This window comes from Streptomyces sp. NPDC002958, assembly GCF_055563255.1.
In genome coordinates, this window is the sequence record NZ_JBVHDS010000002.1 from 1 (window position 1) to 115,343 (window position 115,343).

A 115,343-nucleotide genomic window follows, 5' to 3' on the forward strand; every position below is an offset into this window, starting at 1 on the left:
CGTTCGTCCTGAGCCAGGATCAAACTCTCCGTGAATGTTTTCCCGTAATCGGGACAACACAACACGAGAGCGGAACAACCGGTCGGAATAGGACCAGTCGTTCACAGCGTCCTCGCTGTGTAAATTGCCCACCGGAACCGTGAGGCCCGGCAGGACTTTCAAAGGAACCACCAACCTGCCGAAGCAGGCCGGGGTATCAACATATCTGGCGTTGACTTTTGGCACGCTGTTGAGTTCTCAAGGAACGGACGCTTCCTTTGTACTCACCCTCTCGGGCTTTCCTCCGGGCTTTTCCCTTCGGTCTTGCGTTTCCGACTCTATCAGACTCTTTCGTGTCCGATTCCCGGTCGAAGCGGGGCTGCTTTCCAGTTCTTCGCTTTCGCGTTTCCCTTTCCGGCGATTCCAACCTTACCAGACTCTTTTCCGTACCGTTTCCGGTTCGAATTTGAATTCCGGTGACCTTTGGAGTGGTCTTGCCTTTCGGCGGATCCGACTTTATCAGAAGTTCTGAGTCGGAATTTCCGCCCCGTTCGGGAGCCCACCGCACACAACTGTGCGCCGTGCTTCCCGGTCAGGCGGAGCCGTAAACGTACTGGAGCGGAGCGCCCCGATGCAAATCGGGGGCCCCGCTCCGGAGTTCGCGCCTGTCGGGGGTCAGACCTCGACTACGACGGGAAGGATCATCGGTCGCCGACGGTAGGTGTCGGAGACCCACTTGCCCACCGAGCGGCGGACGAGCTGCTGGAGCTGGTGGGGCTCCACCACGCCGTCCTGTGCGGACTTGTTGAGCGCGTCCTCGATCTTCGGTACGACTGCGGTGAATGCCGCGTCGTCGATACCGGAGCCCCGGGCCTGAATGTAGGGGCCTCCCGTGATCTTGCCGGAAGTGCTGTCGACCACGATGAAGACCGAGATGATGCCCTCGTCGCCGAGGATGCGGCGGTCCTTGAGGGAGGTTTCGGTGACATCGCCGACCGAGAGGCCGTCGACGTACACGTAACCCGCCTGGACCTTGCCGACGATCTTGGCCTTGCCGTCGACGAGGTCGACGACGACGCCGTCCTCGGCGATGACGATGTGGTCCTTGGGCACGCCGGTGAGGGCGCCCAGTTCGGCATTGGCCCTGAGGTGGCGCCATTCGCCGTGGACCGGCATCAGGTTCTTCGGCTTGCAGATGTTGTAGAAGTACAGCAGCTCGCCGGCCGAGGCGTGGCCCGAGACGTGGACCTTGGCGTTGCCCTTGTGGACGACGTTGGCGCCCCAGCGGGTCAGGCCATTGATCACGCGGTAGACCGCGTTCTCGTTGCCCGGGATCAGGGACGACGCCAGGATCACCGTGTCGCCCTGGACGATCCGGATCTGGTGGTCGCGGTTGGCCATGCGGGACAGTGCGGCCATCGGCTCGCCCTGGGATCCCGTACAGACCAGCACGACCTCGTCGTCCGGCAGGTCGTCGAGGGTCTTGACGTCGACCACCAGGCCCGCGGGGACCTTCAGATAGCCCAGGTCACGGGCGATGCCCATGTTGCGGACCATCGAGCGGCCGACGAAGGCGACCCGGCGGCCGTACTCGTGTGCCGCGTCGAGAATCTGCTGGATGCGGTGCACGTGGCTGGCGAAGCTCGCCACGATGATGCGCTTCTGGGCGTTGGCGAAGACCGTACGCAGGACGTTGGAGATGTCCCGTTCGGGCGGCACGAAGCCCGGGACCTCCGCGTTGGTCGAGTCGGAGAGGAGGAGGTCGATGCCTTCCTCGCTCAGTCGGGCGAACGCGTGCAGGTCGGTGAGCCGGCCGTCCAGCGGGAGCTGGTCCATCTTGAAGTCGCCGGTCGCGACGGCCATGCCCGCAGGCGTGCGGATGGCGACCGCGAGAGCGTCCGGGATGGAGTGGTTGACCGCGATGAACTCGCAGTCGAAGACGCCGATGCGCTCGCGCTGGCCCTCCGCGACTTCGAGGGTGTACGGACGGATGCGGTGCTCCTGGAGCTTGGCCTCGATCAGCGCGAGGGTCAGCTTGGAGCCGATGAGGGGGATGTCCGGCTTCAGTCGCAGCAGATACGGGACGCCACCGATGTGGTCCTCGTGGCCGTGCGTGAGGACGATGCCCTCGATGTCGTCGAGACGGTCCCGGATCGTGGTGAAGTCCGGCAGGATCAGGTCGATTCCGGGCTGCTCTTCCTCCGGGAAGAGAACTCCGCAGTCGACGATGAGCAGGCGACCGCCGTACTCGAAGACCGTCATGTTGCGGCCGATTTCGCCGAGGCCGCCGAGCGGGGTGACCCGGAGGCCGCCCTTCGGGAGCTTCGGCGGGGTGCCGAGTTCGGGATGCGGATGACTCAAAAGACTCTCCTTACCACGCACGCCACGTACCGCTTGGGCACGTGGCGCGCATGTCATTCGTGCACTTGCTGTTGTCAGTGATGTCGCTCTTGCGAGTGTTCTTCGCTTATTCAGTTGTGAAGTCTGTGATTACAGCTCTACCCCACCGGCGGCGAGATCGATCTTGAGCTGCGCCGTTTCCTGTGCGGTGAGTTCCACCAGGGGAAGGCGTAGCGGACCCGCAGGCAGGCCCTGGAGGGCCAGTGCGGCCTTGGTGGTGATCACGCCCTGGGTACGGAACATGCCGGTGAAGACCGGCAGGAGCTTCTGGTGGATCTCCGTGGCCTTCTGGACGTCGCCGCCGAGGTACGCCTCGATGAGGGCGCGCAGGTCGGGGGTGACGACGTGGCCGACGACGGAGACGAACCCGATGGCGCCGACCGAGAGGAGCGGCAGGTTCAGCATGTCGTCTCCGGAGTACCAGGCGAGGCCGGACCGGGCGATGGCCCAGCCGGCGCGGCCGAGGTCGCCCTTGGCGTCCTTGTTGGCGACGATGCGCGGGTGCTCGGCGAGCCGTACCAGTGTCTCCGTGTCGATCGGCACACCGCTGCGGCCGGGGATGTCGTAGAGCATCACCGGCAGACCGGTGGCGTCGGCGATGGCCGTGAAGTGGCGGAAGAGGCCTTCCTGCGGCGGCTTGTTGTAGTACGGCGTCACCGCGAGGAGTCCGTGGGCACCGGAGCGTTCGGCCGTGCGGGCGAGCTCGATGCTGTGTCGGGTGTCGTTCGTGCCGATGCCGGCGACGACGTGGGCTCTGTCCCCCACTGCTTCCAGTACAGCCTTTACGAGCTGGTCTTTCTCCGCGTCGCTGGTGGTCGGGGACTCGCCAGTGGTGCCGTTGATGATCAGGCCGTCATTGCCTGCGTCCACCAGATGGGTGGCGAGCCGCTGGGCACCGTCGAGGTCGAGTGCGCCGTCCGCCGTGAAGGGCGTGACCATAGCGGTGAGGACCCGCCCGAAGGGGGTCTGCGGAGTGGAGATCGGAGCCATGGGTAACACGCTACTCGTTGCTCAGCGCCCAATGCCCCCTCGGGGGGACACACGATAGGAGCCCGGCACTGCCTGCTCGGGGGTTCAAGCAGTGCCGGGTCCGTTTGATCAGCCTAGATGAACTTCACGAAACGCCGCAATACGGACACCGCTTACGGGGCTACGCGTCCGTTCTTGTTGAAGGCTGCGTGCGTGAGCGGCATGAGCCGGGCCCAGTGCTCCTCCATCTGCTGGCCGACCATTTCGATCTCCCGCTGCGGGAAGGACGGCACCTTCGCCAGCTCGTGCTGGGTGCGCAGGCCGAGGAAGTGCATCAGTGAGCGGGCGTTGCATGTGGCGTACATCGAGGAGTACAGGCCGACGGGGAGCACCGCGCGGGCGACCTCGCGGGCCACTCCTGCGGCAAGCATCTCCTGGTACGCCGCGTACGCCTGGCGGTACGAGTCCTCCATGACGCGGCCGGTGAGCTCCTGCTGGGCCTGGGTGCCCTCGACGAACTCGTACTTGCCGGGGCGGCCCTGCTGGACGAGCTTGCGGGACTCCCCCGGAACGTAGAAGACCGGCTCCAGCTCCCTGTAGCGGCCCGATTCCTCGTTGTACGACCAGCCGACGCGGTGGCGCATGAACTCGCGGAACACGAAGATCGGGGCGCTGATGAAGAAGGTCATCGAGTTGTGCTCGAACGGGCTGCCGTGCCGGTCGCGCATCAGGAAGTTGATGAGCCCCTTGGAACGCTCGGGGTCCTTGGTGACCTCCTCCAGGGACTGCTCACCAGCCGTGGAGACACGGGCCGCGAACAGGACATCGGAGTCGCCTGCGGCGTGTTTCACCAGGTCAACAGTGACGTCGCTGCGGAAGCTGGGCTTTGCGGGCTCGGGGGTCTCGGTCACCGGCGGGGTCCTTCCAGTTGCGTCGCTCGGGCGGCGCCCACTCTACGGGCCGCCACAGACAACGAGCGCCGGAAGGGTCGTCCGGGGATTTCTTCGACGAATTCGGCGATTCGGGGCACCGAACGGGTCTGCCGTGCGTCTGAATCAGTAGCAGCATCCGTTACAGAGTTCAAGGAGAGTTTCCTCATGTTCTGCCGGCGTGAATCCGTCCCGTTCTCGTTCGTAGCCGAGGCCGACCGATTCCGCAGTAACGTCACCCCGCCTCCGCGGGAGCGCAGCAGTGTCTCCGAGCTGGCCGGCCGTTCCCTCATCGGTCTGACGGTCGTCGCGGGTCTTGTCGGGTCTCTGATCCTCGGCCTGCCCGCCCTGAGCCCCGTCCAGGGCTCGTCGCACACCCAGCAGAGCGAGGCGGCCCACGGCCGCTGACTCGTACAGGCCCCCTGGGGTGGTCGGGTCGGTGACCTCCTCGGTAGCCTCACCGGGCACAGCAATCGAGCGTGCTTGTGAGTGAGGATCAGTCGTGCCCCTGCCCTTTCTGACGGCCGACCGCGCGTTTGACGCGAGCGCTGAGGACATCGCGCTGCCGTTCGACGACCACGACAACTGGCGGCGTCCGTACCGCCCCGGGCCCTGGCGGGTCGCAGCTGCGGCCTCGCTGCTGCTGCTCGCGTCGTTCATCCTGCTCGCGGGGATGATCACCGCGTTCGCCGGGGCGGCTCCGGGTGCCGCCGTATGCCTGGGGCTCGCCCTCGTGGTCATCATGTGTGCCCTGCGGCTGCTGCGCGTCGGCGCCTGGGTGAGCCGGCACGGCGTGCGCCGGGTGGGCTTCTTCACGACGGTGACCGTGCCGTGGAACCGGGTCGCCGCCGTCCGTACGGTGCAGCAGCCGGTGAAGTGGCTCGGGTTTCCGCGCACGGTGCAGGGGCAGGCGCTGGTCGTCGTACGCCAGGGGGGCGAGGCGACGGCGCCCCTGCTCACGGACAGCAATGCGGATTTTCTCGCACGGCGTGAGGCGTTCGACCGTGCCGCCGACACGGTCGAGGCGTGGGGGGACGAGTATCGGCGGGGCTGAGGGGATCGATTGGCGGGCCCGTCCGGCGGCCGTTTTGTTCTCAAGCACCGGACGGGCTCAGAAGATGTCCTCAATCGCCGGACGGGCTTGATTCGGCCGGTGTGACCCGTGCTGGGATGGGCTTCGTGTGCAGGGCGATGGCGCGCTGCATGGCCTTTCGGGCGCGGGGGGTGTCCCTGGCGTCCTGGTAGGCGACGGCCAGGCGGAACCAGCAGCGCCAGTCGTCCGGGGAGTCCTCGGTCTCCTCGCGGCGGCGGTCGAACACGGCGTCGGCCGAAGCGCGGTCGATGCGGCCGGACGGGGTACGGACCAGTTCGTCGACCGGCAGGCCGCCCTCCGCATCGAGTTCCGCGGCCAGCGCGTTGGCCCGTGCCACGAACTGGGTGTTCTTCCAGAGGAACCAGACGCCGATCAACGGCAGGATCAGCACCGCGACCCCGAAGGTGACCGTCAGCAGCGTGCCGTGCCGGATGAGCATGACGCCACGACTGCCGACCAGGGCGAAGTAGAAGACCAGGACGGCAGCGGTGACGAAGTAAGTGATCTTTGCGCGCATGGCAGGGCTCAGTCAGTTCAGGTCGAGGAAGTGTTCCAGGCCGAACGTGAGGCCGGGAGTGGTCACCACACGGCGTGTGCCGAGCAGGATGCCTGGCATGAAGCTGCTGTGGTGCAGGGAGTCGTGGCGGATGGTGAGGGTCTCGCCCTCGCCGCCGAGCAGCACTTCCTGGTGGGCGAGGAGACCGCGGAGCCGGATCGCGTGGACCGGGACTCCGTCGACGTCCGCGCCTCGGGCACCGTCCAGGGCCGTGGTGGTGGCGTCCGGCTGAGGGACGCAGTCGGCCTTCCGCCGGGCCTCGGCGATCAGCTGGGCGGTGCGCAGGGCCGTGCCCGAGGGGGCGTCGACCTTGTTGGGGTGGTGCAGTTCGACGACCTCGACGGACTCGAAGTAGCGGGCTGCCTGCTCCGCGAACTTCATCGTGAGGACGGCGCCGATGGAGAAGTTCGGTGCGATGAGCACACCGGTCTCCGGGAAGGCGGAGAGCCAGGTGTTCAGCTGCGCGAGCCGTTCGTCGGACCAGCCCGTCGTACCGACGACGGCGTGGATGCCGTGCCGGATGCAGAAGTCGAGGTTGCCCATCACCGACGCGGGAGTGGTGAGCTCGACGACGACCTGGGCGCCGGATTCCGCGAGGGTCTCCAGCTTGTCGCCGCGGCTCAGGGCCGCCACCAGCTCCATGTCCTCGGCGGCCTCGACGGCTCGTACCGCCTCGGATCCGATACGGCCCTTCGCGCCGAGAACGGCCACGCGCAGCTTGCTCATTGCTCTGCTTCCTTACGGGTGGAGTTAGGAGACCGCTTCGTCGAGGCGGTCGGCCTGCTTGTCCTTGAGCGGGCCGATGACGGAGAGCGAGGGGCGGTGTCCGAGGACCTCGCCCGCCACCGCGCGGACGTCATCGGGGGTGACCTGCGCTATCCGGGCCAGCATGTCGTCGACCGACATCTGGTCGCCCCAGCACAGCTCGCTCTTGCCGATACGGTTCATCAGCGCGCCGGTGTCCTCCAGGCCGAGGACCGTGGAGCCGGAGAGCTGCCCTATGGCGCGGCCGATCTCCTCATCGCTCAGTCCTTCGGACGCTACCCGGTCGAGCTCGTCCCGGCAGATCTTGAGGACGTCGTGGACCTGGCTGGGCCGGCAGCCCGCGTACACGCCGAAGAGCCCGCAGTCGGCGAAGCCCGAGGTGTACGAGTAGACGCTGTAGGCGAGGCCGCGCTTCTCCCGTACCTCCTGGAAGAGGCGTGAGCTCATGCCACCGCCGAGAGCGGCGTTGAGTACGCCGAGGGCCCAGCGGCGCTCGTCGGTGCGGGCCAGGCCGGGCATGCCGAGGACGACATGGGCCTGCTCGGTCCTGCGGTTCAACAGCTCGACGCGGCCCGCAGTGCGCAGGGTGCGGGAGCCGGCGCGCGGGGCGACCGGGACGGCGTCGGTGCGGGACAGGGCGCCCGCACGGTCGAAGGCCTTGCGGACCTGGCGTACGACCGTGGCGTGGTCGATGTTGCCCGCGGCTGCCACGACCAGGTGCGTGGGGTCGTAGTGCTTCTTGTAGAAGCGGGCGATCCGGCCGCGGTCGAGTGCGTTGATGGTGTCGACGGTGCCGAGGACCGGGCGGCCGAGGGGGGTGTCGCCGAGCAGCGTGTGCGCGAACAGGTCGTGCACGCAGTCGCCCGGGTCGTCCTCGGTCATGGCGATCTCTTCGAGGATGACGCCGCGCTCGGCATCGACGTCCTCGGCGGTGATCAGCGAGCCGGTCAGCATGTCGCAGACGACGTCGATGGCCAGCGGCAGGTCGGTGTCGAGGACCCGTGCGTAGTAGCAGGTGTACTCCTTCGCCGTGAAGGCGTTCATCTCGCCGCCGACCGCGTCGATGGCGGCGGAGATGTCGAGGGCACTGCGCTTGGCCGTGCCCTTGAAGAGGAGGTGTTCGAGGTAGTGCGTCGCGCCGTTCAGGGTGGGCGTCTCGTCGCGTGATCCGACGTTGGCCCAGATCCCGAAGGTGGCGGAGCGGACGGAGGGCAGGGTCTCGGTGACGACCCGGAGACCGCCGGGAAGGACGGTGCGGCGGACCGTACCGATGCCGTTGGTGCCCTTGAGAAGCGTTTGGGTACGGGCGACGGCCCGCGCCTCCGAGGAGGCGCGGGCCGTCGTCACGGAACTACGGGACGTCACTTGTCGGCGTCGTCCTTCTTCTCGGCCCCCGTGGCGGCGTCGCCATCGGACTCAGCACCCTCGATGACCGGGATCAGGGAGAGCTTGCCGCGGGAGTCGATCTCGGCGATCTCGACCTGGACCTTGGCTCCGACGCCGACCACGTCCTCGACGTTCTCCACGCGCTTGCCACCGGCGAGCTTGCGGATCTGCGAGATGTGCAGCAGGCCGTCCTTGCCCGGCATGAGGGACACGAACGCACCGAAGGTGGTGGTCTTGACGACCGTACCCAGGTAGCGCTCGCCGACCTCCGGCATGGTCGGGTTGGCGATCGAGTTGATCGTGGCGCGGGCGGCCTCGGCGGCCGGTCCGTCGGCGGCACCGATGTAGATGGTGCCGTCGTCCTCGATCGTGATGTCGGCGCCGGTGTCCTCCTGGATCTGGTTGATCATCTTGCCCTTGGGGCCGATGACCTCACCGATCTTGTCCACCGGGATCTTGACGGTGATGATCCGCGGGGCGTTCGGGGACATCTCGTCCGGGACGTCGATGGCCTCGTTCATCACATCGAGGATGTGGAGGCGGGCGTCGCGGGCCTGCTTCAGCGCGGCGGCCAGGACCGAGGCGGGGATGCCGTCGAGCTTGGTGTCGAGCTGGAGCGCGGTGACGAACTGCTTCGTACCGGCGACCTTGAAGTCCATGTCGCCGAAGGCGTCCTCCGCACCGAGGATGTCGGTGAGGGCGACGTAGTGGGTCTTGCCGTCGATCTCCTGGGAGATCAGGCCCATGGCGATACCGGCGACGGCGGCCTTGAGCGGCACACCGGCGTTCAGCAGCGACATGGTGGAGGCGCAGACCGAGCCCATGGACGTCGAGCCGTTGGAGCCCAGGGCCTCGGAGACCTGGCGGATCGCGTAGGGGAACTCCTCGCGCGTCGGCAGCACCGGCACGATGGCGCGCTCGGCGAGCGCTCCGTGGCCGATCTCGCGGCGCTTGGGCGAGCCCACGCGGCCGGTCTCACCGACGGAGTACGGCGGGAAGTTGTAGTTGTGCATGTAGCGCTTGCGGGTCACCGGGGAGAGGGTGTCCAGCTGCTGCTCCATGCGGAGCATGTTGAGGGTGGTGACACCCAGGATCTGGGTCTCGCCACGCTCGAACAGCGCCGAGCCGTGCACGCGCGGGATGGCCTCGACCTCGGCGGCGAGCGTACGGATGTCCGTGACGCCACGGCCGTCGATGCGGACCTTGTCCTTGATGACGCGCTCGCGGACCAGCTTCTTGGTCAGCGAACGGTACGCGGCGGAGATCTCCTTCTCGCGGCCCTCGAAGGCCGGGAGCAGCTTCTCGGCGGCGATCTCCTTGACGCGGTCCAGCTCGGCCTCGCGGTCCTGCTTGCCGGCGATGGTGAGCGCCTGGGCCAGCTCGGACGTCACGGCGGCGGCGAGCGCCTCGAAGACGTCGTCCTGGTAGTCCAGGAAGACCGGGAAGTCGCCGGTGGGCTTGGCAGCCTTGGCGGCGAGGTCCGACTGGGCCTTGCAGAGGACCTTGATGAAGGGCTTCGCGGCCTCGAGACCGGCGGCGACGACCTCTTCGGTCGGGGCCTCGGCGCCGTCCTTGACGAGCTGGATGGTCTTCTCGGTGGCCTCGGCCTCGACCATCATGATCGCGACGTCGCCGTCCTCCAGGACGCGACCGGCGACGACCATGTCGAAGACGGCGTCCTCGAGCTCGGTGTGTGTCGGGAAGGCGACCCACTGGCCCTTGATCAGGGCGACACGGGTGCCGCCGACCGGGCCGGAGAAGGGCAGGCCGGCCAGCTGCGTGGAGCAGGAGGCGGCGTTGATCGCGACCACGTCGTACAGGTGGTCGGGGTTGAGCGCCATGATCGTCTCGACGATCTGGATCTCGTTGCGCAGGCCCTTCTTGAAGGAGGGGCGCAGCGGGCGGTCGATCAGGCGGCAGGTGAGGATCGCGTCCTCGGAGGGCCGGCCCTCACGACGGAAGAAGGAACCGGGGATCTTGCCCGCGGCGTACTGCCGCTCCTCGACGTCCACCGTGAGGGGGAAGAAGTCGAGCTGGTCCTTGGGCTTCTTGGAAGCGGTGGTGGCCGACAGCACCATGGTGTCGTCGTCCAGGTACGCAACGGCGGAGCCGGCGGCCTGCTTGGCCAGGCGGCCCGTCTCGAAGCGGATGGTGCGGGTGCCGAAGGTTCCGTTGTCGATAACGGCCTCGGCGTAGTGGGTCTCGTTCTCCACTAGCGTTTTCTCCGATACATATCGTCTTCTCGCCCCCACGCCCGTGTGGCGGGGGGCGGTGCGGAGAAGCCCTCCATCGGCGGGCCGGTCTTCGATCGAAGCACCCGGGTTGCTGTGCCGGGGGCCACTACCGAGGACCGGCGGCGGGGAGTCTTCTTCTCGCTCGTCTGTGGGACGTTCCACGACCAGGTTACTGAGATTGGGCTCAGCTTGGCATTCCGGTCGTGCGGGCGGACTCGTCACATCCCGATACCCGCATACGTACGCACAACCGCACGTACAACAAAGGGAGCGGCCCCCTCAGTGGTGGGAACCGCTCCCTTCACGGCGAATTACTTGGCGCCGCCGGCCGCACCGCGGCGGATGCCGAGGCGGTCGACCAGGGCGCGGAAACGCTGGATGTCCTTCTTGGCCAGGTACTGCAGAAGGCGGCGACGCTGGCCGACCAGGATCAGCAGACCACGACGGGAGTGGTGGTCGTGCTTGTGGGTCTTGAGGTGCTCCGTCAGGTCCGAGATGCGACGGGAGAGCATGGCCACCTGGACCTCGGGGGAACCGGTGTCACCCTCCTTGGTGGCGAACTCGGACATGATCTGCTTCTTCGTAGCGGCGTCGAGCGACACGCGGTACTCCTCTTTGGTGTTCGATGCGTCCACGAGCGCCCCTGGTCTTGTTCGCAGGGGGTCTTCCGTTACTCGGGGGCGAAGGTCCGATGAGCGCAGATCCCAGGATGATCCGGGAGCGCGTACACAAACGGCCGTCACACAGCGTACCAGTCCGGCGCAGCCGGTTCGTCCCGGGGGTGCGGTGGCCCGGGAGCGGCCGGGACCGCTCCCGGGCCACCGCACGGGCGTTTTTGCCCGGCTGAGCCGGGCTTGGCCGGACGCGCCCGCAGGGTCAGCTGGTGAGGGCGCGGATCGAGTGGTAAAGATCGAAGACGGCGAGGCACAGGGGCACCAGCGTCAGGAGCACGCACGCTTCGGCGATCTCCAGGAAGCGCCCCCAGAACGGGGTGACTCCCTTGCGCGGCACGATCAGCCCTATGGCAGTGATCAGGGCGGCGCCGACCGCGATGGCTGCGGTGAGCCAAATCGTACGGATGTCGAGCGCGGCGCTGTCCCCCGCGACAGCATCGCGCAGAATTTCGGCCGGCGGATTGAGGGACAGGCCGAGGCCCAGGAGCACGAGTGAGCCGAGACCCGCCGCCAGGGCGCAGCCGACCTGGGCCGTGTAGCGGAACAGGTGAGCGCGCATGAGCATGGCTACTCCGGTGGCGAGCACCAACAACTGGCCCCAGATGTTGTCCGAGAACCCCAGGACGGCTGCGGCGCCCACGGCCACCAGCGCACATCCGCCGACCAGGCCGACGAGCAGTTCGTGGCCGCGTCGCGCCTGGGCGGCGATGCGGTCGGCGTCGACGGGGCCCTGCGGCGCCGGTTCGGACGTCCCGTAGTCACCGACGGTGGTACGGGGCGGCTCGAAGCCGATGGGGAGGCGGGCGAAGCGGGTGGAGAGGCCGGGCAGGAAGGCAAGGACACCCACGGAGAGCGGGGCGCACACCGCCGCAGTCTCGGCAGGCTCCATACCGGTCAGGATCGCGATGAAGGTCATCACCAGGCCGATGGCGGCGGCGAACACGAACGCGACGAAGAGACCGTCCCCGCCGGGGGCGGCGATCATGAGGATTACCGCCGCCACCAGCACGGCGGCGCAGGCGAGCAGGAACTGGAGCCTGCCGATGCCCTGGCCCTCGCCGAGCGGCAGCAGCCCGGCACCGGAGACCGCGGCGTTGGCAAGCGCGCCGATCCCCAGAGCTGTGGACGATCCCCGGTCGTCGTACACACGCGCGCGTACACAGGCGAGCGCGAGAGCGAGTACGGCAATGACGGCAGCAAGGATGCCCGGCAGGCCGTGCATGTCGTGCCCGGGGCCGGAGGTCCACAGCACGAAACCGAGCAGGACCAGCAGGAGTGACCCACCGAAGAGCCCGGCTCCGCGCATGAGGCTGTCGCTCCAGAGGGTGCGGTCCCGGGCGACGGCGGTGGCGACGGCGTCGGAGACGTCGTCGAAGACCGCGGGGGGCAGCGACTCGGAGAAGGGACGCAGGGACAGCAGTTCGCCGTCGAGGATGCGTTGACCGGCCAGGGTGCGCCCGCTGTCGAGGACGGTGCCGTCGCGGCGTACCAGGTGATAGCCGACCGGAGCGCCCTGGGCGGGGCTCTGTCCCGACAGTCGGAGGATCTCCGGGTACAGGTCGGCGACAGGAATGTCCTCGGGCAGCGCCACGTCGACGCGGCTGTCGGGCGCGACGACCGTGACCCGGCAGAAACCGGTTCCGTTGCCGGCCGGAACTCCGGGACCCGGCCGACCGGATCCGGTGGCTGCCACTTGGGCCGTCATACTCACCTGCTGCTCCCCCTCATCGTTCTCGTGAAACGAGCCCCAGGATCGCGCACCTCGCTCGCGCCCCGAATGACCGTTTCCTTGCGGTAGTTAGCGGATGCTTACACGCGTCGCGACACCCTACCGCTCCGGGGTCATCCCATACGCCAGTAGGATCCTCCCGCGGATGGAGCCCGTCGCCACGGGGGCGCCGATACGAACAGTTCTGTCCGGCAAGGGAATTGGTGAGCTGTGAGCCAGATTGTCGTCAAGCGCCCACCGCGGGCCCTGCCCTCCGAAGTACCGGACGAGCAGGTGCAGTTGCAACCTCCGCCCGAGCTGCCTCGCGGTCAGCAGGAGGGGGTGATGATGCAGTTGCTGCCGATGCTCGGCATGGGTGGTTCCGTCGTCTTCTTCTTCATGACCCCGAACCCGATCATGCGGATCATGGGCGTAATCATGATCGCGTCAACGGTCGCCATGGCCATTGCGATGATCGTCCGCTTCCGACGGGGCACCCAGGGGCAGCTCGCGGACATGCGGCGTGACTATCTGAAGTATCTGACGCAGACAAGACGCGCCGTACTGAAGACAGCGCGCAAACAGCGCGACGCACAGTTCTATCTCCACCCGTCCCCGGAGCAGTTGTGGGCGCTTGTCGCCGAGGGCAGCCGGGTGTGGGAGCGCCGCGTCGGTGACGCCGACTTCGCGCAGGTACGCATCGGCCTGGGCAGTCAGGAACTCGCCACGCCGCTCATAGCGCCCGAGACCGCGCCGGTCGATGAGCTGGAGCCGCTGACCGCGGGGGCGATGCAGCAGTTCCTGACGACCCACAGCACGCAGGACGGCCTGCCCATGGCGGTCTCGCTGCGCGCCTTCTACCACCTGACAATCAGCGGCGAAGCGGAGTCTGTTCGTTCCACGGCCCGTGCGATGGTCGGTGCGCTCGCCTCGCTGCACTCCCCCGAGGATCTGATCATCGCCGTCGCGACGGGCCGGGACGCCGCCCCGCGCTGGGAATGGACGAAGTGGCTTCCGCACGTCCAGGCTCCGGACTCCGTCGACGGTGCCGGCAGCCGCCGCCTGATCACCACCAGCATCGCGGAATTGGAGGAGATGCTCGCGGGCCGGCTCGACGGCCGGCCGCGCTTCCAGCCCGATGGCCAGCCGCTCATGGACCAGCCTCATGTCGTCGTCGTGCTCGACGGCCAGTCCGTATCGCCGGTGTCGACTCTCGCTGCGACCGAGGGCCTCCAGGGCGTGACGGTCGTCGAGGTCGTACCGGGCGAGGTCAACGGGGCACGCGGCGGCCTGTCCATCGTGGTGCACCCCCATTCGCTGCAGCTGGAGTCCGAGCACGGGCTGGTCTACGACGGCCTTCCCGACCTGCTCAGTCATGAGGCCGCCGAAGCACTGGCCCGGCAACTGGCGCCGCTCCACGCGGCCTCGGGCGGGGACGACGACGAGCCGCTGCTCGCCAATCTCGAATTCACCGATCTGCTGAACCTCGGTGACGCGGCCTCCATCGACGTCACCAAGACCTGGCGGGCCCGCTCCCAGGCGGAGCGGCTGCGCGTCCCGATCGGCGTCGGCGAGGACGGCAGCCCCGTGATGCTGGACCTCAAGGAAGCGGCGCAGGAGGGCATGGGGCCGCACGGCCTGTGCGTCGGCGCCACCGGTTCCGGCAAGTCCGAACTGCTGCGTACGCTCGTACTCGGCCTTGCCGTCACCCACACCTCGGAGACGCTCAACTTCGTCCTCGCGGACTTCAAGGGCGGTGCCACCTTCGCCGGTATGGCACAGATGCCCCACGTCGCAGCGGTGATCACCAACCTCGCGGACGACCTGACGCTGGTGGACCGCATGGGGGACTCCATCAGCGGTGAGCTCAACCGCCGCCAGGAGATGCTGCGCGACGCGGGCAACTACGCCAACATCCACGACTACGAGAAGGCACGCGCCGCGGGCGCCCCGCTGCAGCCGATCCCCTCCCTCGTCCTGGTCATCGACGAGTTCAGCGAACTACTGACCGCCAAGCCCGACTTCATCGAGATGTTCGTGCAGATCGGGCGTATCGGCCGTTCGCTGGGCGTCCATCTGCTGCTGGCCTCGCAGCGCCTCGAAGAAGGGCGGCTGCGCGGTCTGGAGACCTATCTGTCGTACCGGATCGGCCTGCGTACGTTCTCCGCGGGCGAGTCCAGGGCGGCGCTGGGCGTGCCCGATGCCTATCACCTGCCCAATGTTCCCGGTTCCGGCTATCTGAAGTACGGCACGGACGAGATGGTGCGGTTCAAGGCCGCGTACGTCTCCGGGGTGTACCGCTCGGGCGGCCGGCCGGCCGCATCCTCCGGCCCTCTGCCGGTGGACCGCAGGCCGGTGTTGTTCACGGCGGCTCCGGTGCCGGTGCAGTACGTACAGCCGAGCCCTCAGACCGGGGCCCCGGTACCCGACGCGCGCACACCGGAGGACGACGCCCTGGCGGACACGGTGCTCGATGTGATCGTGCGTCGACTGGAGGGCCGGGGGGCCTCCGCACACCAGGTGTGGCTGCCTCCGCTGGACAACCCGCCGTCGCTGGACGAGATCCTGCCCGGGCTCTCCGCGGTCGAGGGCCGTGGGCTGACCCAGCCCGGGTTCGAGGGATCGGGCCGCCTCGTCGTGCCGCTCGGCGTGGTCGACAAACCTTACGAGCAGCGGCGCGACACGCTCTACCGGGACTTCTCCGGTGCGGCGGGCCACATGCAGATCACCGGTGGTCCGCAGTCGGGCAAGTCCACGCTGCTGCGCACCCTCATCGCGGGCTTCGCACTCACCCACACGCCGCAGGAAGTCCAGTTCTACGGGCTCGACTTCGGTGGCGGCGGCATGGCCTCGATCTCCGGTCTGCCGCACGTCGGCGGGATCGCCTCCCGGCTCGATCCGGAGCGGGTGCGGCGTACGGTCTCCGAGGTGTACGGGATCATGGCGCGGCGCGAGGAGTACTTCCGCAGCGCGGGCATCGACTCCATCGCCACCTTCCGCAGGCTGCGGGCGCGTGGCGACATCTCGGTGACGGATCAGCCCTGGGGCGACGTCTTCCTGATCATCGACGGCTGGGGCAATTTCCGTACGGACTACGAGGGCCTGGAAGCGGCGGCCGTGGACATCGCCGCACGCGGCCTCGGATACGGCATCCACCTGATCGTCACGGCGTCGCGCTCCATGGAGGTCCGGGCCAACCTCAAGGACCACCTGATGAACCGGCTCGAACTGCGGCTCGGTGACGTCATGGACTCCGAACTGGACCGCAAGGCCGCGGTCAACGTGCCGGCCGGCGTGCCCGGTCGTGGCCTCACACCGGAGAAGCTGCACTTCATGGCCGCGGTACCGCGGATCGACAGCATCAACTCCGACAGCGACCTCTCCGAAGCGACGGCGGCCATGAACCAGGAGGTCGCCCGGCACTGGACCGCGGCACCCGCCCCGGCGGTCCGCCTGCTCCCCCGCGAACTCCCGGTGCACGAAATGCCCGCGGGCTACGCGCATCCGGAGCGGGGCATCGCGTTCGGTATCGACGAGAACAACCTGGAACCGGTCTTCCTCGACTTCGAGCGCGACCCGTTCTTCCTGGTGTTCGGCGAGAGCGAGTCCGGCAAGTCCAATCTGCTGCGTCTGCTCATCAAGCAGTTGGCCGAGAGGTACGACGGGAACACAGCCAAGTTCTTCGTCATCGACAACCGGCGAGCGCTCCTGGACGTCACCCCTGCGACGCACCTGGCGGAGTACGTGCCCATGTCCAACAACATGGAGCACCACATGGACGCGCTGTACGACCTGATGAAGCGCCGTACCCCATCGCCCGACGTCACGGCGCAGGAGCTGCGCGAACGCAGCTGGTGGAGCGGACCCACGGTGTACGTGATCGTCGACGACTATGACCTGGTCTCCACGTCCAGCGGGAACCCGCTGGGCAAGCTCACGGAGATGCTGCCGTTCTCACGTGACGTCGGCGTCCGGTTCATCATCGCCCGCAACACGGCGGGAGCCGGCCGGGCCCTGTACGAGCCGTTCATGCAGCGCATCATGGAGCTGGGCGCACAGGGCCTGATGCTCTCCGGCGACCCCATCGAGGGGGACGTCTTCGGCAACGTACGACCGCGCCCGATGCCCCCGGGGCGCGGAGTCTTCGTCACGCGGCGGCGCGGGAATCCGCTGGTGCAGTCGGGGCTCATGTCCGGGGAGCGGTAGGAGCAAGTGCGGAGGCGGGGCGGCGCGGGGTACCGGTGGCGGTCGCAACGCGTGGTCCCGCTCTTCCCTACCCCGGCACGGGGCGGGCGGCTGATGTGGCTTCCGGCCCCAGAAGAGATTCCGAAAGTCCGGCATTCCCGACACGCACAGGAAGGTTCCGCACATGGCATGGGCTGAGTGGGAGCAACTGAAGGCCGCTGCTGCCGACAAGAGCGGGGCGCGGATGCAGCTCAACAAAGCAGGGCCTACAGGCGGCAGCAAGCAGGGCGACCTCGCAGTCAACCAGACCGACCTCGCGGCCGTCCGTGACGAGGCCTCCAAGTTGCACGGGCGCTTGTGGAAAGAGGGCCGTGTCGCCGTACCCACCAGCGAGACAGCAGCAAGCGACCTCACCACCCAAGGCCTGGAAATCGGCGGAGCCCTCCAACACGTGGCGGATCGATGGGACAAACAGCTCAAGTCCCTCAGCGACGCGTGCGGGCACATATCGAACCACATGGACTTCACCAAATATGTGCACAAGGGTGATGATCAGTACGTGAGGAGCAACATCAGCAGCATCGCCTCGCTCGACCAGGGATTCGACGACGACTACGCACCCAAAGGCGAGACGAACAAGGCGGACAACTGATGGATTTCGAAACGCTGCGCTTCGCCAAGTTCGGACTGTTGGACGAGGCCATCACCGACTGGTCGACCATGGTGACCAACCTTGCCGATCTGGAAAAGGACGCCCGGGAAGGCCTCAAGGCGAAGGCCGACAAGGCCAACTGGGCAGGCGGGAACGCCAACGTCACCAGGAAGTTCGTCGGCAAGACAGTGCACGAGTTCGATGATGCTCACAAGCAGGCCAAGTCCCTGTGGAGCATCCTCAAGGACGTGCGTGACGAACTGAAGGGCTACCACAGCGAACTCAACGCGGCCCTGGAACGCGCACGCGTAAAGAACCTGACGGTCACCACCACCGGCGGTGGTGGCTTTACGGTCACGATGAACATCCACCCGGACCGCGCGGCCAAGGGGACAACCGTCCCCGACCACAGCCAGAGCGATGTCACCGCCCTCCGGGACGAGATCCAGAAGATTCTCAACAAAGCGACCGAGAGCGATCACACGGCCGCTGTCGCCCTCAAGGCGCTCTCGGACCAGGCCGACATGGGATTCACGGGGGCCGAGTACAAGGACCGGGACTCGGCGGCCAACGCGATCAAGAAGGCCGACCAGCTGTCCGCGATCGCGAAGAAGAACCCGGAAGATCTCACCGCCAAGGAATTCGACCAGCTGAACGCAGGTCTCAAGATGATGGCGGACGACGAACTGTTCGCCGCACGCTTCGCGGACAAGCTGGAAGCCAAGGGGACGTTGGATTTCTGGGCGGGGTTGAACGCTCCTGGTGGGTGCTACGAGCTGGGGCGGGAAAGAGGTGACCAGTACGACGAACTACAGAAGAACCTGAGCCTCACACTGGCTACCGCCACCCAGAGCGACAGCCGAGGAATGATGGACTGGAAACGCGAGATGGTGGATCTCGGCAGCCAGCCCGTCTCAAAGCAACCGGGCACCCTGGGCTTCCAGGTGATGAGCAACCTCATGCGGTGGGGGAACTACGACGACAAGTTCCTCAGCGACTACGGAAGCGAGTTGATCAAGACCGAGAAGAAGCGCACCGACAATGGGAGCGACAGCGCCTGGCATGCGGTGCCAGTAAACCCGCTCCTCAATCGCACCGGCACGGATTCCGGAACTGACCCGATGACCGGCTTCATGAAGGCTCTTTCGAACAGCCCCGACGCGGCGACCGAGTTCTTCAATGACACTTTCGTGACGAAGGACGAGGATCACGACTTCGAGGAAGACGCCGACAAGAACGGAAAGAACGAGAAGAGGGAGCTCAGTAACTTCGACTACCTCTTCGAGGAGCGGGACTGGCCGAAGGACCGGAACGACAAGGGCGACGACAGCGTCACCGGCCGAAACTCCATGGCCTTGGCTCTGGAAGCGGCAACGACTGGTCATCCCGCGGGCGAAATGCCTACAGCTGACACGCCGGCACATAGCCCGCAGCAGGCAAAGCTGATGGAAAGTCTTGTCGCCTCGATCTCTGAGGATAGCAAGCGCTTGACGGATCACAGTTACATGGGTGACAGCATCGGCCAGATCTCATCCGAATATCTGCCCGATATGAACCGGGCAATGGCAGACGACCCAGAGGTCCTGCAAGAGGGAGATAACGGAGACGTCAGCAAACTCTTCCCGATCACGGGCAATCCGGCGGAGATGAACCACAGGGACACCACTCGTTTCCTGCTGGCAGTCGGTCAGACCCCTGAGGGTTATGCCCAGGTCGAACTCGGCCAGAAGAAATACATGGCGAACCTCATGGACTACCATTTGAACCCCGATTTGCCCGCAGACCAGCGATTCTCCTCGGACAAAAACCTGACCGTGTCACAGATCGCATATGGCTCGGGAGAGATTGCAGGAACACTGGCCATCGGGCGGCAAGAGGAAGTTGCGGGCGCCGCCGAGGAAAAGGACAAAGCCTATGGTCACGCATTGACCCAAACCAAGGGCGCCATCTCGGGAGGTATTGGGATCGGTATCGGCGTGGGCACATCATTCATTGCCACCCCCGCCGTCGGCGCCGCAGTAGGTGGCGCAGCGGGCACCGTGAGCGGAATGCTCCTTGAGCAAATCTTCAAGGAATATGAAGGGGAAGCCAAGAGCGAGGCAGGAGCGGTCATGGCCGAGCATTGGGAGAATGGACGCGACAATAACTTCAAGCACAGTCAGCAAGCCGTGATACTCGCAGCAAAGGCCCATGGAATTCCGCTGGAGGACCTTGCCACATACGCACGCACCGGCGCTCGCGACGGATTTACGGATGCCGGCCCCAACAGCACGGCAATGGGGCCCGAACTGAAGACAGACATTTAGGCTGCCGCTCTTCACATAGAACATTTACTTACTCATCACCAGCCGAGGAACGAGAATGTTGGCGGCCCGCAGCACACACCTCATTTTCCGTAAAAGAGTTTACAGAAGTGCGACTTTTGCAGCAGTTGCGAGCTTCGCACTCGTAGGTTGCTCGACTGAGGCAGAGCGCGAATACAACGTACCAACCTCCCTTTGTGGAACATCGATATCAGCAAAATTTCTGACACCTCTACTCCCACCTGGGAAAAAGGTAACGGAGAAATCCACATCACCCGCGGAAGGTATCGAGCGTTGCCAAGTTCTCATCGATGGAAAGATCGCACTGATTGCGGGCCGAGAGCGGTGGAATGATAATCCGAGCCTTACGGAAATAGCACAGGGTCAAGCCTACGTAGAGCTCGAATATTTCTCGGATGACGGAAGATATATCCATTCCGAGCGAGGCGCGGTAGGCAGAGCAAAGTGCACAAAAATGACCAAATCGGGCGATGCGCTGTTCACCGTCGTTCAGGTACCCGAACCCGGCAGAGCGAACGCAGCCGCAGTGAAGAAGCTCATTGCGGCGTACACGGAGGCTACGAGCTCTTCAGATGAATGCACGCGGTGATCAACATGATCCAACGGCGCCTGGCATGCACTGCCAATAGACCCGCTCCTCAATCGCACCGGCACGGATTCCGGAACTGACCCAATGAACGGCTTCGTGAAGGCTCTCTCGAACAGCCCCGACGCCGCGACCGAGTTCTTCAATGACACTTTCATGACGCAGGACGAGGATCACGACTTCGAGGAAGACGCAGACGATCACGTCCACCGCCCAAGTGGCTGGAGAGATCCAGGAAACCATCGGTGCAGGCCGCTCATACGAGGGCGAGATGGAGGGAAGGGCCAAGGATGCTGACTACAACAAGGCGATCAAGACCACGAGTACCTGGGTCGGCAGCACTGTCGGCATCGGAGCCGGCCCCGAGGATCGGCCCGGGTGGAGTCATCCCGGGGGGCGTGGCCGGTACTGCCGCGGATGAAATTATCGGAGCTTTCACGGAAGGCCTGATGAAGGACAGTTCGGGGGAGGTCATCTACAGCAACGGCCAGGAGATGGAAGCGACGAAGGAATCGACCTACAAGCTTGTCAACAAGGCTGCGAAGGTGGCCGGTGAGCGGTCACCCGCAACTGCGGAACGCGCTGCCTGAATACCGCTCGCGCGTGCTCCAGCGTCTGCACCAGTCCCGGCATGGAGACGACTACCCCCACACGCATCGAGGTCGCCCAGTGCTCACACTCCGCGACCTCGATCAGCCCCGCAGGCAGCAGCTCACGATACTCGTCCCACCAGCCACGCTGTCGGCCGCCTGTCATCTCTGCCATGGCATCCACCAGAGCGGCGTCATCGCATGAATAACTGTTCGCCATGGCACGCACTCGGTCAGCGCTCACCGCGACAGCGGCGAGCCTGACGCCCGTGTCGCCGCGTGGGGCCTCGCGCATGAGGACGGGAGCGCCCAGGTCGCCGCTGTGGGCGGCGGGTTCCGGATGTCGCTGCGCACTCCCGACCGTGCGGCCCAGCTGATTTCCCTGCGCCCGGGAAGCATCGGATGCCTGGTGTGGCCGGAACCAACCACCCCAACTACGACCGCGAGTTGACAGAGTTCAACTTTCTCGCCCGGTATCTGCCGAGCCTCCGAGACGGGGATGGGGCTGCTCCGGGGGCGGCCGGTGACAGCACCCCCACCTGCTGACAGGCGCGATGCGCCGTGCTCGGCTTGGTGTTCAGGAAACAGGTCAGGGTGGGCACCTCCCGTGCGTGCCCACCCTGACCTGTGTTCTGCCGAGTTCTACTCGAAGTTGGCCCTCGCCCGCTTGTCGCCAGCCTGGTAAGAAGTACCGGCCTCGCGCACCTTGCGAGAGATCTCGCTCAGGGCGGTGTGGATGCCCGTGGCGTCGCTGTCCCAGCCCCTCTGAGCGGTGTCGTACGCTTCCTTGGCTTCGCCCACCCAGAGCTCGGACACATTGGCGATCATCCGCTTGATGGATGCAAGGTCCTCTTGGAGCTGCTTGCTCTGCCGGTCAATGGCACTGGCTGCGAGATCCAGGCTCGAGTATGTGACAACCATCGTGCCGTCGTTGTTCGGCATGCGGTCCTCCCGTGTTATCTAGGTTCGGTGTGAAGGCTTCGTACGTGGTGCAGGCGCGGCAAGGTCAGAACTTGTTGAGGTTCGAGGTCCTGGCCTCCGCGGTCGCGTCACCCGAGTAACCGCCGACGACGTCGACGCCCTGGAGAGCCTGCCTGACTTCGTCTTCGGTGTTGCCCGAAATGGTTCGCGCCGCCTTGATGGCCTCCTGGAAATTGAGGAGCCGATTGGCGATGCTGACCATCTTCCGGTTGATCTCTTCCTGCTTCGTGTTGAAGGCGCCGGCGCCGATGCCCTTCCAAGCGCCCTCCAGGCTGTCGATCGTCCCCTGTAGCGTCTTCAGCTGGCCCTTCACGGAGTCGAACCGCGTGGAGAGCTCACCCTCCAGCTTGAGGAGAGCGGCATCTGAGAGCTTCTGATCAGCCATGTTTTTCGGCTTCCTTTCTGGTGCTCTTATTCGGTCCGGCTTTACTCGCCGGTGGGTACGGGTGAAGAACCTACGGTCAGTCAGGCGGTGCGACGCTTACGGGCGAGCACGAAAGCTCCGCCGCCGAGCACCACCACCGCTGCCACTCCGCCGAGGATCAGGCCGAGCGGAGTGCCGTCGTCCTTCTCCTTGCTGGAGCCTGCCACGGCGGAGCCGTCAGCCTCTTCTTTCTTCCCGGGCTGTGACGAGGCTGGTGCAGACGGCGTGGAGGAGGACGAGGAGCCGGACGTCTTTTCCTTGGTAAGAGGGCTGACGTTCGGGGCGCCGGGGGCCCCCTTGCCCTTCAGGATGTTCATGGAGGGGCGAATCAGGCCGTGGCCGAGGTACTTGCTGAGCGTGTCCTTCTCCCAGTCACGACTGGCAGTATCGAAAAGCACGTTGAGGACTTGGTTCGCGGTCCAGTCCGGGTGGGCGGACCACACCAGGGCCGCGGAGGCGGATGCGATGGCGGTGGCTGCACTCGTTCCGCCATCACCGTCGCAGTAGGCCTGGAAGGTCTCGTCACACCAATACGGAATGTCGTTACCAGGAGCTGCTATGTCCACGGTTCTCCCATTCTGGGAGTACTCGGCTACCTTTCCCTCACGGTCAGCCGAGGAGACACCTACGACTTCGGGATACGCAGCGGGATACACCTCCGGGTTGCCCTCCTTGGCCTCATTACCAACAGCCGCGAAAAAAAGCTTTCCCTTGCTTTGCGCGTATTTGACCGCTTCGATTTCTCGATCCATTGGGAATTCACTGCCGAACGACATGCTGATGATCTTCACATCACTGTCAGCAGCGGCCCGAATAGCGTCCGCAGTATCGTATGCATTAACTGAATGCTTGTTCTGAAACTGAGTGTCGGCGACTCTCATCGGGACGATCTTCGCTCCCGGAGCAAGGCCCTTCAAGCCCCCACCCCGGCCAGTGCCAGCGATCAACTCAGCCATGGTGGTGCCATGCCCGTCGTAATCGTCGAACTCATCGCCCTCGGCATCTGTGGCATCAAGTCCTTTGAGGACTTGCCCTTTCAGTGAAGGAGTTGCCGAATTGACACCCGTGTCGATGACAGCAACCTTGACGCCTTCACCCGTGGTGACCTTCCACATTTCTTCGGCCTGCATCGCGCTGAGATACCACTGCTTCGACTGCACGTCTGCGGCCACAGCAGATGGGGCCGCTCCGACAAAGCCCATGCTCCAAGCTGCAGCCAGAGCGGTCGTGCCGAGCAGCCTTCTGTGCAGACCGAGAGGCATTCGGCGCTTCCGGGTCTGGCTCATACCTGCTGTCATCCTGACTCTCGAACCTTCCCTGTACCTATTCGATCACCGGCGGTGCGACTCCACGCCGTCCGGCCTCCCACGTCGCTCTGTCTTCCGTCAGGTAGTCCGGACGCGGCGTGCCACCGTCCCGCTCCTCGTCGTCAGAGTCCCGTCGGCCTGCGGGCCCACGTACGAGACCTGCGCCCCCAGCGGTGAAGCCCCTTGCGCCGCCGGATCCGGTAGCACCGCCACGAGGCGTACCCACGACTCCGTTCGAACTGGGAGTGCCTCGCCCACCAGGGCGGGGCGCGCTGCTCGTTCCTCCGGCCCCGATGACTCCCCGCTGCCCGGCACCTCCGGCAGAGCCGCCCATTCGTGCCGCGCCCCCGGGTCCGATGACCGTGCCTCGCGGAACACCACGAGCTCCCCCAGACGTACCCGCGCCCGGAACGGCGCGCTGCGGGGTCCCACCTACGATGCCGTTTGCTCGGCCGGCATGCGGGCCGGAAGTTCCGGACCTACCTGCGTGACCCCCTGCTGTAGGCCTTCCGCCCGCCGCACCAGAGCGACCAGCAACAGGGGACTGGGCCCCGCCGCCTGCACGTCCGGATGCGCCTGCGGCCGAGCCCCCGCCCATGGGAGCCGGACGCCCCACCGGGGCTCCGGCGCGATCATTTGCCGCAGGGCCACCACTACCAGTGAAGCGCCCGGCTCTGGACCCGCCGCCCCCGGGCTGTCCCACTGCCCCGGGCACGCCTGGTGATCCCTGGGACCACCGCGTGCTACCTGTCACCGGGTTTACAAATCCATTCGCCATGGGCGGAGTTGAGCCGCCCGGGCCTGTAGGACTTGCGGTCGAAGGCGTGGGGGGCGTACCAGAAGCGGTCACAGGGGCCGGTGGAGCGGCGACGCTGTCGATCTCTGTCGACGTGCTCTTGTCCAGGACAGGCGCTACCGACCCGGGTACCTCGTTGAGAGCGCCGCGCGCGGTAGAGCCCGAGCTGCCAGTCGCCGTACGTTCCGACACACCTTGAGAGCTTCCGCCGCCTGACGACTCAGAGCCTGCCGACGATGAGGTGCCTGACTCGTCCTGTCCACGCTTCCGGCCTGACGGCCTCGGCATCGCAACATCAAGCTTCTTGTCGAACCGCGGCGGCTCCTGCGCCGCCAGCGTCTCCTCCGAGACCGAGTAGTACGACGCCAACCGGTTCGCCTGGTTGATCGCCTCTTGGCGGTGCTTCTCGACCTGCACCGCTGCGACGTACTCCGGGTTGCCCTCGGTGCGCTTCGGGGCCTCGATCTCCTCGGGGGACTTGCGGCTGACGCGGTTGTCACGTGGCGGGAGCGATTTGCGTACCGAGGCCAGGCCCGTGCCCGCGACCGTGATTTGCGTCCCGGCCGTCTGCGCGAACTCGCCCAGCTTTATGGCGTGGGCGACCAAGCCGTTGCCCCAGTCACGGAAGGCGATTCCGGACTCGCCCTCCCAGTCGACAGCCTTGATGAAGTCGCCCAGCTCGTGCGCGGCCTCGTTGATGGCGGTCCTTGCCTTCAAGAGCGCCTGACCCGCTTCCTCGAGGTGCTCCGGGTTGGAGTTCTCGATCAGGTCGATCATCGCGTTGAGCTCGTGGCCCTCGAAGGAGGTCCGTCCGGAGCCGGAACCCCTGAAGCCGAATACCTCCAGGACCCCCTGGAAGTGCCGATTGACGTCCGTGACGAGCAATTGGCTCTGGACGCGTTCCTGATCCTGCTGCTGCTGTTCCTGCGGAGTCAGCTCCACCTGCTCCTGGGAACCCGTTTCCGGCTTCTTCGGTTCGCTCATTCTGCTGCCCACCCCGAGTCGCTCTGCTTGTCGGCGTTCCGCTCAGGTCCAACGCTCTTCTCGGCCTGCGCCTTCTCGCGCTCTGCGTCCAGCCGCACCCGGATCTCGTAGAACCGCCGCCGCACGTCGTCGTCCACGTTGTCGAAGCCCACAGCCGCCGCGTGCACGCCGAGGTTCAGGTACTCGATCTGGTCGCCCAGGGACTTCGAGAGCGTGACGAGCGACTCGTGGACGCGGTTGTACTGGGTGAAGAGCCCGTCCGCTTCCGCGAAGCACGCGTTCTGGCCGCTCAAGGAGGCGCGCGACACCGTCTGCGCCGCGACCTGCGACTTACCGGCCGGCGAACTCTCGAATTCCCCCAGCAACGCAGTCACACGCTTCTGGAACTGCTCGAGGGCGCCTACGCCGCGCCGGAGGTTCCCCGAGCCTCTCCCGTCCGTACCGTCGGTCACGATGCTGCCCTTCCCCGATTCCCCGTTTGCTCAGACCGTTTCGCGTTGCTATCGCATCCGCGCGAACAGGCCTGGCCTCATAACATCAACTCTAGCCAATGGCACTGACAGCACCAACTGTCTTATCCATCACGTGACTTCTCGGATTGCCGCGACGCACGCGATCGACGCGCCCGAGTGCCGATAGCGGACGCAATGTCAGGTACCGCCCATTTGCCCCGGACGCTCGGACCGCCGTCGCATGTCGCGTACGGCCACGGCCGTGCCGGCAATGGCGGCGACCAGCACTCCCCCGCCCACCACCACGTAGGTCGCCAGGCGAGCGTTGCGTTCGTCCGCCGTCTCGCCCAGGTGGAGAGCGGCCGGGACCGGTGCTTCGCCCTTGTTCACGCCCTCGTGCGCCACCGGGTGTTCGATGGGTTTATCGTCCTCGGTCAGCGCGCGCACCGGGTCGATGACGCCCCAGCCGACCAGGCGGTCGTGGCCCGCGATCGAGCGTTCCGCCGTCTGCTGGATCTGGGCGACGATCTGCTCCTGCGTCCAGTCCTGGTGCTTGGCCTTGATGAGGGCGGCGACTCCTGCGACGTACGGGGCCGAGAAACTGGTGCCGTTGTCGGCGCAGTGTCCGCCGCCGGGGACCGTCGAGATCATGTCCACGCCGGGGGCGGCCACACCCACGAACTCGCCGGACTGGGAGAAGGCCGCCCGTTCGTTGTTGCGGTCCGACGCGGCCACGGCCAGGACACCGTCGTACGAGGCCGGGTAGGTCTCCTTGACGTTGCCGCCCAGCCCGTCGTTGCCGGCGGAGGCGACGATCACGATCTCCTTGGCCAGAGCAGCGTCAACCTCTTGCTTGAGGACAGGCGCGGGCTTCACCGCGTTGGCCGTGTCCTGGGAGATGTTGATGATGTCGGCGTCCGCCTCGTTGGCGGCGTACCGGATGGATTCAGCCAGCGACTCCGCTGTTCCGTGGCCCTCGGCGTCGTTCTGTTGGATCGGGATGATCGTCGCGTCCGGAGCGAGGCCGGTGAATCCGGTGCCCTTCACCTCTCGCGCGGCGATGATTCCGGCGACCTTGGTGCCGTGACCGACCACGTCGGTGGTGCCGTTCTCCTTGCCGCGCTCGATCTTGGTGCCGTTGTCGTCCTTGAGGTTCTCCGGCAGGAAGTTGCGGCCGCTCCCGGTGTCCACGGCCTTGGTGAGCTGAGGGTTCTTGACGTCGACGCCGGTGTCGATGACCGCCACCCGTACGCCCTTGCCGGTGGACTGCTGCCACAGCTCATCCATCAGCACGCGTTGCAAGGCCCAGGGGCGGCCCTCGTACTTCTTCGAGGGGAAGGTGCACTGGGTGGAATCGGCCGCATCGTCCGCGGCCGCGGGCAGTACCGGCAGCGTGACGAAGAGGACGGCGGTGGCGGCCGCGACTGTCAGCAGGCGCCGGGGCGAGGAGGGATACGTGGTCACGTGGTCGCTCCTCACGAACCCTGCGGCTGGCGGGCGGCGCCGGTCGACAGACGCGGTCCGGTCGGCAGGAATGTGGACCAGGCGGCCGGGATGGGTGCAGGGTCGACGTCCTTGTACCCCAGCCGGTTCTGTGCCTGCTGCGCCTCCTGCCGGCGCTGCTCCCTCTCCTCCTTCGAACCGGATTCGCCGATGCCGGAATCGTCCTGCACGCTGTCGCCGTTGGACTGCATGGCGTAGCGCAGACCAGTGTCGGTCACCAGGAAAAGGGGGCCGGAGTCGGCGCTGGATCCCTTGAACTGGCGGAAGAGCTGGCCGGATCCAGGCGTGACGTAGGCGCTGCTGGAGCCGGTGGGGAGCGTGGCGGGGAAGCCCGTGCCCGCCCAAGTGCTGAGCGTCGTGGCACCGTTCTTCGCAGCGACGTCGCGCAGGACGTTGCACACGGTGTTGCGACTTCCCTTGGCCGTGCTCGCGGAGTTCACGGGCGTCAATTCGCTCGTGGGCCAGTCCATTTCCTCCCCGAACGCATCACCGGGCTCGAACGCTCCGGCGCTTACGGGCTTCGCCTTGCCGTCCTGGTTGAGGTTGACCAGGGCGCGGCTGCTGAGCAGGAGCTTGGCGACGAAGTCCGATACCGGGGCGACCCTGCCCGGCAGGACCACGTACTGCTGGGTCCGGGTACCGGAGGGCGCTGCGAGGACCATGCCCACCTTGTTCGCGTCGGGCTGCAGCTTTCCCGGGACACCCGCGTCGGCGCCGGGAGTTCCCTCTATGGTCGGGAAGGTGATCTCGTCTCCGGTGTGCAGCGTGGCCAGCCAGTCGGCGGACACCCGCTGGGGGACACGGTCGTGGTCGACGAGGGTGCGCAGCAGTAGCTCGTCCTTCTGCACCTCGTACGCCTTCCCCGCGGCGTCCACGATGTAGCGGGTCCTGTCCGGTCCCGGCCCCTCGACATACATCAACTCATCGCCGTGCAGCCGACCCGTGCCCTCGGTCTTCTTCTGCTCGCGCTCCGCGAAGACGAACGCGGCCTTCTGGATGGCCCTGCCGCCCTCGCCGGGCCGCTCGCAGACGGCCCACCGCTTCTTCGAGCCGGCTTCGCCCTTGTCCGGCAGCCGGTCGGGGGCGTACGGAATGCCAAGGGTGGCGCCGTGCGGGATCTTGCCGCTGTCGAGGATCGATTCGTCGACGTTGATGACCTGGCCCTTGTCCGGGGCAAGGAGGAGCTTGGCGCTGGACATGTTCAGCACCGGGTGGAGTTGCTTCTTGCCATCGGTCTTCAACACCACATAGCGCGTAGTGGATTTGCTGGCGATGATGACGTTCTCGTAGGGAGTGTCCCATTTCTGGGGCGCTACGGGTTTGAACATCCCCCAGGCTCCGAACCCCGCGAGAATAACGACGCCGACGATCGCACCGGGCACCACCGCACGCAGGGGGCGCGGCGCGCCCTCCTCCGAGCCGGTCGGGTTGGGTTGCAGGAACTGTGCGATCAACCTCCGCTTCGCGAAGGTGTAGGCGTTGAGTTCGTCCCGCCGTGATGCCATCTGTTCGCTGCCCCTTTTCCCCAGTGGGCGACCAGGTTGCCACACACTCCGTGGGCCACCGTCATCGACCGGGCCCCCTACTATGCCTGTTGGCGCTTGACCGTCATCGCTCAGGTTAGGGTGATCGCCCGGTCAACACCCGTGAAAAGAACCGGTAAACAGGGACACGAGGGGGCAATGCGGCGATGGGTGCAGCGACGCGCGAGCGCACGGGGCGGTCTACCCATCGAGCTTCCGGTCCTTCCCGACGGCAACGCGGCAATGAGCCTGCTGGCACGGCACCCGCCCCGTCGGTGAACGCCCCTGCGGCGACGACTCTGCGGCCGATCTCACGGACCGGTCGCATCGGTCCCGTACTGCGGCAGATGGTGCTCGTCGAGGCGGCCCTGGCAGTCGCCGCGGTGGGTGCCGCGCTCGGCGGTCCCTGGCTGGTGTCCGCAGTCGTGGTCGCCTGCCTGCTGGTGCTTCTCGCGGTGGTACGTCGCCGGGGCCGCGCCGTGCAGGACTGGCTGTCGACGGCACTCTCCCTGCGCGATCGCAGGCGAACCGCCGCGGCGTCCTCCGCGGATACGGAGCCGCAGCTGGCGCCGGTGGCGGAAAGTGTGCCGGGCTTCGCTCCGTACATCTACATCGACCGGGACCGTCGCACGGTGGGCATGGTCGGGGACGGCACGTTCCTGACCGCTGTCATACGGGTCGAGGCCAGCGGTGAATCGCTCCGCCAGGCGCGCGGTGCGCGGGCGCTTCCGCTGTCCCTCCTGGGTGATGCGCTCTCGGTGGACGACATCGTGCTGGAGTCCGCGCAGCTCGTGCAGCAGGTACGTGCCGCTCCGGCGCAGCATCTGCCGCAGCAGTCGGTGGCGCGGCTCTCCTACGCCCCCCTCCAGGAGCAGACCGGGGCGCCCGCGCTGCGGATGACCTGGGTGGCTGTGAAGCTGGATCCGGAACTGTGCCGGGAGGCGGTCGAGGCTCGCGGGGGCGGAATCGGCGGAGCTCAGCGCTGTCTGGTTCGGGTCGCGGACCATGTCGCGAGCCGGATCACCGGCGCCGGATTCCGGGCCGTGGTGCTGGACCAGGAGGAGCTGCACTCCGCCGTGGCGACATCCGCGTGCGCCAATCCCATCCTGTCGGCCCGCGCCGGACGCCCGGATGCCGCGCCGCAGCGGCGGACGATGGAGACGTCGAGGGTCTGGCGGTGCGACGATCGTTGGCACACCGCCTATGCGGTGGACCGCTGGCCCGAGTTGGGCCGGGGGGCGACTCCGCTCCCGCGCCTCGTATCGCTGCTGACCTCGGTCCCCGCGTATGCGACGGCCTTCAGCCTGACGGTGCGCCGAGGTGCGCACCAGGGCGATGTGTCCGTCTCCGGTCACGTACGGATCACCGGCGGCTCCGATACCGAACTGGTCGGGGTGCGACGGACATTGGAGCAAGCCGCACGGCACGCCAAGGTCGGCTTGGTGCGGCTGGACCGCGAGCAGTTGCCGGGCGTGCTGGCGACGCTCCCGTTGGGAGGCGCACAGTGACGAATCGCACCGAGCCGAGGCGGGGACTGCGCGGTCCTCGCCACGCGGGGCACACTCTGGCGGCGGACCGCCTGGGCGCGCTGTCCTTGCCGGTCGGGGACGACGGTGTGATCATCGGCACCGATGCCGAGGGGCGCCCGCAGATGATCGGGTTCCACCGCCCGGCACCGTACGACGTCCTGTTGATCGGCGGCCTGTGGACCGCGCAGGTGCTGGCGCTGCGTGCGGCGGCTACGGGTGCGCGGGTAGCGGTCGAGACCGGGCGCACCCAGGCGTGGACCACTCTGGCGCAAGCCGCGGGTGCCGGTCTTGAGTGCGTCTCCCTCCATGACGTGGGCCGGGTTCCGCCGACCGGAGCGACCGTGGGCAGCCCGGTGCTGGTGGTGCGCGACTGTGGCATGCGCCCGCCCCGTGGCCGGGTGGTGTCCTCGCCATGGCAGTCGGTGTTGACGCTGCTGCCCTATATGAGCCCCGTGGCGCCCCGGTTGATGCGGGCGTCGACGCTCGTGGGTATCCAGCGGGTATCGCCCGCCGAGGCGGACCAGATCGGCCGGATCCTGGGGCTCGATCGGGCCGAGAGCGAGGCCCTGCCCACCCTGGCGGACGGTGTCACGCTCTGGGTGGCGGGCCGCGAGCGCCACTGGGTGATGACCAGCGCGACGGATATCGAGAACGGCCTGCTGGGCGCTGCTCGCCGGATGGAGTCGACGACCCAGGACTGAGGTCCCGGGCTTGCTGCTCGGGTCATTGGTGGCTTCGATGAGTCCGGCTGCGTCCTGCTCTCACGCGATCAGCGTGAGGGCAGTGCCGGATCCGCACACATTCCGCCCGAACCAGCGACCGATAGCGCACGAGTTCGCCTCCGGCGCTCACCGCCTTGTCCGACTCCACCGGCGGCTATGCGGACACTCCGCGCCTGCAGGCACGACGCTGGGGCGCTCCACGCCACCCACGAAGGACGCGATTCCTCCCGGGGCCCCGGGGTTCATCGCGAGAATCGGCTGAATACTGTTTCGTTCGCGACCTTGAGCCTGCCGCTTCCAGGGAAGATGGCCGGGGAACGACACGGTTCGATCGAAGGGACGCCGACATGGGCACCCAGCAGGAAAAGGAAGAGCTCTACGCTCTCGACATCTCGGATGTGGAGTGGCTGAGCGCACCGGGGACTCAGGACGTCGAGGAACGGGTCGAGATCGCGCATCTGCCGGGCGGTGCAGTCGCCATGCGCTCGTCGCTGGATCCGGAGACCGTGTTGCGGTACACGGAGGCCGAGTGGCGCGCCTTCGTACTGGGCGCACGGGACGGTGAGTTCGACCTCACGTAGGCAAGGGTCGGGTGAGAGGGTGGCTGTCCGGACACGACGGCCACCCTCTCACCATGCTTGGGTATGTGCCGAATTGACCGCTTCGGATCGTGCGCGCTGCCGTGCTCCGGGCACTTGAGGTCGGTGTATGACCTACTGGACAGTTTCTGCCGAGCGGAACGGCCTGCCGGAGGGAGCCCCCTGACGATTAGGGTGGGTCCGGGCACGGCAGAAGAACCTGCGGGCAGGCGATGCGTGGCCCAGGGGGAGAGCCGGGCGGTTAGGAAGACGGAATCGGTCGCCCCCACCCACCACGGCACAAGGGTGCTCGACCACACCAGGAGGCAAAGTGAACGGCGATCGGGACGAGATCCGCGGGGGCTGGAACAAGCCCGTCGACGAGTCGTCCGACGCGGAGCCCGCCGAGATGACGGGTGAGTTCACCATCGACTACACCCCGCCCGCCTGGTACACGCAGAACGCGCCGGGGGACTCGTCGGGCGGTGCCGTATCGCACCTGGCGCCGCCTCCGCCGCCCAACGGGGCGCCGGTGTCCATGCCCGCGCCGCCGGCGGTGGGCGGTTTCGATCCCAACTGGGCTCCGGCGCCGCCCGCGCCGCCCACGCCGACTCCGGCACCGGCTCCTGTTCATTCCGCGGCGGGTGACGCCGCTCCTTCTCCTTCTCCTGCTCCTGCGGAGGGGGCGGGGGCGGGGACTTCCGGCGGAATGACGGACCCGTTCGGGGGCGGTGATGTGGAGAGCGGTGCAACGATGCGGTTCTCGCCGGCTGCGCTGAAGCGGGAGATCGCGGAGCGCGAGAAGGCTGCGAAGAACGCGGACGGGAACAGTTCGGGTTCGGGCTCCGTGGAGGCCGATACCGGTGCCGACGGTACGGACGAGGGCGAAGCCTCCGGCTCCGGCTCCGTACAGGTGGCGGACGCCGCGACTGCCGACGAGCCCGACGGCGGCGCCGCGGACTTGGGCGCCGAGACCCCGGTCGATATCACGAGCGCTGCCGCCGACGGACCGGACGGCGCCGCGCCCTCGGACGCCGTCACGGATGCGGCGCCTCAGGACGCACCGCCCCCCGGCGCACCGCAGGACCCCCCGGCGCCCGCCGCGCCGACCCCCTGGGCCCCGGCACCGCCGCAGGGCGGTCTGCCGCCGCTGCCGCCTACCTTCCAGCCCGCCGCACCGCAGCCCACCGCGCCTCAGCCGGCGCCGCAGTGGCCCGCCCCGACTCCGGCCGACCAGGGGCCCGGCGGCTACGGATTCCCGCACGCCGGAGCGCCGCAGGCACCTCAGCCGCCGCAGGGCGGTTACGGGTTCCCACAGCAGCCCGCTCCCCCGGCGCAGCAGGCACCGCCGCAGGGCGGTTACGGGTTCCCGCAGCCTCCTCAGGCCCCGTACGCACCCCAGGTACCCCAGCAGCCCCAGGTACCCCAGCAGCCGCAGGCGCCCCAGTGGCCCGCGCAGCAGGGCATGCCTCTGCCGCAGCAGGGCATGCCTCTGCCGCCGCAGGTTCCCCAGCCGCCCCAGCAGCAGGGACAGGGCGCGCCCAACCTGCCCGCGCAGCCCACCCCGCAGCCGCCCGCACACCAGCAGCCCGCACACCAGCAGCCCGCCCACTTCCAGCCGCCACAGCAACAGCACCCGCAGCAGCAGGGACAGCCCGCCGACCCGCGCACCGGGGCCGCCTGGCCGACCCCGGTCACCCATGACCAGCGCGAGCGTTCCGTGCCCGGCGCCCCGCTCGGGTACACGGCGGCGGTGGAACTCTCCTCCGACCGGCTGGTCCGGGGCAAGCAGAAGGCGAAGAGCAGCCGTACACCGTCCGGCGCGGCCCGCTTCAAGCTGGGCGGCAAGAAGGAGGAGGCCGAGCGGCAGCGCAAGCTCGACCTGATCCGTACGCCCGTGCTGTCCTGCTACCGGATCGCGGTCATCAGCCTCAAGGGAGGCGTCGGCAAGACCACGACGACCACCGCCCTCGGCTCGACCCTGGCCACCGAGCGGCAGGACAAGATCCTCGCCATCGATGCCAACCCGGACGCGGGCACGCTCGGCCGACGGGTACGCCGGGAGACCGGGGCCACCATCCGTGACCTGGTCCAGGCGATCCCGTACCTCAACTCGTACATGGACATCCGCCGCTTCACCTCGCAGGCGCCCTCCGGTCTGGAGATCATCGCCAACGACGTGGACCCGGCGGTCTCCACGACGTTCAACGACGAGGACTACCGGCGCGCGATCGATGTGCTGGGCAAGCAGTACCCGATCATCCTCACCGACTCGGGCACCGGTCTGCTCTACAGCGCGATGCGCGGAGTGCTGGACCTCGCCGACCAGCTGATCATCATCTCGACGCCGTCGGTCGACGGCGCGTCCAGTGCGTCCACCACGCTGGACTGGCTGTCGGCGCACGGGTACGCGGAGCTCGTGCAGCGTTCCATCACCGTCATCTCGGGTGTCCGCGAGACCGGCAAGATGATCAAGGTCGATGACATCGTGCAGCACTTCGAGACGCGCTGCCGCGGCGTGGTCGTCGTACCGTTCGACGAGCATCTGTCGGCCGGTGCGGAGGTCGACCTCGACATGATGCGCCCCAAGACCCGCGAGGCGTACTTCAACCTCTCCGCGATGGTCGCCGAGGACTTCGCGCGCGCCCAGCAGCAGCAGGGGCTCTGGACGTCGCACGGCTCCACCCCGCCCCCGCAGTACGCCCCGCCGATGCCCGGCCAGCAGCAGTACGCCCCGCAGCAGCCGCCGCAGCCGTACCCGCCGCAGCAACAGCCGCCCTATGGCGGCCAGCAGCCGTACCCCCCGCAGCCCGGCCCCGGTGTGCAACAGAACGGCTGGCAGCAGTCGTTGCCCTCCCAGGCCCAGTCCGCGGCGAGCCCGGCCGGACCGCCGCCTCACCAGCAGCAGCCCGGTCAACCGGGGCACCCCGGACAGCCGGTCCCGCCCGAACCGCAACGTCCCGTACCGCCCGCGGGTTGGCCGCAGCAGCCGCCGCCAGCGCCTCAGCAGTAAGGCAACAGAGGACTGAACCAATGAGGGCCCGCACCGTCTCCACGGTGCGGGCCCTCTGCTATTCCCGCAGACCACACGCCGTTTCAATGACCGTTGACGCGGCTCGACCCCCGCTGATAAACCTTCGCTTCACCAGCTGGCGAACCACAGATCAACCCGCCTTCTCCGTGCGAGTCATGACGCGAGGTCCCTGACCATGGTCGAAAGAGCATTACCACCCTCCGCCCAGCCACGCTCACGTCTGCGTGTCCTCCTGGCCTCCGGGGCCGCTGCTCTGGCGCTGGCCGCCGGATCCATCGTCCCGGGCGTGCCCCTCGGTGCCGCGCCGCAGCAGGCGCAGGCCGCCGACAGCGGAAAGTCGACGCTGACCGTCGCCGTCGCACAGAGCGTCGACTCGCTGAGCCCGTTCCTCGCTCAGCGCCTCATGAGCACGAGCATCAGCCGGCTCATGTACGACTTCCTCACCAACTACGACCCCAAGGACAACCACGCGGTCCCCGGCCTCGCCACCAAGTGGGAGCCGTCCGCGGACAAGTTGACCTGGACGTACACCATCCGGTCCGACTCCAAGTGGTCGGACGGCCAGCAGGCCACCGCCGAGGACGCGGCCTGGACGTTCAACAAGATGATGACCGACGAGGGCGCCGCGCAGGCCAACGGCAACTTCGTCGCGAACTTCAAGAAGGTGACGGCCCCGAGCCCCACGCAGCTGGTCATCGAGCTCAAGGAGCCGCAGGCCACCATGGCCGCGCTCGATGTGCCGATAGTTCCGAAGCACGTCTGGGAGCAGGTCGGTGACTTCTCCAAGTTCAACAACGACACGAAGTTCCCGATCGTCGGCAACGGGCCGTTCATCCTGACGGACTACAAGGTCGACCAGTACGTGAAGCTCAAGGCCAACAAGGACTTCTGGCGCGGTGCGCCGAAGTTCGACGAGCTGGTCTTCAAGACGTACAAGGACCAGGACGCCGCAGTCGCCGCACTGCGCAAGGGCGAGGTCTCCTTCGTCGCCGGCTCGCCCGCACTGACGCCCGCTCAGGCCGACTCCCTCAAGGGCGAGAAGAACGTAAAGGTCAACGAGGGTCCGGGCCGCCGCTTCTTCGCGCTGGCCACCAATCCGGGCGCGCAGACCAAGGACGGCAAGAAGTTCGGTGACGGCAACAAGGCCCTTCTCGACCAGAAGGTGCGCCAGGCCCTCTTCCTGTCCATCGACCGCAAGACCATCATCGACAAGGTCTTCCAGGGCCACGCCGTCGAGGGCCAGGGCTACATCCCGCCGCGCTTCTCCGCGTACCACTGGCAGCCGACCGCCGAGCAGAGCCTGGCGTACGACCCGGCCAAGGCGGCCCAGCTCCTCGACGAGGCGGGCTACGAGCTCAAGGGCGACCAGCGGGTCGGCAAGGACGGCAAGCCGCTCGACCTGCGCATCCTGTGCCACGCCACGGACCCGAACGACACGGCGATCGGCAAGTACCTCAAGGAGTGGTGGGGCAAGCTCGGCATCGGCCTGAAGGTCGACTGCCTCAACAACGTCTCGGTGCCCTGGTACGCCGGCGAGTACGACCTCGCCTTCGACGGCTGGTCCGTCAACCCGGACCCCGACTTCGTCCTCGGCATCCACACCTGCGCCGCCCTGCCGGTCAAGGCCAAGGACAGTGCCGCCACCGACAACTTCATCTGCGACAAGACGTACGACGAGCTCTACAAGAAGCAGCTCGCCGAGTACGACCCGGCCAAGCGCGCCGGGATCGTCAACCAGATGCAGTCGTGGCTCTACGACTCCGGGTATATGAGTGTCATCGCGTACCCGAACGCGGTCGAGGCGTACCGCACCGACCAGATCAAGTCGATCACGACCATGCCCGAGGCGGCCGGCAACATCTACGGCCAGGACGGGTACTGGAGCTGGTGGTCGGCCGTTCCGGCGGGAAGCAGCAGCAGTTCGGACAGCTCCGGCGGGTCCAGCTCCACCGGGGTCGTCATCGGCGTCATTGTGGTGGTCGTGGTGCTCGCCGGTGGCGGGCTGTTCATCGCGATGCGCCGCCGCACCACCGCGGACGACCGCGAGTAGTCACGCGGACGGGTCGAGAGGGACCGGCCGGGGCGGTGCGAAGCCGCTCCGGCGGTTTCCTCTAAGTGCAGCACGAGTAACGAGAGTTCCCCATGACAGACAGCACTCCGGCGCTCGTGCAGATCGCGGACGCGGACACCGAGGGGCCGGCTCAGGCCGGCCCCTCGGCCCCCCGCGGTCCACGAGCGCGTAACACCAAGGCCTATCTCCAGTACGTCGCGGCCAAGATCGCGGGAGCGGCCGTCTCCCTGTTCGCGGTTCTGGTCACCAGCTTCTTCCTCTTCCGTCTCATTCCCAGCGACCCGGTGAAGCAGATGACGGGCGGCCGCCCGGTGTCCGCGGAGCAACTCCAGTCGCTGCGCCGCCAATTCGGCCTCGACCAGCCGTTGTGGCGGCAGTTCACGACGTATGTGGGCGACGCCCTCACCGGCGACTTCGGCACCTCGTTCCAGTTCCACGCACCGGTCATCGACAAGATCACCGAGGCGCTCCCGGCGACGCTGCTGCTCACCGGCACGGCGTACGTCCTCTACACCGCGCTCGGCATCTGGCTGGGCACCCGTACCGCCTGGCGCAACGGCTCCATGAGCGACCGCTTCAACACCGCGTTCGCGCTCACGCTCTACTCGGTTCCGTCGTTCTGGCTGGGTCTGCTCCTGATCATCGTGTTCTCGGTGGGCGTCGGGCCGATCCCCGGGATGTTCCCGACCGGCGGTATGGAATCGGGCGGCGAGAGCGGAATCGCTTACATCCTCGATGTGGCGCATCATCTGGTCCTCCCGGTGATCACGCTGGTCGCGGTCGGGTACGCGCAGACGCTCCTGGTGATGCGCTCCTCGCTCCTCGACGAGATGGGCAGCGACTATCTGACGACGGCCCGCGCGAAGGGGCTGCGGGACGATGTCGTACGCCGCAAGCACGCCGTGCCGAACGCGATGCTGCCGACGTTCACGCTGATGTTCGTGAACCTGGGGCATGTGGTCGCCGGCCAGATCCTGGTCGAGACGGTGTTCTCCTGGCCTGGCCTCGGCGGCCTCTTCTACCAGGGGCTCAGCGTGCCCGACCTCCCCCTCGTACAAGGGCTGTTCTTCGTCTTCGCCACCGCGGTGATCCTGGCGAACACCCTTGCCGATGTGCTGTATCCGCTGCTCGATCCCCGGGTGAGCCGATGACCACCGAATCCATGCCCACGCCCACGAAGGCCGAAGCCACCACGAACCCGCGTGCTCTGACCCGGGCGCGCCGGCGCCGGACCGTCGCCCGTTTCTGGCGGGAGTACCGCAAACACAGGAGCGGGCTGTGGGGTCTGGCCGCGCTCGCCCTGATCGCGCTGATCGCCCTGTTCGCGCCGCAGCTCGTCGGCGCCGGCTCGCAGAGCGTCACCGATGCGCCCGGAGGCGCACTGGAGTCGCCGAGCGGTGAATTCCCGCTCGGTACGGACCAGTTCGGACGCAGCGTGCTGGCCCTGCTGGTGTGGGGCGCCCGTGTCTCGTTGACGGTCGGTCTGCTCGCGGCGTTCCTGTGCGTCGCCATCGGCACGGTCGTCGGCATCATCGCCGGGCACTTCCACGGCTGGTACTCGACGGTCCTGATGCGGATCACCGACTGGTTCCTGGTGATGCCGACCCTGGTCCTGGCGATCGCGCTCGCCACCGTGATGGACCGCTCGATGTGGACGGTCATCATCGCGATCGGTGTCACGACCTGGCCGACCACGGCCCGGCTGGTCCGTGCCCAGACCCTTGCCGTGGAGTCCCGCCCGTACATCGAGCGCGCCCGTGCCCTGGGCGGCGGCCACAGGCACATCATGATCCGGCACGTGCTGCCGGACGTGATGCCGCTGGTGCTCGCGCAGACCACGCTGGTGATCTCCAGCGCGATCCTCACGGAGGCCACCTTGGCCTTCCTCGGCCTCAGCGACCCGACCACCACCTCCTGGGGCGGCATGCTCCAGGACGCCCGCGAGGCGGGCGCGGTGAGCGCGGGCAACTGGTGGTACCTGGCCCCGCCCGGCATCGCCATCGCCGCGGTGGCCCTGGCGTTCACCCTGTGCGGCCGCGCCATCGAGTCCGTCCTCAATCCCAAGCTGGGGGTGGCCCGTTGAGTACGACGAGCATCCGGAAGACTCCGCTACTCGATGTACGGGACCTCACGGTGACGTACGCCGGCGGAGCGCAGGCCGTCCGCGGGGTGAACCTCACCGTCGACGCGGGGCAGAAGCTCGGCATCGCCGGTGAGTCGGGCTGCGGCAAGTCGACGCTGGCGCTCGCGCTGCTGCGGCTGCTGCCTGCCGGGACGAAGGTCTGCGGCCAGATCCTGTTGAACGGCGAGGACGTCCTCACCATGAAATGGGGCCAGGTCAGGGCGGTGCGCTGGGCGGGGGCGTCGATCGTGTTCCAGGGCGCAATGCACTCGCTCAACGCGGTGCACCGCATCGGGGACCAGATCGCCGAGCCGATCCTGCTGCACAGGAAGGCGACACAGGCCGGGGCGGCGAAGAAGGTCGGCGAGCTCCTGGAACAGGTGGGGCTGCCGGCCGCCCGCGCGGACGCCTATCCGCACGAGCTCTCCGGCGGGCAGCGGCAGCGCGTGATGATCGCGATGGCGCTCGCCTGCGATCCGGGCCTGATCATCGCGGACGAGCCGACCACGGCTCTCGATGTGATGATCCAGGCCCAGATCCTGCGTCTGATCGAGCAGTTGGTGTCAGAGCAGGACCTCGGCCTGATCATGATCAGCCATGACCTCGCGGTGCTCTCGGACACCTGTGACCGGCTCGCGGTGATGTACGCGGGCCGGGTCGTGGAGGAGGGACCGGCGTCCGAGGTCTACGAGAACGCGCACCATCCCTACGGAAAGGCCCTGTCCGGCGCCTTTCCGCGCATCGGCGACCCGGCCTCCCGGTTCGCACCCCGCGGGCTGCCCGGCGATCCGCCGGACCCGTCGGCGCTGCCCGGCGGCTGCACGTTCCACCCGCGCTGCCCGGTGGCCCTCGACTCCTGCACGACGCAGGACCAGGAGCTGCGGGACGCGGGGCCACAGCGACGGGCCGCCTGTGTGCTGGTGGAGCCGGGGGCGGCCGCGGCCCCGGCCCGGCCGGAGGCCGAGGAAGCAAGGAGCACACCATGACCACCACCACTCCCCTGCTCAGCGCCCAGGGGCTGAAGGTCACCTTCCCCGGCCGGCGCGGTGCTGCCCCGGCGCGTGCCGTGGACAGCGTCGACCTGGACATCCGGCCCGGTGAGATCGTCGCGCTGGTCGGCGAGTCGGGCTGCGGCAAGACGACGCTGGCGCGTTCGCTGCTGGGCCTGGTCCCTCCGACGTCCGGGCAGGTGACCTTCGGCGGGCAGCCGCTCGACTATGCGAGCCGGGCGCTGAAGGCGTACCGCAAGCGGGTCCAGCTGGTGCTCCAGGACCCCAGTGGTTCGCTCAACCCCAGGAACACGGTGTACGACGCCGTCGCCGAGGGTCTACGGATCCACGGGTACGCGGGGGACGAGCGGGCCGCGGTGGCCGAAGCGCTGTCACGGGCGGGGCTGCGGCCTCCCGAGCGGTTCTTCCTGCGCTATCCGCACGAGCTGTCGGGCGGTCAGCGCCAGCGGGTGGTGATCGCGGGCGCGCTCGTCCTGGAGCCGGATCTCATCGTGGCCGATGAGCCGGTGGCCTCGCTGGACGCTTCGGTGCGCGGCGAGATCCTGGCCCTGCTGCTGCGGCTGCGGGACGAGCTGGGGCTGTCCGCTCTGGTGGTCACGCACGACCTCGGCCTGGCGTGGAACATCGCCGACCGGGTCGCGGTGATGTACCTCGGGCGGATCGTGGAGACGGGCGAGGTGGAGCAGATCCTGACGGCTCCGCAACATCCGTACACCCAGGCGCTGTTGTCGGTGCTGCCGGAGGCCGAGGGCGATCCGGTGATTCTGACGGGTGAGCCGCCGGACCCGTCCAGGGTTCCGTCCGGATGCCGGTTCCATGCCCGCTGCCAGGTGCTGGCCTCGGGCGAGGCGGAACGGGCGGGCGTCGCGGAAGCGTGCCGTACGAAGGATCTGCCGGTGCTCGCGGGCGGCGGGCAGACACAGGTGGCGTGCCACTGGGTGGGCGCGGCTGCGAAGGCGCGTTCCTGACAAGGTGACCCGGGGCCCGTCCGGCGCATCGGGGCCTGGCGGGCCCCGGCCGGTCCGCCGGGCATCGTGCGGTCAGTCGCCGGACGGTCCCGGCCCGTCCGCCGCGTGGTTCGCCGTGGAGACCCAAAGGGCGGACGCCGGAGGAGCTGAACAGCTGACCCCGCCACGGCCGGGGGCCGGACCCGTTTTCGACGGTTCCGGCCCCCCGGCCGTGCACGAGGACGAGTTCAGCCGCGCTCGTACGCGGAGATCAGCTCGCTGCACCGCTTCACATCGGCAGCCATCGCCACGAGCAGGTCGTCGATCGAATCGAACTTCAGCATCCCGCGTACGTACGCGAGGAAGTCCACCGAGACATGGAGCCCGTACAGGTCGAGGTCGACGCGGTCGATCGCGTACGCCTCCACCGTCCGCTCCGTGCCGTCGAACTGCGGGTTCGTGCCGACCGAGATCGCGGCGGGCATCGCCTCGCCGTTCACATTCAGCCAGCCCGCGTAGACACCGTCGGCGGGGATCGCGGTGTGCGGCAGAGTCTCCACGTTGGCCGTGGGAAAGCCCAGCGCACGACCGCGCTGTGCGCCGCGGACCACGATGCCCTCCACCCGGTGCGGCCGGCCCAGGATCTCGGCGGCGCCCGCGACATCGCCCTCGGCGACCAGCCGTCGGGTGAGGGTGGAGGAGAACGGCTCGCCGCCGCCCGCCTCGCCGCTCACGTACAGGTCGATGACCTCGACACGGTAGTCGTAGGTCTCGCCGAACTCGGTGAGCAGCTGCACATTCCCGGCCGCCTTGTGACCGAAGCGGAAGTTGGGTCCCTCGATGACCAGCTGCGCGTGCAACTTGTCGACGAGTACCTTCACGATGAAGTCGGCGGGCGCCAGCTTCGAGAACTCGGTGGTGAACGGCAGGATCAGCATTGCGTCCACCCCCAGCTCAGCCATCAGCTCGGCGCGCCGGTGGTGCGGGGCGAGCAGCGGCGGATGACTGCCGGGCCGTACGACCTCGCTGGGATGCGGGTCGAAGGTCACCACGACCGACGGCACGCCCAGCTCACGGGCCCGCTCCACGGCCCGCCCGATGATCAGCTGGTGTCCGCGGTGCACCCCGTCATAGGAACCGATGGTGACGACGCTGCGTCCCCAGTCCTGGGGGATGTCCTCCAAGCCACGCCAGCGTTGCACTCTGACCGCTCCTCGCCCAAACCTGTGTACGTGGGATTGCCTGTTTCGCAGGTCTAAGACTGCCATGCTCACGCCCCGCGGCCTGCATCGGCATCGTCTTCGGGCTTCCCAGGCACTCCACCGTCCGCCGCGCACTCGGGCCGACGAGCGCCGCCCACTCCTGCGGGGCATCGGCCAAAAGCGCCCCCGAATGCACCCCTGATTCACTCCGCGCGCCTGCTCATCGGTGTGAATTCATGGCGTGCGGTGGACAGAAACCGTTGGGGGATCGTGGAGCGGGCACAGGGGGCCCGCTCCACGATGGGGTCCCAGGACCCGGGTCGTCGGTCAGGCGAAGACGGCGAGGCTCTTGGCCTTGCCCTTCTGCTCCTCGACGAGTACCAGGAACCGCCCGTCGGGCCCGAAGACCCCGACCGGTCCCGGCGGGAAGGCGGGCATGTCCAGCCGCACCCCGTTCAGCAGCAGCTTGGCGCGCTTCTCGTCCACGTCCCAGCGGGGGAACGCCGAGGCGGCGGCCTCGGCCACCGGCATCACGGTCAGCTCCTGCTGGTGCTGGTCGAGCGTCCGCGCCAGGTCGAGACCGTACGGCCCGACCCTGGTGCGCCGCAGCGCGGTCAGATGCCCGCCGACGCCGAGCCCGGCGCCGAGGTCGCGGGCGATCGCGCGGATGTACGTACCCGAGGAGCAGACGACGGAGACGACCAGGTCGACGACCGGCGTCCCGTCCTCGGCGACTGCCTCGCGGACGTCGTAGACGTTGAAGGACGAGATCGTCACCGGCCGGGCCGGGATCTCGAACTCCTCTCCGCCGCGCACCCGCGCGTAGGACCGCTTGCCGTCGATCTTGATGGCGCTGACCTTGGACGGCACCTGCATGATCGGTCCGGTCAGGGCCGCGACTCCGGCGTCGATGCCCTCACGGGTCACACCGGACGCATCGGTGGACGAGGTGATCTCGCCCTCCGCGTCGTCCGTGATGGTGTTCTGTCCGAGTCGGATCGTGCCGAGGTACTCCTTCTCGGTCAGTGCGAGATGGCCCAGCAGCTTGGTGGCCTTCTCGACACCGAGCACGAGAACGCCCGTCGCCATCGGGTCCAGCGTGCCGGCGTGACCGACGCGGCGGGTCCGGGCGATGCCGCGCATCTTGGCGACGACGTCGTGCGAAGTGAAGCCGGACGGCTTGTCGACAATGACAAGGCCGCTCTCCCGTCGCCCGCCGCCGCCCTTGCCCGACGTCGCTGCGCTCCCGCTCCCTTGATCGGGCGTCCTGTTCTGCGATGTCATTCGGAGGCGGTGTCCTCGTTCTCGTCATCCGCCTTGCGGTACGGGTCCGCGCCGCCGGCGTACGTGGCGCCCGAGGACGCCTGGCGCACCCGTGCGTCCGAGGCCCGGGCCCGGTCGAGGAGGTCCTCGATCGCCTTGGCGCTCTCCGGAAGGGCGTCGGCCACGAAGGCCAGCGTGGGGGTGAACTTCGTCCCCGCCGCCGCTCCGACCGCCGAACGCAGGATGCCCTTGGCGCTCTCCAGGCCGGCCGCTGCGCTCGCCCGCTCCTCGTCGTCGCCGTAGACCGTGTAGAAGACCGTGGCCTCCCGCAGGTCACCGGTGACCCGGGTGTCCGTGATCGTCACGTGCGTACCCAGACGCGGGTCCTTGATACCGCGCTGCAGTTTCTCGGCGACCACCTCCTGGATGAGGTCCGCCAGCTTTTTCGCCCGCGCGTTGTCGGCCACTGGTCCGTCTCCTTCTTTGCCTTGCTCAATCGTCTTCGTCGCTGTGCAGCCGCCGTCGTACGGACAACAGCTCCACCTCGGGCCGGCCGGCGATCAGCCGCTCGCACCGGTCGAGTACGTCTGTGAGGTGTCCGGTGTCCCCGGAGACCACGGCGAGGCCGATCTCGGCCCTGCGATGGAGATCCTGTCCGCCCACCTCCGCCGCACTCACCGCGTATTTCCGCTGGAGCTCGGCGACGATCGGACGGACGACGGAGCGTTTCTCCTTCAACGACCGTACGTCGCCGAGAAGCAGATCGAAGGACAGTGTCCCCACATACATGTATGTCCGGATGTCCCGCCGGTTCGGGTTCGCGCCCTGCCAGCGCTTGGCAGGGACACAAGAACCGTACACGGAACGGCCGGGGCCGATCGACGGAAATATGACCCGTCGACCGGCCCCGACTGTTGAGGTACGGGTCAGCCTCGCGGCTTTTCGCGCATCTCGTACGTCGCGATGACGTCGTCGATCTTGATGTCGTTGAAGTTTCCGAGGTTGATACCGCCCTCGAAGCCTTCGCGGATCTCGGTGACGTCGTCCTTGAAGCGGCGCAGACCGGAGATGTTGAGGTTCTCCGCGATGACCTTGCCATCGCGCAGCAGGCGCGCCTTGGTGTTGCGCTTGACCTCGCCGGACCGGACCAGCACACCGGCGATGTTGCCCAGCTTGGACGAGCGGAAGATCTCGCGGATCTCCGCCGTACCGAGCTCGACCTCTTCGTACTCCGGCTTGAGCATGCCCTTGAGGGCCGCTTCGATCTCTTCGATCGCCTGGTAGATGACCGAGTAGTACCGGACGTCCACACCTTCGCGCTCGGCCATCTGCTGCGCACGCCCTGCGGCGCGCACATTGAAGCCGATCACGATGGCGTCGGAGCCGGTCGCCAGGTCGATGTCCGACTCGGTGACCGCACCCACACCGCGGTGCAGGACCCGGATGTCGACCTCGTCACCGACGTCGAGCTGGAGCAGCGAGGACTCGAGAGCCTCCACCGAACCGGACGCGTCGCCCTTGATGATGAGGTTGAGCTCCTGGACCAGACCGGCCTTGAGCGCCTCGTCCAGGTTCTCCAGGGAGAACCGGACACCCTTGCGGGCGAAGTTGGCGTTGCGCTCACGGGCGGCACGCTTCTCGGCGATCTGACGGGCCGTACGGTCCTCGTCGACCACCAGGAAGTTGTCGCCGGCACCCGGGACGTTGGTGAGACCCAGCACGAGGACGGGGGTCGACGGACCCGCTTCCTCGACGTTCTCGCCCTTGTCGTCGAGCATGGCGCGGACACGTCCGTACGCGTCGCCGACCACCATCGTGTCGCCGACCCGCAGGGTGCCTCGCTGGACCAGGACGGTCGCGACGGCACCGCGGCCGCGGTCGAGGTGGGACTCGATCGCAATACCCTGCGCGTCCTGCTCCGGGTTGGCCCGCAGGTCGAGCGAGGCGTCGGCGGTGAGGACGACGGCCTCCAGAAGAGCCTCGATGTTGAGGCCCTGCCTGGCGGAGATGTCGACGAACATCGTGTCGCCGCCGTACTCCTCGGCCACCAGACCGAACTCGGTGAGCTGACCGCGCACCTTAGTCGGGTCCGCACCCTCGACGTCGATCTTGTTGACCGCGACCACGATCGGCACGTCGGCCGCCTTGGCGTGGTTCAGCGCCTCGATCGTCTGGGGCATCACACCGTCGTTCGCCGCCACCACGAGGATCGCGATGTCGGTGGACTTCGCACCACGGGCACGCATGGCGGTGAACGCCTCGTGACCCGGGGTGTCGATGAAGGTGATCCTGCGGTCCTCGCCGTTGACCTCGGAGGAGACCTGGTATGCACCGATGTGCTGCGTGATACCGCCGGCCTCGCCCGCAACGACGTTCGTCTTGCGGATCGCGTCCAGAAGTCGGGTCTTACCGTGGTCGACGTGACCCATGACGGTCACGACCGGCGGACGGGAGACCAGAGCCTCTTCGCCGCCCTCGTCCTCGCCGAACTCGATGTCGAAGGACTCGAGCAGCTCGCGGTCCTCCTCCTCCGGGCTGACGATCTCCAGGACGTAGTTCATCTCTTCGGCGAGCAGCTTCAGCGTCTCGTCGGAGACCGACTGCGTCGCCGTGACCATCTCGCCGAGGTTCATCATCACGGCGACGAGCGACGCCGGGTTGGCGTTGATCTTCTCCGCGAAGTCGGTGAGGGAGGCACCGCGCGACAGACGGACGGACTGCCCGTTGCCGCGAGGCAGCATGACGCCGCCCACCGACGGGGCCTGCATGGCCTCGTACTCCTGGCGCCTCTGCCGCTTCGACTTGCGACCACGACGCGCGGGACCGCCGGGACGGCCGAACGCACCCTGTGTGCCACCACGGCCACCGGGACCGCCGGGACGACCGCCGAAGCCGGGACGACCGCCGAAGCCGCCGCCACCGCCACCGGGACGACCCGCACCGCCACCGCCGCCACCGGGACGACCGGCGAAACCGCCGCCACCGCCACCGGGACCGGCCGGACGGCCTGCGAAGCCGCCGCCACCGGGACGGCCTGCGCCGCCACCGCCGGGACGACCGCCACCGCCGGGACCACGGCCACCGCCGGGGCCACCACCGGGACGCGGGCCCGCAGCGGGACGCTGCGGCATCATGCCCGGGTTCGGTCGGTTACCACCGGGGGCACCGCCAGGCCGGGGAGCCTGCGGACGGGGCATGCCGCCCGGAGTGGGACGGGCACCGCCCTGGCCCTGGGGACGCGGGGCGCCACCGGGGCCACCCTGCGGACGCGGGGCGCCGGGGCGCTCCTGGCCGCCACCGGGACGCGGGGCGCCGCCGGGACGGGGCGCCTGCGGACGGGCCATGCCCGTCGAGCCGCCGGAGGTGAAGGGGTTGTTGCCCGGACGGGGACCGGACGGACGGGCGCCGCCGGGGCGCGGGGCGCCCTGGCCTGCGGGACGTGCGGGGCGGTCGCCGCCGCGCTCGCCACCACGACCGCCATCGCGCTCGCCACCACGGCCGCCGTCACGCTGACCGCCGGCCGGGGCCGGACGGGCGGGGCGCGGGCCGGGGGTGGCACCCGCGGGACGCGGGGCCTGCTGCTGCGGGGCAGCCGACTGGGCCGGAGCCGGAGCCGAGAACTCGGCAGCGGGGACCGGAGTCACCGGAGCGGGCTTGGGCGCGGGCTTCGGACCCGGACGCGGGCCGACAGACGGCGCGGAAGGCGCTGCGGGGGTGCTGCTCGCCGGGGCGGCGGCTGCTGCCGGCCTGGGGGCCGGGGCGCCGGGCTTCGGGGCAGCGGGACGTGCCGCAGCGGCCGGGGAGGGCGCTGCGGGCTTTGCGGGCGTCGCCTTGCGGGGCGCGCCAGGCTTTGCAGCGGACTTGCCGGCGTTGCCGCCGGGCCCCTGCAGTGCGTCAGTCAACTTGCGTACAACCGGCGCCTCGATCGTCGAGGACGCCGAACGGACGAATTCACCGAGCTCTTGGAGCTTGGCCATGACGACCTTGCTCTCGACGCCGAACTCCTTGGCGAGTTCGTATACCCGGACCTTAGCCACTTCGCTCCTTTTAGGTCCGGGTTACCGCCGGACCGTCGCTACTTCATGGGCGTACTCATCGCGTACTCATCGAGTGCTCATCGCAATCTCGACCTACTTCCAACTCGCGAGGTACCTGACCGCACGGGGTCCCGTGCCGTTCGCTTTCTTACGGTGTCACCCGCTCGACGAACCGCTGCACTGCTGCGGGGTCGAACGGCCCCTTGGCCTTGAAGGCCCGGGGGAATGCCCGGCGGCGAACCGCCAGGTCCAGACAGACAGAGACGGGGTGCACATAGACACCCCGGCCGGGCAGCGTACCGCGAGGATCGGGTACGCACGCGTCCCCGTCCGCGACGATGCGCAGCAGCTCGCTCTTTGCCGCTCGCTCCCGGCATCCCACACAGGTTCGCTCAGGGCAAGCGCGAGCGTGCGTCCGGCCAGACACGTCTAAGTCTACCTCCCCGCACCGGCCTCACCCCTTTGGGGCAAAAATCGAACGGATGTTGTCGTGTTCTCAGCGGCGTGCCGCCCAGATGTATTCCCTGCGGCCCGCGGGACCGCCCCCGGCCGCCCCTTTCCGGGGGCGGCGCCGGGCGGTCCCGCGCGGGCCGGTTGCCCGGCATCCGCCGGGTCGGGTCAGCCGCGCTCCGAACGCTCGCGGGCCCGCTCGGCCCGCTCCCGGTCCGCGACGTCACGCTCGGCATCGGTCTCGGTGTCCGGACGGATGTCGATGCGCCAGCCGGTGAGGCGTGCGGCGAGGCGGGCATTCTGCCCCTCCTTGCCGATCGCGAGCGACAGCTGGTAGTCGGGGACGGTGACCCGGGCGGACCGTGCGCCGAGGTCCACGACCTCGACCTGGCTCACCCGTGCGGGCGACAGGGCGTTGGCGACCATCTCGGCCGGGTCGTCCGACCAGTCCACGATGTCGATCTTCTCGCCGTGCAGCTCGGCCATGACATTGCGCACCCGGCCGCCCATCGGGCCGATGCAGGCGCCCTTGGCGTTCAGCCCGGAGCGGGTCGAACGGACCGCGATCTTGGTGCGGTGACCCGCCTCGCGGGCGATCGCGCAGATCTCGACGGAACCGTCCGCGATCTCCGGGACCTCCAGCGCGAAGAGCTTCTTCACCAGGTTGGGGTGGGTCCGCGAGAGCGTCACGGACGGACCGCGCACGCCCTTGGCGACCCGTACGACATACGTACGCAGGCGCAGGCCGTGGGTGTACTCCTCGCCCGGCACCTGCTCCTGCACCGGCAGGATCGCTTCCAGCTTGCCGATGTCGACCAGGACGTTCTTCGGGTCCTTGCCCTGCTGGACGACGCCGGTGACGACATCGCCCTCGTGGCCCGCGTACTCGCCGAACGTCCTGTCGTCCTCGGCGTCGCGCAGCCGCTGCAGGATGACCTGCTTGGCGGTGGTCGCGGCGATCCGGCCGAAGCCGGACGGGGTGTCGTCGAACTCCTTGGGCTCCTGGCCCGGTTCGAGGTCGGCCGGGTCCTCCTTCGCCCACACCGTCACATGGCCGCGCTCGTCGAGCTTCACTCGCGCGCGGCGGTGGCTGCCGTCCGTACGGTGGTAGGCGATGAGGAGGGCCGACTCGATCGCCTCGACGAGCACGTCGAAGGGGATCTCCTTGTCCTGTGCCAAGCCCTTCAAGAGCTTCACATCGATGTCCACGGCTACGCCTCCTCTTCCTTCTTGTCCTTGCGGCTGAATTCGATCTCCACGCGCGCCTTGGCGATCTCGTCGAAGGCGACCCGGCGGGACGTGGGCCTGCGGCCCTTGACGCCCGGCACTTCGAGGTCGAGTCCTTCTTCGTCCACGGCGAGGATGCGAGCCACCAGCTCACCGCCCTCGCGCAGATGGAGTTTGGCCAGGCGGCCCGTGGCACGTACGTAGTGGCGGTGCTCCGTCAGCGGACGGTCGGCACCGGGGGAACTGACTTCGAGGACGTACTCGTCCTCGCCCATCGCGTCGGTCTCGTCGAGCTTCTCGGAGATCGCGCGGCTCAGTTCGGCGCAGGTGTCCAGCTCCACGCCCTCTTCGGAGTCCACGATGATCCGCAGCACCCGGCGGCGGCCTGCCCGGGACACCTCGATCTCTTCGAGATCCAGCTGCTCGGCGCTGACGAGCGGTTCGAGCAGTCCGCGCAGCCTCTCGCTCTGGGTGGTGCTCATCCGGGTGACTCCTCGGCCGCGTGTGCTGTTGTGGGGATCTCGCGTGTCAGGTCAAAGGGTATCCGGTCCCGAGGGGTGTTGCCGCCCGCCTGCCCCTCGGCCGCGGGTACGCTCGCCTGCGTTGATCACTTCAGGACAGATCCAGTCAAGACAGGGCCAAGCCCGAAGGAGAACAAGTGCGGCGCACGGGGACGACGCGCAGAGGTGCGTTCACCGCGACGGGGGCGCTCGCCATGGGGGCGGCCTTGGCCGGCTGCGGTGACGGCCCGGGAAGCGGGGAGGACTCCGGCCGGGCCGGAGCAGGGACCGCGGCCGAGCAGGCCTCCGCGGCGCAGGCGGAGAAGAAGCTCCGAGCGGGTGCCGCGCGTACCAGCATGGAGCTGCTCGGCCAGTACGAACACGTGGTCAAGGCCCATCCGGCCACCGCCGCCGGGCTCTCGCCGCTGCGGGACGCCGTACGGGCCCATGCCAAGGCGCTGGCGCCCGATGGCGGGCAGACGCTCGCGGTCGCGCAGTCGCGCGCGACCGATGCCAAGGCCGCCGTCAAGGAGTTGGCCGCGGCGGAACGCCGCGCCGCGGACGCGCACCTGGTGACGCTGATGAAGGCCCCGCCGGACCTGGCCCGGCTGTTGGCGTCGATCGCGGCGGCGGGCGCGGCCCACGCCTATCTGCTGACCGAACTGGCAAAGGAGACCTCGCCATGAGCGCCCGGACACAGAAGGCGGCGCAGGCGGCCCTGGCCGCCGAACACGCGGCGGTGTACGGGTACGGGGTGGTCGGCGGCCGGGTCGCCGACCACCACCGGGCCGAGGCCACGGCCGCGTACCACGCGCACCGGGCCCGGCGCGACGCGCTGGTGCGCACCGTGCGTGACCTGGGTGGTGAGCCGGTGGCGGCCCAAGCGGCATACGCTCTGCCGTTCGCGGTGCCGGACCCGGCCGCGGCGGTGCGGCTGGCCGCCCTGCTGGAGGACCGGGTCGCGTACGTGTACTCGGATCTCGTACGGGCCGCCGGGGGGACGCGCAGGCGGGAGGCCGCGGATGCGTTGCGGGAGGCCGCGGTGCGCGCGGTCCGCTGGCGGGGCAGCGGCGTACCCTTTCCCGGGCTCGCCGAGCGGACCGCCGAGGGGACCGGCGCGACAGCAGGGACTGACGCGAAGGCCGAGTCCGATGCGAGAGACGGGACCGATGTGAAGAACGGGGCCGTCGCCACGCACTGAAGAAGCTCCGGCAACGCACTGAAGAAGCTCTGAAAGGGAACAAAGCACGTATGGGTTTCGAACCGCCGCAGCGTCTGGTGCGAGCGCTCGGCGAGTCGTACGGGGATACCGCCGACTGGCTCGCGCGGCTTCCCGCACTGGCCGAGGAAGCGCTGTCCTCGACCGGGCAGAAGCTGACCGTGGACCGGGTCGCCACCCCCGGGGGCCGCAGCAGCCTGGTCCTGCTGGTGACGTGCTCCGACGGCACCCCGGCCGCGCTGAAGATCGCTCCGTCCGGGGCCGCACTCGAGCTGGAGCAGGCGGCGCTGACTCACTGGAACGGCTGGGGCGCGGTGCGACTCGTCGCCACCGGCCCCGGCGCACTGCTGCTGGAACGGCTGCACCCCGAGGTGTCGCTGCGCTCGCTGCCGGAGGCGAAGGCACTGCTGGAGGCGGCAGGGACGGTGCGCAGGCTGTGGGTCGAGCCGGCGGCCGGCCATGGATTCGAGACGGTCGCCGAGCGGACCGGCCGCCGTACCGAGCCGATGCGCGCCTACGCCGCGGCCGACCCGAGCCTGGAGCCGCTGGTCTCCGCGGCGCTCGCGGCGCGTGAGGAACTGGTCGCCGACTCCCCCGAACTCCTGCTGCTGCACGGCAACTTCCGCCAGAGCAAGGTGCTCGCGGGCGAGCGGGCGCCCTGGCTGACCGTCGGCCCGGAGCCGCTGGTCGGCGAGCGGGCCTACGATCTGGCGCGCCTGGTGCGTGACCGCGTCGAGGACCTGATCGCTTCCCCCGGCGGCCCGGTGACGGCCCGACGCCGGATCAAGAAGCTCGCCGATTCGCTGGACGTGGACCGGGAACGGCTGCACGGCTGGACGCTGTTCCGCGCGGTGGAGTCGGGAACCCGGGCGCTGGCGGTCGGCCGTCGCCAGGAGGGCGAGCTGACGCTGGAGTTCGCGGGCTGGCTGTAGGGCGTGTTTCGAAAGTAGCGCCGTCCGTCCGGAGGGCGGGCCTCGCGGCGTCCGGCGCCTTGCGGTCGCAAGGCGCCCACATGGTCTCGGATGGGGTCTGCCCTGCTCGAACGAAGCTGAGAGCTCGGGGAAGAAGCCACTGGGGCATCTCGGTAACGCCGCGAGCGTGCGTGCCGGACGCCGCGGGGCAGGCGGGACTTTCGAAACACGCCCCAGGCCCGTCCGGGAAAACCGCAGGCCCCCGCGCGGTGCGCGGGGGCCTGCGGTTCAGTGCCGTCAGCCCTGAACGGTCAGACGGGCGATCGCCTCGTCGACCGTGAGCTCCTCGCGCTCGCCCGTGCGGCGGTCCTTGAGCTCCAGGACGCCCTCGGCCGAGCGGCGGCCGGCGACCAGGATCTTCGGAATGCCGATCAGCTCGGCGTCGGTGAACTTCACACCGGGCGAGACGCCCGCGCGGTCGTCGACCATGACCCGCACACCGGCAGCGGCGAGCTTCTCGGCGACATCGAGTGCCAGCTCCGTCTGGAGCGCCTTGCCCGCCGCGACGACATGGACATCGGCCGGGGCGATCTCGCGGGGCCAGCACAGCCCCTGCTCGTCGGCGGTCTGTTCGGCGAGCGCGGCGACGGCGCGGGAGACGCCGATGCCGTAGGAGCCCATGGTGACCCGGACCGGCTTGCCGTTCTGGCCGAGCACATCGAGCTGGAAGGCGTCCGCGAACTTGCGGCCCAGCTGGAAGATGTGGCCGATCTCGATGGCGCGGTCCAGCTTGAGGCCGGTGCCGCACTTGGGGCACGGGTCGCCCGCCTCGACGACGACCACGTCGAGGTAGTCGTCGACCTCGAAGTCGCGGCCGACGACGACGTTCTTCGCGTGGGTGCCGGGCTTGTTCGCGCCGGTGATCCAGGAGGTGCCGGCGGCGATGCGCGGGTCGGCGATGTAGCGGACCTTCTCCAGACCCTGCGGGCCGACGTAGCCGCGTACCAGGTCGGGACGGCCCTCGAAGTCCTCCGCGGTGACCAGCTCGACGACGGCGGGCGCGAGGTGCTCGCCGAGCTTGCCGAGGTCGACCTCGCGGTCGCCGGGCACGCCCACGGCGACGATCTCGCCGTCGACCTTGACCAGGAGGTTCTTCAGGGTCGCGGAGGCCGGGACGCCCAGGTGCGCGGCGAGCGTCTCGATGGTCGGGGTGTCGGGGGTGTCCAGCTCCTCGACGGGGCCGTGCGCCGAGCCGTCCACGGGGGTGGCCCTGAAGGTCACGGCCTCGGTGTTGGCGGCGTAGTCGCAGGCGGGGCAGTCGACGAAGGTGTCCTCGCCGGCCGGGGCGGGAGCCAGGAACTCCTCGGAGGCCGAGCCACCCATCGCACCGGAGACGGCGGAGACGATGCGGTGGTCGAGGCCGAGCCGCTCGAAGATCCGGATGTAGGCGGCGCGGTGCAACTGGTACGCCTCGACGAGGCCTTCGTCCGTGGTGTCGAAGGAGTACGAGTCCTTCATCTGGAACTCGCGTCCGCGCAGCACACCGGCGCGGGGGCGGGCCTCGTCCCGGTACTTGGTCTGGATCTGGTAGAGGATCACGGGCAGGTCCTTGTAGGACGTGATCTGATCCTTGACGACCTGGGTGAAGATCTCTTCGTGGGTGGGGCCGAGGAGGTACTCGGCGCCCTTGCGGTCCTTGAGCTTGAAGAGCAGATCGCCGTACTCGTGGTAGCGGCCGCTGGCGTCGTACGACTCCTTGGGGAGCAGCGCGGGCAGCAGCACTTCCTGGCCGCCGATGGCGTCCATCTCCTCGCGCACGACGCGGGTGATGTTCTCCAGGACCTTCTTGCCGAGCGGCAGCCAGGTCCAGATTCCGGCCGCCGTGCGACGTACGTATCCGGCCCGGACGAGCAGCTTGTGGTTGAGCGTCTCGGCGTCCGCCGGGTCGTCGCGCAGTGTCTTGATCATCAATCGGGACATGCGCTGGACCTGGGCCATGATGAACTCCTGCTCGGAAGGGTGATGTGCAGGAGGTTAGCCGGGTGGTACGGGTGGGCGGAAATCCATTGGCTTCCGTCCTAGCCCTTGCGACGCAGCGGAAGCGGGGCTCCCATCACCGCGTACGGCTTGGGAGCACTGGGAAAGAGCACCTGCCGGGCCAGGTCCTGGTAGCCGAGACTGCGATACAGGCCACGTGCCGGGCTCTCCGTGTCGATCGCGGAGAGGATGGACCGGGTCTGGTCGACGGCGTCCGTGATGGTGGTGATCAGCGTGCGGCCGATGCCGCGGTTCTGGAACTTCGGCAGGACGTGCAGTTCGGTGATGACGAACGAGTCGTCGAGCCAGTGCGCACAGCCGGTGGCGCGGAGGTAGGGCTCGACGACGGTGGACCACCACTGGCCGCGTTCGTTCGGCATGCCGTAGACGAAGCCGACGAGCCGCCCGTCGGGGGTGGTGGCACCGAGGGCGCGGGCGCAGGGGTGGTCGAGGTGTCTGAGGACGATGTGGCGCCGTACCTCGATCTCTTCCGGACCCAGGCCGAAGGCGAGGGCCTGCACGGCAAGCGCCTCGTCCACGCGCGCGGCGAGATCGACCGGTCCGATCAGGACGCTGGGAGTGTGGGGGCCGCCCCCGGAAGCTGCTGCCATGGGCCGACCCTACTGGCCCGGGTGGGGTGGGGGGTACGGGTCGGTGGCGTCGGCCACCGGCCGGTCAGAACAGCACGCTCATGAACGCGCCGGCTTCGCGGAAGCCGACCCTCGTGTACGCCTTGCGCGCGGGGGTGTTGTAGTCGTTCACGTACAGGCTGACGACGGGTGCGACATCGGCCAGTGCATAGCGCAGGACCGCCGCCATGCCGGTTTCGGAGAGTCCTCGGCCGCGGTGTTCGGGAGCGACCCAGACGCCCTGGATCTGGCAGGCCTGCGGGGTGGCCGCGCCGATCTCCGCCTTGAAAACGACCCGGCCGTCCTCGATCCGGGCGAAGGAGCGGCCGGCTCCGATAAGTTCGGCTACGCGTGCCTGGTAGAGGAGCCCGCCGTCGCCCGCGAGCGGGGAGATGCCGACTTCCTCGGTGAACATCGCCACGCAGGCCGGCATCAGAACGTCCATCTCGTCCTTGCGGATCCGCCGGACCAGGGGGTCGGCAGTGACCTCGGCGGACGGGCTCTCGGTGACCATGAGCGGCTGATGGGCCCGGACCTCGCGGGCGGGTCCCCAGCCGGGTTCGAGCAGCCGCCACAGCTGGGCGGTGGGCTCTGCGGGGCCGACGATCGAGGAGCAGCGGCGGCCGGCCCGGCGGGCCCGGTCGGCGAAGGCCCGGACGGCCTCGGGGGTGGCGCAGATCGGTACGAGGTTGGCGCCCGAGTAGCACAGCGATCGCAGCCGTCCGTCGGCGTACCAGCCCCACATCTCGCCGCCGAGGCGCCAGGGATCGAGACCTGCGATCTGTACCCGGGACGTCACGAAGGCATTGGCGACGGGTTCGCTCTCCAGGATGGCGAGGGCGGCGCCGAGGTCGCTGGGTTCGAGGACCCGGGTGGTGGTCTGCGTCAACACGAGGGGGCCTCACCATGCGGTCTGCTGATTTCCGCACTGTACCCAAAGAGGCCAATCGGCGCCGCCCCGTGCCCGGGAACAGCGTCCGCGGGGCACTGTGAGGCCGTTCACGACCGCGCCCCGCCGGGCAGCGTTCGTCCGGCGGGGCGCGGTGGTGCGGGTCATGGTTCGGACCAACTGGTCTCAGCTGATGGAGACCTCGGGCTCGCCCGAGGCGATGCCGTCCTTCTCCATCTGTTCGGCGATCTTCATGGCTTCTTCGATCAGCGTCTCGACGATCTTCGACTCGGGCACGGTCTTGATGACCTCGCCCTTGACGAAGATCTGCCCCTTGCCGTTGCCGGACGCGACACCCAGATCCGCCTCACGGGCCTCACCCGGACCATTGACGACACAGCCCATCACGGCCACCCGCAACGGCACCTCCATGCCCTCGAGCCCCGCACTGACCTGGTCCGCCAGCTTGTACACATCCACCTGAGCCCGGCCGCACGACGGACACGACACGATCTCCAGCCGCCGCTGCCGCAGATTCAACGACTCCAGGATCTGGATACCGACCTTGACCTCCTCGGCCGGCGGCGCCGACAACGACACCCGGATCGTGTCCCCGATCCCCTCCGACAGCAACGCACCGAACGCCACCGCCGACTTGATCGTCCCCTGGAACGCCGGCCCCGCCTCCGTCACCCCCAGATGCAGCGGATAGTCGCACTGCGCCGCCAGCTGACGGTACGCATTGACCATCACCACCGGATCGTTGTGCTTCACCGAGATCTTGATGTCCCGGAAACCGTGCTCCTCGAAGAGCGACGCCTCCCACAACGCCGACTCCACCAACGCCTCGGGCGTCGCCTTCCCGTACTTCGCCAGCAACCGCGCATCCAGCGAACCCGCGTTCACACCGATCCGGATCGGCGTCCCCGCATCATTCGCCGCCCGCGCGATCTCCTTCACCTTGTCGTCGAACTGCTTGATGTTCCCCGGATTCACCCGCACCGCCGCACAGCCCGCGTCGATCGCCGCGAACACGTACTTCGGCTGGAAATGAATGTCCGCGATCACCGGAATCTGCGACTTCCTCGCGATCGTCGCCAGCGCGTCCGCGTCGTCCTGCGTCGGACACGCCACCCGCACGATCTGGCAGCCCGAAGCCGTCAGCTCCGCGATCTGCTGCAACGTCGCACCGATGTCCGACGTACGCGTCGTGGTCATCGACTGCACCGACACCGGCGCATCCCCGCCAACCGCAACCGACCCGACCTGGATCTGGCGGCTGACCCTCCGGTCGGCGAGCTTGGTCGGAACGGACGGCATTCCGAGAGAAATCGCAGTCATGCGCTGAGCATCCCCAAGGTGTGGATCAAGGTCCCGAGATCGGCGGGCTCCAGACTTCGAGGTTACGGCACCGGCGACGGCCCGGAGCACACCAACTCCGGGAGCGCCGCACAAAGGCAGGGCCCGGACACACACTGTGTGCCGGGCCGTCACCCATGGTGCACCGGGCCGGTCGCCAGATCAGGAGATCTTGACCGGATTGACGATGTCGGCCACCAGCACCAGCAGTGTGAAGCAGATGAAGACACCGGCGACGACATAAGCGACCGGCATCAGCTTGGCCACGTCGAAGGGGCCGGGGTCGGGGCGCTTGAAGACCCGGGCCACCTTGCGGCGCATGGACTCCCAGAGCGCTCCTGCGATATGCCCGCCGTCGAGCGGCAGCAGGGGCAGCATGTTGAAGAGGAACAGCGAGAGGTTGAAGCCGGCCAGCAGGAACAACATCATCGCGATCTGGTTCTGCGCCGGTACGTCGAGCGTCATCACCTCGCCGCCGATCCTGGCCGCACCGACCACGCCGACCGGGGAGTCCGCTGCTCGCTCACCGTCGCCGAAGGCGGCGTCCCACAGGTCCGGGATCTTGGACGGGAGGGCGATCATCGATTCGACGCCGCTCTCGATCATGTCTCCCATGCGGACGACCGACTCGCCGAAGGAGAGCGGAATGATCTCGGTCTGGGCGGCGAAGCCGAGGTAGCCGGCTGTCACGTACTCACCTTCGATCACCTCTCCCCTGGAGTCCTTCTTCGCAACGGCGTTCTCCTGCAGCACGGCGTGGAGGGTCAGCTCCTGGCCGTCGCGCTGGACCGTGATGGTTGCGGGGCCGATGGTGTCGCGGATCATTTCGGAGAGCGTGGCCCAGTCGTCGACCTTCTGGCCGTCGAAGGCGACGATCTTGTCGCCCTTCTTGAGTCCGGCGGCCTGCGCGGGCGAGACCGGGTCGGACTTCTTGCAGGTGTCGCGGTTCTCGCTCTGGGCGATCACGCACTTCTGGACACCCGCCACCTCGGTGGTCTGGGTCTGGAACCCGAAGGTCATCGCCACACCGAGGAAGATCGCGACGGCGAGGACCAGGTTCATGAACGGTCCTGCGAACATCACGATGACGCGCTGCCACGGCTTGCGCGTGTAGAAGAGGCGCGTCTCGTCACCCGGTTCGAGCTCTTCGAAGGCCGCGGACCTGGCGTCCTCGATCATGCCGCGCCACGGTGACGTGGACCGCGCCTCCAGGCGCCCGTCCGGCCCCGGCGGGAACATGCCGATCATGCGGATGTAGCCGCCGGCCGGGATGGCCTTGATTCCGTACTCGGTGTCGCCCTTCTTCCGCGACCAGATGGTCGGGCCGAATCCGACCATGTACTGGGGGACGCGGATGCCGAAGAGCTTCGCGGTCGACAGGTGCCCCAACTCGTGCCAGGCGATCGAGAACAGCAGCCCGATGGCGAAGACGACGATGCCCAGAATCGTCAACAGGACCGTCGTAATACTCATGCGCGCGCCTCCGCTGTCGCTTTCGCCGAGAGTTCACGGGCCCGGGCGCGTGCCCAGGTCTCCGCTTCGAGGACGTCTTCGACCGTGAGCGAAGTTCCCGTGGCGGCGGTGCCGTGTTCGGTCACCACCGCCGTGACCGTATCCATGATTCCGTTGAACGGCAGCCGTCCTGCCAGGAATGCGTCGACACATTCCTCGTTCGCGGCGTTGAAGACGGCCGGGGCGGTGGCGCCGAGCGCGCCCACGTGCCTGGCCAGTCCCACGGACGGGAAAGCCTCGTTGTCGAGGGGGAAGAACTCCCAGCTGGACGCCTTCGACCAGTCGAAGGCGGGTGCGGCGTCCGGGACGCGCCGCGGCCAGCCGATACCGATGGCGATCGGGCCCCTCATGTCCGGGGGCGTGGCCTGGGCGAGGGTGGAGCCGTCGGTGAACTCCACCATGGAGTGAACGTACGACTGGGGGTGGACCACGACCTCGATCCGGTCGAAAGGGATGTCGTAGAGGAGATGTGCCTCGATGACCTCCAGTCCCTTGTTGACGAGGGTGGCGGAGTTGACCGTGATGACCGGCCCCATGGCCCAGGTCGGGTGCGCAAGGGCCTCCTCGCGGGTGACACCCACGAGCTCGCTCCTGGTACGTCCGCGGAAGGGGCCGCCCGACGCGGTGACGACGAGCTTGCGTACATCGGCGCGGGTGCCCGCGCCGAGCGCCTGGAAGAGCGCGGCGTGCTCGGAGTCGACCGGGATGATCTGGCCGGGCTCGGCCAGCGCCTTGACCAGCGGGCCGCCGACGATCAGCGACTCCTTGTTGGCCAGGGCGAGCGTGCGGCCCGCTTCGAGCGCGGCGAGCGTGGGGGCGAGACCGATCGAGCCGGTGATCGCGTTGAGCACGGTGTGGCAGTCGCCGGCGGCGAGCTGGGTGGCGGCGTCGGGCCCTGCCAGGATCTCGGGAAGCGGCTCGCCCGTCCCGTACTGCTCGCGCAGCGCCTCACGGAGTTCCGGTACGGCGTCCGGTGCGGCGACGGCCACGGTGCGCACCCGCAGTCTCCGCGCCTGCTCGGCGAGGAGGGCGACCCGTCCGCCCGCGGCGGAGAGCCCGGTGACACGGAAGCGGTCGGGATTGCGCAGCACCAGATCGATGGCCTGGGTGCCGACGGAACCGGTGGAGCCGAGGATGACGAGATCCCGGCGGCCCTGCACGGTGTCGAAGACACGGTGCGGGTCAGCTAGGGAGGCGGGGCTGTCGCTCATGCCCTACATTGTTGCCGCATCGGCTGTGAGTGTGGACAGGGTGTCCCCCGCGCCGGGCCTGCGCGGTCATTTCGACATGGGGGTGCTGGTGCCGTTCGCGGCGGCGGCCAGGAACAGGGCACGCGCGGTGACGGACTTGGAGCCGGGGATGTGGATGACGGTCACAGGTCGTCATCCGGCTGTACCCCGCCCGGCCGGGCGGGGTACAGCCGATGAATGAACGTGCGCCCACCCGGTGCGCGGTCAGCGAATGGGGCGGTGGACGTTGTCCCGGACGGACGGCCCGGGGGTGGCGTCGGCGATCCACGGGCCATCGCCGCTCGGGTCGATGATGCCTTCCTCCAGCCAGGTGTACGCACCGGACAGGACTCCGTCGACCATGCGCCGGTCCAGGTCGTCGGTGTTGGACCACAGACGGGTGAAGAGTTCCTCGACCCGGACGCGGGACTGGCGGCAGAAGGCGTCGGCAAGCCGGTAGGCCTCGCGCCCGTGGTCGTCGGAGGAGCGCAGCAGTTCGGCGCGGACGCAGGCGGCACTCATCGCGAAGAGTTCCGCGCCGATGTCGACGATCCGGCCGAGGAAGCCCTGCTTGGTCTCCATCCGGCCCTGCCAGCGCGACATGGCGTAGAAGGTGGAACGTGCGAGTTTACGGGCGGAGCGTTCGACGTAACGCAGATGGGAGGACAGGTCCGGGTGTCCGGGCGGGTTGAATTCCCCGTACGTACGCGGGAGTTGTCCCGGTCCCGTGACGAGCTTGGGCAGCCAGCGGGCGTAGAAGCCGGCCGCGTTCGCGCCCGCCTTCGCCTTGGCGGAGAGGGGTTTGTCGGGGTCGATGATGTCCCCCGCGACCTTCAGATGGGCGTCGACGGCTTCACGGGCGATCAACAGATGCATGATCTCGGTGGAGCCCTCGAAGATCCGGTTGATCCGCAGATCACGCAGGAGCTGTTCGGCGGGGACGGCCCGTTCGCCACGGGCGGCGAGGGACTCGGCGGTCTCGAAACCCCGGCCGCCCCGGATCTGGACCAGTTCGTCGGCCATCAGACAGCCCATCTCGGAGCCGTACAGCTTGGCGAGAGCCGCTTCGATCCGGATGTCGTTGCGATTCTCGTCCGCCATCTGGGAGGACAGGTCGACCACTGCTTCGAGCGCGAAGGTGGTTGCGGCGATGAAGGAGATCTTGGCGCCGACGGCCTCGTGCAGGGCGACCGGCCTGCCCCATTGCTCGCGCACCGCCGACCACTCGCGGGCGATCTTCAGGCACCACTTCCCGGCGCCGACGCACATGGCCGGCAGGGAGAGCCGTCCCGTGTTGAGCGTGGTGAGGGCGATCTTGAGCCCGGCGCCTTCGGGGCCGATGCGGTTCGCGGCCGGGACCCGGACCCGGTGGAAGCGGGTGACGCCGTTCTCGAGACCGCGCAGGCCCATGAAGGCGTTGCGGTTCTCGACGGTGATGCCCGGGGAGTCCGCCTCCACGACGAAGGCCGTGATGCCGCCCTTGTGGCCGTGAGACTTCGGGACACGGGCCATCACGACGAGCAGGTCGGCGACGACGCCGTTGGTCGTCCACAGCTTCACACCGTCGAGGATGTAGTCCGTTCCTTCCGGGACGGCCGAGGTGGCGAGCCGGGCCGGGTCGGAGCCGACGTCCGGTTCGGTGAGGAGGAACGCCGAGATGTCGGTGCTCGCCAGCCGGGGCAGGAAGGCGTCCTTCTGTTCCTGGCTGCCGAAGAGTTTCAGCGGCTGCGGTACGCCGATGGACTGGTGGGCGGAGAGCAGCGCCCCGATCGCCGGGCTGGTGGAGCCGACCAGGGCGAGGGCCTTGTTGTAGTAGACCTGGGTCAGGCCCAGACCTCCGTACCTCGGGTCGATCTTCATCCCGAGCGCGCCGAGTTCCTTGAGGCCGTTGATCACCTCGTCGGGGATCCTCGCCTCGCGCTCGATCAGGGCGCTGTCGATCCTGGTCTCGCAGAAGTCGCGCAGCCGGGCGAGGAACGCCTCGCCGCGGCGGACGTCGTCCGCGGCCGGCAGCGGATGCGGATGGATCAGGTCGAGCCGGAAGCGCCCGAGGAAGAGTTCCTTGGCGAAACTGGGCTTGTGCCAGTCCTGTTCGCGTGCGGCCTCGGCCACTTGGCGCGCTTCACGCTCGGTGACCTTGGGTGTGTTCTTCGGTGCGGATGGTGCGGACATGAGGAGCTCACCTCGCCGCTGTGTGGGGTGGGCGGATGCGGCCGGTCCGCACGGAGCGCGCTGCGCGCCTGCCGAGCCGTACCAACCGGTGCTACTTGTCCGTATGTACCCGATTCCCGACACTCCCACCATCCCCCGGGCGCCGATCGGGTCGGGAGCCACTCCACTGGCCAGCCCCGTGGTGACACGGGGCTCGGACCGTGAGCAGGGAAGCAGAAACGGCCGGAGCCCCCGCACAGGCTGCCTTCGCTGCCATATTCTGCCGCCGGGCGTCCGGTGATCCTGCGGTACGGCCGCGGCCGTACCGGGGACGCTTCGCACAGGATCACCGGAAGAACGCGACGAGGCCGGTTGCCGCCCCTGCTGCGCCGGTCACCGCGGCGATCGCCGGAACGCGGGGCAGTGAACATCGGAGCGGCCGCGGTCAACTCTCCTTGTTCGCGTCGAGCGCGGCTCGGACGAAGCAGTCCTTGGCCTCCAGAAGCTTCCGGAGCCCGGCGGTAGGCTCGGGCCCGTGCGGCGTGACGTCGACGCACTGTTGCGCAAGGTCGGCGCGCGGCTTGCTTTCCGCTTGGAGGGGTTCGGGGAGCCGGCCATACCCGACGTACTGGAGCAGGTGAGTCGTGCCGGGGTGACGGGCCATGCCAGGTCAGGTCAGGTCCCATTGGTGTTGATGTTGACATCGATGACGGCCCGCTCGATCGCGGCCTCGACCGCGGCGACGATGGTCTCGGTGTCGGCGCCCGTGCCGACCTGCCCCGCGAGTGCGGTGATCGCGGCGGACTGGGCGGCCAGGGTCTTGTCCATGCGCCGGATGCGGGCCTGCACGTCCTTCAATATGGACTGCGCCTGCCATGTCGGGTTCGTCTTGTGGTCCGCCGCGTCTGCCGGGCCGCCGATCGCGTCCGTCTTCCAGACAGCGTCGAAAATGTCGCGCTTGGTGATCCCTGCCATGGAGTCCTCCTCGTTCGGGTCGGAGCCGGGGTTCCAGCTCGCGGGGTGCTTCAGCCGCTCGGCCACATCGGCCCGGAGTCGCGCCATCGTGAAGCCGCGGGGGTCGATCTTGTCGCTGGACCACTCCAGGTGGCCGATCACGCTTTTCGCCGACCAGCCATGAGCCCGGCACAGGGCGGCCTGGATGCGGACGATCGCGTCGTACTGTGCCTTGGGCCAGGGATCTTTGCCGTCGCCGAGGTTCTCGCACTCCCACCCGTAGAAGCGCGCATTGCCGTCGACGCCGTTGCTGTTGCCGCGGGTTGGTGGGGTGGGTCGGGTGCCGTAGGACTCGGCTATGACCTGTTCGAGCACGCGCGGGTCGCCACCGCCCGCATGATTCGCGCGGCCCCAACCGACCATGTGCACCCGGCCGTCTTTGGCGATCATCCCGTGACAAAGCGGGCCCGGCAGCGACGCGTAGCCGTCCCGCACGGTAGCGACCGTGGCCGCTGTGCCCTTGGTGACCGTGTGGTGCACGATCGACCCGTTGACCGGACCCCACGCACCCTTCGAGTTGCGGTTGTGGGTACGCCAGTTGCCGACCTCCACCACGCGAACGCCCTCGGTACGCAGCGCGGCGAGCACCTGCGCGGCAGTCATGGGTTGTGCCATGTGTGATTCCCCTTCAGCCAGCGGTGTACATGAGGTTGCGGAACTTCCCTCGTACCTGTTCTGCCCCTCGTCGGCCCCTCTACTTTTCTCCACCCGAAATAAGAATGGATGGGGAGCCGTCCGGCAGTTGAGGGTCGGGGCCACGTCGCTCGCACCGCCGGTCGATTCAGCGCCGATCGCCCGGATCTCGGGGAAGTCGCGTATCAGTTCGGCGAGTTCGCTGTCGCCCTGGACATCCGGGCCGGCAGACGCAGCGGCGGTTGGTGCATGAAGACAGCCGGAGCCCCCGCACAGTGGGCCCCTCACAGCGCCCTGACCTGCGCATTTCCTCTGACCCGCTCGAACTCTCATCACTTCGACCCGTCCTGGCCCGTCCTGGCCCGTCTCAAGCCGTTTCAGACCGCCCTCGTGCTCCCACGGGAGCACCACGGGAACCGCGAAGGCAAAGTATGCCCTGACCTGCGGTTACCCATCCTCAGGGATGGCTAACCTGCGGGCCCTCGTCCTTGGTGAGGGAGAACTACGCGTCGCAGCGCTGCTGAAAAACGAGCAGCGCCGCCGTGAACTGCCCGATGTTCTCTGGCGCGACCCGCTGCTCGGCACCCGGGCCAACGGTATCCCGGTCGGCAAGCCCCATCCGCAGATGCTCGGTCCGGACATCAACGGCCTCCGTACGTGAACCGGGCCTTCCTGCCCCAGGGCCCCTCCCCGGCCTGACGGCCAGGTGACCCCTGCCCTCGACGAAGTCAACGCCCGGATCCGCTGCCTCATGGACCAGCCCGCCACCCCGCACCGCACGGAGGAGTACCGGCATCTCCTCGCCGCATGGGCCGACCTTGTACGGGGCAACGTCGACCAGACGGCATAACGTGCAATGCCCCCGCTCGGTGGTCCGAGCGAGGGCATTGCGTCCAGTCGATAACAAGCAGCCAGCAGCCATACGGAAAAGGACAAAATCACCGTAGAGGCGGGTACTGACATCGGGCGTGCCCGGGTCAGCGGCCGGTGGCTCTGTACACGAAAAACGGAGGCGAAGGGACGAAGGCGCGTGGAGCGCCATGGTGGGTAGACGGTCCTTGGTTCGGGCGCCCGGCTGCTAAAACCGCCTCCGGCTGCTGGGCCGGAGGCGGTTCATGCGGGATCGCGGGGCTGCGGGCGTCAGTTCACGCTGATGCTGTTCAGGATCGCCGATGTGACGTGGTCGGCGGCGTTGCGGTGGCCGCGGGCGTTGGGGTGCACGAGGGCCGGCCCTGCTGGTCAGTGTGGGGGACTCGGCGGTCCAGCCATCCGAGAATGTCGACGGGGGCACTTCCGGCCAGCGTCAACACGATGGCCGATAGGCGCCATTCCAAGCACCTTCAAAGGTTGCTAGAAATTCGGCACCAGTTCGCATCAGCAGCCCGCTCTCCTCAAGGAGGCAACAATGCGTCTTCGTCATGCCGTCGCCAGCGCTGCTCTCAGTACCGCGCTTCTCACGGGAACGTTCGCAGCACCGGCCCATGCAGCCACGGCTGGCACGGCTGGCGCGGCAGCGTGCCAGACAGCGTCTTGGCAAAAGGGCAAGGACGGCACGGTTGCGTACACAAATCAGGCCGCGGTGCTTCACCAGCAGGGCCCCTACGCTGACTGTCTGCCTGGCTACACCATAGGCGGCTCAGGTAACAAGCTCGTATATGACTGCTACACAGTAAACAGCTACAACAACACGTGGACCCACCTCACCGCTTACTACAGTGGTCAGGTTTATACGGGCTGGATCTGGGATGCCAAGCTCCCGGACGGCGGCAGCAACGTGAGATGTGACTGGTAGAGGCTGAACAAGCCCGCAAATCTACGCCGCTGGGCACATTCCGCGGCGCCGCAAAGGAATTCGAGTCGGTTGGACCGCAGCTCATGGACTTGCTGTGGTCTGACCAGCTCCATGAATCCGGCGGGCTCGTGCTGTCAGTACTCCCGACCACTCAGGGACACCGTCACCTTCGCATCGTCGGCCGGGGTCACGATGGCGTCAGCGGCCACCTCTACGCAGTACCGGTCACACGCCAGGACGTCCGGGTGAGCGAGGCCACGGACGGGTGATGCGGAGGTTCGGCATCGCCGGGCTGCGGCCGCGTAAGCGCCAGAACGCACTCGCCGAGTCGTTCAAGGCGAAGCGGCTGGTGGTGCGGGGCTGGCCGCACGCGGCTGCCGACGATTGTCAGCAGCCGCGTGCGGCAGACTTGGCGAGTTGTCAGCTGGTTCGGGTCATGGGAGCTGTCGGATGCCGAAGGCGTCGTAGACCGCCCATGATCCGCCGGTTGTGGTGATGGTGACGGTGTTGTCGCCGGCCTTGAGGTTGGCGGCGGGCAGGGTCACGTTCACCGTGGACGGCTTGGTGTTGTTAGCCGATGTGGCGCCACCTCCGCTGCCGGCCGGGGTCTGGACGTTGCTCGGCTCGGCGCCATTGAGTCCGATCGCGAGCGCGGGCGGGGCAGTGGGGTGGGTGTCCTGCAGCCAGGTGGTGAACGTCAGATCGCTGCTCGGCGCAGTGGCGAGATTGAAGTTCAACGTGAACGTGTGCGACTTCTTCCCGCCCCAGGAGTCGAGAGGCCCGGGCTGGATGTAACTCCAAGCGGTGGCCGGGTTACTCACACCCGCAGTGAAGGTGACGTCATTGGGGAACGTCGACTGGTAGGAATTGTATCGATTCGGGGCCAGCGCGAACTCATGACTGTTGGCATCGGTCTCCCCGACCATCATGATCGGCTTGCCGACGCTTGCCGGCACAGTACTGCTCGAGGGGAATTCCCCGTCGACGGACAACGTGACCGTCTCGTGGCCGAACGCGTCCTGGGGTGGGGTGAGGGAGAACGTGACGGTCTTGGACTCCCACGCATTCAGGGTGACGGGCTGCGGCGCGCTCGCCGTCCACCCGGACGGCACGGTCGCCCGCACCGTAACGTCCGTGCCGGCGGCCGTATTGTTGGTGACCTTCACCTGGACAGATGTGGAGTGCCCGGCGACCAGATCCAGGCCCTCGGGAGTAGCCGCGATGGCATCGACCGGGTTGTACCCGACACGGATCGTGCTGGCGCCCTTGTCGCTGCTCTTCGCGTTCTTGTAGGTGGCCTTCGCGGACAGTGCCGGGTCACCGGGCTTTGCGTCCGCGGGCGCGGTGACCGCCCAGGTGGTCTTGACCGACTGGCCGGGCTCGAGCCTGGTGACCTTGGCAGGCGAGGTGGCTTCAGCCGTCCAGCCGTTGGGCACGGTGAGGTTGACGGAGGCGTTCGAAAGCGCCATGGGGCTGACGTCGTTGGTGTAAGTGGTCGTCACCGTGGCGGTGTCGCCGGGCTTGACGAACGAAGGCTTGTCGACCGTGAGCGAGTGCTCCGCGTTGTAGTTGGGCACGATCCACTTTTGGCTGGTCGTGCCGTCGCAGTCCCGGAGCTCCGCCGGGGTTCCGTTGGCGATGTCCGAGCCGGGGACGGTCAGGCAGCGGCCCGATGCCGGATGGAGCAGGGAACCATTGGTCTCGGGCTGCCAGGTCTGCGCGGCGGTGCCGTCACAGTCGGCGAGTCCGGTCTTCCCGTCCGCGGTGGCGGTCAGGCACGTGTCGGCGTTGCGGATCGTGCCGTCCCCGTGCCTGATCCACTGCTGGTCGGCAGCGGATTCACAGTGCCACAGGCCGAGTTCGCCCGGCTCCGCCGGGTTGGTCCGGTGGTTCTCCAGGCATCGCCCGGCCATGCCCTGCAGGCGCTCGGTCTGCGACAGATCGAACGCGTCAGTGATCGTCGCGACGTCCGGGTCGGCCGTGTGGTTGATGTGGTCCAGGCCGTACATGTCCAGCAGCGTCTTCGTCACGTTGTAGTGGTTGATGCGCTCGCTGTACTCGCCGGCCTTGACCATCGGCCCGACCATGAACGTCGGGATGCGGTTGACCGGGGTGAAGTTGTCCTCGTCCCAGGTCAGCACGAACATGCTGTTGTGCGTCTTGGCCCACTGGATGTACGAGTCGAAGGTCTTCTTGACCCAGGCGTCGCCCTGCGCGAGGGTCCCGTCATGCATGCTCTGGTCGCCGTTGCCCACGACAAAGGAGACGGTGGGCAGGTTTTCGAACCCCTCCGGCGTGGTCGGGAACTGCTCCAGCCGCTTGTCCATCGGGTTCAGGTTCGCCGCGGTACCCGGCGTGGTCTTGAAGCGAAACCACTGCGTGGGCTTGGCCTGGTTGGCGTGGTTCGCGAAGGTGTACCCGTGGGTCACCAGCTGGTTGGCGAGGTTGTCGGTGTCGACGGACGACGGCGCGGGATGGGTGTTGGTCTTCACGATGTCCGAGGCGGACAGCAGCGCGTAGTAGTTGGGCAGGCTCGGGTGCTGGAGGCCGTACGAGTCGGTGAACGACGCACCCTGGGCTTCCAGGGACTTGATGTACGGCACCTGGTCCTGGGGCCTGGTGGACGGGTTGTTGAGGATGTCGTCGTAGCCCTTGTTCTCCATCATCACCATGACGATGTGGTCAGGCTTGGGGACCTCGGGGGAACCCACGACGACCGAAGGCGCGGCGTCCGAAGACCCGGCGTCCGGAGTCGCCGCGGCCGCGGAAACCCCCGGGAGGGCGATACATGCCAGTAGGGCCGAGGCCATCAGGCCTCGGATGCTTGGGCGCGCTATGCGCATGCTGGTTCTTCCTTGTTAGGGCGACAGCACACGCGCAGACATCGCGGCGAAGATCACCGCAAAGGCAAACGGTGATATTTCCGTTGTGCTGTCGCAGCCATTCATGGCAGCCAGCAGCGTAGGAACGTTTGACTCCCACCGTTTCAAACCAAAGGTGAACTTCTCAAATACAGCCGGAAGTATGGGTCACCGATACCGCTCCGAACGCTGTGTTATGGACTCGCCACCTGGAGTCACACCCGGACGATCGTATTCCGGGCGACTGAGCCGGTGGCCGGAAGCGGCCAGGCCCCAGGCCGCCCGCGGGTGACATGTTGCGGCGGGCCAACGCCAACAAGCTGACGATGAATGACATCCATTTCCGCACGCCGCATGCTCCTGGCCCACCATGAGCGGCAGTTCACCATGTCGCCCCCCTGAGGAAGGAGCCGAGCCCGATGACAGGGTGCGCCGCGTGGGCGGGGGCCGCCCGGCACTGACCGAGAAGGACCCGGGGCTGCGCCCAACACTGCTGTCCCTGGTCGAGGACAGCACACAGGGCGATCCGATAGGGCCGTTGACCTGGACGATGAAGTCGCTGCGGCACTTGGCCCGTGAACTCGCCCCAGGGCCGCGTCGTGGGCCGGGACACGATCGCATTCGCGGTGGCCGCCCTGCGCCGCTGATGGAAGGACGAAGGTCATGTCGGGCCCGGAGGCCAAGAGCCCCGTTCCAGGGCCACGAAAAAGGCAACTGGGCGCGCAACCTCAGGGACGCCAACCGGACCGAAGCGTTCCAATTCAGTTCACCCCACGTCTTCTTGACCAGGGCATATGCCCCTATAAATTTGTTGAGCCCCTGTCACAAACTGCACATCAGGCGATTACCGGAGGTAATCCATGCCCAGCTGGAGTCCGCCCCGGCGCGGCTTCACCGCCTTGTTGACCGCCGTCGACCGGGCCACCACTTCCGCCGACCTGTGGGCCGGACTCGGGGGCCCCGACCAGGCGGTCGGCGCGGTGCTGATGGGCACGTCGACGCCCGCCGTCCAGGCCGCGCCCGCGTCCGGCATACCCGCCATCTGGGCCGGGTGACCGTGTACGTCAGTGAGAGCCGCGGCAGCACTCCCGCAGCGACCGTGCCGACCGCCCGGGGCCTTTTCCCCGGGCGGTCGGCTGTGCCGACGACCGTGTTCGTGCTCGGCACGGTCAGTCTCGTCACCGACATCTCGTCGGAGATGGTCACCGCCGTCCTGCCGCTGTACCTGGTCGCCGGACTGGGCCTTTCCCCGCTCGGTTTCGGTCTGCTCGACGGGGTCTACAACGGATTCAGCGCACTCGTCCGGCTGGTCGGCGGGCACCTTGCCGACCGCGGCGGCCGCCACAAAACGGTCGCCGCCCTCGGGTACGGCCTGTCCGCGATCTGCAAGCCGCTGCTGCTGGCCGTGCACACGCTGCCGCTGATCGGCGCGGTGCTGGCGATGGACCGCACCGGCAAGGGTCTGCGCACCGCGCCCCGCGACGCGCTGATCTCACTGTCCTCGCCGCCGGAGACCCGCGGCCGGGCGTTCGGCGTGCACCGGGCGATGGACACCGCCGGTGCCCTGCTCGGGCCGCTGGTCGCATTCCTGATTCTGCGTCAGGCGCCCGAGGGTTACAACGTGGTGTTCACGGTCAGCTTCTGCGTGGCGGCCCTGGCCGTGATCGTGCTGCTGTTGTTCGTGCCCTCGCGTGCCCCGGAGCTGGGCGCCACGCCGGCGTCCGCCGCGGAACGCCCGTCACTGCGCGCCGCCGTCGCCCTGCTCGGCCGCCGCGAGCTGCGCCGCATGGTGCTGTGCGCGATGGTGCTGAGCCTGGCCACGGTCAGCGACTCGTTCATCTACCTGCTGCTGCAGCGGCAGCTCGGGGTGTCCGACCGCTGGATCGCGCTGCTGCCGCTGGGCACGGCCGTGGCGTTCCTGCTGCTGGCGATGCCGCTGGGCCGGTTGGCGGACCGGGTAGGCCGCTGGCGGGTATTCATCGGCGGCCACCTCGCCTTGCTCACGGCGTACGGGCTGCTGCTCACACACGTGCAGTCCGGGTGGCTGCCGTACGCGGTCCTCGCGTTGCACGGCGCCTTCTACGCCGCCACTGACGGTGTGTTCATGGCCGTCGCGGCCGGTTCCGTACCGGCCGGCCTGCGGTCCAGCGGCCTCGCCCTGGTGCAGACCGGCCAGGCCGCGGCACGCTTCGTCGGCTCGATCGCCTTCGGCGCGGCCTGGACGGCGTGGGGCGACCGTTCCGCGCTCATCGGTGCGGCGCTCGCGCTGGCGCTGAGCCTGGTGTTGTCGATACGGCTGCGCCCGGCGGCCGAGCATTCAGCGGCCGAAGGTTCGGCAGAGGAAAAGGAAGTGACGGGCAGTGACTGACCAGGAGACAAGACACCGGATGACCAAGACGCCCCGAACGGCCCCGGCGGCCGACGCGATGACCAACCGCAACAAGCTGCTGGTGCTCCTCGCCAGCGTCCTGGCCCTCGCGACCGTGGCCGGGGTGGCCGGGTGGTCATACCAGGCGGACCGTAAGAACCAAGTCCAGGCGGGCGAGCCCGCGGTCGGCGCCGGCAAGGTGTCGCTCGCGTCCGGCGCCCCCTCTCGTATCGTCTTCCGCTCGTTGAAGTATGGGCCGCACCGCGACGAGTTGAGCAGCGTCCCGGCGGACGCGCCCGACGGACCGCGCACCTACTCCGGAGTGAAGTGCATGCGCTTCTACGCGGCCGCTGGCACCGGGATCTGCCTGCAGTCCGAGATGGGTGCGTACACTGAGACCTACACTGCGCTCGTCCTGGACTCGAGCCTGAACGTGACCCGGCGGATACCTCTGGCCGGAATTCCCAGCCGGGCCCGGGTTTCGCCCAGCGGGCACATGGCCGCCTGGACGGTCTTCGCCGGGGGTGACAGTTACGCACAAAAGACCTTCTCCACCCGCACGTCGATCCTCGACACCCGCACGGGCGCTCTCCAGCCCAGCCTGGAGGAATACGCCGTCACCAAGGATGGGAAGCCTTTTCACCGCGCCGACGCCAACTTCTGGGGCGTCACGTTCATCGACGACGAGCACTTCTATGCCACGCTCGGCACCGGCGGCAAGACGTATCTGGTCCACGGCAACGTCACCACCAAGACGGCCACCACGGTCCGCACCAACGTCGGGTGTCCCTCACTGTCCCCCGACGGAACGAAGATCGCCTTCAAGAAGCGCGTCCCAGGCCTGCCCGAGAACCTCCCCTGGCGGCTGTACGTCCTGGACCTCGAAACGATGCAAGAGCACCCGGTCGCGGAAACCCGCAGCGTCGACGACCAGGTGGTCTGGTCGGACGACAACAGCCTGGTCTACTCGCTCCCCGACTACAGCGCCGATCTCTACACCGTCCCGGCCGATGGCGCGGGCGCTGCTCGGGTCCTGGCGCACGACGCCCTGTCGTCGGCCTGGATCGGCTGATCCCGGTCACTTGTCGTGGTCAGCGGTTCGACGAGGTCGGCGGCCGGCTGACGCGGCGGTTCGAGGTTCTGCTCCCACACCTGAATGAGTGTCAGCGCCGGTCAGCTAGCGGCTCGTGCTCCCACGCTCCCACTACCCCATCCGAACCAGCCAAGATCCGACCATCGCCGCAGGTCAGGGTGCAGATACGCAGGAACGGCCGGAGCAGCCCCCGCACAGTGGGCCCCTTGCGCCGCCCTGACCTGCGGTTTTCCTCTGACCTGCACGAATGCTCAGCGGTTCGGCCCGTATCGCCCCGTCCTGGCCCGTCCCAAGCCGTTTCAGCCCGCTGTGGTTTTCCCGTGGGAAAACCACATGGGAACCATGACCGCGAAGTCGCCCTGGCCTGCGGATACCCACCCTCAGGGCTTCACGAGCCCGCACCGACCACCAGGTCGACCGAAAACGTTACGGAGACTGACTGAGCCAGGGTTGCGGTGTATGGAACCTCAGGCGGGGGTCTCATACCTCTGTTACCTCTGTCCCGTCAGATCGGGCGGTGTATGGCAGCGAACACGATCGCCACGTAGACGAGCACGACCCCCGCGGTGATGAGCGGTCGACGGCGTGCCGGATCGGGCCTGGCTCGCCTCACGTGAGCTCGCCAGCAGCATGGGCCGGGACAGTGACCGGCAGCGGTGCCACAGGCCGCAGGGCCAGGTTCTGCAACATCGCGGAGTGATCCGTGAGCCGGGGTTCACTGGTGCGCGGCTCGTGCACGTAGGAGCAGCCGTAGACCGAGGTCACGAGGTCGAGGGAGACGTGGGCATGCTCGTAGCGGTAGCCGTCGCCTGTGGGCCCCACCCATGAGTGCTCGGCCGCGTAGGGGTGCATCATCCGGAACGCGTCGCGGTAGCCGACACCTCCAAGCCACCCGTAGAAGTCGTAATTCGAACTGGTGGAAGGACCGGTATCGCGGTATGTGTTTGGGCTCGATGATGTTGAAGTCCCCGATCACCACTTGGTGGCCAGCGCCAACGGGAACACCGGCACGGCAGCCTCCAGGAACGTCCGCTGGCCGTAGAGGCGGGCACGGACATCGGCCGCGCCTGGGTCAGCGGCCGGGATGTGCCCCCAGCGGCGGGGTTCAGGCTCGGCAGGTCAGGCTACGGTCGGTGATGATGGTGTCGGCGAGATCGATGAAAGCGCTGATGGTGCGCTTGATGACCCACCTTCGGCGCCCGAGCCGTTCCCGGTTGTCCTGGGCCAAGCGGGCTACCGGTTCTGTGTCCGGCCAATGCGCTGCAATCGCCCTATAAGCTGACCATGTGAACTTTTCGGGTCGATTTCGGCGTTTTGCCGGCAGCAGCCTCGGGGAGCAGGTGATGCGTCTGGTGCCCCTGGCACTGATCGCCATCATCACTGTGGTTGCCTTTGCCAGTCCGAGCAACCTCCACTTCAGTCGCTTTCTCTCTCTCGCCCCCGTTTTCGCTGCCTCGGTGTGGCCAGTGGCCGGAACGGTGGCCATAGGTGTGCTCGCCGCGGCCATCGACGTAGTGATCGCTGTGAGCATCGGTGGTGTGAGTGTGGAGCGCACACACCTGTTCACCCTCGCGGTGATCGCGGGCGCCACAGCCGCGGCCGCCTTCGCCAGCCATGTGCGCCAGCAGCGGGAGCAGACCCTCGCCGACGTTCGTTCCGTCGCCGAGACGACCCAGAAAGTCCTGCTGCGCCCCATGCCGCACCGCCTCGGCCGGCTAGACATCGAGGCTCTGTACCTGGCCGCCGCGGCCCAGGCCCGCGTAGGCGGCGACTTCTACGAGGCATTGGAGACGGTCCACGGCGTCCGCATGATCATCGGAGACGTGCGCGGCAAGGGCCTCCCTGCGGTCGGCATGGCCTCAGCGATCCTCGGCTGCTTCCGGGAAGCCGCGTACGACGAGCCGGACCTGGCACGACTGGCACGCCGACTGGACGTCAGCACGAGCCGCTACACCGCACTGCTGCCCGGCGACCGGATGGAGTACTTCGCCACGGCCGTGCTCGTCGAGATCCCCGACGACGGATCGGCCGTCGGCATCGTCAACTTGGGGCACCCCCCTCCGCTGCTGCTCAGCGCAGGAATGGTCCGCGAGGTCACCCCCACGGCTCCCTCACCACCCATCAACATGCGTGCGCTGGTCGGGGAGGACTACTGCATCGACACCTTCTTCTTCTTCGCCGAGGACCAGCTGCTGCTCTACACCGACGGCGTCACAGAGACCCGCGACCACACCGGCGCGTTCTTCCCGCTGGTGCAGCACGCGGGACAGTGGGACGCGGGCTCCCCGTCCCGGCTGCTCGGACAGTTGCACAGTGACCTGGTCCGCTTCAGCCACGACCGTCTCGACGACGACATCGCGGCAATCGCCGTCCGTGCGGCGGCCGGCACACCGTCGAACAGACGGGGTCAGTGAAGGTCTCGTCTCACTTAAAACTCGCGCGGCCAGGCGTGCGCTCCCCGGGCCTGGCACGCCATGTGCCTGCACACCGTGGACGCGGCAATCGCAGCGGGCGACCGAGCAGAAGCGCGGCAAGCCCAGCGCCCGCCCACCTCTGACTGGATGGTCGAGCGAGGCATCGGCCAGGGCGCCCCGCCCACCGAGGTGCACGTCGGCGGCTGCCACATGGCGAAGAACGCTCGCGGCGTCACCAGGGAGCAGGCGCTCCAGGCCCTCGTCGTCGGCGTCCGGGCCTGCATTCACTGCCGCCCGGACACCGAGCTCGGGGTCCTAGTACTCCAGCCGTAGATCGTGATCTTCAGGTCGGATTCGCGGCTTGCCGGCGGTAATGGCTGGCTTGGGCTCGGGCCTGGTGGCGACGTCGCCAGGCGGACCACGCGAGCCGGTGGGCTGCATCGTGCATGGGCCGGACGACGAGCGTGGTGAACAGTTTCTGGATCTCGTTGCAGGTGAGCTGGATCAGCCCGTCCGGGGCGGGATGGTGGGCGTGTTCGTCGGCGCGGACGACGGCGAGGAAGGCGTGAGCGAGCATGGCCAGGGTGACCCAGCGAGACCACGAAGTGAAGCGCCGGACCTGGTGCTCGTCCAGTCCGGCCAGGACCTTTCCGGCCTGAAATGTCTCCTCCACCCGCCACCTCGACCCGGCGACGCGGACCAGCGTGGCCACGGGCACCGGGGCGGGCGAGAAGCAGCGATAGTAAGCGAGTTCACCGGTGGTGCGGTTGCGGCGGATCAGCAGCCGGTGGCTGCCGGGCCGCCCTTCGGCCAAATCGACGACAGCCCAGTCGTAGAAGCGGTGCCCCTTGGCACCGGCCCCGGCCGACAGCTTCTGCCAGGCCCGCCTGGGCACCTTCGCGGCCAGGGCGTCCGCGCGGAACTTCCCCGCACCGGTGGTCACTTCGGCCGAACAGGCGACGGCGAGCACGTAGCCGACCTGGCGTTCTTCCAGCGCGGCCCGCAGCTTCAGGTTGCCGCCGTAGACCTCGTCGCCTGTGACCCAGCTCACGTGGTGCCCGGCGTCGAGGAACCGGCCGATCATGCGGGCGACCAGCTCCGGCTTGGTTGGGAAGGCGGTGTCCTCCGCCAGGCCGGCGGCCTGGCAGCGGTCCGGGTCGCACGTCCACGAGCGCGGGATGTACGGCGCACGGTCCACCGCCGCGTGTCCACGGCGGCCCGCGTAGACGAGGTAGACGGCGACCTGGGCGTTTTCGATCCTCCCGGCGGTGCCGGTGTACTGGCGCTGGACACCGACGGTGTGCGTGCCCTTCTTCACGTCCCCGGTCTCGTCGACCACCAGCACCGCGTCTTCGTCGTGTAGATGCTCCAGCACGTACTCGCGCACGTCATCACGCACGCGATCGGCATCCCACCTGGCCCGGCCGAGCAGGTGCTGCATGCCGTCCGGACTCGCATCCCCGGCCCACTCTGCGATCGACCAGCAGTTCTTGCGCGGCAGGTCCGACAACAGCCCCAGCACCAAGTCCCGCACCCGGCGCCGGGGCTCCACCCGCGCGAACCGGCCCGCTATCCGGCCCATCAGGACCTCGAACGCCTCCTGCCAGCGGGCAGGGTCTACTCTGTGCCCCGCGGCCACCGCAAGATCGTTAGTCTTCACACACCGATGATCAGCGGTGGCCGCGCGCATGGGTGCCAGCGGGATGGAATGCCCGTTGTGGAGGGAGATGCGGTGCTGGGATTTCTGGGTTTCTACGACGAAATCGACAACCGTCCCGGCCAGCCGAACGGATCCCTACGCGATGCCGTCCAGCCCGCCGGAGAGCCGGATGAGTGGGCTCCGGCCGTTCATCTGCCGCCTGCTGCCGTGCTGTCCAGGCGGATCACAGGCGGGCGCTGGTGGACCGGTTCGATCCTGTTCGCGGACTACAGGGCGAGGCCGGTGAGGACCAGCACGCGCTCGTAGGTGTAGTCGTCCATGGCGTAGCGGACGCCCTCTCGGCCGACGCCGGACTGCTTGGCGCCGCCGTACGGCATCTGGTCCGCGCGGTAGGAGGGAACGTCACCGATGATCACGCCGCCGACCTCGAGGGCACGGTGGGCACGGAAGGCGGTCTGCAAGTCGTGTGTGAACACACCTGCCTGCAGGCCGTACTTGGAGGAGTTGACGGCTGCGAACGCCTCGGCCTCGCCGTCCACCTTCTGCACGGACAGCACCGGTCCGAAGACCTCCTCGGAAGAGAGGGTGACATTGTCCGGGAGCTCCGCGAGCACGGTCGGCGCGTACGTGGCACCGTCCCGCTTGCCGCCGGTGAGCAGTTGGGCGCCGGCCTGCACGGCCTCGTCGACCCAGGACTCGACGCGCTTGGCGGCGTCCTCGCTGACCAGCGGGCCGACGTCGGTGGCGGCGTCGGACGGGTCGCCGGTGACCTGGGCCTCGACGGCCGCGACGATCTTCGGGAGGAGCCGGTCGTATACCGAGGCGTCCGCGATGACGCGCTGCACCGAGATGCAGGACTGGCCGCCCTGGTAGTTGGAGAAGGTCGCGATACGGGTCGCGGCCCAGTCCAGGTCCTCGTCGGAAGCGTAGTCGCCGAGGACGACCGCGGCGCCGTTGCCGCCGAGCTCCAGAGTGCAGTGCTTGCGCGGCACCGATTCCATGATCGAGTAGCCGACGGGGCCGGAGCCGGTGAAGGAGATGACCGGCAGGCGCTCGTCCTGGACCAGGGCGGGCATCCGGTCGTTGGGAACCGTCAGCACGGACCACGAACCGGCCGGCAGGTCGGTCTCGGCCAACAGCTCGCCCAGGATCAGCGAGGAGATCGGGGTGGCCGGGGCGGGCTTCAGGATGATCGGGGCACCGACGGCGATGGCCGGGGCCACCTTGTGGGCGCTCAGGTTCAGCGGGAAGTTGAACGGTGCGATGCCGAGGACCGTGCCGCGCGGGAATCGTCGGGTCAGGCCGAGGCGGCCGGTTCCACCGGCGTCGGTGTCGAGGCGCTGGGCGTCCCCGCCGTTGAAGCGGCGAGCCTCCTCGGAGGCGAACCGGAACACGGAGACGGCGCGGCCGACCTCGCCGCGGGCCCACTTGATGGGCTTGCCGTTCTCGGCGGAGATCAGCTGGGCGATCTCCTCGGTGCGCTCCACCAGCCGCCGTACGACGTGGTCGAGCGCGGCGGCCCGGACATGGGCCGGCGTCGCGGCGAACTCCTCGCGCACGGCGTGCGCGGCCACGACGGCCTCCTCGATCTGGGCATCGGTCGGCACGCTGACGGTGCCGACGAGACGGCCGTCCCAGGGGTTGGTGACGTCGAAACTGTCCTCGCCGGTGGCCTGGCGGCCGGCGAGCCAGAAGGCGTGGGTGGAAGTCATGGAGGTTCCGGCCCTTCGGAGTCGTGGGGTGTGCTGCCCCCACCGTAGGGCCGCGCGGCCGATCTGACGTTTGTCCGGGGTGGAGCAGTGCACGACGGGGGTACGCCGCTTTGTCGGATGCGTCGTCATGGGCAGGGGCGCAGGGCTTTCGGACGGCGGCTGCGGCTCAGGCATCGGCGTGGAGCGGGTACGGGGTACACGTGCCCCTGTGGCAACCGCTACTGCCCCGGTGCCGACCAGGAACGCGTGCCCCGCGGGGGCCTACGGCCCCGGCATCAACCAAGAATGCCTGCCCCGCGGCAATCGCTACTGCTCCGGTGCCGACGGGGAGCTCGTGGCCTTCAGTGCCAACCACAGCTCCATCCGCACGTCCGGATCATCCAGTGAGCGGCCAAGAATCTCCTCCACCCGGCGCATCCGGTAGCGCAGAGTGTGACGGTGCACGCCCAGGTCCGCCGCGGCCGCGTCCCACTGGCCGTGGCGGGAGAGCCAGGCCCGCAGTGAGGCGACCAGGTCGCCTCGGCCCTTGGCGTCGTGTTCGTGCAGGGCGCGGAGCATTCCGTCGGCGAAGGCCCGTACGGCGTCGTCCGCGAGCAGCGGCAGCACCGAGCCGGTCGCCAGCTCCTCGTGCTCCACCAGTGCCCTGCCCCGGCGGCGGGCCACCGACAGGGCCTGCTCGGCCTGCTTGTACGCGGCGGAGACGGCGATGGGGCCCGCCGGTGCGGACAGGCCCACGACCACCTGGCCCTCCTCCGCCGTGGCTGGTTCGCGCGGGGGCCGTGCCTCCTTGGCCTCCTGAGCCTCCGCGTACGCCGCACAGGCCGCGACCGCCGCTCCGCCGTCCGCGGCGAGTACGACGAGCCGTTCGCCCTCGGGCACGGCCAGCAGGGTCTCGCCGGTCCGGAAGGCCGCCGCCTCCATCGCCTCTCCGAGCGACGCCGGTGTCGAGGGGGCGGACGCCTCCGCGATGAGCAGCCGGAACGGGGCGTCGAGCAGCCCTCCGTACAGATCTCCGGCGACGGCCCGTGCGTGGTCCGGCTGGCCGGCGAGCAGCATGCGCAGCACCGCCGTGCCCAGCCGCTGCTCCGCGCCCTGGAGGGAGCGGGAGCGGGCGGTGGTCAGGGTCAGCAGGGCGACCGCCGAGTGCACGGCGTACCGCTCCGCGGTGCCGAGTGCCGCGCCGGTGCCGACGGCCAGCGCGCCCCGGACCCGGCGGCCGGTGCCCAGGGACTGGAGCTCGACCCGGTCGTCGGTGTCGCCGACGACCACGCTGGCCGGGGCGGGCCGCTCCCGCAGCCGCTCCACATCGGGGGTGAGTCGGGCGGCCCGGCGGGCGGCCCACTCGGGGGCCGCGGCGACGACCGCGCCGGAGGCGTCGTACAGCGCCGCCCAGCCGTCGACGTGCGAGGCGAGCCGGGTGAGGAGTTCGCCGGGGCCGTCGCCCGCGAGTGCGGCCTTCGTCAGCTCCCGCTGGGCCTCGAACCCCGCGGTCACCGCCCGGTACTGATCAGCGGCGATCGCCGACGACACGGCCTTGGCGATGGCGAGGAACGGGGTGCGGCGCGGCACTTCGAGGAGCGGTAGACCCGCCTTCTCGGCGGCGTCGATCAGCGCCTGCGGTACGTCGTCGTAGTGGACGCCGACGGCGAAGCCCAGCCCGACGACTCCGGCCCCGGCCAGCCGCCGCACGTACCGCCGCATCGCCTCGGGGTTCTCGGCGTCGAGGTTGGTCGCGGTGACGAGCAGGAGCTCCCCGCCCTCCATGTACGGGACGGGGTCGGTCAGCTCGCTGGCGTGCGCCCAGCGGACGGGCGCGTCGAGCCGGTCCGCCCCCGCACGCACCGTGAGCTTGAGCGCCGAATGCTGGACGAGCGAGGCGAGAGTGGGGGGCATGGGGACCGCGGGACCTCAGGGAGTCGATTTTCGCCGTCCCGTACGAACGGCTCCCATCGATTCTGCCAGGGCGGCAGGGTCCGTCGTAACCGCTCCCGCCACGCGGGCCGTGCTCCGTACCGCTCAGCCGTTCAGGTCCACCAGCAGGGGCGGCGCGTGCTCCCCCCGTACGGTCGTCAGGGACAGCACCGCGTGTCCGGCCGGTACCCGGTGGGCCAGTTCGGAGGCCGACCAGCGTTCCCGCTCGACCTGCCGCACGGTCACCGCGTCCGTGGTGACCGCCTTGCCGGTGACCAGTTTGCGGAAGGCGTGGATGGCCCGGGTCATCGGCTGGTCGGCGAAGACGGTGCGCTGGGTGACATCGCGGGTCTCGACCCACTCCGTTCCCCAGGCCTCGGCGAACTTCTTCCCGTCCCACGTCGTGATTCCGGAGAACGCCATCCGGCAGCCGACCGCGCCGAGCAGCGCCGTGTGCAGTTGCTCCGGTACGTCGTCGAGGGTGCGCAGGGTGAGTACGGCCCCGGCGTGCGCGGAGCGCAGCCGCTGGATTCCGCGGACGGTGTCGGGGGTCAGGGTGTGCGTCGCGTCGTCGAGGACCAGACAGGCGAAGAGGGAACGGTCGGTACGGGCCGCGGCGCTCGCGGTGAACTGGGCGAGGACCAGGCGTGCCAGCACTCGGGACGCCTCCGCGTGGCCGCGTTCGGGCAGATCGATACGGACCCGCAGCGGGTGCTCCAGGGTGCGCAGCGAGAAGGGGCGGGTCCTGCCCGTGGTGTCGAAGAACTCGGTGAAGGCGGGCCGGTCGAGCAGCGCCACCCGGTCGGCGAGCGCCGGGCCCGGGTCGCCGGGTGCACCGGACTGGCGGGCGCGGCCGTCGAGCTCGCGCTGCATGCCGGGGTGTCCCGTCGCTTCGAGCGCCTCCCGCAGAGCGGTGAGGGCATCGGGTACGCCGTCCAGGAGTTCGCGCAGCTCCGGTACGGAGGGGAAGCGGCCGTGGGCGACCCGGAAGGGGCCGAGGAGCTGGGCGAGGGCGGTGGCGGCGCGTCGGCTGTCCACCTCGGGGAGGTCACCGACCAGTCCGTCGGCGAGGACGGTCGCGGCCTCGTCGGGGTCGGTGGTGCCGCCGTACAGGTCGAGATCGTGCACGGAGGACGGGTCGCCGACCTTGATGACGATGTCGAATCCCTGGTCACCGCCGAGCTGGGTACCGGCGGCGCACACGGCGATGACGGCGGCCTGTCCGGCGAGCGCCTGCAGTGCGAGGGATTCGACGACGGGCCGGATCAGTGCCCGGCTCTTCCCCGCGCCGGGCGGGCCGACGGCGAGCAGGGACGTGCCCAGCAGCCCGGGGTCGAGGGCGATGCCGCTGCCGCGGCGGGCGTACGGGTTGCGCTCACCGCCTTCGACGGTGCCGAGCCTGACCTGCTGGACCAGCAGGTCGTGCCGGGCGGCGCGGACGGGGAGGTCACGTGCGCCGGAGGGGTGGGTGCAGGCGGCGGAGCCGTTGCGCAGCACGGTGTCGGTGAAGGCGGACAGTCGGGAGTGGTCGGCGCGTACGGATGTCCAGGCGCGGCGGATACGGGCGTAGTCGACATCGTTCATCCGCCCGGACCGGGTCTCCTTGGCGAGGTGGGCGGCTGCCTGGTGCTGTCCGGCGGCGCGCAGATCGGGCCACTCGGCCGGGTCCTCCTCGCTGCCTTCGACGATGGTGTCCGCGCCGCCGGGCGCATGCTGCTTCGCCGGGTCGAGGCCGTCCCGGCCCGGTGCCGGCTGCGGGGACCGGCTGCGGCGCCACGCCTCGGTCCAGCGCCCCAGCCTGGCGAACGGCCACACGATGGCCAGGGTGAGCAGGACGTAGACCCCGTAGCTGATCACCGGGGACATCGGCTGGTCGGGGCCCAGCCAGGAGCTGGGAACCAGGCCGAAGGCAAGCCCCATCCCCGGCACGGTGCCGTTCCAGACGAGGATCCAGACCAGCAGCGCACCGATTGCCGCACCGGCCGCCCGTGCGGCGGCCCCCCTGGCGGCGACGCACCGCTCGAAGGCGGCCGGCCAGTTGCCCAGCCGGCCGAATCCGTAGACGAGGCCCCCGATGATCAGCAGACGGTAGATGTCGAGCGCGCGGACCGCGCCCCGGGTCTGCGGCTCGTCGCCGAACGGCCCCCACCAGTCGCCGGGAGTGAAGAGCTTCAGCGGAACCCGCCAGTAGGGGATGTAGTTGTTGCGCCAGAGCGACCAGACGAGGATGCAGGCCAGCAGCGAGATCACCGCGCCACTCACCAGCGTGCGGTCCGGGGTGCGCTCCTCCTCCTCAGCGGGCCGAGGGGCATGGCCGAGTCTCCAGACACCGGGTTCCGCGGCGGGCCTCGGAGTACGGAGCCAGTCCCCGAGGGAGGGGCCCGAAGCGGGGGCGTATCCCGGCCTGGGCGGTAGTTCGGGCGGTGGCGGAGCGGCCGGGCGCGGCACCGGTGGACCGGAGCGGGTGCTGCGTGAGTCGTACATGCCCTCGGTGTCCATGTGCTGTCCCTCGTCCCCTGACCAGCGCCGACCGGTAACTCCGGGCGCAGGCGCCCGAAGTCACCAATCTAGTGCCCCGTACCACCCCGTCGGACGCGGTCCGGCGGGGAGTCTTCGCCCGTGCCCGCGGGGCCCTTCGTCCCGCCCGGCCAGCCGCCGCAGCCCGGCCCCCGCACCCCGTCGCTATGTCCGTGACGGACAACGGTGTCCGGCCACCACTCCCGAACGGAACATGCCGGACCCCGGGCCTCGCCCATAGCCTGCAGACAGAGAAGCGTCCGAAACACCCCACAGGAGCCCCTCATGACCGCAATTCCGCAGGAGCGCCGCGTCGTCACTGCCATTCCCGGCCCGAAGTCGGTGGAGCTGCAGGCCCGCCGTCTCGCGACGGTGGCCGCAGGTGTGGGCTCCACCCTGCCGGTGTTCACCGCCCGCGCCGGTGGCGGGATCATCGAGGACGTGGACGGCAACCGTCTGATCGACCTCGGTTCCGGTATCGCCGTGACGTCGGTCGGCGCCTCCGCCGAGGCCGTCGCACGCCGTGCGTCCGCGCAGCTCGCCGACTTCACCCACACCTGTTTCATGGTCACTCCGTACGAGGGGTACGTCGAGGTCTGTGAGCAGCTCGCCGAGCTGACGCCGGGCGACCACGCCAAGAAGTCCGCGCTGTTCAACTCGGGCGCCGAGGCCGTGGAGAACGCCGTCAAGATCGCGCGTGCGTACACCAAGCGCCAGGCCGTCGTCGTGTTCGACCACGGGTACCACGGCCGCACCAACCTGACGATGGCGCTGACCGCCAAGAACATGCCGTACAAGCACGGCTTCGGCCCGTTCGCGCCCGAGGTCTACCGGGTGCCGGTGGCGTACGGCTACCGCTGGCCGACCGGTGCCGAGAACGCCGGCGCCGAGGCGTCCGCCCAGGCCATCGACCAGATCACCAAGCAGATCGGCGCGGACAACGTCGCCGCGATCATCATCGAGCCGGTGCTCGGCGAGGGCGGCTTCATCGAGCCGGCCAAGGGCTTCCTCCCGGCGATCGCGCAGTTCGCCAAGGACAACGGCATCGTCTTCGTCGCCGACGAGATCCAGTCCGGCTTCTGCCGTACCGGTCAGTGGTTCGCCTGCGAGGACGAGGGCATCGTCCCCGACCTGATCACCACCGCCAAGGGCATCGCGGGCGGTCTGCCGCTCTCCGCCGTGACCGGCCGCGCCGAGATCATGGACGCCGCCCACGCCGGTGGCCTCGGCGGCACCTACGGCGGAAACCCGGTGGCCTGCGCGGGCGCGCTCGGTGCCATCGAGACGATGCGCGAGCTGGACCTGAACGGTAAGGCGAAGCGCATCGAGGAGGTCATGAAGGGCCGCCTCGCCGAGATGCAGGCGAAGCTGCCGAACGGCGATGTCATCGGTGACATCCGCGGCCGCGGCGCGATGATCGCGATCGAGCTGGTGAAGTCCGGCACCAAGGACCCGAACCCGGAGGCCACCGCGAAGCTCGCCAAGGCCTGCCACGCGGAGGGCGTGCTGGTCCTGACCTGTGGCACGTACGGCAACGTCCTGCGCTTCCTGCCGCCGCTGGTGATCGGCGAGGACCTGCTGAACGAGGCTCTCGACGTCATCGAGCAGGCTTTCGACCAGATCTGACCTGTGCGAACCCCGGCGGTGACGAAGGGCGTTTTCGCCGGGGATGCAGGGGCCCGCGTGAGGGCCTGTGAAGAAGGTGTGGGGGGCCGATGGCGGGATCTGTTTCCGTCTGTCGGTCCCCCATCGACTGACGTACGGTTTCCGCAGATGAGAGAAACACCCCGCCCGCAGGGGACTGCCGGCGATGTCGGGCCGGAGCTTCCCCAGCACCGTCCTGGCCGTGCCTTCGCGCACACCACCGGGGCCTCTGGCTCCGGAACTCCTCACCGATCGGATGGCCGCTCGCCCCAAACCCCCCGGGGCGCGCGGCAAACCGATCCGACCGGCCGCCCCGGAGCCACCCCCCCTGCTCCCGGGCGGCCGGCTCTTCTCATTTCTCTGGCGTCTTCCTTCCTGGCGCTCCTCACGCTCACCACCTGGCAGGTCGCGGCCGATGGTCCGCTGCGCTCGCTGGACGAGCGGACCGGCCGGGCCGTCGTCGGACACGGCCCCGCCCGGCTGACCGAATTCCTCGCCGATCTCGGCAACATGCAGGTCGCGCTCCCGGTGCTGGGCTGCGCCATCGTATGGGCGCTGGTGCGCGGTCAGCGCCGTGAGCCGTTGTACGCGGCGCTCACCATGGCGGCGGTGCCCCTCCTCGTCGTCCCGCTGAAGGACTGGATCGCCCGTCCGGGACCGCTGACCGAAGCCACCGGCTACTACCCGTCCGGCCATGCGGCGACGGCAATGGTGGCGTACGGCGCCGCGGCGCTGCTGACCGCGCGGTACACGAGGCGGGCATGGATGATGCCCGTCGCCGCTTCCGCGTTGACGACGGCGACGGGCATCGGTCTGGTGCTGCGTGGCTACCACTGGCCGCTGGATGTGCTGGGCAGCTGGTTTTTGTGCGGCCTGCTGCTCCTGCCGCTGGGCCTCAGCTGCCGACCGACGAACGTCGGGTTGCACCGGGTGGATGTGCTGACCAGGTTCGAGGACGGGTAGTCAGCGATCGAAGCCGCGGACGGGCTGGACGGCGAAGCGCTGTACGGGCTGTCGAAGGAGCGGCAGGCGCAACATCTCGGCAAGTGCCACCGATGTCGCCGACCCGTCATCCGCCGGGTCCTCCACTACCAAAAGCCCCACCGTTGTCATCCTTGCGTGCGCCCCTTGACGAAGAGGGCCGGTTGATCTCATATGGGCTGAGACCTTCCCCGAAATCATCTGCAGCCCTCAAGTTTTCTTCGCTTCGGGAGGAAGGCTCGACCCGTGGTCCTTGCTGTCCTGCCCGAGACCGACGGCGCGCGTCCCACCAGACGAGGCCAATCAGAACAGCGACTACGACCACTGCTATGGCGACGGGGAAAATCCAGCGCACAGCCGAAGCGGCCACTGTGATGTCACTGATGGGCACCTGGCTCACATGGTGGCTCATCTGGCCCACGTCCTTCCTGAGGGGGTTCCGCCGCTTACAAAGCGAGGCAGAGGCTTCCGCTCATTTGAGAGGGGGCCCGCGAGGGCCGGAGCCGTGGGAAACTCCAATCCCGCTGCCCTTGGCGGGATCAATCTCGCGGGGCCCGCCTGAACTGAACGCCCGGCAAGGCTCAAGCTCCCTGATAAGTCTACGGCGGGGAACATACGGCGGCCGTGCTACGCCGAGGGCCCGCAGCAGGCCAGCGGTCCATGCGGCTCCGCTGCCGCTCACGCCACGCCGGGCGGACGGCCGGGCGGACGGCCAGGGCTCAGCTGTCGAAGCCGAGCCCCAGCCGGTCCATCGTCCGCAGCCACAGATTGCGGTGCCCGCCATTGCTGTCCGCCCTGGCCAGGGACCGCTTGGTGAGCTCGATCCCGGCCCAGGCGAAGGGCTCCGGCGGAAACGGCATCGGCTTGCTGCGGACCATTTCCAGGGCGGTCCGTTCGTTCTGCTCGCCCGCCAGCAGATCGAGCATCACATCGGCCCCGAAACGGGTGGCTCCGACGCCGAGTCCGGTGTATCCGGCGGCATAGGCGACCCGGCCCTGATGGGCCGTACCGAAGAATGCGGAAAAGCGGGAACAGGTGTCGATCGCCCCGCCCCAGGCATGACTGAAACGGACCCCGGCCAACTGCGGGAAACAGTCGAAGAACTGATACGCGAGCTTGAGGAAGGTCTCCGGGCGCTGATCGAGATCGGCGCTCAGCCGGCCCCCGTACGGATAGATCGCGTCATATCCGCCCCACAGAATCCGGTTGTCGGCCGACATCCGGAAGTAGTGGAACTGATTGGCGCTGTCGCCCAGCCCCTGCCGGTTCTTCCAGCCGATCGAGGCGAGCTGGTCGGCGGTGAGAGGCTCGGTCATCAGCGCGTAGTCGTAGACCGGCACGGTGTACGGGCGTACCCGCTTGACCAGCGAAGGGAAGATGTTCGTACCGAGCGCGACGCGGCGCGCGAACACCCTCCCGTACGGCGTGCGGACCGCCATTCCGGTGGTGGACCTGGCCAGTTCGAGGCCCCGGGTGTGCTCGTACATCCGCACCCCCAGGTCGAGGCAGGCCCGCTTCAGGCCCCAGGCCAGTTTGGCAGGGTGCAGCATGGCGACCCCGCGCCGATCCCAGAGCCCTCCCAGAAAAGTGGGCGAGTCGACCTCGGCGCGCAGCGCGTCCCGGTCCAGGAATTCCACACCCGTGAAGCCGAGCTTTTCGGTCTCCTGGTGCCATTCCTGAAGTTCTTCGAGCTGGTGGGGTTCGGTGGCGACATCGATTTCGCCGGTGCGCTCGAATTCGCAGTCGATGGAGTAGCGGGCGACGGCGGCCTCGATGGCGTCGAGGTTCCGCTCGCCCAGCTCCTCCAGCTTCCTGATCTCGGCCGGCCAGCGCTCCAGACCGTTGGGCAGGCCATGGGTGAGGGAGGCGGCGCAGAATCCGCCGTTGCGGCCCGAGGCGGCCCAGCCCACCTCGTGCCCCTCGATCAGTACGACGTCCCGCTCCGGGGCGCGTTCCTTGGCGATCAGCGCGGTCCACAGTCCGCTGTAGCCACCGCCGATGACGAGGAGATCGCAGTGCTCGTCACCGGTGAGCGCGGGCAGCGCGTCGGGCCTGCCGGGGTCGTCGAGCCAGAACGAGACCGGCTTGGCGTCGGAGAGTGATTGTGCAGCAGTACGCATGGCAACTGGGGCCATGGTTTCCAACTCCTTCGGGGCTTTCTATCGTGCGCTGTTTTTCCGCCGGTTCGCGATCAGCTGGCCGGCGACAACCACCAGTACAGCGATGATGAACATCGCCGTGCCGATGACGTTGATCTGCACGGGCGTGCCGCGCTGTGCCGATCCCCAGACGAACATGGGGAAGGTCACGGTGGAGCCCGCGTTGAAATTGGTGATGATGAAATCGTCGAAGGAGAGCGCGAAGGCGAGCAGCGCTCCGGCCGCGATCCCGGGGGCGGCGATCGGCAGCGTCACCCGCAGGAAGGTCTGCACGGGTCCCGCGTACAGATCGCGGGCCGCCTCCTCCAGCCGCGGGTCCATCGACATCACACGCGCCTTGACGGCCGTCACGACGAAGCTCAGGCAGAACATGATGTGCGCGATGAGGACCGTCCAAAAGCCCAGCTGTGCGCCCATGTTGAGAAAGAGCGTGAGGAGCGAGGCCGCCATGACGACCTCGGGCATCGCCATCGGCAGGAAGATCAGCGAGTTGATCGCGCCGCGCGCCCGGAAGCGGTAGCGGACCAGGGCGAAGGCGATCATCGTGCCGAGCACGGTCGCGCCGATCGTCGCCCAGGCTGCGATCTGGAGGGAGAGCGAGAGCGAGCCGCACATGTCGGCGACGCCGCAGGGGTCCTTCCAGGCATCCAGCGAGAACCGCTGCCAGGCGTAGTTGAAGCGGCCGTTCGGTTTGTTGAACGAGAACACCATCACGACGACGTTCGGAAGGATCATGTACGCGAGGGTCAGCAGACCAGCGATGACGATCAGATTCCGGCGAATCCAGCGCAGTACGGGCATCAGACCAGGTCCTCCGTCCCGGAGCGGCGGATGTAGACGGTGACCATGATCAGGACGACCGCCATGAGGATGAAGGAGAGCGCGGCCGCCGTCGGATAGTCGAGGACGCGCAGGAACTGGGTCTGGATGACGCTGCCGACCATCTTGGTGTCGGTGGAGCCCAGCAGTTCCGCATTGACGTAGTCACCGCTGGCCGGGATGAAGGTCAGCAGCGTCCCGGAGACGACACCCGGCATGGAGAGTGGGAAGGTCACCTTGCGGAAGGTGGTGGCGGGGGTGGCGTACAGGTCGCCGGCCGCCTCGTGCAGCCTGCCGTCGATCCGCTCCAGCGAGGTGTAGAGCGGCAGGATCATGAACGGCAGGAAGTTGTACGTGAGGCCGCAGACCACCGCCATCGGTGTGGCCAGCACCCGGTTGGACTCGGTCCAGCCGAGCCAGCTGGTGACGTCCAGGATGTGCAGGGTGTTCAGTACGTCGACGACCGCGCCGCCGTCCGCCAGGATCGTCTTCCAGGCGAGCGTACGGATCAGGAAGCTGGTGAAGAACGGCGCGATCACCAGCACCAGGACGACATTGCGCCAGCGGCCCGCCTTGAAGGCGATGAGGTAAGCGAGCGGGTAGCCGAGCAGCAGGCACAGGATCGTGGCGGTGCCCGCGTACAGCAGGGACCGGATGAACTGCGGGTAGTAGTCCTTCAGCGCGTCCCAGTACGTCTGGAAGTGCCAGGTGACCTCGAACCCCTTCTCCAGGGATCCGGTCTGTACGGAGGTCGATGCCTGGTAGACCAGTGGCAGCGCGAAGAAGACGATCAGCCACAGGATGCCGGGGAGCAGCAGCCAGTAGGGGACGAGGCGCTTGCGGGTGGAGGCTTTGCGCGCTTTCAGCTCTGTGACGGGCGCGGCGGGTGGCGCCTCCTTGGTGACGGTCACGCCGCGTCCTCCACCGTCTCCACACCGGCGTCGCCCATCGTCCCTGCAAGCATGGACTGGGCGGCGTCCAGGCCGAAGGTGTGGGCCGGGTTCCAGTGCAGGACGACCTCGGCACCGGGGGCGAGCCGGGTGTCACGCTCGATGTTCTGCTCGTACACCTGAAGCGCCTTGCCGGCCGGGCTCTCCACCACGTATTGCGTGGACACTCCGATGAAGCTGGAGTCGACGATCCGGCCGGTGACCCGGTTGCGGCCGTCGGCCATGGCGTCCGCGTCGTCGGCGTGCGCGAGCGAGATCTTCTCCGGGCGTACGCCGAGGAGCAGCTTGCCGCCGTTGGCCGTCGGGGCCGTACATCGGTCCATGGGCAGCCGCAGCTTTCCGCCGCCGACCGCCACGACGACGTCCGTGCCCGCGGAGACTATCTCGCCCTCGATGAGGTTGGAGGTGCCGAGGAAGTTGGCGACGAAGGTCGTCTTCGGGTTCTCGTACAGATCGGCAGGGGCGCCGAGTTGCTCGACCCGGCCCGCGTTCATCACCGCGACCGTGTCGGCCATGGTCATGGCCTCCTCCTGGTCGTGGGTGACATGGATGAAGGTGATGCCGACTTCCGTCTGGATGCGCTTGAGCTCCAACTGCATCTGGCGGCGCAGCTTGAGGTCGAGGGCGCCGAGCGGCTCGTCGAGGAGGAGCACCTGCGGGTGGTTGATGAGGGCGCGGGCGACGGCGACACGCTGCTGCTGGCCGCCGGAGAGCTGATGCGGCTTGCGCTTGGCGAAGTCGCCGAGCTGGACGAGTTCCAGCATCTCGTCGACCTGCTTCTTCACCGACTTGATGCCGCGCCGGCGCAGACCGAAGGCGACGTTCTCGGTGATGTCGAGGTGTGGGAAGAGCGCATAGCTCTGGAAGACCGTGTTGACGGGCCGCTTGTACGGGGGCAGGTCGGTGATGTCCCGGCCGCCGAGCGAGACGGTGCCGGTGGTCGCCTCCTCCAGGCCCGCGATCATCCGCAGGGTGGTGGTCTTGCCGCAGCCGGACGCGCCGAGCAGCGCGAAGAAGGAACCCTGCGGAACGGTCAGATCGAGCGGCTTGACGGCGGCGAAGGAGCCATACGTCTTGCTGATCCCGGTGAGGCGGACGTCGCCGCCTGTCTGCTGCTGTGTCATGGGTCGCGGTCCCAATGGTGTCAGGGGGAGAACGGGCGAGGGGGCAGAGGCGCGGTGATCAGGCGCCGATGAGCTTGGCGAACTTCTCTTCGTACGCCGTCTCTTCCTTGCTTGTCAGCGAGCGAAAGGCATGCGAGCGGTCCGCCATCTCCTTGTCGGGAAGGATCAGTGTGTTGGAGGCCATCTCCTTGTCGATCCTGGAGAGTTCCTCTCGGACACCGTCGACCGGGCAGACATAGTTGATGTACGCGGCGAGCTGGGCGGCCACCGGCGGCTCGTAGTAGTAGTCCATGAGCTTCTCGGCGTTGGTCTTGTGCCGTGCCTTGGCGGGGACCAGCATGTTGTCGCTCGACGTGAGGTAACCGGCGGCCGGGATGGCGTACTTGATGTCCGGGTTTCCGGCCTGGAGCTGGATGATGTCGCCGGCCCAGGCGACGCAGGCGGCGATGTCGCCCTTGTCGAGGTCCGCGGTGTAGTCGTTGCCGGTGAAGCGGCGGATCTGCTTCTTGTCGACGCCCTTCTGGATCCGGCCGATCGCGGCGTCGTAGTCGGAGTCCGTGAACGAGCCGGGGTCCTTGCCCATGTCGAGCAGGGCCATGCCGACGGAGTCACGCATTTCGGAGAGGAATCCGACCCTTCCCTTGAGGGCGGGGTCGTCGAGCAGCTGCGTGATGGAGTCGACCTTGCGGCCGCCGGTCGCCTTGGAGTTGTACGCGATGACGGTGGGAATGCCGGTCCAGGGGTACGAGTAGGCGCGGCCCGGGTCCCAGTCGGGGGTGCGGAACTGGGCCGAGAGGTTGGCGAAGGCATGCGGCAGGTTCACCGGGTCGAGCTTCTGGGCCCAGCCGAGCCGGATGATGCGGGCGGCCAGCCAGTCGGTGACGATGACGAGGTCGCGGCCGGTGTCCTGTCCCGCGGCGAGCTGCGGCTTCAGCTTGCCGAAGAACTCGACGTTGTCGTTGATGTCCTCGGTGTACTTGACCTTGATCCCGGTGCGCTTCGTGAACGCTTCCAGGGTGGGCCGGTGCTTTTCGTCCTCGCTGACGTCCATGTACTCGGTCCAGTTGGAGAAGTTGATCTGCTTCTCCGTGGCCGAGTGGTCGTCGGAGGCCGCCGCGGTGTCCCCCTCACGCTTCGCCGGCGGGATGCCGCAGGCGCTCAGCGTGCCGAGCCCGCCGATCGCGAGCGCCCCCATGCCGGAGGCGCGCAGCAGCGATCGGCGGGTCAGGGCGCCCCGGCCGCTCGTCAGGCTGCGTCGCATCGCGGCCAGTTGGCTAGCGGAGAGGCGCTCGGGCTCGTACTGCTCCATGCGCGTTGCCCTTTCGGGTGTGTGTGGCCGGAGGCGGCCGGATTATCGGTCCCCGAAGATCGTGCGGTGCCAGTCCTTCCGGGCGACCGCGGTGTTGTCGTACATGACGTGCTTGACCTGCGTGTACTCCTCGAAGGAGTACGACGACATGTCCTTGCCGAAGCCGCTGGCCTTGTATCCGCCGTGCGGCATCTCGCTGATGATCGGGATGTGGTCGTTGACCCAGACGCAGCCCGCCTTGATCTCGCGGGTGGCGCGGTTCGCCCGGTACAGGTCGCGACTCCAGGCGGAGGCGGCGAGTCCGTACGGGGTGTCGTTGGCGAGGCGGATGCCCTCGTCGTCCGTGTCGAAGGGCAGCACGACCAGGACCGGGCCGAAGATCTCCGACTGGACGATCTCACTGTCCTGGGCGGCACCGGCGACCAGGGTCGGCCGGTAGTAGGCACCGGCCGCCAGTTCGCCGCCGGGTGCCTCGCCGCCGGTGACGACGGTGGCGTACGCACGGGCGCGCTCGACGAATCCGGCGACCCGGTCCCGCTGGGCGTGGCTGATCAGCGGGCCGAGGTCGGTCGACGGGTCGAAGGGGTCGCCGAGCCGCACGGTTTCCATCAGTGCGGCGACGCCCTGCACGAAGGCGTCGTACAGCGGGCGCTGGATGTAGGCGCGGGTGGCGGCGGTGCAGTCCTGGCCGGTGTTGATGAGCGCCCCGGCGACCGCGCCGTGGACGGCGGCTTCGAGGTCGGCGTCGTCGAAGACCACGAAGGGGGCCTTGCCGCCGAGTTCGAGGTGAAGGCGCTTGACGGTGGAGGTGGCGATCTCCGCGACCCGCTTGCCGACGGCTGTGGAGCCGGTGAAGGAGGTCATGACGACGTCCGGGTGGCCGACGAGATGCTCGCCCGCGTCCTTGCCCGCGCCGGTGACGATGTTGATCACGCCGTCCGGGATGCCCGCACCGGTGGCCGCCTGGGCGAACATCAGCGAGGTCAGCGGGGTGATCTCGGCGGGCTTCAGCACGATGGTGTTGCCTGCAGCGATGGCCGGGAGGACCTTCCACGCGGCCATCTGGAGCGGGTAGTTCCAGGGGGCGATGGAGCCGACGACGCCGATCGCCTCACGGCGTACGTACGAGGTGTGGTCGCCGTCGTACTCGGCGGCCGACTTGCCTTCCAGGTGGCGGGCGGCGCCCGCGAAGAAGGAGGTGTTGTCGACGGTGCCGGGCACATCGAACTCGGTGGAGAGCTTGATCGGCTTGCCGCACTGGAGGGATTCGACGTACGCGAAGTCGTCGGCCTGCTCGGCGAGAACGGCGGCGAAGCGGTGCATCGCCTCGGCCCGATCGGCCGCAGTCGCACCCGACCAGCCGGGGAACGCCTCGCGTGCGGCGGCGACGGCCGCGTCGACGTCGGCGGTGCCCGCCAGTTCGTAGGTGTAGACGGTCTCGCCCGTTGCCGGGTTCACCACCTCGTGGTCACGTCCCGATGTTCCGGACCGCAGCTTTCCGCCGATGTACTGTGCGCCGTCCGCGAAGCGGTCCCGCACCTGGATGCCGTTGCCCATGACGCTCTCCTCCGCCGCACGCCCCGGAGCGCGGGGGGCGGCGTAGCCTCTGCTCGATTTGAGTGCCGATCCTGACAGAGGGGATCGGACCCAACAAGTGATTCCGTTGTTGCCTTTTGGTCACGCGACGAAATCTGTCGACCATGTGTCGCGTCGGTGCGGAATTCCCCGTACGGAGTGTCAGTGGCGGATGCCAGACTCGCGTGTCATGGAACACATGGACGATCTCCTGGCGCGGTCCGCGCGCGGCGAGAAGGTGAAGTACCTGCGCTTCTGGGGTCACCGCCCGCGGCCCGACGGCCGCATCGGTGCGAGCTGTCTCAGTCAGTGGTGGCCGGCGCCCTTCGCGGTCGACGGGGTGACGTATGCGTCGGCCGAACACTGGATGATGGCCGCCAAGGCACGGCTCTTCGGGGATGTGGAGGCAGAGGTCCGTGCGGTGTCGGCGAAGAGCCCGGCCCAGGCGAAGAAGGTCGGCCGGCTGGTCCGAGGCTTCGACGAGGCGGTGTGGGAGCGCGAGCGGTACGCACTGGTGGTGGCCGGCAGCGTCCACAAGTTCGACCAGGCCCCGGAGCTAAGGGAGTTCCTGCTGAACACCGGGGACCGGGTGCTGGTCGAGGCGAGCCCGACTGACCGGATCTGGGGCATCGGGCTGGCGGCGGACGACCCGCGTGCCGAGAATCCCGCGACCTGGCGGGGGCTGAATCTGCTCGGGTTCGCGCTGATGGACGCGCGGGCGGAGCTGCGCGGTCCATGAGGCGGCCCGATGGCCGGGTGGACCGGAGTCCGGCCCACCCGGCCATCGGCAGGGATGCAACACCGGTACCGCGGAAGTTCCGGCACCGGAGCTCGACGTCGGCTATCGCGTGACGTCGACGACCAGAGACGTGGAGTACGGGTCGTCGTTGTAGGTGTTGTCATCGAATTCATCGGCGTTGGTGGCGAACAGCCAGATGAAGAAGCTGATGATCGCCACACCGAAGACGATGCCGATGGACCCCGTGATGATCCCGGCGAGTGCCTGACCGCTGTTGGTCGCCTCGCCTCGCCGCACCCGCTTGCGGCCCAGGATACCGAAGATCAGGGCGAGTGTGCCCAGGATCAGGCTGGGTATCCCGTAGAGACAGAACAGGCAGATGGCCAGGATGCCGAGCACCATGGCTGCCGTACCCATGCCGTTGGACGGCGCGGGACCACCCCAGGGTGCCTGGACGTAAGCGGAGTACCCCGGGTAGCTGCCGTACTGCGGAACCGGTGCGGCCGGGTAGCCGTACTGTCCCGCGACCGGCGGGACTTGCTGGCCGGGTCCGTTCGGTGCGATCGGCGGCGGCGGTACCTCCCAGGGGCCGAACCCGGCTCCGGAGCCGGGCACCGGCCCGGTCTGCGTCGGTGCGCCGAATCCCGGACCCTCGGCCGGCGCCGGGTTGTCCCCCGCGCCCGGCATCGAAGTGACGGTCGGCTGATCGTGCACCGCAGGCGGGCGGGGATCGCCGGCCGGCTTCTCCAACGGCACCCTGCTGTCCGGCGGAGCCCACGGATCGCGCGGCGCGCCCCCGCCCGCGGGCTGCTCTGTGTTCTCTGACATGGGCCTCCCCCATCGTGATCCCGTCATGCTACGGCCCGCCTCCGCAGCGCAGGACCCGGCCTACGATGATCCCCGTCCACTGCCCGGCCGAACACGTCCGGCACCCGCACCGTCCCACGCCCCGGAGAATCCGATGTCCGATCTGCACCCCTTCATCGCGGGGCTGCCCAAGGCGGAGCTGCATGTCCACCATGTCGGGTCCGCCTCGCCCCGCATCGTCGCCGAACTGGCCGCGCACCACCCCGACTCCAAGGTCCCCACCGACCCCGAGGCGTTGGCCGACTACTTCACTTTCACCGACTTCCGTCACTTCATCGACGTCTATCTCTCCGTCGTGGACCTGATCCGCACCCCGGAGGACGTCCGGCTGCTGACCTTCGAGGTCGCCCGTGACATGGCCCGGCAGAACATCCGTTACGCGGAGCTGACCGTCACCCCGTTCAGCTCGACCCGGCGCGGCATCCCGGAGCAGGGGTTCATGGAGGCGATAGAGGACGCCCGCAAGTCCGCCGAGGCCGAGCTCGGGGTCGTCCTGCGCTGGTGCTTCGACATTCCCGGCGAGGCCGGGCTCGAAGCGGCCGAGGAGACCACCCGGCTCGCCGTGGACCTGCGGCCCGAGGGGCTCGTGTCGTTCGGACTCGGCGGTCCGGAGATCGGCGTGGAGCGCCCGCAGTTCAAGCCCTATTTCGACCGGGCGATCGCCGAGGGCCTGCACTCCGTCCCGCACGCCGGGGAGACCACCGGGCCGCAGACCGTCTGGGACGCGCTGACCCATCTGCGCGCCGAGCGCATCGGCCACGGCACCAATTCCGTCCAGGATCCGAAGCTGCTGGCCCACCTCGCCGAGCACCGCATCCCGCTGGAGGTCTGCCCGACCTCGAACATCGCGACCCGCGCGGTGGCGGACATCGAGCAGCACCCGGTCAAGGAGATGGTGGAGGCGGGTGTCCTGGTCACCATCAACAGCGACGACCCGCCGATGTTCGGCACGGACCTCAACAACGAGTACGGGGTGGCCGCCCGTCTCCTCGGTCTGGACGAGCGGGGCCTGGCGGAGCTGGCGAAGAACGCGGTCCAGGCGTCGTACCTCGACACCGCCGGCAAGCGGACGCTGGCCGGCGAGATCGACACGTACACGACGAACTGGCTGGAGCGCACGGGCCGCTGACCCCGGTCGCGACAATGGCCTCATGGTCACCACCGTCACCGCCGTGGCCCACCGCGGCGATCCCTACCGTGTCCGCGAGAACACGCTCCCCTCGATCCGCTCCGCCCTCGAACGGGGGGCGGACGCGGTCGAGATCGATGTGCGGGTCACCCGTGACGGCGTACCGGTCCTGCTGCACGACTCCACGCTGGAGCGACTGTGGGGTCATGACGTGCGTCTCGACCGGCTGACCCACAAGGAGCTCACCGAGCTGACCGCGGGCGGTGTGCCCACATTGCGCGAGGCGCTGCTCGCCGCCGGGGCGCACCGCGTCATGGTCGATCTGCCCGGCTCCACCGATGATTCCGTACGGAAGACCGTCGGCGTGGTACGCGAGTGCGGGGCCGGTGAGCGGGCGTACTACTGCGCGGGCCCCGATGCCATGCTGCGGGTCCGCGCCGCCGACCCGTTGGCCGAGATCGCCCTGACCTGGACGACGCTCGCGCCGCCGCGCGCCGCACTGCTCGACGCGGTGAGGCCGCGGTGGCTGAACTACCGGTTCGGTCTGGTGGACCGGGAGCTGACGGACCGTCTCCACCGTGACGGGCTGCTGGTCTCCGCCTGGACGGCCGACACCAGGCGCACCATGCGCCGCCTCGTCCGGCAGGGGGTCGACTCGATCACCACCAACCGGGTCGACGCCCTGCACGATGTCCTCGCCAACTCCTCTGCCACAGGCTCGACTTGATCGGTCCGGCATTACGGACAGCGCCTCATCTGCCGTGATGCCAGGCCCGGAGCCAGAGGAACAGAGACGTGACCGAAGCCCGCACGACCCCTCTCAACGGCCGCATTCGTTCCGACATCACCCACAATTCGCGGTTCTGGAACTACTGGCTCGGTGGCAAGGACAACTACCCCGTGGACCGCGCGGTCGGCGACCCCTTTCGGAGCCCCGGCGCGGGAGTGACTCAGCCGGCCGTCGCCGCGGAGAGCGGTTCCGTTGACGGTGTCCGCGGCAGCGCCTCCAGCCGCTTGATCATGCGGCGCACGACGAGCAGCGGGATCACCCCGAAGACCCCGAACGACATGTCGATGACCGACCACCAGAAGGGGATGCCGCGGATCGGTCCGCAGATCAGGGCGAGCGGGATGATCCCGGCGCAGGCGATCATGCCGAATTCGATGACCCAGATGTTGCGGACCGGGTCGCGGTAGGGGCCGTAGAAGGCGACTGCGATGACGAGGTGCGCGAAGGCCAGCCAGTCGGTTCCGTACAGCACGAAGGGGTACTTCGCGTCGACTTCGTCGAGACCGGTGCGGACCCGGCTGATCCACTCCATCAAGTCCGGGAAATGCTCGGGCACAGGAGAGGCCGAGGACCTCAACAGGTCCTCGGCCCAATGGAGTTCATGGACGAGCGGAAAGGCCGTCAGTCCGCTCAGCACCAAACAGACGATAAAGACGACCAACCACACGCGTATGCGCCTCAGCAGGGCTCTTCGCTCGCTCATGCCCGCAGCGTACGCCCGCGCTTACCAGCTCTTTACGCCACCCCCGGTACGGCTCACAGGCCGACGAGTGCGTTCCACTTCTTCGCGAAGTCGTTGCGCTCCTCGGACGTGATGTCACGGGCGATCGCCAGCCGTTCGCGCATCGCGTCGTCGGGGAAGATCAGCGGATCCTCGGCGAGCGCGGCAGTCTCCTCGTCCTTGGAGGAGGCCAGTATTTCGCGGGCGGCGGGGACGGGGCAGACGTAGTTGACCCAGGTCGCCAGCTCCGCGGCGACCTCGGGCTCGTAGTAGTAGTCGATGAGCTTCTCGGCATTGCGCTTGTGGCGGGCGAGGTTGGGGATCATGAGCGATTCCGCCCAGAGCTCGGCACCCTCCTCGGGCACCACGAACTCGATCTCCGGGTTGTCGGCCTGGAGCTGGATGACATCACCGGAGTAGGCCTGGCAGGCGAGCACATCGCCGGTCGACAGGTCCTTGATGTAGTCGTTGCCGGTGAAGCGGCGGATGTGCTTCTTCTTCACGAGTTTCTCGACCTGGTCGCACACCTCGTAGAAGTCGTCCCGCTTCCAGCGGGTGACATCAACGCCGTTGCCCTGCATCAGGAGGGCGAAGGACTCGTCGAGTCCGGACAGCAGTGTCACCTTGCCGCGCAGGTCGTCCGCCCACAGATCGCTCAACTGCTTGATCTCGCGGCCGAGCCTTTCGCGGTTGTACGCGATGCCGGTGATCCCGGACTGCCAGGGGACACTGTGCATCCGGCCCTTGTCGAAGGCGGGCGAACGCAGCTGCGGATCCAGGTACTTGGCGACGTTGGGCTGCCGGGACCGGTCCATCTCCTGCACCCATCCGAGACGTACGAAGCGGGCGGCCATCCAGTCGCTGACGACGACCAGGTCCCGCCCGGTCTCCTGATGGTTCATCAGTGACGGGCTGATCTTCCCGAAGAACTCGTCGTTGTCGTTGATCTCCTCGGTGTAGGTGACGGAGATCCCGGTCCGCTCGGTGAACGCATCGAGGGTGGGCCTCTTCGACGCGTCCTCGTCGTCCGTGTCGATGTAGAGGGGCCAGTTCGCGAAGTGCAGGGAGCGGTCGCTCGCGGAGGTGTCGCGTCCGGCGCGGTCACCGGGCTCCACATAGGCGGCGGGCACTCCGCAGCCGGCCAGCGTGACACCGGCCGCTGCGGCCCCGAAGGCGCGCAGCAGGGACCGGCGGGGCATGGGGTTCTTCGGGGTTGCTCGCACCTGCGCAGCATGCCGGTCGGACGACGGCGCGGACAATGGACCAACCGTCCAGCGGCACACGCCCCATCCGCACACCCTGTCGATGCTCTTGTCGATGTCGATGCCGATGTCGATGCCGGGATACATGTACGGCCCCGAGCTCAAGCCCGGGGCCGTACACGACATCGGACGAACGGTCAGTCGTCGAGCGAGGTCATGACGTGCTTGATGCGGGTGTAGTCCTCGAAGCCGTACGCGGAGAGGTCCTTGCCGTAGCCGGACTTCTTGAATCCGCCGTGCGGCATCTCGGCGACGAGCGGAATGTGGGTGTTGATCCACACGCAGCCGAAGTCGAGGTTCTTGGACATCCGCATGGCGCGGGAGTGGTCCTTGGTCCACACCGAGGAGGCCAGGGCGTACTCGACGCCGTTGGCGTACTCGACGGCCTGGGCCTCGTCCGTGAACTTCTGGACGGTGATGACCGGGCCGAAGACCTCGTTCTGGATGATCTCGTCATCCTGCTGGAGGCCGGAGACGACGGTCGGGGCGTAGAAGTAGCCCTTCTCGCCGACCCGGTGGCCGCCCGCCTCGACCCTGGCGTGGGCGGGGAGCCGCTCGATGAAGCCGCTGACCTGCTTCAGCTGGTTGGCGTTGTTGAGCGGGCCGTACAGCACGTCCTCGTCGTTGGGCTGCCCCGTCTTCGTGTCGGCGGCGGCCTTGGCGAGGGCGGTGACGAACTCGTCGTGGATGGACTCGTGGACCAGGACGCGGGTCGCGGCGGTGCAGTCCTGGCCGGCGTTGAAGAAGCCCGCGACGGAGATGCCCTCGACGGCCTTGGCGATGTCGGTGTCCTCGAACACGACGACCGGCGCCTTGCCGCCGAGCTCCAGGTGGACGCGCTTGACGTCCTTGGAGGCGGACTCGGCGACCTGCATGCCGGCCCGCACCGAGCCGGTGATGGAGGCCATCGCCGGGGTCGGGTGCTCGACCATCGCGCGGCCGGTGTCGCGGTCGCCGCAGATGACGTTGAAGACGCCCTTGGGAAGGATCTGACCGATGATCTCGGCGATCAGCACGGTCGACGCCGGGGTGGTGTCGGACGGCTTGATCACGACGGTGTTGCCCGCGGCGAGCGCCGGGGCGAACTTCCAGACGGCCATCATCATCGGGTAGTTCCACGGCGCGACCTGCGCGCAGACGCCGACCGGCTCGCGGCGGATGATCGAGGTCAGACCCTCCATGTACTCGCCGGCCGAGCGGCCTTCGAGCATCCGCGCCGCGCCCGCGAAGAAGCGGATCTGGTCCACCATCGGCGGGACCTCTTCGGTGCGGACGAGCTCGATCGGCTTGCCCGTGTTCTCCGACTCGGCCGCGATGAGGTCCTCGGCGCGCTCCTCGAAGGCGTCCGCGATCTTCAGCAGGGCCTTCTGGCGCTCGGCGGGCGTGGCGTCGCGCCAGGCGGGGAATGCGGCCGCGGCGGCTTCCATCGCGGCGTCGACGTCGGCCTGGCCGGAGAGCGGCGAGGTCGCGTAGACCTCTTCCGTCGCCGGGTTGACCACATCGATGGTCCGCCCGTCAGCGGCGTCCCGGAACTCTCCGTTGATGTAGTTGCGCAGACGGCGCACCTCGGTGGTCACAACCACCCCTCCTGTCGACACGTCCAATGGGTGAGATGACCAGCCTAGTCGCTCGGGTGTCGCTTTCGACATGCCCAACCGCCGAGAACTTCGGATTCAGTGAGATCTGGAGCTTCAAACAACGAATTTCATCGATCCGGGGTTGCCAGACCGACGAGTCCCGGTGCACAGTGGATGCGTGGCCAGTCGCAGCGCAGACTCCAGGAACGGGAACGGATCGTCCCCAGCGGTCGATGCCGTATCCCTCGCAATCATCGAGCAGCTCCAGGAGGACGGGCGTCGTCCGTACGCCGCGATCGGCAAGGCCGTCGGCCTCTCCGAGGCGGCCGTGCGGCAGCGCGTCCAGAAGCTGCTCGACCAGGGCGTGATGCAGATCGTCGCCGTCACGGACCCGCTCACCGTGGGATTGCGGCGACAGGCGATGGTCGGCATCAATGTCGAGGGCGACCTCGATCCCGTCGCCGAGGCGCTGTCGGCCATGGCCGAGTGCGAGTACGTGGTGATGACCGCGGGCTCCTTCGACCTGATGGTGGAGATCGTCTGCGAGGACGACGACCACCTGCTGGAAACGATCAACAAACGCATCCGGGCCATCCCCGGTGTGCGCTCCACCGAGAGCTTTGTGTACCTGAAGCTCAAGAAGCAGACCTATATGTGGGGAACCCGATAGCCGTGAGCAAGGACCTCAGCCGAACCGCGTACGACCACCTGTGGATGCATTTCACCCGCATGTCGGACTACGAGAACGCGCCCGTTCCCACCATCGTGCGTGGCGAGGGCACCTACATCTACGACGACCAGGGCAAGCGCTACCTCGACGGCCTGTCCGGCCTGTTCGTGGTCAACGCCGGTCACGGCCGTCACGAGCTCGCCGAGGCGGCGTACAAGCAGGGCCAGGAGCTGGGCTTCTTCCCGGTGTGGTCCTACGCCCACCCGAAGGCCGTCGAGCTGGCCGAGCGCCTCGCCGACTACGCACCGGGCGACCTCAACAAGGTCTTCTTCACCACCGGTGGCGGCGAGGCCGTGGAAACCGCCTGGAAGCTGGCCAAGCAGTACTTCAAGCTCCAGGGCAAGCCGACCAAGTACAAGGTCATCTCGCGTGCGGTCGCCTACCACGGCACCCCGCAGGGAGCCCTGTCGATCACCGGCCTGCCAGGCCTGAAGGCCCCCTTCGAGCCGCTGGTCCCCGGCGCGCACAAGGTGCCGAACACCAACATCTACCGCGCCCCGATCCATGGCGACGACCCGGAGGCCTTCGGCCGCTGGGCCGCCGACCAGATCGAGCAGGAGATCCTCTTCGAGGGCCCGGACACCGTCGCCGCGGTCTTCCTGGAGCCGGTGCAGAACGCCGGTGGCTGCTTCCCGCCGCCGCCCGGATACTTCCAGCGCGTGCGCGAGATCTGCGACAAGTACGACGTGCTGCTCGTCTCCGACGAGGTCATCTGCGCCTTCGGCCGTCTCGGCACGATGTTCGCCTGCGACAAGTTCGGCTACGTGCCGGACATGATCACCTGCGCCAAGGGCATGACCTCGGGCTACTCCCCGATCGGTGCCTGCATCGTCTCGGACCGCATCGCCGCGCCGTTCTACGAGGGCGACAACACCTTCCTGCACGGCTACACCTTCGGTGGCCACCCGGTCTCCGCCGCGGTCGGCCTCGCCAACCTCGACATCTTCGAGCGCGAGGGCCTCAACCAGCACGTCCTGGACAACGAGAACGCGTTCTTCACGACGCTGCAGAAGCTGCACGACCTGCCGATCGTCGGCGACGTCCGCGGCAACGGCTTCTTCTACGGCATCGAGCTGGTGAAGGACAAGGCCACCAAGGAAACCTTCACCGACGAGGAGACCGAGCGCGTCCTGTACGGGTTCCTCTCCAAGGCGCTCTACGACAACGGCCTGTACTGCCGGGCCGACGACCGCGGCGACCCGGTCGTCCAGCTCGCGCCGCCGCTGGTCTCCGACCAGTCGACGTTCGACGAGATCGAGGGCATTCTGCGAACCGTCCTCACCGAGGCGTGGACCAAGCTCTGACCGGCGGTTCGATCGGCTGACCGGCCACGGACCGGGCAGCCGATCGAAGCGCTCCGCCCGTCCGCCCAATGGGCCGGGATCCGTCCGGCCGTGATACGCCGGACGGCCCTGGGGCTCGACCACCCCTTGGCCGCCGACCGACCGGCTTTTGGCGGTCATCTCATACGGTCCACACGGCCCGGATGCGCCCATTCGAGTGGGATGGGACGCACCCGGGCCGTGTGCTGTGCCCACACCACGGTTCGAATCCCTACGGTGCCGAGTGACCGATCGGCCCCTCTTCGCTCCCCCGTAAGGGGGACGGGACATACGATCTGAACCGAGGTGTACGCCATGGCGGCCCCGCCGGACAACGACGTGATCTGGGCGCGTTCCCTGCACCACTCCCACAACGGCTCACCCGCGCTCGGCGGAGTCTCCGTGGATGTCCGTGACGGCGAGATCCTCGCCGTGACCGGCCCCAGAGGCAGCGGCAAAACGACCCTGCTTCACTGTCTCTCCGGTCAACTGGTGCCTCAGCAGGGCGAGGTGTGGTTCGCCAGCGTCCCCGTCCACACCATGGGCCCCCGGCTCCGTGAACAGCTGCGCCGCGACAAGTTCGGCTGGATCGCCCCCGAGCCTCAGCTCGTACCGGAGCTGAACACCTGGGAGAACGTGGCTCTTCCGCTGCTGCTGCGCGGCGCCTCGCACCGGGAGGCGAAGAAGACCGGCCTGGAATGGCTGGAGCGGCTCGACATCGGTGTGTGCGCCAAGAAACGACCGCACACGCTGCTCCAGGGGCAGCGTCAGCGGGTCGCCGTGGCCCGCGCGCTGGCCGCCTCCCCTTCGGTGATCTTCGCCGACGAGCCGACCGCGACCCTGCACCGCGCCGACCGGACGCATGTGCTGCGCACCCTCACCAGCGCGGCCCGCTCGCACGGCATCACGATCGTTCTCGCCACCCATGACGCGGAAATCGCCGCCCTCGCCGACCGTACGGTCCCGTTGCTGGACGGCCGTCGCGTCGCCACCGTCGCCCTGCCCGCCGTATCCGATGCGGAGGGCCACGCGGCGTGCTCGCTCTCCGTCTAGCCCGGGGCTCCCATCCGCTGGTACTGATGCGGCGGCTGCTGGTCGCGGCCGCCTCCGCCGGGGTCGGCTTCCTGATGCTGTGCGCCCTGGGCTACGCATCGGGGCACCCGGCACATTCCACCGCGGCCGTGCTGCGGCTGCTGTGGTGCTTCGTACCGCTCGCCGCCGCCGTGCAGTTCGCGGTCGCGGTGGCCCGTACGGACCCGAGCACCCGGCCACGCTCCGGACTGTCCGCCGTGGGCCTCGGCCCGGTCGAGCTCACTGTGCTGGCCGCGGTCTCCACCGCCGTCTCCTGCACCCTCGGGTCCATGGTGGCGCTGCTGTTCTTCCTGCATCTGCGCGGCGACCTGTCCGGGCTGCCGTTCGACGGCGCGGCGGCCGGGCTGCTCGACTCGGACGCCCCGCTGCCGCTCGCGGCCGCGCTCGTGCTGCTGGCCCTGGTCCCGGTGACCGCGGCGACGGCGAGCGGGCTGGCGCTGCGCGCCAAGCCGGTCGCGACAAGAGTCCCGGACGACGACGCCCCCTCAAGCCCCCTGCCGGAGGACCGGCCGCCCGCTCCGGCGACACCCCCCACCGGGCTGCCGTGGGGTGTGGCGCTCACCGCGGTCGGCCTTGCCGTGGAGGCGTACATGAGCCGCAGCGGCGGGCGCACCCTGCTCCCGCTCCCCGGCAGGCTCGACGCCACCCCCGCCGGAGTACTGGCGGGGTGGACACTGACGGCGATCGGCCTGGCCATGGCCGGGCCCGGCCTGGCGTATCACTGCGGGCGGCTGCTGCAGGCGGTGCGCCCCGGCGCCGTTCGCCTACTGGCCGGACGGGTGCTGATGGACGAGGCGCGCCGGATCGGCGGACCGCTCGGCGTGGTCTGCGCGGTGCTCTCCGCGGTGTTCGCGGCATACGTGCTGTACGGAACGGAGCCGCGCCCCTTCGGCCCGCTCACGGCACTGGGCGCCGTGCTCGTCCTCGGCTGTACGTCGGCGACGCTGCTGACCTCGGCGCTGGAGGCGAAGCAGGACCGCGCCCGGACGGCGCAAACGCTGTTGCGGCTGGGTACCCCGGCCTCGGCTCTGTGGGCCGCGACGGCCCTGCGCGGCGCCGCACTGCTGGCGGTATTCGCCCCGCTGACCTGGCTGGTCGCCGAACTGGCCACGCTGCCGCTGACGGCCTGAGGACGCCGCCCCGTGCGCCCCGGCCGCTACGTAGCATGACAACGTGGAGAACCCGGACGACAACCGTCCCGTACCCGGCCCCGAGATCGAGTCGCTCGCCGAATTCGACGCGGCGGTCACCGCCGGGGGGCTGGCCGGACATCGGGTCCAGTCCGTCGACCTGACGGAGCGGAACGCCGCCCTGCTGGCCGCCGACACAGCCGGCACCGTCTTCCTCGGCTGCCGAATGGCGCCCGGGACGACGGCGAAGGTACGGGCCGACGGCGCGTTCGTCTTCCCGCCGGTGCCCGGGCTGCCCTTCGATCCGTACCGCGGACTGCTCTACTCCCCCAACGCGCTCTACGAAGGGCTGGCGGACGGCGGCTACGCGGCGACGCCGGATGCCCGCGCGTACCGCTGGTTCCAGAAGACCCGGGCGAGCGGCGACACGTTCGCGTCGATGCTGCGCGCGCTCCACGACGACGCGGTCTCCGACGCGCTTGACGAACACCTCGTCGGCACCCGCGTCGTCGGGGTGATGGGCGGCCACGCCACGGCCCGCGGCAGCGCGGAGTACGCGGCCGCGGCCCGGCTGGGCCGGACCCTGGCCCGGGGCGGCCTGACGGTGGCCACCGGCGGCGGGCCGGGCGCGATGGAGGCCGCGAACCTCGGGGCGTACGCGGCGCCGCACCCCGGTCCGATGCTGGACAAAGCCTGTGAACTCCTGGCCACGTCCCCCTCGTTCACCCCGTCGGTCACCGACTGGGCGCTGACCGCCTTCGCCGTACGGGAGCGCTGGCCGGGCGGCGGCGGCTCCATCTCGATCCCCACCTGGTTCTACGGACATGAGCCGCCGAACCCGTTCGCGGACCACATCGCCAAGTACTTCGCCAACGCGCTACGCGAGGACGGGCTGCTCGCACGCTCCACTGCGGGCGTGATCTTCCTTCCGGGCGCGGCCGGAACCGTCCAGGAGGTCTTCGACAACACGACGCCGAACTACTACGGCTTCCGCGGCAGGCCGACCCCCATGGTGCTGGTCGGCCGCGCCCACTGGACGCGGGAGCTGCCCGCGTGGCCGCTGCTGCGCGCGCTGGCCGACGGCCGACCGATGGAGTCGCGTATCGCACTCGTCGACACGGCGGACGAGGCCCCCGAGGCGCTCGCCCGGTTGACCGCGGACGGGTAGACCGAGGGGCTGGTTCAGAGGGAGGCGAGCCGGCCCACGAGCGCGTCGAAGAAGGCCTCCCAGCCGTCCTCGGCCGCCGCGTACTGCTCGGCCGTGAGGTTGCCGCCGCGCTGCTTGAAGACCATCTCGGTTGTGTTGTCGCCACGGTCGGTGAAGGTGGCTGTGACGGTCTCGCCCTCGATGTCGGCGGGCGCGGTGGCGTCCTTCAGTGTGAACACCAGCCGCTCGGGGGCGACCACCTCGCGGTAGACCCCGTGGAACGGCATCTCGGTGCCCGGCACCACGATGACCAGGCTCCAGGCGCCGCCCGGCCTGACATCCATCGACACCCGGTCGAGCGGCACCTCGGCGTCCCCGCCGTACCAGGCGGCGAAGTGCTCGGGCGTTGTCCAGGCCTCGAAGACCTGTTCCCGCGGGGCGTCGAGGACGCGGGTGATGTCGATGCCCTCGCGTGCTGACTCGGTCATGGTTCCCGTCCCTCTCGGAGTCGTTCCGGATCGTCCCTCTCGGAGCTGTTCCGGATCGTCCTTCTCGGAAACGTTCCGGATCTGCCGCATGTCCTCCTCCAGCTTGCACGGACATCACCGCGCCGACCTGCCGCGCGTGACCGGTCCGAGCCGCTCCGGCGGTTTCGGATGTCTGGAGACTGCGGGCAGGATCGTCCGGAAACGGATCGGCCGGTTCAGTGAACGTGGCCGCGCCTTGCGCCGGACCCTCGGGGCCGGTCAGAAGGCGGCGGGCAGGACGACGGTCTCCGCCGCGTCGAAGCCGACCCCGACCGTCGCGCCCTCCTCCGGGGCGTCCCGCGGCGCGCACTCCGCCTCCAGGGCCGGTCCGTCCACGGGGGTCAGCTGTACGGCGACATGGTTGCCCCGGAACGTACATGTCCCGACCGTGCAGCGCAGCCCCTCGTCCGGGGCGCCGATCCGGACTCCGGCCGGGCGCACCAGCAGATCGCACGCCCCCTGCGGCGAGCCCTCGGGCACCGGCACCTTGCCCCACACCGTGTCGGCGGTCGTGCCGGCCACCGTCGCCTCCACCACGTTGTCGAAGCCGAGGAACCGGGCGACGAAGGCGGAGGCGGGCCGCTGCCAGACCTCCAGCGGGGTGCCCACCTGGGCGATCCGCCCTTCGCGCATCACCACCACCCGGTCGGCCAGGGCGAACGCCTCGCCCTGGTCGTGAGTGACGGCGAGCACCGTCGTGCCCAGCCGCCCGAAGAGCGTGCGCAGTTCGACGACGAGCCGTTCACGCAGGCCGCGGTCGAGCTGGCCGAGCGGCTCGTCCAGCATCAGCAGCTTGGGGCTCGGCGCGAGGGCTCGCGCGAGGGCGACACGCTGCTGCTCACCGCCGGACAGCGCGGCGACGGCCCGCCGTTCGGCGCCGGGCAGGCCCACCAGGTCGAGAAGCTCGCCGACCCTGCGCTCCTGATCACGGCGCGACGCCCCACGCATCCGCAGCCCGAAGGCGACGTTGGCCCCGACATCCCGGTGCGGGAACAGCTGGTGGTCCTGGAACATCAGGCCGAGACCGCGCCGGTGCACCGGCACCCCGGCCTGGTCCGCGCCGTCCAGCAGCACTCGGCCGCCGTCCGGTGGGTGGAGTCCGGCTATCACCCGCAGCAGGGTCGACTTGCCGCTGCCGCTCGGCCCCAGCACGCACACGATCTCGTGCTCGGCGACCTCCAGGTCCACTGTGTCGAGCACCGCCCGCTCACCGAAGACAACGGTGGCCGATTCCAGTGTCAGCATCTCTAGAACTCCCCGGATCGGTCCGTGCGGATACGTTCGAGCAGCAGCAGCGAGAGGGCGCAGACCACCATCAGAATGGTGCTGAGGGCCATCGCCTGGCCGTAGTTGAGCTCCCCGGCCCGCCCCAGCAGCCGGGCCACCGCAACCGGCAGCGTCGGGTGGTCGGGCCGCGCGATGAACACCGTCGCGCCGAATTCACCGAGCGACACGGCGAACGCGAAACCGGCCGCGACCAGCAACGCCCGCCACACCAGCGGAAGATCGACCTCCCGCCAGGCCCGCAGCGGTGACGCCCCGAGCACCGCGGCCGCCTCCCTCAGACGGCCGTCCACCGCCCGCAGGACCGGCAGCATGGTCCGTACGACGAAGGGCACACCGACCAGCGCCTGAGCCAGCGGCACCAGCATCCACGAAGTCCGCAGATCCAGCGGCGGCTTGTCCAGGGTGATCAGAAAGCCGAAGCCGACAGTGACCGCAGAGACCCCGAGCGGCAGCATCAGCAAGGCGTCGAAGCCGCGGACGAGCCGCCCCGCGCGCCTGGTCAGCGCCGCGGCGGCGAGCCCACCGATGACCAGCGCGATGACCGTCGCGACCAGTGCGTACTGCAGTGAGTTCCAGATCGCTTCGATCGGCGCGACCAGGAACGTACCGCCGCCGGCGTCCGCGGACCCCAGCGTGCGGTAGAAGTCGAGGCCATGGCCGCCGGGGGTGTCCAGCGAGCGCTCCACCAACACCCCGAGCGGCAGCAGGATCAGCACCAGCACGGTCAGCAGCACCCCGCAGAGCAGCGCCCATTGCCCGGCCCCGCGCGGCCTGCGGGCGGTCTGCGCCGGGTCGACCAGCTTCAGCGCGGTTTCCCTGCGCCGTACGGTCCACGCGTGCACGGCAAGGATCACGCCGACCGCGGCGAACTGCACCAGCGTCAGCACGGCGGCCGTCGGCAGGTCGAGCAGCTGGGCGGTCTGCCGGTAGATCTCCACCTCCAGCGTGGCGTACCCCGGACCGCCGAGGATCTGTACGACCCCGAACGAGGTGAAGGTGAAGAGGAAGACCATCAGCGCGGCGGCGGCCACGGCAGGCGCGAGGGCCGGCAGGGTGACCCGCCGCCAGGCGGCGAACCGACCGGCGCCCAGGACCCGGGCGGCCTCCTCCTGACGTGGGTCGAGCTGGGACCACAGCCCGCCGACGGTCCGTATGACCACCGCGTAGTTGAAGAAGACATGGGCGAGCAGAATCGCCCAGACGGTGGTGTCGAGCCGCACGCCCCAGAGCTCGTCGAGGAACCCGCCGCGTCCCAGCAGCGCCAGGAAGGTCGTCCCGACGACGACGGTCGGCAGCACGAACGGCACGGTGACGACGGCCCGCAGCAGTTGCTTGCCGGGGAAGTCGAAGCGGGCGAAGACATAGGCGCCGGGCAGCGCGATCAGCAGGGTCAGCACGGTCGAGGCGAGCGCCTGCCAGGTGGTGAACCAGATGACGTCACGGATGTCCGGCCGGGCCAGCACCTCACCGATCCGGCCGAACTGCCAGACGCCGTCCACCTTCAGCCCGCGGCCGACGATCGCCGCGACGGGGTAGGCGAAGAACAGCGCGAAGAACGCGACGGGCACGGCCATCAGGCCGAGCCGCACCGCACTCCCCCGGCGCGCCCCGGCGCGTGTGGCGTTCGCGTGCCCCGACCGGACGCGCGCCGGTCCGTCCCCGCGCGGGCCCTTCCCGCCCGGCTCCTCCCCGCGCGTGCCCTCCCCGCCCGCGTCCCTCCCGCCCGCGTCCGGTCCGCGTACGGAGGTCTTCGCTACTTCACTACGAGCGAGGACCACGACTGGACCCACTGCTCACGGTTCTTGGCGATCTTGTCCGGGGCAACAGTCGTCGGCCTGTCGACCGTCGCGCCGAACTCGGTGAAGAGTTCCGGAAGTTCGGCGCCCTTGGTGACCGGGTTCACGAACATGTTGAGCGGCATGTCCTCCTGGAAACTCTTGCTGATCATGAAGTCCAGCAGGGCCTTGCCGCCCGCCTCGTTCTTCGCACCGTCCAGCAGGCCCGCAAACTCGATCTGGCGGAAGCAGGTCCCGGTGGCGACCCCGGTCGGTGCCTCGGCCGGCTGCGGCTTCGCGTAGAGCACTTCGACCGGCGGGCTGGAGGCGTACGAGACGACGAGCGGCCGGTCGGCCTTGGCCTTCTTGCCGCCCGCGGAGCCGGAGAACTCCTCGTTGTACGCCTGTTCCCAGCCGTCGACGACCTTGACGCCGTTGCTCTTCAGCTTCTTCCAGTAGTCCTGGTAGCCCTCCTCGCCATAGGTGGCGATGGTGCCGAGGAGGAAGCCGAGGCCGGGCGAGGAGGTCGCGGCGTTCTCGGTGACGAGGAGGTTCTTGTACTCGGGCTTCACCAGGTCGTCGAAGGACTGCGGCGGCGCGAGCTTCTTGTCGGCGAAGTACTTCTTGTCGTAGTTGACGCAGATGTCGCCGGTGTCGATCGGGGTGACCCGGTGCTCGGCGTCCAGTCGGGTGTCGGCCGCCACCTGGTCGATGCCCTTCGCCTCGTACGGCGTGAAGAGCCCGCTGTCGAGGGCGCGGGAGAGGAGGGTGTTGTCGACGCCGAAGAACACATCGCCGCGCGGGGAGCCCTTGGTCAGAATCTCCTGGTTGAGCGCGACACCCGCGTCGCCGCTCTTGAGCACCTTGACGGTGTAGCCGGTCTCCTCGGTGAACTCCTCCAGCACATCCTCGGAGGCGTTGAAGGAGTCATGGCTGACGAGAGTCACGGTCTTCGAGTCCGAGCTCTTCGTGCCGTCGGAACCGGAGGCCGACGTGTCCGAACTCCCGCATCCGGCAAGTGTCGTGACCCCGAGCGCGGTGGCGACGGCCGTCGCCGCAAGCTGCTTGGTTCTGCGCGTGGTGCTCATTGTGGATTCCTCCTGGGTTTTGGCCAGGAAGAGACGCGGCCCTGCCCCTGGAGAAGCGGGCAGGGCGCAACAGCATGAGTTGATGACCGAACTTCCTACCCGGAATGACCCGGGCGAGGTTCAGAGGGTCTGCGGACGACCTGTACTCGGTGCCGCACTCTCAGCGCTGTGGCGCTCCCCTGTCGGAATATGAAGTTGATTTCAGGCCCAGGTTACACGGGCTGTTTCGGCCTCAGCGCTCGGCTGCCGCCAACTGCCCGCAGGCTCCGTCGATCTCCTGGCCGCGGGTGTCCCGCACGGTCACCGGCACCCCGTGTGCCGCGATCGCCTCGACGAACGCCTTCTCGTCCTCGGGCCGCGAGGCGGTCCACTTGGAACCGGGCGTCGGGTTGAGCGGGATCAGGTTGACGTGCACCCGCTTGCCCTTGAGGAGCCGACCGAGTCGGTCACCGCGCCACGCCTGGTCGTTGACGTCCCGGATCAGCGCGTACTCGATGGAGACACGGCGGCCGGACTTCTCCGCGTACTCCCATGCGGCGTCCAGCACCTCGCCCACCTTCCACCGCGTGTTCACAGGGACGAGCGTGTCGCGCAGTTCATCGTCCGGTGCGTGCAGCGAGACGGCGAGACGGCATTTGAAGCCCTCGTCGGCGAAGCGGAGCATCGCGGGCACCAGGCCCACGGTGGAGACGGTGATCCCGCGCTGCGAGAGTCCCAGCCCGTCCGGCTCCGGGTCGGTCAGCCGGCGGATCGCGCCCACCACCCGGTTGTAGTTGGCGAGCGGCTCGCCCATGCCCATGAAGACGATGTTGGAGAGGCGCGCCGGGCCTCCGGGGACCTCCCCGTCGCGCAGCGCGCGCATACCGTCCACGATCTGGTGGACGATCTCCGCGGTCGACAGATTGCGGTCGAGACCAGCCTGTCCCGTGGCGCAGAACGGGCAGTTCATCCCGCATCCCGCCTGCGACGAGATGCACATCGTCACCCGCTCCGGGTAGCGCATCAGGACGGACTCGACAAGCGTCCCGTCATGCAGCTTCCACAGCGTCTTGCGGGTGGTGTCGTCGTCACAACTGATATGGCGGACCACGGACATCAGGTCGGGGAACATCGCCTCGGCGAGCTTGTCCCGCGAACCGGCCGGGATGTTCGTCCACTCGGCCGGGTCGTGCGCGTACCGCGCGAAGTAGTGCTGTGAGAGCTGCTGGGCACGGAACGGCTTCTCGCCGATCGCGGCGACGGCTTCCTTGCGCTCGGCGGGCGTGAGGTCGGCGAGGTGCCGCGGCGGCTTCTTGGCTCCGCGGGGCGCGACGAAAGTGAGTTCTCCGGGCTTAGGCATGGTTCTTCCAGTGTCGCAGACAGAACGGTGAGGGCCCGCCGCCCTGTGGACAGCGAACCCTCACTCGTAAAAGCCCGGGTCAGGACGGTGGACCGTCCCAGGGCTCAGCCGGAACCCACGAACAGCACCAGCAGCAGCCAGACCACCGGGGCGGTCGGCAGCAGCGAGTCCAGCCGGTCCATGATGCCGCCGTGCCCCGGCAGCAGCGTGCCCATGTCCTTGATCCCGAGGTCCCGCTTGATCATCGACTCGCCCAGGTCACCGAGGGTGGCACTGACCGCGACCGCGAGCCCCAGCAGCAGTCCCTGCCACCAGGAACCGCCGTCGATCAGGAACTGCATGCACAGCGCACCGGCGACCATCGCGAAGGCGACGGCCCCGAACAGGCCCTCGCGGGTCTTGCCGGGGCTGATGCGCGGCGCGAGCTTGTGCTTCCCGAAGCGCCAGCCGACGGCGTACGCACCCGTGTCGCTGACCACGGTCAGCAGCAGGAAGGTGAGCACCCGCTGCGGCCCGTCGTCCGCGCTCAGCAGCATGGCGACGAAGGTGGCCAGGAACGGTACGTAGAACGCGGCGAACACGCCGGCCGTGACGTCCTCGAGGTAGCCCTCCGGAGGCTCGGTCATCCGCCAGACGAGCACCGCGAGTGCGGTCAGCGCCATCGCCACCCAGGCACCCTCGGCGCCCCGTGTGTATCCGGCCACCACCATCGCCGCGCCACCGACCGCCAGCGGGATGAGCGGCGCCTTGATGCCCTTGCGCTCCTCCAGCCGGGAGGTGAGCTCCCACAGGCCCACGACGACGGCGACGGCGATCACACCGACGAAGACGGCCTTCACGATGAACAGCGAGGCAGCGATGACGACGCCGAGCCCCACACCGACCCCTATGGCGGCTCGCAGATCACGGCCCGCACGTTTCTTCTGCGGGGGCGGTGGCGCGGTGGACATGGGCTCCTGCGGCTTCTCGTCGCGGACCAGGGGGCCGCCCTTCAGGCGTGCGGCCCCCTGGTCCCGGTCATCACGGTCGTCAGCGTCTCTACCTGTGTCGGGAACGTCCGGCACTATGGGCAAGGGCCGAGTCTGCTGGGCGTCACGCACATCGCATGCAGGACCCGCCGGAGCAGCCTGCGTCTCGGACGCACCCCAGCGGCCGGCTCCCTGCGGGGCGCCCCAGGAAGAGTCGTTCATCAGACTTCGAGCAGCTCGGCTTCCTTGTGCTTGAGCAGCTCGTCGACCTGTGCGACGTACTTCGCCGTGGTGTCGTCGAGCTCCTTCTCGGCGCGACGCACCTCGTCCTCGCCGGACTCCTTGTCCTTGACCAGCTTGTCGAGTGTCTCCTTGGCCTTGCGGCGCACGGCCCTGATGGAGATCTTCGAGTCCTCGGCCTTCGTCTTCGCGACCTTGATGTAGTCGCGACGACGCTCCTCGGTGAGGTCCGGGAAGGTCACCCGGATGATATTGCCGTCGTTGCTCGGGTTGACGCCGAGGTCCGAGTCGCGGATGGCCTGCTCGATGTTGCGCAGCGCGCTCTTGTCGAACGGCGTCACGACGGCCATGCGTGGCTCGGGCACCGAGAACGAGGCGAGCTGGTTGATCGGGGTCAACGCGCCGTAGTAGTCGGCGACGATCTTGTTGAACATCGCCGGGTGCGCACGGCCCGTACGGATCGCGGCGAAGTCCTCTTTCGCCACGACGACGGCCTTCTCCATCTTCTCCTCGGCCTCAAGGAGGGTTTCTTCGATCACCACGTGCTCCTGCGTGTCTTGAGTGGGCCCGGCATGCTCGGGCCCGGCGGGTCCTGCGTCGCGTCCTCACCTGCACGATGTCCGACCGGCAGGCCGTTGTCCATCCTTCGGGACCTGCCCCGGGGTGTTCCCCGCAGGCCCCGGACCTCCCATGACTTCACGGGAAGGTCCCCCGGTTCTCAGGCCCGGGTGCCCTGGTCACTCACGAGCGTGCCGATCTTCTCACCCTTGACGGCGCGGGCGATATTGCCCGTGGCGGTCAGCTCGAAGACGAGGATCGGAAGCTGGTTGTCACGGCAGAGCGTGATGGCGGTGGCGTCGGCGACCTTGAGATCGCGGGCGAGCACCTCGCTGTACTCAAGCGCGTCGAACTTCACCGCGTCGGGGTTGGTCTTCGGGTCGGAGTCGTAGACCCCGTCCACCCCGTTCTTGCCCATCAGCAGACCCTGGGCGTCGATCTCCAGGGCGCGCTGGGCGGCAGTGGTGTCGGTGGAGAAGTACGGCATCCCCATGCCTGCGCCGAAGATGACGACGCGGCCCTTCTCCAGGTGGCGCACGGCGCGCAGCGGGATGTACGGCTCCGCGACCTGCCCCATGGTGATGGCGGTCTGGACACGGGAGTCGATGCCCTCCTTCTCCAGGAAGTCCTGGAGCGCCAGGCAGTTCATGACCGTGCCGAGCATGCCCATGTAGTCGGACCGGGCCCGGTCCATGCCGCGCTGCTGGAGCTCAGCACCGCGGAAGAAGTTGCCGCCGCCGATGACGACCGCGATTTCCGCGCCGTCGCGGACGACTGCCGCGATTTCCCGGGCGATGGCGTGTACGACGTCGGGGTCGACACCGAGACCCCCGCCACCGGCGAATGCCTCCCCGGACAGCTTCAGCATGAAGCGTCCGGCCACCTTGCCGTCGTCGCGCTTGTGGTCACCTTTTACGGCGTCCGCGCCCTTGTTCATGGAGATTCTCCTCGTGCACATACGAAGAAGGCCATTGCCGGTGGGTCTGGTGTCCCTCAGCGGCAATGGCCTCCTCGTCAGATCTGCGGTCGTACGGCATGTGTGCGGCCGACGACTGCACTAGACCCTATCGGGGTCCACCGTTGTTCGCGGACGGACTCAGATGCCGACCTTGATGCGCGAGAAGCGCTTCAGGGTGACACCGGCCTCGTCCAGAACCTTCTGGACGGACTTCTTGTTGTCCTTGGCGAATGCCTGCTCCAGGACGACGACGTCCTTGAAGAAGCCGTTGACGCGACCCTCGACGATCTTCGGAAGGGCGGCCTCGGGCTTGCCCTCCTCACGAGAGGTGGCCTCGGCGACACGACGCTCGTTCTCGACCGTCTCGGCCGGGACCTCGTCGCGGTTGAGGTACTTCGGGGCGAAGGCGGCGATGTGCTGCGCGACGTCCTTGGCGGCCTCGACGTTCTCCTTGTCCAGCTCGACCAGGACGCCGACCTGCGGCGGGAGGTCGGGCATGGTGCGGTGCATGTACGCAGCCACGTAACCGCCGGTGAACTGCGCGAAGCGGTCCAGGACAATCTTCTCGCCGAGGTTGGCGTTGGCCTCGTCGACGTACGCCTGGACGGTCTTGCCGGCCTCGATCTCGGAGGCGAGCAGCGCGGCCAGGTCGACCGGGGAGGTCGCGGCGACGTGGGCGGCGAGCGTGTTGGCGACGGCCTGGAACTTCTCGCCCTTGGCGACGAAGTCCGTCTCGCACTTCAGCTCGAGCAGAACGCCGGAGGTCTTGTCCTCGGAGATGAGGGACACGACGGCGCCGTTCTCGGCAGAACGGCCCTCGCGCTTGGCGACGCCCTTCTGGCCCTTGATACGGAGCGCCTCGACGGCCTTGTCGACGTTGCCGTCGGCCTCGTCGAGCGCCTTCTTGCAGTCCATCATGCCGGCGCCGGTCAGCTCGCGGAGCTTCTTGACGTCAGCGGCGGTGTAGTTCGCCATGAGTCTGTGTTTCTCTCTCGAAGTCTGAAAGATCTACGGGTGAACGGCGAGGGCGGTGCTTGTGGCACCGACCCCCGCCGTCATCAGCCGTGACGGGTGTCAGGCCTGCTCGGCGTCCGCGGCCGGGGCCTCGGCAGTGGTGGCCTCGGCAGCAGCCTCGGCCGGCTTCTCGGCGTCCGCGACCTTCTCGGTCTCGGCGGAGGACTGGACCTCGGCGTCGGCCTTCTTGTCGCCCTCGAGCAGGTCGCGCTCCCACTCGGCGAGCGGCTCGCCGGCGGCCTTCTCGCCCGGCTTCGAGTCACCGGTGGCGGCACCGGAACGGGCGATGAGGCCCTCGGCGACGGCGTCGGCGATCACGCGGGTGAGCAGGGTGACGGAGCGGATCGCGTCGTCGTTGCCCGGAATCTTGTAGTCGACCTCGTCGGGGTCGCAGTTGGTGTCGAGGATCGCGACAACCGGGATGTGGAGCTTGCGCGCCTCACCGACGGCGATGTGCTCCTTCTTGGTGTCGACGATCCAGACGGCGCTCGGCACCTTCTGCATCTCGCGGATACCACCGAGGGTCTTCTCCAGCTTGGCCTTCTCGCGGGAGAGAACCAGGAGCTCCTTCTTGGTGAGGCCGGAGGCGGCCACGTCCTCGAAGTCGATGAGCTCGAGCTCCTTCAGACGCTGAAGGCGCTTGTAGACGGTGGAGAAGTTGGTGAGCATGCCACCGAGCCAACGCTGGTTGACGTACGGCATGCCGACGCGCGTCGCCTGCTCGGCGATGGCCTCCTGGGCCTGCTTCTTGGTACCCACGAACATGATGGAGCCGCCGTGGGCGACGGTCTCCTTGACGAACTCGTAGGCGCGGTCGATGTACGACAGCGACTGGAGCAGGTCGATGATGTAGATGCCGTTGCGCTCGGTGAAGATGAAGCGCTTCATCTTCGGGTTCCAGCGACGGGTCTGGTGACCG

Annotated in this window: 94 protein-coding genes and 1 pseudogene (1 of these 95 running past the window's edge); 36 read left to right on the top strand and 59 right to left on the bottom strand. The window is 68.5% G+C overall.

Annotated features, from left to right (window positions below; all coding sequences use genetic code 11):
• From ACZ3IC_RS03500 to thyX, 4 genes are all read right to left on the bottom strand, one after another.
• On the bottom strand, positions 1-225 hold a 225-nt coding region (locus ACZ3IC_RS03500), incomplete at its 3' end, for a hypothetical protein (protein WP_467412156.1).
• 429 nt (positions 226-654) lie between these two features.
• Positions 655-2,340, bottom strand: coding sequence for a ribonuclease J (locus ACZ3IC_RS03505; protein ID WP_467412159.1), 1,686 nt, complete (start codon positions 2,338-2,340; stop codon positions 655-657).
• Between the two features lie 129 nt (positions 2,341-2,469).
• Positions 2,470-3,369: a 4-hydroxy-tetrahydrodipicolinate synthase gene (gene dapA / locus ACZ3IC_RS03510; protein ID WP_467412160.1), complete on the bottom strand. Its 900-nt coding sequence runs from the start codon at positions 3,367-3,369 to the stop codon at positions 2,470-2,472.
• Positions 3,370-3,521: 152 nt separating this feature from the next.
• On the bottom strand, positions 3,522-4,259 hold the full coding sequence (gene thyX, locus ACZ3IC_RS03515; RefSeq protein ID WP_467412162.1) for an FAD-dependent thymidylate synthase: 738 nt from the start codon (positions 4,257-4,259) through the stop codon (positions 3,522-3,524).
• Positions 4,260-4,445: 186 nt separating this feature from the next.
• Here thyX and ACZ3IC_RS03520 point away from each other — a divergent pair, with 186 nt between their 5' ends.
• Positions 4,446-4,685, top strand: a complete 240-nt coding sequence (locus tag ACZ3IC_RS03520) for a hypothetical protein (RefSeq protein ID WP_467412163.1) — start codon at positions 4,446-4,448, stop codon at positions 4,683-4,685.
• A gap of 94 nt (positions 4,686-4,779) precedes the next feature.
• Positions 4,780-5,331 (top strand): hypothetical protein, encoded by a 552-nt coding sequence (locus ACZ3IC_RS03525; protein ID WP_467412165.1) that lies wholly within the window; start codon positions 4,780-4,782, stop codon positions 5,329-5,331.
• Between the two features lie 70 nt (positions 5,332-5,401).
• On the opposite strand, the gene ACZ3IC_RS03530 is transcribed toward ACZ3IC_RS03525, so the two are convergent.
• The 6 genes from ACZ3IC_RS03530 to eccD all read right to left on the bottom strand — a co-directional run bounded on the left by ACZ3IC_RS03530 (position 5,402) and on the right by eccD (position 12,690).
• Positions 5,402-5,887 (bottom strand): hypothetical protein, encoded by a 486-nt coding sequence (locus ACZ3IC_RS03530; protein ID WP_467412167.1) that lies wholly within the window; start codon positions 5,885-5,887, stop codon positions 5,402-5,404.
• Positions 5,888-5,899: 12 nt separating this feature from the next.
• On the bottom strand, positions 5,900-6,652 hold the full coding sequence (dapB, locus tag ACZ3IC_RS03535; protein WP_467412169.1) for a 4-hydroxy-tetrahydrodipicolinate reductase: 753 nt from the start codon (positions 6,650-6,652) through the stop codon (positions 5,900-5,902).
• A 24-nt stretch (positions 6,653-6,676) separates the two neighbouring features.
• Positions 6,677-8,056, bottom strand: coding sequence for a M16 family metallopeptidase (locus ACZ3IC_RS03540; RefSeq protein ID WP_467412170.1), 1,380 nt, complete (start codon positions 8,054-8,056; stop codon positions 6,677-6,679).
• The gene (locus tag ACZ3IC_RS03545) at positions 8,053-10,290 is read right to left on the bottom strand and encodes a polyribonucleotide nucleotidyltransferase (protein ID WP_467412172.1); all 2,238 of its coding nucleotides are present in this window, start codon (positions 10,288-10,290) and stop codon (positions 8,053-8,055) included. The genes ACZ3IC_RS03540 and ACZ3IC_RS03545 overlap by 4 nt, the downstream gene beginning before the upstream one ends.
• Before the next feature lie 332 nt (positions 10,291-10,622).
• A complete protein-coding gene (rpsO, locus tag ACZ3IC_RS03550; RefSeq protein ID WP_030933198.1) occupies positions 10,623-10,913 on the bottom strand; it encodes a 30S ribosomal protein S15 in 291 nt (96 codons plus the stop codon).
• A gap of 274 nt (positions 10,914-11,187) precedes the next feature.
• Positions 11,188-12,690, bottom strand: coding sequence for a type VII secretion integral membrane protein EccD (gene eccD, locus ACZ3IC_RS03555; RefSeq protein ID WP_467413100.1), 1,503 nt, complete (start codon positions 12,688-12,690; stop codon positions 11,188-11,190).
• Positions 12,691-12,924: 234 nt separating this feature from the next.
• On the opposite strand from eccD, the gene eccCa reads away from it, so the two are divergent.
• The 3 genes from eccCa (at position 12,925) to ACZ3IC_RS03570 (ending at position 19,836) form a co-directional block, all read left to right on the top strand.
• Positions 12,925-16,899, top strand: a complete 3,975-nt coding sequence (gene eccCa / locus ACZ3IC_RS03560; protein ID WP_467412174.1) for a type VII secretion protein EccCa — start codon at positions 12,925-12,927, stop codon at positions 16,897-16,899.
• 163 nt (positions 16,900-17,062) lie between these two features.
• Entirely contained in the window at positions 17,063-17,530 is a 468-nt protein-coding gene (locus ACZ3IC_RS03565; protein WP_467412177.1) for a hypothetical protein, read from the top strand.
• Entirely contained in the window at positions 17,530-19,836 is a 2,307-nt protein-coding gene (locus ACZ3IC_RS03570; protein WP_467412178.1) for a hypothetical protein, read from the top strand. The genes ACZ3IC_RS03565 and ACZ3IC_RS03570 overlap by 1 nt, the downstream gene beginning before the upstream one ends.
• Before the next feature lie 607 nt (positions 19,837-20,443).
• On the opposite strand, the gene ACZ3IC_RS03575 is transcribed toward ACZ3IC_RS03570, so the two are convergent.
• Positions 20,444-20,650 carry a hypothetical protein gene (locus ACZ3IC_RS03575; RefSeq protein ID WP_467412181.1) on the bottom strand — a complete coding sequence of 69 codons (207 nt, stop codon included), beginning with the start codon at positions 20,648-20,650 and terminating at the stop codon, positions 20,444-20,446.
• A gap of 188 nt (positions 20,651-20,838) precedes the next feature.
• Here ACZ3IC_RS03575 and ACZ3IC_RS03580 point away from each other — a divergent pair, with 188 nt between their 5' ends.
• Positions 20,839-21,030 (top strand): hypothetical protein, encoded by a 192-nt coding sequence (locus ACZ3IC_RS03580; RefSeq protein WP_467412182.1) that lies wholly within the window; start codon positions 20,839-20,841, stop codon positions 21,028-21,030.
• 642 nt (positions 21,031-21,672) lie between these two features.
• Here ACZ3IC_RS03580 and ACZ3IC_RS03585 read toward each other — a convergent pair.
• The 6 genes from ACZ3IC_RS03585 to eccB all read right to left on the bottom strand — a co-directional run bounded on the left by ACZ3IC_RS03585 (position 21,673) and on the right by eccB (position 28,982).
• Positions 21,673-21,972, bottom strand: coding sequence for a WXG100 family type VII secretion target (locus ACZ3IC_RS03585; RefSeq protein ID WP_467412185.1), 300 nt, complete (start codon positions 21,970-21,972; stop codon positions 21,673-21,675).
• Positions 21,973-22,036: 64 nt separating this feature from the next.
• On the bottom strand, positions 22,037-22,396 hold the full coding sequence (locus ACZ3IC_RS03590; protein WP_467412187.1) for a WXG100 family type VII secretion target: 360 nt from the start codon (positions 22,394-22,396) through the stop codon (positions 22,037-22,039).
• Between the two features lie 80 nt (positions 22,397-22,476).
• Positions 22,477-23,733, bottom strand: coding sequence for a S8 family serine peptidase (locus tag ACZ3IC_RS03595; protein WP_467412189.1), 1,257 nt, complete (start codon positions 23,731-23,733; stop codon positions 22,477-22,479).
• Between the two features lie 1,785 nt (positions 23,734-25,518).
• Positions 25,519-25,974 carry a hypothetical protein gene (locus tag ACZ3IC_RS03600; protein ID WP_467412190.1) on the bottom strand — a complete coding sequence of 152 codons (456 nt, stop codon included), beginning with the start codon at positions 25,972-25,974 and terminating at the stop codon, positions 25,519-25,521.
• A 198-nt stretch (positions 25,975-26,172) separates the two neighbouring features.
• On the bottom strand, positions 26,173-27,438 hold the full coding sequence (gene mycP / locus ACZ3IC_RS03605) for a type VII secretion-associated serine protease mycosin (RefSeq protein WP_467412191.1): 1,266 nt from the start codon (positions 27,436-27,438) through the stop codon (positions 26,173-26,175).
• 11 nt (positions 27,439-27,449) lie between these two features.
• Positions 27,450-28,982, bottom strand: a complete 1,533-nt coding sequence (gene eccB, locus ACZ3IC_RS03610; protein WP_467412193.1) for a type VII secretion protein EccB — start codon at positions 28,980-28,982, stop codon at positions 27,450-27,452.
• Between the two features lie 185 nt (positions 28,983-29,167).
• On the opposite strand from eccB, the gene eccE reads away from it, so the two are divergent.
• The 9 genes from eccE to ACZ3IC_RS03655 all read left to right on the top strand — a co-directional run bounded on the left by eccE (position 29,168) and on the right by ACZ3IC_RS03655 (position 41,034).
• Positions 29,168-30,508, top strand: coding sequence for a type VII secretion protein EccE (gene eccE / locus ACZ3IC_RS03615; RefSeq protein ID WP_467412194.1), 1,341 nt, complete (start codon positions 29,168-29,170; stop codon positions 30,506-30,508).
• Positions 30,505-31,230, top strand: a complete 726-nt coding sequence (locus ACZ3IC_RS03620) for a hypothetical protein (protein ID WP_467412195.1) — start codon at positions 30,505-30,507, stop codon at positions 31,228-31,230. The genes eccE and ACZ3IC_RS03620 overlap by 4 nt, the downstream gene beginning before the upstream one ends.
• 368 nt (positions 31,231-31,598) lie before the next feature.
• Complete coding sequence (locus ACZ3IC_RS03625; RefSeq protein WP_467412197.1) at positions 31,599-31,832, top strand: DUF397 domain-containing protein; 234 nt, start codon at positions 31,599-31,601, stop codon at positions 31,830-31,832.
• 328 nt (positions 31,833-32,160) lie between these two features.
• A complete protein-coding gene (locus ACZ3IC_RS03630) occupies positions 32,161-34,842 on the top strand; it encodes an SCO5717 family growth-regulating ATPase (protein ID WP_467412200.1) in 2,682 nt (893 codons plus the stop codon).
• A gap of 196 nt (positions 34,843-35,038) precedes the next feature.
• Complete coding sequence (locus tag ACZ3IC_RS03635) at positions 35,039-36,913, top strand: ABC transporter substrate-binding protein (protein ID WP_467412202.1); 1,875 nt, start codon at positions 35,039-35,041, stop codon at positions 36,911-36,913.
• A 92-nt stretch (positions 36,914-37,005) separates the two neighbouring features.
• Positions 37,006-38,085 carry an ABC transporter permease gene (locus ACZ3IC_RS03640; protein WP_467412205.1) on the top strand — a complete coding sequence of 360 codons (1,080 nt, stop codon included), beginning with the start codon at positions 37,006-37,008 and terminating at the stop codon, positions 38,083-38,085.
• Positions 38,082-39,017 (top strand): ABC transporter permease, encoded by a 936-nt coding sequence (locus ACZ3IC_RS03645; RefSeq protein ID WP_467412207.1) that lies wholly within the window; start codon positions 38,082-38,084, stop codon positions 39,015-39,017. The genes ACZ3IC_RS03640 and ACZ3IC_RS03645 overlap by 4 nt, the downstream gene beginning before the upstream one ends.
• Positions 39,014-40,042 carry an ABC transporter ATP-binding protein gene (locus tag ACZ3IC_RS03650; protein ID WP_467412208.1) on the top strand — a complete coding sequence of 343 codons (1,029 nt, stop codon included), beginning with the start codon at positions 39,014-39,016 and terminating at the stop codon, positions 40,040-40,042. Before ACZ3IC_RS03645 ends, ACZ3IC_RS03650 begins: the two co-directional genes overlap by 4 nt.
• Positions 40,039-41,034, top strand: coding sequence for an oligopeptide/dipeptide ABC transporter ATP-binding protein (locus ACZ3IC_RS03655; protein ID WP_467412211.1), 996 nt, complete (start codon positions 40,039-40,041; stop codon positions 41,032-41,034). The genes ACZ3IC_RS03650 and ACZ3IC_RS03655 overlap by 4 nt, the downstream gene beginning before the upstream one ends.
• Before the next feature lie 227 nt (positions 41,035-41,261).
• Here the strand turns inward: ACZ3IC_RS03655 and ACZ3IC_RS03660 are convergent, their stop codons facing one another.
• The 8 genes from ACZ3IC_RS03660 to rimP all read right to left on the bottom strand — a co-directional run bounded on the left by ACZ3IC_RS03660 (position 41,262) and on the right by rimP (position 49,674).
• Positions 41,262-42,215, bottom strand: a complete 954-nt coding sequence (locus ACZ3IC_RS03660; protein ID WP_467412213.1) for a bifunctional riboflavin kinase/FAD synthetase — start codon at positions 42,213-42,215, stop codon at positions 41,262-41,264.
• Between the two features lie 327 nt (positions 42,216-42,542).
• The gene (truB, locus tag ACZ3IC_RS03665; protein WP_467412215.1) at positions 42,543-43,499 is read right to left on the bottom strand and encodes a tRNA pseudouridine(55) synthase TruB; all 957 of its coding nucleotides are present in this window, start codon (positions 43,497-43,499) and stop codon (positions 42,543-42,545) included.
• On the bottom strand, positions 43,496-43,945 hold the full coding sequence (rbfA, locus tag ACZ3IC_RS03670; RefSeq protein ID WP_467412217.1) for a 30S ribosome-binding factor RbfA: 450 nt from the start codon (positions 43,943-43,945) through the stop codon (positions 43,496-43,498). Before rbfA ends, truB begins: the two co-directional genes overlap by 4 nt.
• 25 nt (positions 43,946-43,970) lie before the next feature.
• Positions 43,971-44,267 (bottom strand): DUF503 domain-containing protein, encoded by a 297-nt coding sequence (locus ACZ3IC_RS03675; RefSeq protein ID WP_327370171.1) that lies wholly within the window; start codon positions 44,265-44,267, stop codon positions 43,971-43,973.
• 137 nt (positions 44,268-44,404) lie between these two features.
• Positions 44,405-47,515, bottom strand: coding sequence for a translation initiation factor IF-2 (gene infB, locus ACZ3IC_RS03680; RefSeq protein WP_467412219.1), 3,111 nt, complete (start codon positions 47,513-47,515; stop codon positions 44,405-44,407).
• A 148-nt stretch (positions 47,516-47,663) separates the two neighbouring features.
• On the bottom strand, positions 47,664-47,942 hold the full coding sequence (locus ACZ3IC_RS03685) for a YlxR family protein (RefSeq protein WP_467412221.1): 279 nt from the start codon (positions 47,940-47,942) through the stop codon (positions 47,664-47,666).
• A gap of 191 nt (positions 47,943-48,133) precedes the next feature.
• The gene (gene nusA, locus ACZ3IC_RS03690; RefSeq protein WP_351086206.1) at positions 48,134-49,174 is read right to left on the bottom strand and encodes a transcription termination factor NusA; all 1,041 of its coding nucleotides are present in this window, start codon (positions 49,172-49,174) and stop codon (positions 48,134-48,136) included.
• A gap of 2 nt (positions 49,175-49,176) precedes the next feature.
• Complete coding sequence (rimP, locus tag ACZ3IC_RS03695) at positions 49,177-49,674, bottom strand: ribosome maturation factor RimP (protein ID WP_467412224.1); 498 nt, start codon at positions 49,672-49,674, stop codon at positions 49,177-49,179.
• Positions 49,675-49,850: 176 nt separating this feature from the next.
• Between rimP and ACZ3IC_RS03700 the strand changes: the two genes are divergently transcribed.
• From ACZ3IC_RS03700 to ACZ3IC_RS03710, 3 genes are read left to right on the top strand one after another with little or no spacing between them, the layout of a single operon-like run.
• Positions 49,851-50,378, top strand: a complete 528-nt coding sequence (locus ACZ3IC_RS03700) for a hypothetical protein (protein WP_467412226.1) — start codon at positions 49,851-49,853, stop codon at positions 50,376-50,378.
• Positions 50,375-50,893: a ferritin-like domain-containing protein gene (locus ACZ3IC_RS03705; RefSeq protein WP_467412227.1), complete on the top strand. Its 519-nt coding sequence runs from the start codon at positions 50,375-50,377 to the stop codon at positions 50,891-50,893. Before ACZ3IC_RS03700 ends, ACZ3IC_RS03705 begins: the two co-directional genes overlap by 4 nt.
• Positions 50,894-50,943: 50 nt before the next feature.
• Positions 50,944-51,843 (top strand): aminoglycoside phosphotransferase family protein, encoded by a 900-nt coding sequence (locus tag ACZ3IC_RS03710; protein ID WP_467412229.1) that lies wholly within the window; start codon positions 50,944-50,946, stop codon positions 51,841-51,843.
• Between the two features lie 276 nt (positions 51,844-52,119).
• Here the strand turns inward: ACZ3IC_RS03710 and ACZ3IC_RS03715 are convergent, their stop codons facing one another.
• The 8 genes from ACZ3IC_RS03715 to ACZ3IC_RS03750 all read right to left on the bottom strand — a co-directional run bounded on the left by ACZ3IC_RS03715 (position 52,120) and on the right by ACZ3IC_RS03750 (position 63,257).
• Positions 52,120-53,820, bottom strand: coding sequence for a proline--tRNA ligase (locus ACZ3IC_RS03715; protein ID WP_467412231.1), 1,701 nt, complete (start codon positions 53,818-53,820; stop codon positions 52,120-52,122).
• An 80-nt stretch (positions 53,821-53,900) separates the two neighbouring features.
• Complete coding sequence (locus tag ACZ3IC_RS03720; RefSeq protein ID WP_467412233.1) at positions 53,901-54,470, bottom strand: GNAT family N-acetyltransferase; 570 nt, start codon at positions 54,468-54,470, stop codon at positions 53,901-53,903.
• 64 nt (positions 54,471-54,534) lie between these two features.
• On the bottom strand, positions 54,535-55,380 hold the full coding sequence (locus tag ACZ3IC_RS03725) for a GNAT family N-acetyltransferase (RefSeq protein ID WP_467412235.1): 846 nt from the start codon (positions 55,378-55,380) through the stop codon (positions 54,535-54,537).
• Between the two features lie 183 nt (positions 55,381-55,563).
• On the bottom strand, positions 55,564-56,718 hold the full coding sequence (gene ispG, locus ACZ3IC_RS03730; RefSeq protein WP_467412237.1) for a flavodoxin-dependent (E)-4-hydroxy-3-methylbut-2-enyl-diphosphate synthase: 1,155 nt from the start codon (positions 56,716-56,718) through the stop codon (positions 55,564-55,566).
• A gap of 180 nt (positions 56,719-56,898) precedes the next feature.
• Positions 56,899-58,209: a M50 family metallopeptidase gene (locus tag ACZ3IC_RS03735; protein WP_467412238.1), complete on the bottom strand. Its 1,311-nt coding sequence runs from the start codon at positions 58,207-58,209 to the stop codon at positions 56,899-56,901.
• Entirely contained in the window at positions 58,206-59,459 is a 1,254-nt protein-coding gene (dxr, locus tag ACZ3IC_RS03740; protein WP_467412241.1) for a 1-deoxy-D-xylulose-5-phosphate reductoisomerase, read from the bottom strand. The genes ACZ3IC_RS03735 and dxr overlap by 4 nt, the downstream gene beginning before the upstream one ends.
• A gap of 243 nt (positions 59,460-59,702) precedes the next feature.
• Positions 59,703-61,649: an acyl-CoA dehydrogenase family protein gene (locus tag ACZ3IC_RS03745; RefSeq protein WP_467412243.1), complete on the bottom strand. Its 1,947-nt coding sequence runs from the start codon at positions 61,647-61,649 to the stop codon at positions 59,703-59,705.
• Between the two features lie 654 nt (positions 61,650-62,303).
• A complete protein-coding gene (locus tag ACZ3IC_RS03750) occupies positions 62,304-63,257 on the bottom strand; it encodes an N-acetylmuramoyl-L-alanine amidase (protein WP_467412245.1) in 954 nt (317 codons plus the stop codon).
• 481 nt (positions 63,258-63,738) lie between these two features.
• Between ACZ3IC_RS03750 and ACZ3IC_RS03755 the strand changes: the two genes are divergently transcribed.
• A complete protein-coding gene (locus ACZ3IC_RS03755; protein WP_467412247.1) occupies positions 63,739-63,936 on the top strand; it encodes a hypothetical protein in 198 nt (65 codons plus the stop codon).
• Between the two features lie 45 nt (positions 63,937-63,981).
• Positions 63,982-64,125 (top strand): hypothetical protein, encoded by a 144-nt coding sequence (locus tag ACZ3IC_RS03760; protein WP_467412250.1) that lies wholly within the window; start codon positions 63,982-63,984, stop codon positions 64,123-64,125.
• A gap of 1,376 nt (positions 64,126-65,501) precedes the next feature.
• On the opposite strand, the gene ACZ3IC_RS03765 is transcribed toward ACZ3IC_RS03760, so the two are convergent.
• The gene (locus tag ACZ3IC_RS03765; protein ID WP_467412253.1) at positions 65,502-67,910 is read right to left on the bottom strand and encodes an NEW3 domain-containing protein; all 2,409 of its coding nucleotides are present in this window, start codon (positions 67,908-67,910) and stop codon (positions 65,502-65,504) included.
• Positions 67,911-68,788: 878 nt separating this feature from the next.
• Between ACZ3IC_RS03765 and ACZ3IC_RS03770 the strand changes: the two genes are divergently transcribed.
• From ACZ3IC_RS03770 to ACZ3IC_RS03780, 3 genes are read left to right on the top strand one after another with little or no spacing between them, the layout of a single operon-like run.
• Complete coding sequence (locus tag ACZ3IC_RS03770; protein ID WP_467412254.1) at positions 68,789-68,983, top strand: hypothetical protein; 195 nt, start codon at positions 68,789-68,791, stop codon at positions 68,981-68,983.
• Positions 68,984-68,985: 2 nt separating this feature from the next.
• On the top strand, positions 68,986-70,296 hold the full coding sequence (locus ACZ3IC_RS03775) for an MFS transporter (protein WP_467413101.1): 1,311 nt from the start codon (positions 68,986-68,988) through the stop codon (positions 70,294-70,296).
• A 58-nt stretch (positions 70,297-70,354) separates the two neighbouring features.
• Complete coding sequence (locus tag ACZ3IC_RS03780; protein ID WP_467413103.1) at positions 70,355-71,368, top strand: TolB family protein; 1,014 nt, start codon at positions 70,355-70,357, stop codon at positions 71,366-71,368.
• Positions 71,369-71,998: 630 nt separating this feature from the next.
• On the opposite strand, the gene ACZ3IC_RS03785 is transcribed toward ACZ3IC_RS03780, so the two are convergent.
• Complete coding sequence (locus tag ACZ3IC_RS03785) at positions 71,999-72,244, bottom strand: hypothetical protein (protein WP_467412256.1); 246 nt, start codon at positions 72,242-72,244, stop codon at positions 71,999-72,001.
• 488 nt (positions 72,245-72,732) lie between these two features.
• On the opposite strand from ACZ3IC_RS03785, the gene ACZ3IC_RS03790 reads away from it, so the two are divergent.
• Together ACZ3IC_RS03790 and ACZ3IC_RS03795 are read left to right on the top strand one after the other, a co-directional pair.
• Positions 72,733-73,803 carry a PP2C family protein-serine/threonine phosphatase gene (locus tag ACZ3IC_RS03790; protein WP_467412257.1) on the top strand — a complete coding sequence of 357 codons (1,071 nt, stop codon included), beginning with the start codon at positions 72,733-72,735 and terminating at the stop codon, positions 73,801-73,803.
• Positions 73,804-73,950: 147 nt separating this feature from the next.
• Positions 73,951-74,136 (top strand): DUF6233 domain-containing protein, encoded by a 186-nt coding sequence (locus ACZ3IC_RS03795; RefSeq protein WP_467412259.1) that lies wholly within the window; start codon positions 73,951-73,953, stop codon positions 74,134-74,136.
• 10 nt (positions 74,137-74,146) lie between these two features.
• Here ACZ3IC_RS03795 and ACZ3IC_RS03800 read toward each other — a convergent pair whose 3' ends face one another.
• From ACZ3IC_RS03800 to ACZ3IC_RS03815, 4 genes are all read right to left on the bottom strand, one after another.
• Complete coding sequence (locus ACZ3IC_RS03800) at positions 74,147-75,385, bottom strand: IS701 family transposase (RefSeq protein WP_467413104.1); 1,239 nt, start codon at positions 75,383-75,385, stop codon at positions 74,147-74,149.
• A 344-nt stretch (positions 75,386-75,729) separates the two neighbouring features.
• A complete protein-coding gene (locus tag ACZ3IC_RS03805) occupies positions 75,730-77,175 on the bottom strand; it encodes an aldehyde dehydrogenase family protein (protein ID WP_467412261.1) in 1,446 nt (481 codons plus the stop codon).
• 306 nt (positions 77,176-77,481) lie between these two features.
• Positions 77,482-79,068, bottom strand: coding sequence for a PucR family transcriptional regulator (locus tag ACZ3IC_RS03810; RefSeq protein ID WP_467412264.1), 1,587 nt, complete (start codon positions 79,066-79,068; stop codon positions 77,482-77,484).
• A 123-nt stretch (positions 79,069-79,191) separates the two neighbouring features.
• Positions 79,192-81,585 carry a type IV secretory system conjugative DNA transfer family protein gene (locus ACZ3IC_RS03815; protein WP_467412265.1) on the bottom strand — a complete coding sequence of 798 codons (2,394 nt, stop codon included), beginning with the start codon at positions 81,583-81,585 and terminating at the stop codon, positions 79,192-79,194.
• A gap of 303 nt (positions 81,586-81,888) precedes the next feature.
• Here ACZ3IC_RS03815 and gabT point away from each other — a divergent pair, with 303 nt between their 5' ends.
• Both gabT and ACZ3IC_RS03825 read left to right on the top strand, forming a co-directional pair.
• A complete protein-coding gene (gabT, locus tag ACZ3IC_RS03820; RefSeq protein ID WP_467412267.1) occupies positions 81,889-83,229 on the top strand; it encodes a 4-aminobutyrate--2-oxoglutarate transaminase in 1,341 nt (446 codons plus the stop codon).
• A 147-nt stretch (positions 83,230-83,376) separates the two neighbouring features.
• A complete protein-coding gene (locus ACZ3IC_RS03825; RefSeq protein WP_467412270.1) occupies positions 83,377-84,210 on the top strand; it encodes a phosphatase PAP2 family protein in 834 nt (277 codons plus the stop codon).
• A 737-nt stretch (positions 84,211-84,947) separates the two neighbouring features.
• Here ACZ3IC_RS03825 and ACZ3IC_RS03830 read toward each other — a convergent pair.
• Genes ACZ3IC_RS03830 through ACZ3IC_RS03855 form a run of 6 tightly spaced genes read right to left on the bottom strand, consistent with a single transcriptional unit; the run spans position 84,948 to position 92,146 of the window.
• Entirely contained in the window at positions 84,948-86,363 is a 1,416-nt protein-coding gene (locus ACZ3IC_RS03830; protein ID WP_467412271.1) for an NAD(P)/FAD-dependent oxidoreductase, read from the bottom strand.
• Between the two features lie 24 nt (positions 86,364-86,387).
• The gene (locus ACZ3IC_RS03835) at positions 86,388-87,188 is read right to left on the bottom strand and encodes an ABC transporter permease (protein WP_467412274.1); all 801 of its coding nucleotides are present in this window, start codon (positions 87,186-87,188) and stop codon (positions 86,388-86,390) included.
• Positions 87,188-88,117 (bottom strand): ABC transporter permease, encoded by a 930-nt coding sequence (locus tag ACZ3IC_RS03840; protein ID WP_467412277.1) that lies wholly within the window; start codon positions 88,115-88,117, stop codon positions 87,188-87,190. The genes ACZ3IC_RS03835 and ACZ3IC_RS03840 overlap by 1 nt, the downstream gene beginning before the upstream one ends.
• A complete protein-coding gene (locus tag ACZ3IC_RS03845) occupies positions 88,114-89,280 on the bottom strand; it encodes an ABC transporter ATP-binding protein (RefSeq protein WP_467412278.1) in 1,167 nt (388 codons plus the stop codon). The genes ACZ3IC_RS03840 and ACZ3IC_RS03845 overlap by 4 nt, the downstream gene beginning before the upstream one ends.
• 58 nt (positions 89,281-89,338) lie before the next feature.
• Positions 89,339-90,589 (bottom strand): ABC transporter substrate-binding protein, encoded by a 1,251-nt coding sequence (locus tag ACZ3IC_RS03850; RefSeq protein ID WP_467412280.1) that lies wholly within the window; start codon positions 90,587-90,589, stop codon positions 89,339-89,341.
• Between the two features lie 42 nt (positions 90,590-90,631).
• Positions 90,632-92,146 carry a gamma-aminobutyraldehyde dehydrogenase gene (locus ACZ3IC_RS03855; RefSeq protein ID WP_467412283.1) on the bottom strand — a complete coding sequence of 505 codons (1,515 nt, stop codon included), beginning with the start codon at positions 92,144-92,146 and terminating at the stop codon, positions 90,632-90,634.
• Positions 92,147-92,363: 217 nt separating this feature from the next.
• Here ACZ3IC_RS03855 and ACZ3IC_RS03860 point away from each other — a divergent pair, with 217 nt between their 5' ends.
• Positions 92,364-92,903 carry an NADAR family protein gene (locus tag ACZ3IC_RS03860; protein ID WP_467413106.1) on the top strand — a complete coding sequence of 180 codons (540 nt, stop codon included), beginning with the start codon at positions 92,364-92,366 and terminating at the stop codon, positions 92,901-92,903.
• A 102-nt stretch (positions 92,904-93,005) separates the two neighbouring features.
• On the opposite strand, the gene ACZ3IC_RS03865 is transcribed toward ACZ3IC_RS03860, so the two are convergent.
• Complete coding sequence (locus ACZ3IC_RS03865) at positions 93,006-93,731, bottom strand: DUF4190 domain-containing protein (protein WP_467412284.1); 726 nt, start codon at positions 93,729-93,731, stop codon at positions 93,006-93,008.
• A 133-nt stretch (positions 93,732-93,864) separates the two neighbouring features.
• On the opposite strand from ACZ3IC_RS03865, the gene ACZ3IC_RS03870 reads away from it, so the two are divergent.
• From ACZ3IC_RS03870 to ACZ3IC_RS03880, 3 genes and pseudogenes are all read left to right on the top strand, one after another.
• Positions 93,865-94,899, top strand: coding sequence for an adenosine deaminase (locus ACZ3IC_RS03870; protein ID WP_467412287.1), 1,035 nt, complete (start codon positions 93,865-93,867; stop codon positions 94,897-94,899).
• Positions 94,900-94,921: 22 nt separating this feature from the next.
• Complete coding sequence (locus ACZ3IC_RS03875) at positions 94,922-95,626, top strand: glycerophosphodiester phosphodiesterase (protein WP_467412289.1); 705 nt, start codon at positions 94,922-94,924, stop codon at positions 95,624-95,626.
• Between the two features lie 68 nt (positions 95,627-95,694).
• Positions 95,695-95,844 (top strand): annotated as a pseudogene (locus tag ACZ3IC_RS03880) (SAM-dependent methyltransferase); the annotation flags it as partial.
• Between the two features lie 5 nt (positions 95,845-95,849).
• Here ACZ3IC_RS03880 and ACZ3IC_RS03885 read toward each other — a convergent pair.
• The 3 genes from ACZ3IC_RS03885 to ACZ3IC_RS03895 all read right to left on the bottom strand — a co-directional run bounded on the left by ACZ3IC_RS03885 (position 95,850) and on the right by ACZ3IC_RS03895 (position 99,249).
• A complete protein-coding gene (locus tag ACZ3IC_RS03885; RefSeq protein WP_467412291.1) occupies positions 95,850-96,392 on the bottom strand; it encodes a hypothetical protein in 543 nt (180 codons plus the stop codon).
• Positions 96,393-96,445: 53 nt separating this feature from the next.
• Positions 96,446-97,609 carry an ABC transporter substrate-binding protein gene (locus ACZ3IC_RS03890; RefSeq protein ID WP_467413108.1) on the bottom strand — a complete coding sequence of 388 codons (1,164 nt, stop codon included), beginning with the start codon at positions 97,607-97,609 and terminating at the stop codon, positions 96,446-96,448.
• Positions 97,610-97,809: 200 nt separating this feature from the next.
• On the bottom strand, positions 97,810-99,249 hold the full coding sequence (locus ACZ3IC_RS03895; RefSeq protein WP_467412294.1) for a gamma-aminobutyraldehyde dehydrogenase: 1,440 nt from the start codon (positions 99,247-99,249) through the stop codon (positions 97,810-97,812).
• Positions 99,250-99,427: 178 nt separating this feature from the next.
• On the opposite strand from ACZ3IC_RS03895, the gene ACZ3IC_RS03900 reads away from it, so the two are divergent.
• The 5 genes from ACZ3IC_RS03900 (at position 99,428) to ACZ3IC_RS03920 (ending at position 104,691) form a co-directional block, all read left to right on the top strand.
• On the top strand, positions 99,428-99,919 hold the full coding sequence (locus ACZ3IC_RS03900) for an Lrp/AsnC family transcriptional regulator (protein WP_329419735.1): 492 nt from the start codon (positions 99,428-99,430) through the stop codon (positions 99,917-99,919).
• Entirely contained in the window at positions 99,904-101,283 is a 1,380-nt protein-coding gene (locus tag ACZ3IC_RS03905) for an aspartate aminotransferase family protein (protein ID WP_467412295.1), read from the top strand. The genes ACZ3IC_RS03900 and ACZ3IC_RS03905 overlap by 16 nt, the downstream gene beginning before the upstream one ends.
• A 333-nt stretch (positions 101,284-101,616) precedes the next feature.
• Complete coding sequence (locus ACZ3IC_RS03910; protein WP_467412297.1) at positions 101,617-102,354, top strand: ABC transporter ATP-binding protein; 738 nt, start codon at positions 101,617-101,619, stop codon at positions 102,352-102,354.
• Complete coding sequence (locus ACZ3IC_RS03915) at positions 102,336-103,523, top strand: hypothetical protein (protein ID WP_467412299.1); 1,188 nt, start codon at positions 102,336-102,338, stop codon at positions 103,521-103,523. The genes ACZ3IC_RS03910 and ACZ3IC_RS03915 overlap by 19 nt, the downstream gene beginning before the upstream one ends.
• Before the next feature lie 43 nt (positions 103,524-103,566).
• Positions 103,567-104,691, top strand: a complete 1,125-nt coding sequence (locus tag ACZ3IC_RS03920; protein ID WP_467412301.1) for an LOG family protein — start codon at positions 103,567-103,569, stop codon at positions 104,689-104,691.
• Between the two features lie 14 nt (positions 104,692-104,705).
• On the opposite strand, the gene ACZ3IC_RS03925 is transcribed toward ACZ3IC_RS03920, so the two are convergent.
• The 10 genes from ACZ3IC_RS03925 to rpsB all read right to left on the bottom strand — a co-directional run.
• Positions 104,706-105,158 (bottom strand): SRPBCC family protein, encoded by a 453-nt coding sequence (locus ACZ3IC_RS03925; protein ID WP_467412303.1) that lies wholly within the window; start codon positions 105,156-105,158, stop codon positions 104,706-104,708.
• Positions 105,159-105,416: 258 nt separating this feature from the next.
• Entirely contained in the window at positions 105,417-106,442 is a 1,026-nt protein-coding gene (locus ACZ3IC_RS03930; RefSeq protein ID WP_467412306.1) for an ABC transporter ATP-binding protein, read from the bottom strand.
• Positions 106,443-106,444: 2 nt separating this feature from the next.
• Positions 106,445-108,058: an ABC transporter permease gene (locus ACZ3IC_RS03935; protein ID WP_467413110.1), complete on the bottom strand. Its 1,614-nt coding sequence runs from the start codon at positions 108,056-108,058 to the stop codon at positions 106,445-106,447.
• 179 nt (positions 108,059-108,237) lie between these two features.
• Positions 108,238-109,347 carry a thiamine ABC transporter substrate-binding protein gene (locus tag ACZ3IC_RS03940; protein ID WP_467412308.1) on the bottom strand — a complete coding sequence of 370 codons (1,110 nt, stop codon included), beginning with the start codon at positions 109,345-109,347 and terminating at the stop codon, positions 108,238-108,240.
• Between the two features lie 232 nt (positions 109,348-109,579).
• Positions 109,580-110,686: a dual-specificity RNA methyltransferase RlmN gene (gene rlmN, locus ACZ3IC_RS03945; RefSeq protein WP_467412311.1), complete on the bottom strand. Its 1,107-nt coding sequence runs from the start codon at positions 110,684-110,686 to the stop codon at positions 109,580-109,582.
• Between the two features lie 104 nt (positions 110,687-110,790).
• Positions 110,791-111,876 (bottom strand): phosphatidate cytidylyltransferase, encoded by a 1,086-nt coding sequence (locus tag ACZ3IC_RS03950; RefSeq protein WP_467412313.1) that lies wholly within the window; start codon positions 111,874-111,876, stop codon positions 110,791-110,793.
• Entirely contained in the window at positions 111,876-112,433 is a 558-nt protein-coding gene (frr, locus tag ACZ3IC_RS03955) for a ribosome recycling factor (RefSeq protein ID WP_093899080.1), read from the bottom strand. Before frr ends, ACZ3IC_RS03950 begins: the two co-directional genes overlap by 1 nt.
• Before the next feature lie 179 nt (positions 112,434-112,612).
• Positions 112,613-113,389 (bottom strand): UMP kinase, encoded by a 777-nt coding sequence (gene pyrH, locus ACZ3IC_RS03960; RefSeq protein WP_467412316.1) that lies wholly within the window; start codon positions 113,387-113,389, stop codon positions 112,613-112,615.
• A 159-nt stretch (positions 113,390-113,548) separates the two neighbouring features.
• The gene (gene tsf, locus ACZ3IC_RS03965; protein ID WP_467412318.1) at positions 113,549-114,385 is read right to left on the bottom strand and encodes a translation elongation factor Ts; all 837 of its coding nucleotides are present in this window, start codon (positions 114,383-114,385) and stop codon (positions 113,549-113,551) included.
• 99 nt (positions 114,386-114,484) lie between these two features.
• Positions 114,485-115,343, bottom strand: the 3' portion of a protein-coding gene (rpsB, locus tag ACZ3IC_RS03970) for a 30S ribosomal protein S2 (protein ID WP_467412319.1). The gene runs 47 nt beyond the window's last position; the window shows 859 of its 906 coding nt (coding positions 48-906); the start codon falls outside the window, past its right edge; its stop codon occupies positions 114,485-114,487.

What these genes read in the sequence shown, in the direction of transcription:
- dapA (WP_467412160.1), bottom strand. Translation starts at nt 3,369, where the DNA reads ATGGCTCCGATCTCCACTCCGCAGACCCCCTTCGGGCGGGTCCTCACC.
- ACZ3IC_RS03520 (WP_467412163.1), top strand. Translation starts at nt 4,446, where the DNA reads ATGTTCTGCCGGCGTGAATCCGTCCCGTTCTCGTTCGTAGCCGAGGCC.
- ACZ3IC_RS03530 (WP_467412167.1), bottom strand. Translation starts at nt 5,887, where the DNA reads ATGCGCGCAAAGATCACTTACTTCGTCACCGCTGCCGTCCTGGTCTTC.
- dapB (WP_467412169.1), bottom strand. Translation starts at nt 6,652, where the DNA reads ATGAGCAAGCTGCGCGTGGCCGTTCTCGGCGCGAAGGGCCGTATCGGA.
- eccD (WP_467413100.1), bottom strand. Translation starts at nt 12,690, where the DNA reads ATGACGGCCCAAGTGGCAGCCACCGGATCCGGTCGGCCGGGTCCCGGA.
- ACZ3IC_RS03565 (WP_467412177.1), top strand. Translation starts at nt 17,063, where the DNA reads ATGGCATGGGCTGAGTGGGAGCAACTGAAGGCCGCTGCTGCCGACAAG.
- ACZ3IC_RS03570 (WP_467412178.1), top strand. Translation starts at nt 17,530, where the DNA reads ATGGATTTCGAAACGCTGCGCTTCGCCAAGTTCGGACTGTTGGACGAG.
- ACZ3IC_RS03585 (WP_467412185.1), bottom strand. Translation starts at nt 21,972, where the DNA reads ATGCCGAACAACGACGGCACGATGGTTGTCACATACTCGAGCCTGGAT.
- ACZ3IC_RS03590 (WP_467412187.1), bottom strand. Translation starts at nt 22,396, where the DNA reads ATGGCTGATCAGAAGCTCTCAGATGCCGCTCTCCTCAAGCTGGAGGGT.
- ACZ3IC_RS03595 (WP_467412189.1), bottom strand. Translation starts at nt 23,733, where the DNA reads ATGACAGCAGGTATGAGCCAGACCCGGAAGCGCCGAATGCCTCTCGGT.
- eccB (WP_467412193.1), bottom strand. Translation starts at nt 28,982, where the DNA reads ATGGCATCACGGCGGGACGAACTCAACGCCTACACCTTCGCGAAGCGG.
- eccE (WP_467412194.1), top strand. Translation starts at nt 29,168, where the DNA reads ATGGGTGCAGCGACGCGCGAGCGCACGGGGCGGTCTACCCATCGAGCT.
- ACZ3IC_RS03625 (WP_467412197.1), top strand. Translation starts at nt 31,599, where the DNA reads ATGGGCACCCAGCAGGAAAAGGAAGAGCTCTACGCTCTCGACATCTCG.
- ACZ3IC_RS03635 (WP_467412202.1), top strand. Translation starts at nt 35,039, where the DNA reads ATGGTCGAAAGAGCATTACCACCCTCCGCCCAGCCACGCTCACGTCTG.
- ACZ3IC_RS03640 (WP_467412205.1), top strand. Translation starts at nt 37,006, where the DNA reads ATGACAGACAGCACTCCGGCGCTCGTGCAGATCGCGGACGCGGACACC.
- ACZ3IC_RS03645 (WP_467412207.1), top strand. Translation starts at nt 38,082, where the DNA reads ATGACCACCGAATCCATGCCCACGCCCACGAAGGCCGAAGCCACCACG.
- ACZ3IC_RS03655 (WP_467412211.1), top strand. Translation starts at nt 40,039, where the DNA reads ATGACCACCACCACTCCCCTGCTCAGCGCCCAGGGGCTGAAGGTCACC.
- truB (WP_467412215.1), bottom strand. Translation starts at nt 43,499, where the DNA reads ATGACATCGCAGAACAGGACGCCCGATCAAGGGAGCGGGAGCGCAGCG.
- ACZ3IC_RS03675 (WP_327370171.1), bottom strand. Translation starts at nt 44,267, where the DNA reads ATGTATGTGGGGACACTGTCCTTCGATCTGCTTCTCGGCGACGTACGG.
- rimP (WP_467412224.1), bottom strand. Translation starts at nt 49,674, where the DNA reads ATGAGCACCACCCAGAGCGAGAGGCTGCGCGGACTGCTCGAACCGCTC.
- ACZ3IC_RS03705 (WP_467412227.1), top strand. Translation starts at nt 50,375, where the DNA reads ATGAGCGCCCGGACACAGAAGGCGGCGCAGGCGGCCCTGGCCGCCGAA.
- ACZ3IC_RS03710 (WP_467412229.1), top strand. Translation starts at nt 50,944, where the DNA reads ATGGGTTTCGAACCGCCGCAGCGTCTGGTGCGAGCGCTCGGCGAGTCG.
- ACZ3IC_RS03715 (WP_467412231.1), bottom strand. Translation starts at nt 53,820, where the DNA reads ATGGCCCAGGTCCAGCGCATGTCCCGATTGATGATCAAGACACTGCGC.
- ACZ3IC_RS03720 (WP_467412233.1), bottom strand. Translation starts at nt 54,470, where the DNA reads ATGGCAGCAGCTTCCGGGGGCGGCCCCCACACTCCCAGCGTCCTGATC.
- ispG (WP_467412237.1), bottom strand. Translation starts at nt 56,718, where the DNA reads ATGACTGCGATTTCTCTCGGAATGCCGTCCGTTCCGACCAAGCTCGCC.
- ACZ3IC_RS03735 (WP_467412238.1), bottom strand. Translation starts at nt 58,209, where the DNA reads ATGAGTATTACGACGGTCCTGTTGACGATTCTGGGCATCGTCGTCTTC.
- dxr (WP_467412241.1), bottom strand. Translation starts at nt 59,459, where the DNA reads ATGAGCGACAGCCCCGCCTCCCTAGCTGACCCGCACCGTGTCTTCGAC.
- ACZ3IC_RS03745 (WP_467412243.1), bottom strand. Translation starts at nt 61,649, where the DNA reads ATGTCCGCACCATCCGCACCGAAGAACACACCCAAGGTCACCGAGCGT.
- ACZ3IC_RS03750 (WP_467412245.1), bottom strand. Translation starts at nt 63,257, where the DNA reads ATGGCACAACCCATGACTGCCGCGCAGGTGCTCGCCGCGCTGCGTACC.
- ACZ3IC_RS03755 (WP_467412247.1), top strand. Translation starts at nt 63,739, where the DNA reads ATGGCTAACCTGCGGGCCCTCGTCCTTGGTGAGGGAGAACTACGCGTC.
- ACZ3IC_RS03765 (WP_467412253.1), bottom strand. Translation starts at nt 67,910, where the DNA reads ATGCGCATAGCGCGCCCAAGCATCCGAGGCCTGATGGCCTCGGCCCTA.
- ACZ3IC_RS03770 (WP_467412254.1), top strand. Translation starts at nt 68,789, where the DNA reads ATGCCCAGCTGGAGTCCGCCCCGGCGCGGCTTCACCGCCTTGTTGACC.
- ACZ3IC_RS03780 (WP_467413103.1), top strand. Translation starts at nt 70,355, where the DNA reads ATGACCAACCGCAACAAGCTGCTGGTGCTCCTCGCCAGCGTCCTGGCC.
- ACZ3IC_RS03785 (WP_467412256.1), bottom strand. Translation starts at nt 72,244, where the DNA reads ATGATGCACCCCTACGCGGCCGAGCACTCATGGGTGGGGCCCACAGGC.
- ACZ3IC_RS03790 (WP_467412257.1), top strand. Translation starts at nt 72,733, where the DNA reads ATGCGTCTGGTGCCCCTGGCACTGATCGCCATCATCACTGTGGTTGCC.
- ACZ3IC_RS03795 (WP_467412259.1), top strand. Translation starts at nt 73,951, where the DNA reads ATGGTCGAGCGAGGCATCGGCCAGGGCGCCCCGCCCACCGAGGTGCAC.
- ACZ3IC_RS03800 (WP_467413104.1), bottom strand. Translation starts at nt 75,385, where the DNA reads ATGGGCCGGATAGCGGGCCGGTTCGCGCGGGTGGAGCCCCGGCGCCGG.
- ACZ3IC_RS03805 (WP_467412261.1), bottom strand. Translation starts at nt 77,175, where the DNA reads ATGACTTCCACCCACGCCTTCTGGCTCGCCGGCCGCCAGGCCACCGGC.
- ACZ3IC_RS03810 (WP_467412264.1), bottom strand. Translation starts at nt 79,068, where the DNA reads ATGCCCCCCACTCTCGCCTCGCTCGTCCAGCATTCGGCGCTCAAGCTC.
- ACZ3IC_RS03815 (WP_467412265.1), bottom strand. Translation starts at nt 81,585, where the DNA reads ATGGACACCGAGGGCATGTACGACTCACGCAGCACCCGCTCCGGTCCA.
- gabT (WP_467412267.1), top strand. Translation starts at nt 81,889, where the DNA reads ATGACCGCAATTCCGCAGGAGCGCCGCGTCGTCACTGCCATTCCCGGC.
- ACZ3IC_RS03825 (WP_467412270.1), top strand. Translation starts at nt 83,377, where the DNA reads ATGAGAGAAACACCCCGCCCGCAGGGGACTGCCGGCGATGTCGGGCCG.
- ACZ3IC_RS03830 (WP_467412271.1), bottom strand. Translation starts at nt 86,363, where the DNA reads ATGGCCCCAGTTGCCATGCGTACTGCTGCACAATCACTCTCCGACGCC.
- ACZ3IC_RS03835 (WP_467412274.1), bottom strand. Translation starts at nt 87,188, where the DNA reads ATGCCCGTACTGCGCTGGATTCGCCGGAATCTGATCGTCATCGCTGGT.
- ACZ3IC_RS03845 (WP_467412278.1), bottom strand. Translation starts at nt 89,280, where the DNA reads ATGACACAGCAGCAGACAGGCGGCGACGTCCGCCTCACCGGGATCAGC.
- ACZ3IC_RS03850 (WP_467412280.1), bottom strand. Translation starts at nt 90,589, where the DNA reads ATGGAGCAGTACGAGCCCGAGCGCCTCTCCGCTAGCCAACTGGCCGCG.
- ACZ3IC_RS03855 (WP_467412283.1), bottom strand. Translation starts at nt 92,146, where the DNA reads ATGGGCAACGGCATCCAGGTGCGGGACCGCTTCGCGGACGGCGCACAG.
- ACZ3IC_RS03860 (WP_467413106.1), top strand. Translation starts at nt 92,364, where the DNA reads ATGGACGATCTCCTGGCGCGGTCCGCGCGCGGCGAGAAGGTGAAGTAC.
- ACZ3IC_RS03865 (WP_467412284.1), bottom strand. Translation starts at nt 93,731, where the DNA reads ATGTCAGAGAACACAGAGCAGCCCGCGGGCGGGGGCGCGCCGCGCGAT.
- ACZ3IC_RS03870 (WP_467412287.1), top strand. Translation starts at nt 93,865, where the DNA reads ATGTCCGATCTGCACCCCTTCATCGCGGGGCTGCCCAAGGCGGAGCTG.
- ACZ3IC_RS03875 (WP_467412289.1), top strand. Translation starts at nt 94,922, where the DNA reads ATGGTCACCACCGTCACCGCCGTGGCCCACCGCGGCGATCCCTACCGT.
- ACZ3IC_RS03885 (WP_467412291.1), bottom strand. Translation starts at nt 96,392, where the DNA reads ATGAGCGAGCGAAGAGCCCTGCTGAGGCGCATACGCGTGTGGTTGGTC.
- ACZ3IC_RS03890 (WP_467413108.1), bottom strand. Translation starts at nt 97,609, where the DNA reads ATGCCCCGCCGGTCCCTGCTGCGCGCCTTCGGGGCCGCAGCGGCCGGT.
- ACZ3IC_RS03910 (WP_467412297.1), top strand. Translation starts at nt 101,617, where the DNA reads ATGGCGGCCCCGCCGGACAACGACGTGATCTGGGCGCGTTCCCTGCAC.
- ACZ3IC_RS03925 (WP_467412303.1), bottom strand. Translation starts at nt 105,158, where the DNA reads ATGACCGAGTCAGCACGCGAGGGCATCGACATCACCCGCGTCCTCGAC.
- ACZ3IC_RS03930 (WP_467412306.1), bottom strand. Translation starts at nt 106,442, where the DNA reads ATGCTGACACTGGAATCGGCCACCGTTGTCTTCGGTGAGCGGGCGGTG.
- ACZ3IC_RS03935 (WP_467413110.1), bottom strand. Translation starts at nt 108,058, where the DNA reads ATGGCCGTGCCCGTCGCGTTCTTCGCGCTGTTCTTCGCCTACCCCGTC.
- ACZ3IC_RS03940 (WP_467412308.1), bottom strand. Translation starts at nt 109,347, where the DNA reads ATGAGCACCACGCGCAGAACCAAGCAGCTTGCGGCGACGGCCGTCGCC.
- rlmN (WP_467412311.1), bottom strand. Translation starts at nt 110,686, where the DNA reads ATGCCTAAGCCCGGAGAACTCACTTTCGTCGCGCCCCGCGGAGCCAAG.
- ACZ3IC_RS03950 (WP_467412313.1), bottom strand. Translation starts at nt 111,876, where the DNA reads ATGAACGACTCTTCCTGGGGCGCCCCGCAGGGAGCCGGCCGCTGGGGT.
- pyrH (WP_467412316.1), bottom strand. Translation starts at nt 113,389, where the DNA reads ATGAACAAGGGCGCGGACGCCGTAAAAGGTGACCACAAGCGCGACGAC.
- tsf (WP_467412318.1), bottom strand. Translation starts at nt 114,385, where the DNA reads ATGGCGAACTACACCGCCGCTGACGTCAAGAAGCTCCGCGAGCTGACC.